Origin of the sequence: Pigmentiphaga sp. GD03639, from assembly GCF_029845405.1 — a bacterium.
GTDB classification, from domain to species: Bacteria; Pseudomonadota; Gammaproteobacteria; order Burkholderiales; family Burkholderiaceae_B; genus Pigmentiphaga; species Pigmentiphaga daeguensis.
The window spans coordinates 57,202-169,930 of record NZ_JAOCLR010000004.1 but is presented as its reverse complement, the minus strand read 5'-3'; the positions used below and the strand labels follow the sequence as shown (position 1 = coordinate 169,930).

The 112,729-nt window shown below is 68.4% G+C and carries 106 protein-coding genes and 1 pseudogene (2 of these 107 running past the window's edge); 49 read left to right on the top strand and 58 right to left on the bottom strand.

Features of this window, described 5'->3' with window-relative positions; translation table 11 throughout:
• From pdxJ to N5K27_RS06080, 19 genes are all read right to left on the bottom strand, one after another.
• Positions 1-348: the 5' end (the start) of a pyridoxine 5'-phosphate synthase gene (gene pdxJ, locus N5K27_RS06170; protein WP_087840554.1), read on the bottom strand. It extends 399 nt beyond the left edge of the window; the window shows 348 of its 747 coding nt (coding positions 1-348); it begins with the start codon at positions 346-348; its stop codon lies off the left edge, out of view.
• Positions 349-388: 40 nt separating this feature from the next.
• The gene (gene recO, locus N5K27_RS06165) at positions 389-1,318 is read right to left on the bottom strand and encodes a DNA repair protein RecO (RefSeq protein ID WP_279815239.1); all 930 of its coding nucleotides are present in this window, start codon (positions 1,316-1,318) and stop codon (positions 389-391) included.
• Complete coding sequence (gene era, locus N5K27_RS06160) at positions 1,311-2,210, bottom strand: GTPase Era (protein WP_279815237.1); 900 nt, start codon at positions 2,208-2,210, stop codon at positions 1,311-1,313. The genes recO and era overlap by 8 nt, the downstream gene beginning before the upstream one ends.
• Positions 2,211-2,212: 2 nt before the next feature.
• A complete protein-coding gene (gene rnc / locus N5K27_RS06155; protein ID WP_279815235.1) occupies positions 2,213-3,184 on the bottom strand; it encodes a ribonuclease III in 972 nt (323 codons plus the stop codon).
• A 309-nt stretch (positions 3,185-3,493) separates the two neighbouring features.
• Positions 3,494-4,396 carry a signal peptidase I gene (gene lepB / locus N5K27_RS06150; RefSeq protein ID WP_279815234.1) on the bottom strand — a complete coding sequence of 301 codons (903 nt, stop codon included), beginning with the start codon at positions 4,394-4,396 and terminating at the stop codon, positions 3,494-3,496.
• Positions 4,397-4,433: 37 nt separating this feature from the next.
• A complete protein-coding gene (lepA, locus tag N5K27_RS06145; RefSeq protein WP_279815232.1) occupies positions 4,434-6,227 on the bottom strand; it encodes a translation elongation factor 4 in 1,794 nt (597 codons plus the stop codon).
• A gap of 224 nt (positions 6,228-6,451) precedes the next feature.
• Positions 6,452-7,912 carry a DegQ family serine endoprotease gene (locus N5K27_RS06140; RefSeq protein ID WP_279815349.1) on the bottom strand — a complete coding sequence of 487 codons (1,461 nt, stop codon included), beginning with the start codon at positions 7,910-7,912 and terminating at the stop codon, positions 6,452-6,454.
• Positions 7,913-7,990: 78 nt separating this feature from the next.
• The gene (locus tag N5K27_RS06135; protein ID WP_243724645.1) at positions 7,991-9,010 is read right to left on the bottom strand and encodes a MucB/RseB C-terminal domain-containing protein; all 1,020 of its coding nucleotides are present in this window, start codon (positions 9,008-9,010) and stop codon (positions 7,991-7,993) included.
• Between the two features lie 11 nt (positions 9,011-9,021).
• Positions 9,022-9,666 (bottom strand): RseA family anti-sigma factor, encoded by a 645-nt coding sequence (locus tag N5K27_RS06130; RefSeq protein WP_243724644.1) that lies wholly within the window; start codon positions 9,664-9,666, stop codon positions 9,022-9,024.
• A gap of 83 nt (positions 9,667-9,749) precedes the next feature.
• Complete coding sequence (gene rpoE, locus N5K27_RS06125) at positions 9,750-10,352, bottom strand: RNA polymerase sigma factor RpoE (protein WP_087840542.1); 603 nt, start codon at positions 10,350-10,352, stop codon at positions 9,750-9,752.
• On the bottom strand, positions 10,349-10,849 hold the full coding sequence (locus N5K27_RS06120; RefSeq protein ID WP_087840540.1) for a protein YgfX: 501 nt from the start codon (positions 10,847-10,849) through the stop codon (positions 10,349-10,351). The genes rpoE and N5K27_RS06120 overlap by 4 nt, the downstream gene beginning before the upstream one ends.
• Positions 10,850-10,886: 37 nt before the next feature.
• Positions 10,887-12,116, bottom strand: a complete 1,230-nt coding sequence (fabF, locus tag N5K27_RS06115) for a beta-ketoacyl-ACP synthase II (RefSeq protein WP_087840538.1) — start codon at positions 12,114-12,116, stop codon at positions 10,887-10,889.
• A gap of 144 nt (positions 12,117-12,260) precedes the next feature.
• Entirely contained in the window at positions 12,261-12,500 is a 240-nt protein-coding gene (acpP, locus tag N5K27_RS06110) for an acyl carrier protein (RefSeq protein ID WP_087779058.1), read from the bottom strand.
• Between the two features lie 105 nt (positions 12,501-12,605).
• Positions 12,606-13,349, bottom strand: a complete 744-nt coding sequence (gene fabG, locus N5K27_RS06105; RefSeq protein WP_087840536.1) for a 3-oxoacyl-ACP reductase FabG — start codon at positions 13,347-13,349, stop codon at positions 12,606-12,608.
• A gap of 157 nt (positions 13,350-13,506) precedes the next feature.
• Positions 13,507-14,445: an ACP S-malonyltransferase gene (gene fabD / locus N5K27_RS06100; protein WP_279815227.1), complete on the bottom strand. Its 939-nt coding sequence runs from the start codon at positions 14,443-14,445 to the stop codon at positions 13,507-13,509.
• Between the two features lie 36 nt (positions 14,446-14,481).
• Positions 14,482-15,498, bottom strand: a complete 1,017-nt coding sequence (locus N5K27_RS06095; RefSeq protein WP_087840532.1) for a beta-ketoacyl-ACP synthase III — start codon at positions 15,496-15,498, stop codon at positions 14,482-14,484.
• Positions 15,495-16,571 carry a phosphate acyltransferase PlsX gene (plsX, locus tag N5K27_RS06090; RefSeq protein ID WP_279815347.1) on the bottom strand — a complete coding sequence of 359 codons (1,077 nt, stop codon included), beginning with the start codon at positions 16,569-16,571 and terminating at the stop codon, positions 15,495-15,497. The genes N5K27_RS06095 and plsX overlap by 4 nt, the downstream gene beginning before the upstream one ends.
• A 229-nt stretch (positions 16,572-16,800) precedes the next feature.
• Entirely contained in the window at positions 16,801-16,983 is a 183-nt protein-coding gene (gene rpmF / locus N5K27_RS06085) for a 50S ribosomal protein L32 (protein WP_087840528.1), read from the bottom strand.
• Between the two features lie 243 nt (positions 16,984-17,226).
• Positions 17,227-17,799: a DUF177 domain-containing protein gene (locus tag N5K27_RS06080; protein WP_087840526.1), complete on the bottom strand. Its 573-nt coding sequence runs from the start codon at positions 17,797-17,799 to the stop codon at positions 17,227-17,229.
• A gap of 110 nt (positions 17,800-17,909) precedes the next feature.
• Here N5K27_RS06080 and N5K27_RS06075 point away from each other — a divergent pair, with 110 nt between their 5' ends.
• The 8 genes from N5K27_RS06075 (at position 17,910) to N5K27_RS06040 (ending at position 25,049) form a co-directional block, all read left to right on the top strand.
• Positions 17,910-18,527: a Maf family nucleotide pyrophosphatase gene (locus N5K27_RS06075; protein ID WP_087840524.1), complete on the top strand. Its 618-nt coding sequence runs from the start codon at positions 17,910-17,912 to the stop codon at positions 18,525-18,527.
• On the top strand, positions 18,524-19,243 hold the full coding sequence (locus N5K27_RS06070) for an SAM-dependent methyltransferase (RefSeq protein ID WP_279815221.1): 720 nt from the start codon (positions 18,524-18,526) through the stop codon (positions 19,241-19,243). Before N5K27_RS06075 ends, N5K27_RS06070 begins: the two co-directional genes overlap by 4 nt.
• A gap of 177 nt (positions 19,244-19,420) precedes the next feature.
• Positions 19,421-21,061 carry an FAD-binding protein gene (locus N5K27_RS06065; protein WP_087840519.1) on the top strand — a complete coding sequence of 547 codons (1,641 nt, stop codon included), beginning with the start codon at positions 19,421-19,423 and terminating at the stop codon, positions 21,059-21,061.
• Positions 21,058-21,381 (top strand): ferredoxin family protein, encoded by a 324-nt coding sequence (locus N5K27_RS06060; RefSeq protein WP_087840517.1) that lies wholly within the window; start codon positions 21,058-21,060, stop codon positions 21,379-21,381. The genes N5K27_RS06065 and N5K27_RS06060 overlap by 4 nt, the downstream gene beginning before the upstream one ends.
• A 198-nt stretch (positions 21,382-21,579) precedes the next feature.
• A complete protein-coding gene (locus tag N5K27_RS06055; protein ID WP_279815219.1) occupies positions 21,580-22,635 on the top strand; it encodes an ABC transporter substrate-binding protein in 1,056 nt (351 codons plus the stop codon).
• Positions 22,636-22,649: 14 nt separating this feature from the next.
• Positions 22,650-23,480: an ABC transporter permease gene (locus tag N5K27_RS06050; RefSeq protein WP_087840514.1), complete on the top strand. Its 831-nt coding sequence runs from the start codon at positions 22,650-22,652 to the stop codon at positions 23,478-23,480.
• Complete coding sequence (locus N5K27_RS06045; protein WP_087840512.1) at positions 23,473-24,270, top strand: ABC transporter permease; 798 nt, start codon at positions 23,473-23,475, stop codon at positions 24,268-24,270. Before N5K27_RS06050 ends, N5K27_RS06045 begins: the two co-directional genes overlap by 8 nt.
• Positions 24,270-25,049 carry an ABC transporter ATP-binding protein gene (locus N5K27_RS06040; protein WP_087840510.1) on the top strand — a complete coding sequence of 260 codons (780 nt, stop codon included), beginning with the start codon at positions 24,270-24,272 and terminating at the stop codon, positions 25,047-25,049. The genes N5K27_RS06045 and N5K27_RS06040 overlap by 1 nt, the downstream gene beginning before the upstream one ends.
• Positions 25,050-25,091: 42 nt before the next feature.
• On the opposite strand, the gene sppA is transcribed toward N5K27_RS06040, so the two are convergent.
• From sppA to N5K27_RS06025, 3 genes are all read right to left on the bottom strand, one after another.
• The gene (sppA, locus tag N5K27_RS06035) at positions 25,092-26,087 is read right to left on the bottom strand and encodes a signal peptide peptidase SppA (protein ID WP_087840509.1); all 996 of its coding nucleotides are present in this window, start codon (positions 26,085-26,087) and stop codon (positions 25,092-25,094) included.
• A 119-nt stretch (positions 26,088-26,206) separates the two neighbouring features.
• Positions 26,207-26,887, bottom strand: coding sequence for an HAD-IA family hydrolase (locus N5K27_RS06030; RefSeq protein WP_087840508.1), 681 nt, complete (start codon positions 26,885-26,887; stop codon positions 26,207-26,209).
• Positions 26,884-27,879 (bottom strand): RluA family pseudouridine synthase, encoded by a 996-nt coding sequence (locus N5K27_RS06025; protein ID WP_087840507.1) that lies wholly within the window; start codon positions 27,877-27,879, stop codon positions 26,884-26,886. Before N5K27_RS06025 ends, N5K27_RS06030 begins: the two co-directional genes overlap by 4 nt.
• A 705-nt stretch (positions 27,880-28,584) precedes the next feature.
• On the opposite strand from N5K27_RS06025, the gene N5K27_RS06020 reads away from it, so the two are divergent.
• The 5 genes from N5K27_RS06020 (at position 28,585) to N5K27_RS06000 (ending at position 37,720) form a co-directional block, all read left to right on the top strand.
• The gene (locus tag N5K27_RS06020; RefSeq protein WP_087840506.1) at positions 28,585-31,605 is read left to right on the top strand and encodes an Rne/Rng family ribonuclease; all 3,021 of its coding nucleotides are present in this window, start codon (positions 28,585-28,587) and stop codon (positions 31,603-31,605) included.
• Between the two features lie 196 nt (positions 31,606-31,801).
• Entirely contained in the window at positions 31,802-35,296 is a 3,495-nt protein-coding gene (locus tag N5K27_RS06015) for a response regulator (protein WP_279815215.1), read from the top strand.
• A 16-nt stretch (positions 35,297-35,312) separates the two neighbouring features.
• The gene (locus tag N5K27_RS06010) at positions 35,313-36,140 is read left to right on the top strand and encodes a CheR family methyltransferase (RefSeq protein WP_087840503.1); all 828 of its coding nucleotides are present in this window, start codon (positions 35,313-35,315) and stop codon (positions 36,138-36,140) included.
• A 12-nt stretch (positions 36,141-36,152) separates the two neighbouring features.
• Positions 36,153-36,713 carry a chemotaxis protein CheB gene (locus N5K27_RS06005; protein ID WP_087840501.1) on the top strand — a complete coding sequence of 187 codons (561 nt, stop codon included), beginning with the start codon at positions 36,153-36,155 and terminating at the stop codon, positions 36,711-36,713.
• Complete coding sequence (locus N5K27_RS06000) at positions 36,710-37,720, top strand: diguanylate cyclase (protein WP_207958680.1); 1,011 nt, start codon at positions 36,710-36,712, stop codon at positions 37,718-37,720. The genes N5K27_RS06005 and N5K27_RS06000 overlap by 4 nt, the downstream gene beginning before the upstream one ends.
• Positions 37,721-37,729: 9 nt before the next feature.
• On the opposite strand, the gene N5K27_RS05995 is transcribed toward N5K27_RS06000, so the two are convergent.
• Positions 37,730-39,034, bottom strand: a complete 1,305-nt coding sequence (locus N5K27_RS05995) for a GGDEF domain-containing phosphodiesterase (RefSeq protein WP_140416894.1) — start codon at positions 39,032-39,034, stop codon at positions 37,730-37,732.
• A gap of 344 nt (positions 39,035-39,378) precedes the next feature.
• Between N5K27_RS05995 and bcsD the strand changes: the two genes are divergently transcribed.
• The 7 genes from bcsD to N5K27_RS05960 are packed head-to-tail and all read left to right on the top strand — an operon-like array spanning position 39,379 to position 51,340.
• Entirely contained in the window at positions 39,379-39,834 is a 456-nt protein-coding gene (gene bcsD, locus N5K27_RS05990) for a cellulose biosynthesis protein BcsD (protein WP_243724643.1), read from the top strand.
• 40 nt (positions 39,835-39,874) lie between these two features.
• The gene (gene bcsP / locus N5K27_RS05985; protein ID WP_165963294.1) at positions 39,875-40,474 is read left to right on the top strand and encodes a cellulose biosynthesis protein BcsP; all 600 of its coding nucleotides are present in this window, start codon (positions 39,875-39,877) and stop codon (positions 40,472-40,474) included.
• Entirely contained in the window at positions 40,471-41,244 is a 774-nt protein-coding gene (gene bcsQ / locus N5K27_RS05980) for a cellulose biosynthesis protein BcsQ (protein WP_087840496.1), read from the top strand. Before bcsP ends, bcsQ begins: the two co-directional genes overlap by 4 nt.
• 20 nt (positions 41,245-41,264) lie before the next feature.
• On the top strand, positions 41,265-43,442 hold the full coding sequence (gene bcsA / locus N5K27_RS05975; RefSeq protein WP_087840495.1) for a UDP-forming cellulose synthase catalytic subunit: 2,178 nt from the start codon (positions 41,265-41,267) through the stop codon (positions 43,440-43,442).
• Positions 43,439-45,748: a cellulose biosynthesis cyclic di-GMP-binding regulatory protein BcsB gene (bcsB, locus tag N5K27_RS05970; protein WP_087840494.1), complete on the top strand. Its 2,310-nt coding sequence runs from the start codon at positions 43,439-43,441 to the stop codon at positions 45,746-45,748. Before bcsA ends, bcsB begins: the two co-directional genes overlap by 4 nt.
• Positions 45,749-45,752: 4 nt before the next feature.
• Complete coding sequence (gene bcsZ, locus N5K27_RS05965; protein ID WP_087840492.1) at positions 45,753-46,988, top strand: cellulose synthase complex periplasmic endoglucanase BcsZ; 1,236 nt, start codon at positions 45,753-45,755, stop codon at positions 46,986-46,988.
• Positions 46,964-51,340, top strand: coding sequence for a cellulose synthase subunit BcsC-related outer membrane protein (locus tag N5K27_RS05960; RefSeq protein ID WP_132980449.1), 4,377 nt, complete (start codon positions 46,964-46,966; stop codon positions 51,338-51,340). The genes bcsZ and N5K27_RS05960 overlap by 25 nt, the downstream gene beginning before the upstream one ends.
• Before the next feature lie 2 nt (positions 51,341-51,342).
• On the opposite strand, the gene N5K27_RS05955 is transcribed toward N5K27_RS05960, so the two are convergent.
• A complete protein-coding gene (locus tag N5K27_RS05955) occupies positions 51,343-52,902 on the bottom strand; it encodes a hypothetical protein (RefSeq protein WP_132980448.1) in 1,560 nt (519 codons plus the stop codon).
• Between the two features lie 129 nt (positions 52,903-53,031).
• On the opposite strand from N5K27_RS05955, the gene moaA reads away from it, so the two are divergent.
• Positions 53,032-54,135 (top strand): GTP 3',8-cyclase MoaA, encoded by a 1,104-nt coding sequence (gene moaA / locus N5K27_RS05950; RefSeq protein WP_279815206.1) that lies wholly within the window; start codon positions 53,032-53,034, stop codon positions 54,133-54,135.
• A gap of 333 nt (positions 54,136-54,468) precedes the next feature.
• On the opposite strand, the gene N5K27_RS05945 is transcribed toward moaA, so the two are convergent.
• From N5K27_RS05945 to N5K27_RS05925, 5 genes are all read right to left on the bottom strand, one after another.
• Positions 54,469-55,005 carry an acyloxyacyl hydrolase gene (locus tag N5K27_RS05945; RefSeq protein ID WP_087839221.1) on the bottom strand — a complete coding sequence of 179 codons (537 nt, stop codon included), beginning with the start codon at positions 55,003-55,005 and terminating at the stop codon, positions 54,469-54,471.
• Positions 55,006-55,183: 178 nt separating this feature from the next.
• Positions 55,184-56,053, bottom strand: coding sequence for an acetyl-CoA carboxylase, carboxyltransferase subunit beta (gene accD, locus N5K27_RS05940; RefSeq protein WP_087839220.1), 870 nt, complete (start codon positions 56,051-56,053; stop codon positions 55,184-55,186).
• Entirely contained in the window at positions 56,050-56,925 is an 876-nt protein-coding gene (gene trpA / locus N5K27_RS05935) for a tryptophan synthase subunit alpha (RefSeq protein WP_087839219.1), read from the bottom strand. The genes accD and trpA overlap by 4 nt, the downstream gene beginning before the upstream one ends.
• Before the next feature lie 11 nt (positions 56,926-56,936).
• Positions 56,937-58,136: a tryptophan synthase subunit beta gene (gene trpB / locus N5K27_RS05930; RefSeq protein WP_279815202.1), complete on the bottom strand. Its 1,200-nt coding sequence runs from the start codon at positions 58,134-58,136 to the stop codon at positions 56,937-56,939.
• A 70-nt stretch (positions 58,137-58,206) separates the two neighbouring features.
• Complete coding sequence (locus N5K27_RS05925) at positions 58,207-58,848, bottom strand: phosphoribosylanthranilate isomerase (protein ID WP_087839217.1); 642 nt, start codon at positions 58,846-58,848, stop codon at positions 58,207-58,209.
• A 202-nt stretch (positions 58,849-59,050) separates the two neighbouring features.
• On the opposite strand from N5K27_RS05925, the gene N5K27_RS05920 reads away from it, so the two are divergent.
• Positions 59,051-60,913 carry a tannase/feruloyl esterase family alpha/beta hydrolase gene (locus N5K27_RS05920; RefSeq protein WP_279815199.1) on the top strand — a complete coding sequence of 621 codons (1,863 nt, stop codon included), beginning with the start codon at positions 59,051-59,053 and terminating at the stop codon, positions 60,911-60,913.
• Between the two features lie 25 nt (positions 60,914-60,938).
• Here N5K27_RS05920 and truA read toward each other — a convergent pair whose 3' ends face one another.
• From truA to N5K27_RS05870, 10 genes are all read right to left on the bottom strand, one after another.
• The gene (truA, locus tag N5K27_RS05915) at positions 60,939-61,730 is read right to left on the bottom strand and encodes a tRNA pseudouridine(38-40) synthase TruA (RefSeq protein ID WP_279815197.1); all 792 of its coding nucleotides are present in this window, start codon (positions 61,728-61,730) and stop codon (positions 60,939-60,941) included.
• A 10-nt stretch (positions 61,731-61,740) separates the two neighbouring features.
• Complete coding sequence (locus N5K27_RS05910; RefSeq protein WP_279815195.1) at positions 61,741-63,531, bottom strand: FimV/HubP family polar landmark protein; 1,791 nt, start codon at positions 63,529-63,531, stop codon at positions 61,741-61,743.
• 176 nt (positions 63,532-63,707) lie between these two features.
• A complete protein-coding gene (asd, locus tag N5K27_RS05905; RefSeq protein WP_087839213.1) occupies positions 63,708-64,835 on the bottom strand; it encodes an aspartate-semialdehyde dehydrogenase in 1,128 nt (375 codons plus the stop codon).
• A gap of 81 nt (positions 64,836-64,916) precedes the next feature.
• The gene (leuB, locus tag N5K27_RS05900; protein WP_087839212.1) at positions 64,917-65,990 is read right to left on the bottom strand and encodes a 3-isopropylmalate dehydrogenase; all 1,074 of its coding nucleotides are present in this window, start codon (positions 65,988-65,990) and stop codon (positions 64,917-64,919) included.
• Between the two features lie 55 nt (positions 65,991-66,045).
• Positions 66,046-66,714: a 3-isopropylmalate dehydratase small subunit gene (leuD, locus tag N5K27_RS05895; protein ID WP_087839211.1), complete on the bottom strand. Its 669-nt coding sequence runs from the start codon at positions 66,712-66,714 to the stop codon at positions 66,046-66,048.
• An 11-nt stretch (positions 66,715-66,725) separates the two neighbouring features.
• Complete coding sequence (leuC, locus tag N5K27_RS05890; protein WP_087839210.1) at positions 66,726-68,129, bottom strand: 3-isopropylmalate dehydratase large subunit; 1,404 nt, start codon at positions 68,127-68,129, stop codon at positions 66,726-66,728.
• Between the two features lie 177 nt (positions 68,130-68,306).
• The gene (locus N5K27_RS05885; protein WP_087839230.1) at positions 68,307-69,104 is read right to left on the bottom strand and encodes a M48 family metallopeptidase; all 798 of its coding nucleotides are present in this window, start codon (positions 69,102-69,104) and stop codon (positions 68,307-68,309) included.
• A 103-nt stretch (positions 69,105-69,207) separates the two neighbouring features.
• Positions 69,208-70,308 (bottom strand): chorismate synthase, encoded by a 1,101-nt coding sequence (gene aroC, locus N5K27_RS05880; RefSeq protein ID WP_087839209.1) that lies wholly within the window; start codon positions 70,306-70,308, stop codon positions 69,208-69,210.
• 337 nt (positions 70,309-70,645) lie between these two features.
• Entirely contained in the window at positions 70,646-71,110 is a 465-nt protein-coding gene (locus N5K27_RS05875; RefSeq protein WP_176400758.1) for a CBS domain-containing protein, read from the bottom strand.
• Between the two features lie 107 nt (positions 71,111-71,217).
• Complete coding sequence (locus N5K27_RS05870; RefSeq protein WP_279815191.1) at positions 71,218-71,940, bottom strand: GntR family transcriptional regulator; 723 nt, start codon at positions 71,938-71,940, stop codon at positions 71,218-71,220.
• Positions 71,941-72,065: 125 nt separating this feature from the next.
• On the opposite strand from N5K27_RS05870, the gene N5K27_RS05865 reads away from it, so the two are divergent.
• The 12 genes from N5K27_RS05865 to N5K27_RS05810 all read left to right on the top strand — a co-directional run bounded on the left by N5K27_RS05865 (position 72,066) and on the right by N5K27_RS05810 (position 83,516).
• Positions 72,066-73,589 carry an isochorismatase family protein gene (locus N5K27_RS05865; protein WP_279815189.1) on the top strand — a complete coding sequence of 508 codons (1,524 nt, stop codon included), beginning with the start codon at positions 72,066-72,068 and terminating at the stop codon, positions 73,587-73,589.
• Between the two features lie 143 nt (positions 73,590-73,732).
• Positions 73,733-74,833 (top strand): amidohydrolase family protein, encoded by a 1,101-nt coding sequence (locus N5K27_RS05860; RefSeq protein ID WP_279815187.1) that lies wholly within the window; start codon positions 73,733-73,735, stop codon positions 74,831-74,833.
• Positions 74,834-74,923: 90 nt separating this feature from the next.
• A complete protein-coding gene (locus N5K27_RS05855; RefSeq protein WP_087839206.1) occupies positions 74,924-75,907 on the top strand; it encodes a tripartite tricarboxylate transporter substrate binding protein in 984 nt (327 codons plus the stop codon).
• A 19-nt stretch (positions 75,908-75,926) separates the two neighbouring features.
• Positions 75,927-76,919 (top strand): MqnA/MqnD/SBP family protein, encoded by a 993-nt coding sequence (locus tag N5K27_RS05850; RefSeq protein WP_279815186.1) that lies wholly within the window; start codon positions 75,927-75,929, stop codon positions 76,917-76,919.
• Entirely contained in the window at positions 76,916-77,779 is an 864-nt protein-coding gene (locus tag N5K27_RS05845) for an alpha/beta hydrolase (RefSeq protein WP_087839204.1), read from the top strand. Before N5K27_RS05850 ends, N5K27_RS05845 begins: the two co-directional genes overlap by 4 nt.
• 20 nt (positions 77,780-77,799) lie before the next feature.
• Positions 77,800-78,963: an ABC transporter substrate-binding protein gene (locus N5K27_RS05840; protein WP_279815185.1), complete on the top strand. Its 1,164-nt coding sequence runs from the start codon at positions 77,800-77,802 to the stop codon at positions 78,961-78,963.
• Positions 78,964-78,980: 17 nt separating this feature from the next.
• Complete coding sequence (locus tag N5K27_RS05835) at positions 78,981-79,859, top strand: branched-chain amino acid ABC transporter permease (protein WP_165963299.1); 879 nt, start codon at positions 78,981-78,983, stop codon at positions 79,857-79,859.
• Entirely contained in the window at positions 79,856-80,842 is a 987-nt protein-coding gene (locus N5K27_RS05830; protein ID WP_087839202.1) for a branched-chain amino acid ABC transporter permease, read from the top strand. Before N5K27_RS05835 ends, N5K27_RS05830 begins: the two co-directional genes overlap by 4 nt.
• The gene (locus N5K27_RS05825; RefSeq protein ID WP_279815184.1) at positions 80,839-81,597 is read left to right on the top strand and encodes an ABC transporter ATP-binding protein; all 759 of its coding nucleotides are present in this window, start codon (positions 80,839-80,841) and stop codon (positions 81,595-81,597) included. Before N5K27_RS05830 ends, N5K27_RS05825 begins: the two co-directional genes overlap by 4 nt.
• Positions 81,594-82,313, top strand: coding sequence for an ABC transporter ATP-binding protein (locus tag N5K27_RS05820; protein WP_087839200.1), 720 nt, complete (start codon positions 81,594-81,596; stop codon positions 82,311-82,313). The genes N5K27_RS05825 and N5K27_RS05820 overlap by 4 nt, the downstream gene beginning before the upstream one ends.
• Positions 82,314-82,390: 77 nt before the next feature.
• A complete protein-coding gene (locus tag N5K27_RS05815) occupies positions 82,391-82,654 on the top strand; it encodes a hypothetical protein (protein WP_279815182.1) in 264 nt (87 codons plus the stop codon).
• 13 nt (positions 82,655-82,667) lie between these two features.
• Positions 82,668-83,516, top strand: coding sequence for a hypothetical protein (locus tag N5K27_RS05810; RefSeq protein ID WP_087839198.1), 849 nt, complete (start codon positions 82,668-82,670; stop codon positions 83,514-83,516).
• A 28-nt stretch (positions 83,517-83,544) separates the two neighbouring features.
• On the opposite strand, the gene N5K27_RS05805 is transcribed toward N5K27_RS05810, so the two are convergent.
• Positions 83,545-84,996: a YihY family inner membrane protein gene (locus tag N5K27_RS05805; protein WP_087839197.1), complete on the bottom strand. Its 1,452-nt coding sequence runs from the start codon at positions 84,994-84,996 to the stop codon at positions 83,545-83,547.
• Positions 84,997-85,017: 21 nt separating this feature from the next.
• On the opposite strand from N5K27_RS05805, the gene wrbA reads away from it, so the two are divergent.
• The 3 genes from wrbA to N5K27_RS05790 are packed head-to-tail and all read left to right on the top strand — an operon-like array spanning position 85,018 to position 87,453.
• Complete coding sequence (wrbA, locus tag N5K27_RS05800; protein ID WP_087839196.1) at positions 85,018-85,629, top strand: NAD(P)H:quinone oxidoreductase; 612 nt, start codon at positions 85,018-85,020, stop codon at positions 85,627-85,629.
• On the top strand, positions 85,626-86,030 hold the full coding sequence (locus N5K27_RS05795; RefSeq protein WP_087839195.1) for a DUF2069 domain-containing protein: 405 nt from the start codon (positions 85,626-85,628) through the stop codon (positions 86,028-86,030). The genes wrbA and N5K27_RS05795 overlap by 4 nt, the downstream gene beginning before the upstream one ends.
• 22 nt (positions 86,031-86,052) lie before the next feature.
• Positions 86,053-87,453 (top strand): FAD-binding oxidoreductase, encoded by a 1,401-nt coding sequence (locus N5K27_RS05790; protein ID WP_087839194.1) that lies wholly within the window; start codon positions 86,053-86,055, stop codon positions 87,451-87,453.
• Between the two features lie 2 nt (positions 87,454-87,455).
• On the opposite strand, the gene N5K27_RS05785 is transcribed toward N5K27_RS05790, so the two are convergent.
• Positions 87,456-87,644: a hypothetical protein gene (locus N5K27_RS05785; RefSeq protein WP_087839227.1), complete on the bottom strand. Its 189-nt coding sequence runs from the start codon at positions 87,642-87,644 to the stop codon at positions 87,456-87,458.
• 11 nt (positions 87,645-87,655) lie between these two features.
• Positions 87,656-88,582 carry a LysR family transcriptional regulator gene (locus N5K27_RS05780; RefSeq protein ID WP_279815178.1) on the bottom strand — a complete coding sequence of 309 codons (927 nt, stop codon included), beginning with the start codon at positions 88,580-88,582 and terminating at the stop codon, positions 87,656-87,658.
• Between the two features lie 107 nt (positions 88,583-88,689).
• Here N5K27_RS05780 and N5K27_RS05775 point away from each other — a divergent pair, with 107 nt between their 5' ends.
• The 3 genes from N5K27_RS05775 to N5K27_RS05765 are packed head-to-tail and all read left to right on the top strand — an operon-like array spanning position 88,690 to position 91,373.
• On the top strand, positions 88,690-89,550 hold the full coding sequence (locus tag N5K27_RS05775; protein WP_279815176.1) for a TauD/TfdA family dioxygenase: 861 nt from the start codon (positions 88,690-88,692) through the stop codon (positions 89,548-89,550).
• The gene (locus tag N5K27_RS05770) at positions 89,528-90,322 is read left to right on the top strand and encodes an MqnA/MqnD/SBP family protein (RefSeq protein ID WP_087839191.1); all 795 of its coding nucleotides are present in this window, start codon (positions 89,528-89,530) and stop codon (positions 90,320-90,322) included. The genes N5K27_RS05775 and N5K27_RS05770 overlap by 23 nt, the downstream gene beginning before the upstream one ends.
• Before the next feature lie 43 nt (positions 90,323-90,365).
• The gene (locus tag N5K27_RS05765; RefSeq protein WP_087839190.1) at positions 90,366-91,373 is read left to right on the top strand and encodes a tripartite tricarboxylate transporter substrate binding protein; all 1,008 of its coding nucleotides are present in this window, start codon (positions 90,366-90,368) and stop codon (positions 91,371-91,373) included.
• A gap of 35 nt (positions 91,374-91,408) precedes the next feature.
• Here N5K27_RS05765 and N5K27_RS05760 read toward each other — a convergent pair whose 3' ends face one another.
• Positions 91,409-91,786: a hypothetical protein gene (locus tag N5K27_RS05760; protein ID WP_087839189.1), complete on the bottom strand. Its 378-nt coding sequence runs from the start codon at positions 91,784-91,786 to the stop codon at positions 91,409-91,411.
• 75 nt (positions 91,787-91,861) lie between these two features.
• Between N5K27_RS05760 and dusA the strand changes: the two genes are divergently transcribed.
• The 3 genes from dusA to N5K27_RS05745 all read left to right on the top strand — a co-directional run bounded on the left by dusA (position 91,862) and on the right by N5K27_RS05745 (position 94,559).
• On the top strand, positions 91,862-92,875 hold the full coding sequence (gene dusA, locus N5K27_RS05755) for a tRNA dihydrouridine(20/20a) synthase DusA (RefSeq protein ID WP_087839188.1): 1,014 nt from the start codon (positions 91,862-91,864) through the stop codon (positions 92,873-92,875).
• Between the two features lie 117 nt (positions 92,876-92,992).
• Positions 92,993-93,631, top strand: coding sequence for an AAA family ATPase (locus N5K27_RS05750; protein WP_279815174.1), 639 nt, complete (start codon positions 92,993-92,995; stop codon positions 93,629-93,631).
• Between the two features lie 61 nt (positions 93,632-93,692).
• The gene (locus N5K27_RS05745; protein ID WP_279815172.1) at positions 93,693-94,559 is read left to right on the top strand and encodes an SDR family oxidoreductase; all 867 of its coding nucleotides are present in this window, start codon (positions 93,693-93,695) and stop codon (positions 94,557-94,559) included.
• A gap of 6 nt (positions 94,560-94,565) precedes the next feature.
• Here N5K27_RS05745 and N5K27_RS05740 read toward each other — a convergent pair whose 3' ends face one another.
• Entirely contained in the window at positions 94,566-94,871 is a 306-nt protein-coding gene (locus tag N5K27_RS05740; protein WP_087839185.1) for a hypothetical protein, read from the bottom strand.
• Positions 94,872-95,071: 200 nt separating this feature from the next.
• On the opposite strand from N5K27_RS05740, the gene N5K27_RS05735 reads away from it, so the two are divergent.
• Positions 95,072-95,749 (top strand): SGNH/GDSL hydrolase family protein, encoded by a 678-nt coding sequence (locus tag N5K27_RS05735; RefSeq protein ID WP_087839184.1) that lies wholly within the window; start codon positions 95,072-95,074, stop codon positions 95,747-95,749.
• 8 nt (positions 95,750-95,757) lie between these two features.
• Here N5K27_RS05735 and opgC read toward each other — a convergent pair whose 3' ends face one another.
• Positions 95,758-96,987, bottom strand: coding sequence for an OpgC domain-containing protein (gene opgC / locus N5K27_RS05730; protein WP_243724641.1), 1,230 nt, complete (start codon positions 96,985-96,987; stop codon positions 95,758-95,760).
• A 161-nt stretch (positions 96,988-97,148) separates the two neighbouring features.
• On the opposite strand from opgC, the gene N5K27_RS05725 reads away from it, so the two are divergent.
• A complete protein-coding gene (locus tag N5K27_RS05725; RefSeq protein ID WP_087839182.1) occupies positions 97,149-98,237 on the top strand; it encodes a porin in 1,089 nt (362 codons plus the stop codon).
• 221 nt (positions 98,238-98,458) lie between these two features.
• The gene (locus tag N5K27_RS05720; RefSeq protein ID WP_087839181.1) at positions 98,459-98,944 is read left to right on the top strand and encodes a MarR family transcriptional regulator; all 486 of its coding nucleotides are present in this window, start codon (positions 98,459-98,461) and stop codon (positions 98,942-98,944) included.
• Between the two features lie 12 nt (positions 98,945-98,956).
• On the opposite strand, the gene N5K27_RS05715 is transcribed toward N5K27_RS05720, so the two are convergent.
• From N5K27_RS05715 to N5K27_RS05695, 5 genes are all read right to left on the bottom strand, one after another.
• Positions 98,957-99,931, bottom strand: a complete 975-nt coding sequence (locus N5K27_RS05715) for a lysylphosphatidylglycerol synthase domain-containing protein (RefSeq protein WP_279815169.1) — start codon at positions 99,929-99,931, stop codon at positions 98,957-98,959.
• The gene (gene clsB, locus N5K27_RS05710; RefSeq protein ID WP_279815167.1) at positions 99,906-101,177 is read right to left on the bottom strand and encodes a cardiolipin synthase ClsB; all 1,272 of its coding nucleotides are present in this window, start codon (positions 101,175-101,177) and stop codon (positions 99,906-99,908) included. Before clsB ends, N5K27_RS05715 begins: the two co-directional genes overlap by 26 nt.
• Positions 101,174-101,962, bottom strand: coding sequence for an endonuclease/exonuclease/phosphatase family protein (locus N5K27_RS05705; protein WP_279815165.1), 789 nt, complete (start codon positions 101,960-101,962; stop codon positions 101,174-101,176). Before N5K27_RS05705 ends, clsB begins: the two co-directional genes overlap by 4 nt.
• Positions 101,963-102,019: 57 nt before the next feature.
• The gene (gene zwf, locus N5K27_RS05700) at positions 102,020-103,534 is read right to left on the bottom strand and encodes a glucose-6-phosphate dehydrogenase (RefSeq protein WP_243724640.1); all 1,515 of its coding nucleotides are present in this window, start codon (positions 103,532-103,534) and stop codon (positions 102,020-102,022) included.
• Positions 103,535-103,630: 96 nt separating this feature from the next.
• Complete coding sequence (locus N5K27_RS05695) at positions 103,631-104,569, bottom strand: LysR substrate-binding domain-containing protein (protein WP_087839176.1); 939 nt, start codon at positions 104,567-104,569, stop codon at positions 103,631-103,633.
• Positions 104,570-104,743: 174 nt separating this feature from the next.
• On the opposite strand from N5K27_RS05695, the gene N5K27_RS05690 reads away from it, so the two are divergent.
• From N5K27_RS05690 to N5K27_RS05680, 3 genes are all read left to right on the top strand, one after another.
• The gene (locus N5K27_RS05690) at positions 104,744-105,712 is read left to right on the top strand and encodes a tripartite tricarboxylate transporter substrate binding protein (protein ID WP_087839175.1); all 969 of its coding nucleotides are present in this window, start codon (positions 104,744-104,746) and stop codon (positions 105,710-105,712) included.
• A gap of 176 nt (positions 105,713-105,888) precedes the next feature.
• Complete coding sequence (locus tag N5K27_RS05685; RefSeq protein ID WP_087839174.1) at positions 105,889-106,590, top strand: 4-carboxy-4-hydroxy-2-oxoadipate aldolase/oxaloacetate decarboxylase; 702 nt, start codon at positions 105,889-105,891, stop codon at positions 106,588-106,590.
• Positions 106,591-106,670: 80 nt separating this feature from the next.
• Complete coding sequence (locus N5K27_RS05680; protein WP_087839173.1) at positions 106,671-107,546, top strand: amidohydrolase family protein; 876 nt, start codon at positions 106,671-106,673, stop codon at positions 107,544-107,546.
• An 85-nt stretch (positions 107,547-107,631) separates the two neighbouring features.
• On the opposite strand, the gene N5K27_RS05675 is transcribed toward N5K27_RS05680, so the two are convergent.
• The 8 genes and pseudogenes from N5K27_RS05675 to N5K27_RS05640 all read right to left on the bottom strand — a co-directional run.
• Positions 107,632-108,390, bottom strand: a complete 759-nt coding sequence (locus N5K27_RS05675) for a dihydrodipicolinate synthase family protein (RefSeq protein WP_279815343.1) — start codon at positions 108,388-108,390, stop codon at positions 107,632-107,634.
• Between the two features lie 90 nt (positions 108,391-108,480).
• Positions 108,481-109,275 (bottom strand): ABC transporter ATP-binding protein, encoded by a 795-nt coding sequence (locus N5K27_RS05670; RefSeq protein ID WP_279815160.1) that lies wholly within the window; start codon positions 109,273-109,275, stop codon positions 108,481-108,483.
• A gap of 11 nt (positions 109,276-109,286) precedes the next feature.
• Positions 109,287-109,586 carry a VOC family protein gene (locus N5K27_RS05665; RefSeq protein WP_279815159.1) on the bottom strand — a complete coding sequence of 100 codons (300 nt, stop codon included), beginning with the start codon at positions 109,584-109,586 and terminating at the stop codon, positions 109,287-109,289.
• A 38-nt stretch (positions 109,587-109,624) separates the two neighbouring features.
• Complete coding sequence (locus tag N5K27_RS05660; RefSeq protein ID WP_279815158.1) at positions 109,625-110,185, bottom strand: ABC transporter permease; 561 nt, start codon at positions 110,183-110,185, stop codon at positions 109,625-109,627.
• 21 nt (positions 110,186-110,206) lie between these two features.
• Positions 110,207-110,440 (bottom strand): hypothetical protein, encoded by a 234-nt coding sequence (locus N5K27_RS05655; protein WP_279815157.1) that lies wholly within the window; start codon positions 110,438-110,440, stop codon positions 110,207-110,209.
• A pseudogene (locus tag N5K27_RS05650) lies at positions 110,437-110,984 on the bottom strand (VOC family protein). The gene N5K27_RS05655 and the pseudogene N5K27_RS05650 overlap by 4 nt, the downstream one beginning before the upstream one ends.
• Before the next feature lie 59 nt (positions 110,985-111,043).
• Positions 111,044-111,997 (bottom strand): ABC transporter substrate-binding protein, encoded by a 954-nt coding sequence (locus N5K27_RS05645; protein WP_279815155.1) that lies wholly within the window; start codon positions 111,995-111,997, stop codon positions 111,044-111,046.
• A gap of 51 nt (positions 111,998-112,048) precedes the next feature.
• A protein-coding gene (locus N5K27_RS05640) for a fumarylacetoacetate hydrolase family protein (RefSeq protein WP_279815153.1) crosses the window boundary here: on the bottom strand, positions 112,049-112,729 show its 3' portion. It continues 255 nt past the right edge of the window; 681 of the gene's 936 nt are visible here — the last part of the coding sequence; the start codon falls outside the window, past its right edge — the gene reads right to left on this strand; its stop codon occupies positions 112,049-112,051.

Sequence of the window (112,729 nt, the reverse complement as noted above, 5' to 3'; positions counted from 1 at the left end):
GGCCTTCACATCGTCGAAATGCCCCAGCACGTCCAGTCCGCCTTCGGTGGTGAGCTCCTGGCGTTTCTCGGGCACCAGGCAGACGTCCTGTGGCCGGATCCGGCAGGCGATCTCCAGCATTTCCGGCGTGATGGCGCATTCCAGGTTCATGCGCGTGCGCAGCTTGCCCCGCAGGCTCTCGACATCCGCGTCCTGGATATGCCGGCGATCCTCGCGCAGATGCAAGGTAATCAGGTCCGCGCCCGCCTCCTCTGCCACCAGCGCGGCCCGGACCGGATCCGGATAGGAAACGTGCCGCTGCTGCCGCAGCGTCGCCACGTGGTCGATATTGACGCCCAGATCAATCATAGATATCCAACAATTCCATCCATTCAGCCCCTCTCGCCGGTCAATCGGCGGCTTTTCCAGGATGCGGTGGATCCGGCTCCGCCGGTCCGCCCGCATCACCCCCGGGGGGGCGCGCGTCAGCGCGCAGGGGGGGAAAACTCCTCAGGTCTCGCAATACCTGCCGCGTCGCCATCGGCCGGCCATTCATATGATAGTCCAGCCGTTCCCGCAGCAAGCGGCGCAGCTCGGGCTCGGCGGCGACATCGTCGAAGCGGCCCGCGGCCAGCGCCAACAGCGACTCACCGGTAATGGGCGTGCCCAGTTGCGGCGCTTCGGGCTCCTCGGGCTCCGGCCCGGCTTCCAGCGGCACACGGTAGCGCATGCCGGCTTGCACGGGCTCGTCGTTGCCCGTTGCGGCCGGGTCGAAGCCATAGCCGATCTCGCACAGCAGCCGCCATTCGAACTCCCTCAAGGCAGCCGACAACCGGGGCTGCGCGGCCAGCCTGGACAAGGCGTCGACATAGGCGTCGTACAAGGATTCGTGCGGATCGTCGCGTCCCAGCAGGCGCAGCAGCAGCTCGTTCAGGTACCAGCCCGACATGGCTGCGGCCCCTTGCAGGCGCTGGGGTGCCCCGGACCACTCGGCCCGCACCAGGGTCTTGATCTCGCCCGCGCCGCTCCAGGACAGGCTCAGCCGCTGAAAGGCGATCAGTACCGGCCGCAGCGCCGAATGGGGCCGCTTCGCGCCCTTGGCCACCAGGGCCAGCCGTCCGTGGGAACGCGTGAACACGTCCAGGATCAGCGAGGTCTCGCGATAGGGATAACTGTGGATCAGAAAGGCGGGGACATCGTCCACCCGGTGCCCGCGGCCACGCGGACGCGCCTGCCTGGCGGGCGCCGGAGCGGCCGCCAGGGGCGTCCGCCGGAACAGCGATCCTGCGGCGTCGGGCAAGATCTCGTCCGGCGCCACGGGATCCCGGGAATTACTCATAACCCAGGTCGCGCAGCGCGCTTTCGCGCTCGGTCCAGCCCTTGCGCACCTTCACATAGATTTCCAGGTGCACCGGCTTGTCGATCAGCTTGGCGATGTCCTGCCTGGCCTCGGTGGCGATGCGCTTCATGCGTTCGCCCCCGGTTCCCAAGAGGATAGGCCGATGGCTGTCCCGGTCGACGATCACGCAGGCCGCGATGCGGGTCACGCGGGGCTGCTCTTCCCATTGCTCGATCACCACGGTGGACCCGTAGGGCAGCTCGTCGCCGACCAGGCGGAAGATCTTCTCGCGTATGAGCTCGCTGGCGATGAAGCGCACCGGCCGGTCGGTCAGGGTGTCTTCCTCGAACATGGGCTCGCCTTCCGGCAGCCCCTTGGCGATCTCGTCCAGCAGGTGATCGAGCTGGCGCGACTTGGCGGCGCTGACCGGCACGACGGCATCGTAGGGATGCAGCCCCATGATGCGCGACACGTAGGGAAACAACGCGTCGCGGTCCTTGAGCAGGTCGGTCTTGTTCACGGCCAGGATGCGCCGCGCCCGCGCCGGCAACAGCGGCAGCAGGTTGGCATCGCCCTCGGACCACTTGCCGGCCTCGACCACGTGGACCACCACGTCCACGTCGGCCAGCGCCTGGGTCACCACGCGGTTCATCATGCGGTTCATCGCGCCGCCGTGGCGGGTCTGGAAACCGGGCGTGTCGACGAACACGAACTGCTCGGCGCCACGCGTGAAGACGCCGTGGATACGGTGGCGCGTGGTCTGCGCCTTGCGCGAGACGATGCTGACCTTGGCGCCGATCAGCGCGTTCAGGAGGGTCGACTTGCCGACGTTGGGCCGGCCGACGATGGCGACGAAACCGCAGCGGCTGGCGGTGGAGGAATCAGAAGACATGGTCATTTCTTGCCGGCGGGCTGCCCCGAGGCGGACAGGGTTTCGCCGGGAGGCTGCGGCGCCGGAGGCGCTGCCTGGGGTTCTTTCCGGGGCGCGGCCGCCGGGACGGGCGCCTTGCCCTCGGCGGCCTGGGTCGAGGTGATCTTGGCGACGGGCGCCTCGATCACGGCGGCCCTGGCCGGAGCCGAAACGGCGGCCGCCTCTACCTTGGCGGCGTTGGCGGGTTCGTCCGGCACTTCCTGCGCCACCGCAACCGGCAGCGACAACTGGGCCGTCTTGCGCGCGCGGGGCGAACGCTTGGCCGGCGTCGGATTGGCGGCCAGCGCGGCTTCCAGCGCCTGCTTGGCGGCCGCCTGCTCGGCGGCGCGGCGGCTGCCGCCTATGCCGACCACCTGCACGTCCAGCTTGGGGATGGCGCACTCGACCTCGAATTCCTGGCTATGCGCCGCGCCGTGCGTGGCCACCACCGTATAGACCGGCAACGCGATCTTGCGGCCCTGCAGGTATTCCTGCAGCAGCGTCTTGGCGTCCTTGCCCAGCGTCTTGGGATCGACGGTCTCGAGCACGGGCTTGTAGAGCCGGGCGATCACGGCGCTGGCCGCGTCGAAGCCGCCATCCATGAAGATGGCGCCGAAGATGGCCTCGAGCGTGTCGGCCAGGATCGACGGCCGGCGAAAGCCACCGCTCTTGAGTTCGCCTTCGCCCAGCCGCAGGAAGCGGGACAGTTCCACCCGCTGGGCGATGTCGGCCAGCGATGCCTGCTTGACCAGGTTCGCGCGCAGGCGCGACAGGTCGCCCTCGTCGATGCGGGCGAAGCGGTCATACAACAGGGAGGCGATCGCGCAGTTCAGGACGCTGTCGCCCAGGAACTCCAGGCGTTCGTTGTGCTTGCTGCTATGGCTGCGATGCGTCAGCGCCTGCTCCAGGAGGCTCTTGTTCCTGAAGGTGTAGGCGAGGCTGGTCTCGAGATTCATGGCCCCCCCTACGCGCTGCGCGCGCCCGGCATGGTGAGCCCCCAGCCGCTACGCGGCAGCCCCCCGAGGGGGCGGGGCCCCGCCTTGGGGCGGCCCGGCGCCGAGCCCCCCGGGGCGGCACTGGTGGACCGGCGGAGCCGGATCCGCTGTGCCCATGGGTACGACCCGGCTGATGACGGATGGAGAAGCTGCGTGGCGGGGCAATGCGCATGCGCGGCCGCGCCGCCAGGCGCGGGGGGCGCTTGCGGCCGGGTGCGACAGGCGGAGGTAGGCGACGAATTCATGCGGTGCGGCGCATGGCGCAAGACATCAATGGAAGCGGCCAATCCGTTTCAGGTCCCCGAAGTTCATCCAGACGAAAAACGCCTTGCCCACGATATTCGAATCCGGCACGAAACCCCAATACCGGCTGTCCGCGCTGTTATCCCGATTATCGCCCATGACGAAATAATTGCCTGCGGGCACTTTGCAACGCACGCCCTCGCGGGAGTATTCGCAGGCGTCGCGGTTCGGATAGCTCCCAAAAGGATCGATTTCCGGCGAACGTCGCTCATCTATCAATATCTGATGATTTACGCCCTTGAGGTTTTCATCATATAGCGCGGCGTAGGAAACCCGGTCGGGGTCGAAATATTCCCCTACTTTTTTCATGGGTATTTCCTGCCCGTTGATGGTCAGCCGCTTGTTCAGGTAGGCCACCTCGTCGCCCGGCACGCCGACCACGCGCTTGATGTAGTCGACCTGCGGATCGACCGGATAGCGGAAGACGACGACGTCACCGCGCTGCGGGTCGCCCAGCGGGACGACCTTCTTGTCCACGATGGGCAGGCGCAAGCCGTACGAAAACTTGTTGACCAGGATCAGGTCGCCGATCTGCAGCGTGGGCATCATCGAGCCCGAGGGGATGCGAAACGGCTCGACCACGAACGAGCGCAGCACGAACACGAACAGGATGACCGGGAAGAAACTGACGGAGTACTCCACCCACCAGGGCATCTTGCCGGCGCGGTCCACCGCTTCCTGGCGCTGGCGTGCGACCTCGGCCTCGCCGCTGGCGGCGCGCACCGACTGGGCGCGCCCGGCGTCGAACTCGGCCGCGGCGCGGGCCATGCGGGCGGTACGCTGCGGACGCAGGGACACGCGGTCGAATGCCCAGACGATGCCGGTCACCACCAGCAGCACGAACAGGATCAGCGCGAAATTCAGGCTCATGCCCCCTTCCCCTCGATATGGTTCACAACACCGCGGTTCATTTGTCCTCCACCTGCAGAATGGCCAGGAAAGCTTCTTGCGGAATCTCGACGCTGCCGACCTGCTTCATGCGCTTCTTGCCGGCCTTCTGCTTTTCGAGCAGCTTCTTCTTGCGGGAAATGTCGCCGCCATAGCACTTGGCCAGCACGTTCTTGCGCAAGGCCTTGACGTTCTCGCGCGCGATGACCTCGGCGCCGATCGCGGCCTGGATGGCCACGTCGTACATCTGCCGGGGAATGAGCTCGCGCATGCGGGCGGTCACGTCCCGCCCGCGGGCACGGGCGTTGGCGCGGTGCACGATGAGCGACAGCGCGTCGACCTTGTCGCCGTTGATCAGCAGGTCGACCCGCACCACGTCGGCGCTGCGGTATTCCTTGAACTCGTAGTCCATCGAGGCATAGCCCCGCGACACGGACTTGAGCTTGTCGAAGAAGTCCAGGACGATCTCGGCCAGCGGGATCTCGTAGGTCAGGTGGACCTGGCGGCCGTGGTAGGCCATGTTGATCTGGATGCCGCGCTTGGCCGTGCACAGGGTGATGACCGGCCCCACGTACTCCTGAGGCATGAACAGCGTGACCGTGACGATGGGCTCGCGCACGTCGGCGATCTTGCCCACCTCGGGCATCTTGGACGGGCTGTCGACCATGACCACCGAACCGTCGCGCAGTTCGACCTCGTAGACCACCGATGGCGCGGTGGTGATGAGGTCCATGTCGAACTCGCGCTCCAGCCGCTCCTGCACGATTTCCATGTGCAGCAGCCCCAGGAAGCCGCAGCGGAAGCCGAAACCCAGCGCCTGCGAGACTTCCGGGTCGTACATCAATGCGGCATCGTTGAGCTTGAGCTTTTCCAGCGAGTCGCGCAGCGAGTCGTACTCGCTGGATTCGACCGGATACAGGCCGGCGAATACCTGCGGCTTGATCTCCTTGAAGCCCGGCAGCGGCGCGGCGGCCGGCTTGGAGGCGTGGGTGATGGTGTCGCCCACCTTGGCGTGCTTGAGTTCCTTGATGCCGGCGATGACGAAGCCCACTTCCCCCGCCGACAGGTGCGTGCGGGCTTCGGACTTGGGCGTGAACACGCCGACCTGTTCGCACAGGTGCGCGGCGCCCGTGGCCATCAGCAGCAGCTTTTCCTTGGGCTTGAGCACGCCGTTGACCACGCGCACCAGCATCACCACGCCCACGTAGTTGTCGAACCAGGAGTCGATGATGAGCGCCTGCAGCGGCTCGGCGGCATCGCCCTCGGGCGGCGGGATGCGGGCGATGACCGCCTCCAGGATGTCGTCGATCCCCATGCCGGTCTTGGCGCTGGCCGGGATGGCGTCATCCGCCGGGATGCCGATGACTTCCTCGATTTCCTGCTTGGCCGTTTCCGGGTCGGCCTGCGGCAGGTCCATCTTGTTCAGCACCGGCACGACCTCGACGCCCAGCTCGATGGCCGTGTAGCAATTGGCCACGGTCTGGGCCTCCACGCCCTGCGAGGCGTCGACCACCAGCAGCGCCCCTTCGCAGGCCGACAGCGAACGGCTGACTTCATACGAGAAGTCCACGTGCCCCGGGGTATCGATCAGGTTCAGGTTGTAGGTATTGCCGTCCCGCGCCTGGTAGCGCAACGCGGCGGTCTGGGCCTTGATCGTGATGCCGCGCTCGCGCTCGATGTCCATCGAGTCGAGTACCTGGGCCTCCATTTCCCGGTCCGACAAGCCCCCGCAGCGGTGGATGATGCGGTCGGCAAGCGTCGATTTGCCGTGATCGATGTGGGCGATGATGGAGAAATTGCGAATGTGCTGCATGCGATCCAAATGATGAGCCCACCCCCTACGCGCTGCGCGCGCCCCCTCGAGGGGGCGGCACTGGCGGACCGGCGAAGCCGGTCCGCGGTGCCCTTGGGGATTTGCAAAAAAAGGGGGCGCAACGCGCCCCGCCTGTATCGGCCGTGCGGGACGTTCCCGCACGGCTTGCCTGATAGATATGTCGCGACCCGGCATTTTACCGCCGAGCGCGAATGTCTGCCGGACTACCTGGTGGGCCGTATCGGCACCCACTGGGTCAGGTCGTCGCGCCGGACCAGCACGCCATGGACCTTGCTCCGGTCGATCTTGGCCACCAGCCCGTTGAACTGCGCGGCGCCGGTGATTTCGGTATTGTCCAGGGCCAGGATGACGTCCCCCTGGCGGATGCCGGCCCGTGCCGCGGGGCCGTCGGCGGCGTCCACCTGCACCCCGCCCCGGACCCGCAGCTCGCGGCGGCGGGCGGCGGGCAGGTCGGAAACCACCAGCCCCAGCACGTTGGTCTTCTGGGCCTGGCTGCCCCCTTCGTCCTGGCGGGCCGCGGCGGCCTTGTCCGGCTCGAGCTCTCCAACGGTGATGGACAGGTCGCGGGTACCGCCGCGCCGCCAGACCTGGATCGTGGCCTTGGTGCCCGGCTTGGTCTCGCCCACCGTGCGCGGCAGGTCGGACGAACGTTCGATCGTCTTGCCGTTGAATTTCAGGATGACGTCGCCCGGCTCGATCCCGGCCTTCTCGGCGGGGCTGCCCGGCTCGACCATGCCCACCGAGGCGCCGGCGGTCCGGCCCAGCCCGATGGCGTCGGCGACTTCCTTGCTGACTTCGCCGATCTGCACGCCGATGCGGCCACGGATGACCCGGCCGCTGGAACGCAACTGGTCGGCCACGCGCATGGCTTCGTCGATGGGAATGGCCAGCGAGATGCCCATGAACCCGCCGCTGCGGGAAATGATCTGCGAATTGATGCCCACCACCTCGCCGCGCATGTTCAGCAGCGGACCGCCGGAGTTGCCGGGATTGACCGCCACGTCGGTCTGGATGAACGGCAGGTAGTCGCCCGTGTCCCGGCCCGTGGCGCTGACGATGCCCGCGGTGACGGTGGAGTCGAGCCCGAATGGCGAGCCGATGGCCAGGACCCACTCGCCCTTGCGCAGCTGGGTGGGATCGCCCGGCTTGAGCGGCGTCATGCCGGTGGCCTCGATCTTGATCAAGGCCACGTCGGTGCGCTCATCCGAGCCGATGACCTTGGCCTTGAACTCGCGCCGGTCGGTCAGGGTGACGTAGATGTCGTCGGCGCCGTTGACCACGTGGTGGTTGGTCAGGACGTAGCCGTCGGCCGAGATGAAGAACCCCGATCCCACGCCGCGCGGAACCTCCTGGCCCTCGTCGTTGTTGCCCGGCGGGGTCGGCTGCCGGGGCCCCCGGCCGGGAGGCACGAAATCAGGACCGAAGAACCAGCGGAAAAGCTCGTAGGGGTCCTGGCCGCCCCCGCCGCCATAGGGGCCGCGTGCCACGGCCCGTGCGGTGGTTCGGATGTTGACCACGGCAGGATCGGCCTTGGCCACGAGATCGGTGAAATCCGGCAAGGCACGGGTCTGCGCCTGCGCGGCCGGCTGGCCGGCGGCCAGCAGCAGCGCGGCGAACAGGACGAGCAGGAACGCGGTGCCCAGGGTCGAGCACACCCGTTTCATCGGATGCGGATAGCACGCAGCACCATGGAAAACTGACATGTAAGCTCCGGGTAAAGAAAAGGCTCGAACCGGCGGCGCTCAAGGCTTGCGCGCGGCCACCGGCGTATAGCTTATCGAATCGGCGATCTGTTGAATCGTACCGAGCGGCGCTTCGCCCAGCACGGTGATCCAATGGTCGCCCAGGCGGCGCCCCACCACATTGATGGCGCCGCGGGCGCCCGGCCCGACCTGCCGCGGATGCGATTCGCTATAGGGCTCGATGAAGACGGAAATCGCCGCCAGGCCATCCGACAACATGACCTGCTTGACGTCGGGCTTGCCGCCCATCGAACGCTGGACTTCCATCATCCTGTGGAAACCCACCGGTTCGCCCACCTTCCAGCCGAGATCGGCCAGCTTGACCGGCTTCAATTGCGTGCGCACGACGCGCCAGCCCTCGGTCTTCCAGCGCGGCTTGAGTTGCTTGCGATCGACATCCGCCCCCACCTGCAGCGCAATGAAGGCGACCTGCTCGACCACGTCGTCCTCGGGCGACAGGGTCTGGGCCCGCAGCAGCAGCCCGGAGCTGCTGTCGGCGCACAGCCGGTAGCCGTAGCGATCGGCATCCCGGGGGCGCAGGGTGATGACCTGGCAGTCGCGGTCGGCCACCCGTTCCGGCTGGGGCTCGACGCTGACGTCGTAGTGCTCGCCCAGTTGGTCCGGGCCGCCTATCATCAGGCCGGGGAAACGATCGCGCGCGGTCCGGGTCTCGACCAGCACGGCGCGCTTCTGCGGCAGCAGGCACTGGATCTCGTCGTCCTTGCGCAGAAACTCCAGCGGCTGGCCGTCCAGCAGCTCGAGGCGCTCGTGCTCGCTCTTGCCGTCGTAGATATGGGTGATGCGGGAGGACTGCATCGAGGCGCCCTGCTGATACGCGAAGACGCCGGAATAATTGAGTTCCCGGGCCGAGGCCTGGATGCGCTGCAACAACCCGGTGCCATCGGCCGGGGCCGCGGGGGCCGGGGGCTGGGCCTGGGACGCGATCGTCACCAGGCACAGCATGGCGAACGCCAGGGAACGTGTGGACCACACCACGGCCGAACGACTAACCTCCGACACGAGACCTTCCTTCAACGTTGCCCTGCGGCGGATTCGAAAGAGGTGGCCGACACCTGCCGGATGGCGCTCCGGCCGGCGATCTGCCGGTGGGCCTCGAGGTATTCGCCCAGCGAAACATCGACCGCCGGCTCGGCCCGGCGCGCCGCGGCCGGCGCGGCGACCTGGACGACGGCCGGCGTGGCGGCGGGCTGGGCGCTGGCGGAAAATTCGACCGGTGCGCCCTGCCCGCCGAAATAGGGCTGGGCGATCCAGGTGACCGAGGCGACGGCGGCCGCCGCAGCCAGACCGGGAAAACCATAGCGCGTCATGAACCGGCGGGAAATCGTCCGCCGGGGCGCCGCGACGATGGGCGCCTCGTGTTCCAGCGCCTCGAGGAAGCGCCGGTGGAAGCCGGACGACACGGGCAGCGCCAGTTCGGGCGTGCGCACCACGTCGCCGACCAGATGGTAGAGGTCCCAGTCGGCGCGGCCTGCGCCCGTCGCCAGGTAGGCGGACACTGCCGCTTCCGCTTCATCGGCCTCGTCGGCGAGTTCGCCGTCCATGTAGGCCGACAGCCATTCCTCGACGCGGGCCTGATTCAACCCGTCCAGATCGTCCTGCGCAGACGCGGCCGCTTCCCGGCCGAAACCGACGGACTCATTCCGATGCGATGTCACCTGCATTTCCATAACCTCCGGGGCTGCCGATTGCCCGGTTACCTGCCATTTTGCCCAAAATTCATGCCGCCCTGCTCCCCTGGCTACCAACGCTTGTCGTCCTGGGTATCCAGCAGGGGCCGCAATCGGGCCGCAATTGCCTCGCGCGCCCGGAAGATCCGGGATCGCACGGTGCCTATGGGACATCCCATCGACTGGGCGATGTCCTCATAGCTCATTCCTTCAATCTCGCGCAACACGATAGCCGTTCGCAGCTCCTCGGGAAGAGCTTCGATCGCCAAATTGACCGTTTCGGCAATTTCGCGGGTCGCCATCATGGATTCTGGCGTGTTGATATCGCTTAGGTTGTCGGTTTCGTCGAAAGTTTCACCATCCTCGTTCTCGTATTCGGACGGCGAGCTGGGACGCCTGCCCGAAGCCACCAGGTGGTTCTTGGCGGTATTGATGGCGATGCGGTAGAGCCAGGTATAGAAGGCGCTTTCCCCGCGGAACTGCGGGAGCGCGCGATAGGCCTTGATGAAGGCCTCCTGGGCGACGTCTTCGATTTCGCTGGGATCGCGGATGAAACGCGACAGCAGGCGCAGGATCTTGCGCTGGTACTTCAGCATCAGCAGTTCGAACGCCTTCTTGTCGCCCCGCTGCACGCGGGCGACCAGCTCGGCGTCGATCTCGCGCTCGCTCGTCATGCCGAGGCCCCCAGGCGGGGATCACGAGCCTGGGGCGCGACCAGCAGGCCTTCGCCCCGCTGCTCGGTCCAGGCGACGGCCATGCGCAGTTGCCGCCATTCCCTGGCCTCCAGGCTGTCGGCCCACACGGTGAGCGTCGCACGCGCGGGGGCCCGGGGCCGTCCGGGCGGCGGCGCGAGGTCGCCCTGCAGCGTCAGCCAGCCCAGCGGGGAATGCCAGATGTGGCGGGGACGGAAACGCCGCCAGCCCTGGTGGTCGGCCAGCGCCCAGTTGCCGCCGGCATCGACGGCAAGCGCCCGAAACGGCTGGCGCGCCCGGCGTTGGCAGACGATGGCGCCCAGCGCCAGCCCCAGGCCGGCAGCCGGGGCTGCCGCCCAGGCCAACGGCGAACCGGCCAGCGCGAACCAGGTCCCGGCGGCCGCGGCCCATCCCGCTGCCAGGGCGATGCAATGCCCCAGCAGGCCGGCGCGGCGCGAAGGCCGCAGATGCGCCAGCATGGACAGACCGGAGGGTGCCGTCCCGATATCGCTCAAATCAGACCTTGCGCACGATCATCGTGCCGTTGGTACCGCCGAACCCGAAGGAGTTCGACAGCGCGACGTCGATCTTCATCTGCCGCGCCTGGTTGGCGCAGTAGTCCAGATCGCACTCGGGGTCCTGATTGAAGATGTTGATGGTGGGCGGAGCAACCTGGTTATAGACGGCCAGCGTCGTGAACACGGCTTCGATGCCGCCGGCGGCGCCCAGCAGGTGGCCCGTCATGGACTTGGTCGAGCTGACCACGATCTGCTTGGCGTGGTCGCCGAAGGCCAGCTTCAGGGCCTCGGTCTCGTTCTTGTCTCCCAGCGGCGTCGAGGTGCCGTGGGCATTGACGTAGTGGACCTCTTCCTTGTTGATCCCGCCGTTGCGCAGCGCGTTGACCATGCCGCGGCAAGGTCCTTCGCGGTCGGGCGCCGTGATGTGGTGGGCGTCGGAGCTCATGCCGTAGCCGGCGAATTCGCCATAGATGCGCGCGCCGCGCTTCTTGGCATGTTCGTATTCCTCGAGCACGAGCACGCCCGCGCCCTCGCCCAGCACGAAGCCGTCGCGATCGCGGTCCCAGGGACGCGACGCCGTCTTGGGATCGTCGTTGCGGGTGGACAGCGCCCGCATGGCGGCAAAGCCGCCGATACCCAGCGGCGACACGGTGGACTCGGCGCCGCCGGCCAGCATGACGTCGGCATCGCCGTACTCGATCAGGCGCGCGGCGTCACCGATGCTGTGCAGGCCGGTGGTGCACGCCGACACCACGGCGTAGCTGGGTCCCTTCATGCCATAGCGTATCGACAGCTGGCCCGAGATCAGGTTGATCAGCGACGCCGGGACGAAATAAGGCGAAATGCGGCGCGCGCCGCGCTGCAGGTAATCGGCCTCGGTTTCCTCGATGCGGGGCAGGCCGCCGATACCCGAGCCGACGATGACGCCGACGCGTTCGGCGTTGGCATCGGTGATTTCAAGCCCGCTGTCCTTCAAGGCCTGCACGCCGGCCGCGATGCCATAATGGATGAAGGTATCCATCTGGCGCACTTCCTTGGCGGGCACGAACTGGCTTGCGTCGAATCCTTTGACTTCACCGGCGATATGGCAGTTGAAATCGGTGGGGTCGAAGCGGGTGATGCGGTCTATGCCTGAACGGCCGTTGACGATGTTGTCCCATGCGGAGGCGATGTCATTGCCCACAGGGGAAACGATACCGAGACCGGTGATGACGACGCGTCGCTTCACTGACTACTCCTCAAGTGCGCGGAGAAAAAGCGAATCCGGCAGCTGCCCTCCCGCCGTTGGCTCCGGCAAGGTCGCGCATGGCCGCGCCGAACTTAAAAAACGAAGGCGGCCGATGAGCCGCCCGCGTCATCGCACGAAAACGATTTACTTCTTGATGTGCGCGCCAACGTAGTCGATGGCTTGCTGCACGGTCGTGATCTTCTCGGCTTCCTCGTCGGGAATCTCGGTCTCGAACTCGTCTTCGAGCGCCATGACGAGTTCCACCATATCGAGCGAATCGGCACCGAGGTCGTCGACAAAAGAAGATTCGTTCTTGATCTCGGCTTCGTTGACGCCGAGTTGCTCAGCGACGATCTTCTTGACGCGCTGTTCGATGCTATCCATGGAGATCCTCCAAAAGGGTCTATATCTAACTGAATTATAGCCAAGCTCGCCTGTCTAAAGCGGCCCGGCCGGACGAATGCATATCGCGGTTGCAATACGCGGAAATCAATTCATGTACATGCCGCCGTTGACGTGCAAGGTGGCACCGGTTACATATCCGGCCCCCGGCGAAGCCAGGAAGGCGACGCTGTGGGCGATGTCCTCGGGACGGCCCAGCCGGCCCAGCGGGATCTGTCCCAGCAAGGCACCGGTCTGCTCGTCCCCCAGGGCGCGGGTCATGTCGGTGTCGATGAAACCCGGCGCCACGCAGTTGACGGTGATGTTGCGACTGCCCAGCTCCCGCGCCAGCGCGCGGGTCATTCCGGCCACCCCGGCCTTGGCGGCGGCGTAGTTTGCCTGGCCGGCGTTGCCGCTGGCCCCCACCACCGAGGTCACGTTGATGATCCGGCCCCATTTGGCCTTCATCATCCCCCTCATGACGGCGCGGGACAGGCGGAACACCGCCGTCAGATTGGTGTCGATCACCGCCGACCAATCCTCGTCCTTCATGCGCATCGCGAGTGTATCTCGGGTGATGCCGGCGTTGTTGACCAAAATGTGCAGACCGCCGTCGGCCTTGCCGATCTCGTCCACCAGGGCGTCCACCGCCGCGGCGTCGTTCACCTGCAACACCACGCCGCGCCCCTTGGCGGGAAACCCGCTCAGCGCCTCGGTGATGGTGTCGGCGCCGGCCTGGGTCGTGGCGGTCCCGACCACCGTCGCACCCCGCGCGGCCAATTCCGCCGCGATCGCCTTGCCTATCCCCCGCGACGCGCCCGTCACCAGGGCGACCTTGCCTTGCAATTCCATGATTTTTCCTTATCTCATCCCGGCGCGCCCCAGCGCCCCGGACTTATCCATCCAACCCCGCCCCTTCTCCCGCTCTTGCCAGGATGCGGTGGATCCGGCTCCGCCGGTCCACCTGCATCGCCCCTTGGGGGGCGCGCGTCAGCGCCTAGGGGGAGCCCTAATTGGAGGCCACCGCCTCCAGGGCGGCTTGCAGCGACGCCTGGTCCGTCACGGCCAGCGCCGTCAGCTCGGGGGCGATGCGCTTGGTCAGGCCGGTCAGCACCTTGCCCGGGCCACACTCGACGACGTGGGTAATCCCCTGTGACTGCATCAGTTGTATGGTTTCCACCCATCGTACCGGATGCCAGGCCTGGCGGACCAGCGCGTCGGCGATCGCCGCCGGCTCGGTCGGCGCGGCCACGTCCACGTTGTTGAGCACCAGGATATGGGGGGACTGGATGTCGATGGCCTCCAGCGCCTTGGCCAGGGTCTGGGCGGCCGGCTGCATCAGGCTGGAGTGGAAAGGCGCCGAGACCGGCAAGGGCAGCGCGCGCTTGGCGCCCGCCTGCTTGGCGGCCTCGCAGGCGCGCTCCACGGCGGCCTTGCTGCCGGCGATCACGACCTGCGCCGGCGCATTGAAGTTCACGGGCTCGACCACCTCGCCCTGGGCCGCGGCGGCGCAGGCGGCACGCACCTGGTCGTCGGTCAGGCCCAGGATGGCCGCCATGCCGCCCTGCCCCACGGGCACCGCGGACTGCATGGCGTCGGCACGGATGCGGACCAGCCGCACGGCATCTTCCAGCGTCAGCGAGCCGGCGGCGACCAACGCCGCGTACTCGCCCAGGCTGTGCCCGGCGACCACGGCGGGAGCCGGCCCGCCCGCCGCCTGCCAGGCAGCATAGGCAGCCACGCCGGCGGTCAGCATGACCGGCTGGGTGTAGGTGGTCAGGTTCAGTCGTTCGGCCGGGCCGTTGGCCATCAGGCCGCCCAGGTCCTCGCACAGGGCGGCGCCGGCACGGGCCACGACGTCCGCCACCGAGGCGTTGCCCGCGAAGCCGTCGAGCATGCCGACCGACTGCGAACCCTGGCCGGGAAAGACGAATGCGATTTTAGTCATGGGTAAAGCCCCGCTTGTTCTGTTTTCCTACCGGACTCACATGCGCGCCAGCACGGCGCCCCATGTGAATCCGCCGCCCACGCCCTGCAGCATCACCAGGTCACCCCGCTTGACGCGGCCGTCGCGGCGGGCGGCGTCCAGGGCCAGCGGCACGCTGGCCGCCGAGGTGTTGGCGTGCAGGTCCACCGTGGACACCACGCGTTCGAGCGGGATGCCGAGGCGCTTGGCGGTGGCGTTGATGATGCGTACGTTGGCCTGGTGGGGAATGAGCCAGTCCAGCTCGGACAGCGGCACGCCCGCTTCCTCCATCACTTCCTGCGCCACGCGGTCGAGCACCGTGACGGCCTGCTTGAAGACCGCCTGCCCCTCCATCCGCAGGAAGGGATCGCCGGTCACCTCGCCATAGGCCACGTTCCCGGCGGCGCACAGGATCTTGGTCTGGCTGCCGTCGGCATGCAGCCTGGCGGCCATCACGCCCGGCTCGGGCGAGGCCTCGAGCACCACGGCGCCGGCACCGTCGCCGAACAGCACGCAGGTCGACCGGTCGTTCCAGTCGAGGATGCGCGAAAAGACCTCGGTGCCGATGACCAGGGCCTTGCGGGCCCGGCCGGCGCGCACGAAGCTGTCGGCGGTGGTCAGCGCGTAGATGAAGCCCGTGCAGACGGCCTGGACGTCGAAGGCGGCGGCGCGCGAGGCGCCGAGCCTGGCCTGGATCAGGCAGGCCGTGCTGGGAAAGACGAAGTCGGGTGTCGAGGTGGCGACGACGATGAGGTCGAGCTCCGCGGCGTCGACCCCGGCATCCTGCAGCGCGCGCCGCGCGGCCTCGGTACCCAGGTCGCTGGACGTGACGCCGCGCTCGGCGATGTGGCGCTGGCGGATGCCGGTGCGCTCGACGATCCAGGCGTCGGACGTCTCGACGCCGCGCTGGGCCAGTTCGGCCGCCAGTTCGTCATTGCTGACCACGCGCTCGGGCAGGCAACTGCCCGAACCGACGATTCTCGACCATGCCGCGGGAGCCGGGCTGCTGGACGGATGCGCCGCTGTTGCACTCATGCAATATCTCCGTGCGAGGACGGCTCGAGGCCGGCCTCATGCTCGGCCCCGCCGGCCGGCACGCTCGTGATCTGCGCGATGGTTTGCGCAGTCCGGCCGAGCAAGCCGCTTTCGACCGCGTCGTAGGCGTCCTGCAGGGCCCATTCGAACGCGTAGGTGTCGGCGGAACCATGGCTCTTGATGACGACGCCGCGCAGCCCCAGCAGTGCCGCTCCGTTGTAGCGGCGCGGATCCACGCGCTGGCGGAAGCGGTTCAGCACCGGCGTGGCGATGGCGCCCATCAACAGCGTGAACAGGTTTCTCTTGAACTCTTCCTTGATGAAGACGCCCAGCATCTTGGCCAGGCCCTCGGAAGACTTGAGCACGATGTTACCAACAAAGCCATCGCAGACAACCACGTCCACGGTGCCCTTGAAGATATCGTTGCCCTCGACGTTGCCGTGGAAGTTCAGCGCGCTGCCGCGCAGCAGCTCGGCGGCCTGCTTGACCACGTCGTTGCCCTTGATCGCTTCCTCGCCGATGTTGAGCAGGCCCACGGTGGGCCGCTCGCGATGGCCGACGCTGGAAACCAGCGCCGAACCCATGATGGCGAACTGCAGCAGGTGCTCGGCCGTGCAATCGACGTTGGCGCCCAGGTCCAGGATGACGGTCATGCCGCCCGACTGGTTGGGTATGGCCTTGGCGATGGCGGGACGATCGATGCCATCGAGCGTCTTGAGCACATAGCGGGAAATGGCCATCCATGCGCCGGTATTGCCCGCCGAGACGCAGGCGTCGGCCTGGCCGTCGCGCACGAGTTCGGCGGCGATGCGCATGGAGGAATCTTTCTTGCGGCGCAGCGCGACCTCGACCTTGTCGTCCATGGTGACGACTTCGGTAGCAGGCACGATGCGCAGCCTCTCCCGCTGGGCGGAAGAGGCCTTGGCCTGCGCCAGACGGGCTTCGACCTGGTCGGCCAGGCCGACCAGCAGCAGCTCGACACCGGGATGGCGGTCGGCGAACGCCAGGGCAGCAGGAATCGTCACGGGCAGGCCGAAATCGCCTCCCATGCAATCGATCGCGATACGGATCATAGCCATGGACGCAGAAACGCCTGCCCGCGCGCGCGGCGGCTGCCCGGATCGCTACAGACGCAAGCTGTATCGGTCATCGGCAAACCTGGTTCGGCGGGACAGACAAGACCGGAAAAACCATTCCGCAAGTGCCCAGGGGAGGAACGCCGACCTTGCGGCCTCGCGGCGTCCGCATTCCACCCCTGAGTAAACGACCCCAGTGCAAGGGACTGCCCAGGGCCGTTCGGTATCACTCGTCGTTCTTGGTCTTGAGGACTTTGCGACCGCGATAGATGCCGTTGGGGCTGATGTGGTGACGCAGGTGCGTCTCGCCCGTGGTCGGTTCGACCGCAACGGGGGGATTGGTCAGGAAATCGTGGGCGCGGTGCATGCCACGCTTGGAAGGCGACTTTTTGTTTTGCTGAACGGCCATGTGACTGGACTCCTAGGAACGGCGCGCATTGTAAGCCAGATGCCTACGCGTGACCGCCGCGAGTTCTAAAACCTGCTTTCTCGAATGATGACGGCGGTCTGCGCAGGCTTGCCCGAAACGCCGTCCAAAAACCCAAACTACTACGAAAACGCTTACAACGATCGCTTACTTGTCCGCATCGCGCCGGACGCGAAGCCCGAGGCCCCAATCCGGTTCGCTGCGACTATACACAAAATATGTCGCTTATTTGCCGACATCGCCCGTCGAGCCTTTCAGCCCGGCCAGCACCGCGAACGGCGACGGCTTTTTCTCGGGCGCATCGCCCGAGGATCCGCCCCCGCCGTCGGGACAGACGTCGTGCCGAGGGACGTACGGCACGCTCAGGATCAGCTCGTCCTCGACCTGCTCGAACAGATCGAAGCGACGCGACCCCAGCACTTTCTCGAAATCCTGCCCCGAACCGAGCTCTTCCAGGTCGGACTCGTCGAACGAGTCCGGGTCGTCGAGCTCGGCCTCGGTTTCGACCAGCTGCAGCGCGACCTCGGATTCGATGGGCATCGCCAGCGGCCCCAGGCAACGCTGGCACTGCACGGTCAGGACCGTTTCGACAGCGAGCCGGATCAGGGGTTCGCCCAGCGGACCGCGGTCGGCCTGGGCCGACCAGCGCACTACCGCGGAAGGATCCTGCTCGGGCAAGCCGTCCAGCAACCGGACGAAACGCGCGAGCGGCGCGCTGCCTTCGAGCGACCGCCCGAGCCGAACGAACTCGAACGCATCGATGTGGCGCACCGCGCCGGGTTCGCTGGACTCTTTCACGACCTGCCGCCTTGCATGTTTTTCCCTTGGTGGAAAAGAAGCTCGGGAAAACGTTGGATAATAGCGTGAAAACCCGAAAAGAGTCAAACAAGTCAAACACTTATCCCACCATGGCAAGCTCCGAAACCACGGCGCGGTCCCTGATCCTCGCCTCGACCTCCCCCTACCGCCGCGAGCTGCTCGAACGGCTGAGGCTTCCCTTCTCCGTAGCCGCGCCCGGCGTGGACGAAACACCGGTTCCGGGCGAAGCGCCCGAGGACCTGGCCCTGCGACTGGCCCTGGCCAAGGCCCGCGCCGTGAGCCAGGCCCGTCCGGGCGCCCTGGTGATCGGTTCGGACCAGGTCGCGACGGTGGACGGGGCCCCCATCGGCAAGCCCGGCGGCTTCGAGCAGGCGCTCGCGCAATTGCAGGCCATGCGCGGCCGCACGGTTTTCTTCCACACCGCCGTGGCCGTGGATGACGGCCGGCGGCCGGCGACCGCCGTCGTAAGCACGCGATGCATGTTGCGCGAACTGTCCGACCGGGCGCTGCGCGCCTACCTGCACGCCGAGCGCCCCTACGACACGGCCGGCAGCGCCAAGGCCGAGGCGCTGGGCATCGCGCTCATGGAGCGCATAGAAAGCGACGACCCCACCGCCCTGATCGGCCTGCCGCTGATCGCCCTGACCCGGCTGCTGGCCGGCTTCGGCATGGACCCGCTGGACGCGCTCGAGGAGCCCCGGGCATGAAATCCTCCGGCATCCTGCACCTGGTCCCCGTCTCGCTGGGCGACGCGCCGCCCGAGCGCTGGCTGCCCGCCGAGGCCCGTGCCCTGGCCGGCCGGCTGGACACCTACATCGCCGAGAATGCCAAGACCGCGCGCGCTTTCCTGAAGGCCATCGGCACCGTGCGGCCCATCCAGGAAATCACCATCCACACCCTGGATGCCCGTACCGACGACCGCGACATCGCCGCCTGGCTCAAGCCCATCGCGGCGGGCGGCGAAATCGGACTGGTCTCAGAGGCCGGCTGCCCGGCGGTGGCCGACCCCGGCGCGCGCGTGGCCCGCGCCGCGCATGCCATGGGCATACGCGTGCAGCCGTGGGTGGGCCCCTCCTCCATCCTGCTCGGCCTGATGGCCAGCGGCCTGGACGGCCAGCGCTTCGCCTTCCACGGCTACGCGCCGGTCGACGCGGGCGAGCGTGCTCGCCAGTTGCGAGAGTGGGAGCAAACCTCGGCGCGGCACAACCAGACCCAGCTCCTGATCGAGACGCCCTATCGCAACGGCGCCATGTTCGCGACGATGCTGGCCACGCTGCGGCCGGCGACCCTGCTGTGCGTCGCCCGCTCGCTCACCACGGATCGCGAATGGGTGCGCACGAACAGCGTCGCGGACTGGAAGCGCCTGCCGCCGCCCGACCTGGACAAGCAGCCCACGCTGTTCCTGTTCCTGGCCAAGGGCTGACCAGGCACTGCATCACATGCGATAAACGGATAACCAAGCACGAAAGAAATCGTTGGGCGGCCAGCCTTCCGTCTCTAGCATCCTTGGACATGAACGACCGGCATGCGGGAGAAGGCGCTCTTCTCCCGCTGCGGTCCCCCGCACTCCGGCCCACGGCCGGTTCCAGGAGAGACGAACATGGCGGTACGCGATTTGCACCCCCTGCCCGGCATCGAAGCCTCGGTCCGGCACGATGCCGATGTGCTGATCATAGGAGGCGGCCCGGCCGGCACGTGGGCCGCCGTCAGCGCGGCCGCACGCGGCGCGCGCGCGCTGCTGGCGGACAAGGGATACTGCGGCACCTCCGGCGCGACCGCGCCCTCCGGCACCGGGGTATGGCACGTCCCGCGCGACACCGCCGCGCGCGAGAAGGCCAAGGCCAGCCGACTGGAAATGGGCGGCTTCCTGGCCGAGCACGCCTGGATGGACCGCGTGCTGGAACAGACGTGGAACAACATCGAGACACTGACGGAATGGGGCTACCCCTTTCCGCAGGACGAACACGGCCAGTTGCACCGGACCTCGCTGCAGGGCCCGGACTACATGCGGCTGATGCGCAAGGCGGCCAAGCAGGCGGGCGCGCGCATCCTCGACCACAGCCCGGTGCTGGAGCTGCTGGTGGACGAGCACGGCACGGTCTGCGGCGCCTTCGGCATCAACCGCCAGACGGGTTCGACGTGGGTGGCCCGCGCCGGCGCGGTGGTGCTGGCCACGGGCGGCTGCGCCTTCCTGAGCCGCGCGCTGGGCTGCAACGTCCTGACCGGCGACGGCTACCTGCTCGGAGCCGAAGCCGGGGCCGAGCTGTCGGGCATGGAGTTCTCCAACGCCTATGGACTGGGCCCGGCCTTCGCGTCGGTCACCAAGTCCCTGTTCTACAACTGGGCGACCTTCTACGACCGCGATGGACAACGCATCGAGGGGGCGGGCTCGTCGCGCGGACGCGGCGTCATCGCCAGGACGCTGGCGACCCAGCCCGTCTACGCCTGCCTGGACCGCGCCGACGCATCCATCCGCGCCTGGATGCGCACCGCCCAGCCCAACTTCTTCGTCCCCTTCGACCGGCAGGGCATCGATCCCTTCACCCAGCACTTCCCGGTCACGCTGCGCCTGGAAGGCACGGTGCGCGGCACCGGCGGCCTGCATGTGGTCGACGATGACTGCGCCACGACGGTGGCCGGGCTGTATGCCGCGGGCGACGCCGCCACGCGCGAGCTGATCTGCGGAGCCTTCACCGGCGGAGGCAGCCACAACGCCGCATGGGCCATGTCCTCGGGTTTCTGGGCCGGTGCCGGCGCCGCCCGGTTCGCCCGCGAGGCGCGCGCCTTCGGCCATCGCAACGTCCATCGCGCCGGCGTCGCCGGGCTGGGCGGCAACCCGTCCGCCCCGTGGGACGCGGACGCGGTCATCCGCGCGGTGCAGGCCGAGGTGTTTCCCACCGAACGCAACTGGACGCGCAGCGGACCGCTGCTGGAGGACTCGCTGCGACGGCTGGATGCACTATGGGCCCGCGTGCGCCACGGACGCCCCGCGGGCACGGGCACGCAGTGGGTGCGCGCCCGCGAGGCGGCGGCCATGCTGGCAACCTCGCGCTGGATGTATCGCAGCGCCCTGCGACGCACCGAAACGCGCGGCATGCACCGGCGCGCCGAGCACGCGGCCGTCGACCCCGCCCAGCACCATCGGCTGGTCAGCGGCGGATTGGACGAGGTCTGGGTGCGCACGCAGGCCGTCTCGACGCCCGCGACCCCGGGCGCCTACACGGGCAAGGTGGCGGCATGATCGAGATCGTCAGCGCCGAACGCTGCACCGCCTGCAACATCTGCGTGCACGCCTGCCCCACGAACGTCTTCGATCTCGTTCCCGGCGGCCCGCCGCGCATCGCGCGGCAATCCGATTGCCAGACCTGCTTCATGTGCGAGCTCTACTGCCCGGTGGACGCGCTGTACGTGGCGCCGTCGGCCGACGCCGCGCAGGCGGTCGAGGAAGCCGCGGCGCAACCCTTGATGGGCAGCTACCGTGCCGCGATCGGCTGGGGCGCCGGGCGCACGGCGACGGCACGGCGCGACAGCAGCTTCGAGCTGTTGATTCGCGCGCATTGATAGAGCCCCCCTACGCGCTTGCGCGCGCCCTGCACGGGTGAGCCCCCAGCCGCTACGCGGCAGCCCCCCCCACAGGGGGCCGGGGCCCGCCCTGGGGCGGCCCGGCGCCGGGCCCCGTGGGGGCGGCACCGGCGGAGCCGGATCCGCTGTGCCCTGGCAACGGCTGGGGGCATCGTCATTTTCAACAAGGATAGGAATATGCGGTTCATTCGTTATGCGGCGGCGGCGGTGGTGTCGGGATTGGTGGCGGCGGGCGCGCAGGCGCAGGGCTGGCCGGAGCAGGTGCGGTTCGGCGGGTTCGGACAGGGATTCGGCAAGCCCTATGGGCTGGCGGTGCTGGCGATCGCCCAGGGCAAGGGATTCATCGCCGATGAATTCAAGGGCACGCCGGTCAAGCTGAGCTTCGAGTACTTCACGGGCACGGGGCCGGCGATCAACGAGGCCATCGCCAACAAGCGGCTGGATTTCGCCCAGTACGGCTCGCTGCCCAACATCGTCGGCCGCGCCAACGGGCTGCCCACGCGCATCGTGGCCTCGTACGGCTACACCACCATCTTCGGCGTGGCCCGGCCCGACCTGCCGGTCAGGTCGTTCAAGGACCTCAAGGGCAAGCGGGTGGCCGTGGCCAAGGGCACGGTGCTCCACTGGGCCTTCCTGAAGGCCCTGGAGGGAAACGGCCTGACCCTCAAGGACGTGACCCTGCTCGACCTGGCCACCGCAGACCAGTTGGCGGCGCTCACGGCAGGCAGCGTGGACGCGGTGATCGGTTCGAGCGTGCTGCTGTCGCTGCGCGACAAGGGACTGGCCAAGGTGTTCTACAGCTCGCACGACATCGGCCCCAAGGCAGCCGGCTTCGGCGCGATCACGGTGACGGAATCGTTCGAGCAGCGCTACCCCGAGGCCACGCAGCGCGTGGTGCGCGGGCTGGTGCGCGCGGCGGAGTGGCTGGGCCATGAGGAGAACCGCGAGGAAGCCCTGCAGATCTGGACCCGCTCCGGCGTGCCCTACCCGGCACTGCGCGACGAATATGCGGGCGTGGCGCTCAAGGACGTATTCAATCCGCGCATCGACGAATTCTTCATCTCCCAGTACCGCGACGCCATCGCCTTCAGCCGGGAACAGAAACTGATCCGCTCGGGCATCGACCTGCAGCAATGGTTCCTGCCCCGGTACGTCGACCAGGCGCTCGACCAACTCGGCCTGCAGCGAACCTGGCCACGGCGTGACGCCAGCGGCAAGCCGCTGGAAGGCTGAGCGGAGCGACAGCCATGGCTTCCCATACCGACGCCCGCCTGGACGCGATCGCCGTCCCCGCCTCCACGCCTCGCCCTCGCCCTTCGCGGGCCTGGCGCGCCGCGCTGCTTCCCCTGCTGCTGCCGGCCTTGGCGCTGTGCGCCTGGCAACTGGCCGCCTCGCAGGGCTGGATGGCACCACAGATCCTGCCGGCGCCGGAACAGGTATGGGCCAGCTTCGTGGAACTGCTGGAGAACGGCGACATCGCCGCGAACTTCGCCGTCAGCCTGCACCGCATCGGCATGGGTTTCCTGCTGGGCGCCGCGCTGGGCCTGGCCACCGGCATCGCGCTGGGGGTCTCGAACACCGCGCGCGACTATCTCGACCCGCTGCTGCGCGCGCTGTTCGCCATTCCGTCCATCGGCTGGATACCCATCCTGATCCTGGTCTTCGGCATCGCCGAGACGCTGAAGATCCTGATCATCGCCAAGGCGGTCTTCGTGCCCATCGTCATCAATACCGCCCAGGGCATACGCGACATCCCCAAGACCCACCTCGAAACCGCGCGGGTGCTGCGCCTGCGGCCCTGGACCCGCTTCATCCGGGTGATCGCGCCCGCCAGCCTGGGCCCGGTCTTCAGCGGCGTGCGGCTGGGTCTGGGCCACGCGTTCATCGCCCTGATCGTCGTCGAGATGCTGGCCGCCACCGAGGGCATCGGCTACATGATGGTGTGGGGCCGCAAGCAGTTCCAGACCGACATCGTGATCGTCGGCATGATCGTGGTGGGGCTGGCGGGCTTCGCGCTGGATCGCGCCCTGCTGGCCATCGAGCAGATCCTGAACCGCAAGGTGCCGCCCCATGGCTGATACCGCCTGGCAAGGGCCGCTGGCCGCCCTCTCGCGCATTCCACCCCGCGTGCGGCGCGGCGCCGTCCTGCCCGCCGCCCTGGTGCTGGCGTGGCTGGCCGTGGTCGATACCGGCTTCGCGAGGACTCCGCTGCTGGTTCCGCTGCACCAGGTGCTGTCGGCGCCGTTCGTGGATCCGGACGGCCGGCAGATCTGGACCGCGCTGGCCGCCAGCCTGGCGCGGGCCACGGCCGGCATCGCGCTGGGCGCGTCCGCCGGCGTCGCGCTGGGTGTCGCCCTGGGACTGTCGCGCCCGCTCCAGCGCGGAATCGCTCCCACGCTGCACGGGCTGCGCCAGATCGCCCTGTTCGCATGGATTCCGCTGCTGACCGCCTGGTTCGGCACGGGCGAGATCGCCAAGGTGGTCTTCATCTCGCTGTCGGCCTTCTTTCCCGCCTTCCTGAACACCGAGCAGGGCGTGCGGGCGATCGCGCCCGCCTACTGGGAAACCGCGGCGGTGCTGCGGCTGCGGCCGTGGCGCCGAGTGACGAAGATGGTCCTGCCCGCCGCGCTGCCCGCCATCCTGATCGGCCTGGAAATCGCGCTGCTGACTGCCTGGATAGGCACGGTGGGAGCCGAGTACGCGATCGGCGTCGGCCGCGGCCTGGGTTCGTTCCTGGTGGCGGCGCGGGAACTGTTCCGCATGGACCTGGTGCTGGCCGGGGTCGTCGCGCTGGCGCTGGTGGGCTATGCCTGCAACCGGGCCTCGCGCCATGTCTTTTCACGCATCATCACCTGGCGGGACCGCTAATGACGACATCTTCCCCTTCCCTGGCCCGGCCCGGATCCTACGCGCTGTCCCTGCGCCGGGTGGGCAAGCAATACACCGTGGACGACCAGCCGCTGCCGGTCCTGGAGCGCATCAACCTGGACCTGCGGCACGGCGAATTCCTGAGCATCGTGGGTGCGTCCGGCTGCGGCAAGTCGACGCTGCTGCGCCTGGTGGCCGGCCTGGACGCGGCATTCGAGGGCGAGATCCTGATCGACGGCCGGCCCATCGCCGGACCGGGCATCGAACGCGGCATGGTGTTCCAGGACCACCGTCTCTTCCCCTGGCTGAGCATCGCGGACAACGTCGCGCTGGGACTCGACAGCCTGGATCTCGATCCGCGCGACCGCGACCGGCGCGTGGCGGCGATGCTGGAACTGGTGGGGCTGTCCGCCTTCGCCAAGGCCCATCCCCACCAGCTTTCGGGCGGCATGGCCCAGCGCGCGGCAATCGCCCGCGCATTGGTGTCGGAACCGGAGATACTGCTGATGGACGAGCCCTTCGGCGCCCTGGACTCGCTGACGCGTGTCCACCTGCAGGAGGAGTTGCTGCGCATCTGGTCGCAGCGGCGGGTGACGGTGATCGTGGTGACCCACGACGTGGAGGAAGCCGTCTACCTGAGCGACACGGTGGCGGTCATGGCGCCCCGCCCCGGCCGCGTCGTCGGCGCGACCCGGATCGACCTGCCGCGCCCTCGCGATCGCGCCGATCCGCGCTTCGGCGACATCCGGCGCGCCATCCTGGGACAGTTGCGGCGCTGAGGCCGCCGCGCATCGCGCCCCGGGGCCCCCCGGGGCGGTCCGTCACTTCCAGTGCCAGAAGCCGCCGGCACCGCCCAGGCCGGTCTTGGCCAGCCCGGCGCCGAAGGACACGCCCACGCGCTTGGCGACCCGCTCGGCGAAGTTTTCCCGGACCGTGTAGTCCACCACCGTGTCGGCCTGGATGACGTCGCGCGCGACGCTGTCCACCGTGCCCAGTTCGTCGGCCAGGCCCAGTTCGACGCTCTTGGCGCCCGTCCAGATAAGGCCGGTGAACATGTCCGGCGTTTCATGCAACCGCTCGCCGCGCCCTTCCCGCACCGCGCCGACGAACTGCTGGAAGATTTCCTGGACCAGCGCCTGGGCGTGGGCCTGCTGCCCGGGATTGGCGGGCGAGAACGGATCCAGCAGCGCCTTGTTCTCTCCGGACACGACCAGGCGCCGTTCGATTCCCACCTTGTCCATCAGGCCGGTGAAGCCGAAGCCTTCCATGATGACGCCGATGGAGCCGACCACGCTGGCCTTGTTGACGTAGATCTTGTCGGCCGCGGCGGCAACGTAGTAGCCGCCGGAGGCGCAGATTTCCTCGACCACGGCATACACGGGCTTGTCGGGATTCTGGGCGCGCAGGCGGCGGATCTCGTCGAAGATCATGCCGGCCTGGACCGGGCTGCCGCCCGGGCTGTTGATGCGCAGGACTACTCCCTTGGCGTTGTCGTCGTCGAAGGCGGCCTGCAGCGCTGCGTTGATCTTGTCGGCGCTGGCCTCGCCCTGGGCATCGATGACGCCGTCCAGTTCGATCAGCGCGGTATGCGGGTCGGGCGTGCCCGAACCCGAACCCCTGAACAGCACGCCGGTGGCGGCGAGCACCAGCAGGACCACGATGGCGAGCATCAGCAGCCGGAAGAAAATGGTCCAGCGCCGCCTGGCGCGCTGCTCCTTGAGCGAAGCAAAGACCAGCTTCTCCAGCACGTCGCGCTCCCATTCCCCCGGAGCGCGGGACGAAGCATCGGGCGGGGAGGAATAGGCATCCTGGGACATGAAGACAACTCGCTATGAAAGGTCGAAGGTAAGCAATCGCTAGGATAGGGCAAGTCGCGGCGCGGCGACAGCGGCCCTCGCGGCCAGGGCCGGTTCACACCGCGCGCCTTGCGCGGCTCCTAGGCCGCCCGGGCCGCGATGCGGCCGTGCAGCCAGTCGCCCAGTTCGGCGATGCTGCCGGCCAGTGTCTGCGGCGCGCATCCGGCCAGCTCGTCCACGGCGTGCGCCCCATAGGTCACGCCCACGCCATGGATCCCGGCGTTGCGGGCCATCTGCAGGTCGTGCGACGTATCGCCCACCATGACGGCGGATGCCGGATCGGCGCCCAGCTCGCGCATGATCTCGAACAACATGGCCGGATTGGGCTTGGAGAAGGTCTCGTCGGCGCAGCGGGTGGTGTCGAAATACCGCCGGATGCCGGTAGCGTCCAGCGCCCGCTCCAGGCCGACGCGGCTCTTGCCCGTGGCCACCGCCAGCCGCGCGCCGCGCTCGGCCAGGCGCGCCAGCATCTGCTCGGCGCCGGCGAAAAGACGCAGCTGCGGATCGCGGGTCAGGTAATGGAAGCGGTAGCGCGCGACGAAGGCCTGGACCTGGTCCTGCGCCAGCGTGGGAACGGCCGCCATCAGCGCGTCCTGCAGGCTCAGGCCGATGACCCAGGCGGCGGCCTCGTCGGGCGGCACCGGCAGCCCGAGGTCGCGACAGGCGGACTGGATGGCGGCGATGATGGTCGGCGTCGAGTCCATCAGGGTGCCGTCCCAGTCGAACACGATCAGCGAATAGCCCGGGAGGGGTGAAGTCATGGATGTTCCAGTTGCTGTAGGAATTCGACGCAATCTTCGGGCAGACGGGCTTCCAGCGCCAGGGACTCGCCGGTCAGCGGATGCGGGACGGCCAGGGTGTGGGCGTGCAGGAACATCCGGCGGAACCCGCGCCCGGCCGCAGCCGCGTTGGCGTGGTCGTCGCCGTACTTGTCGTCGCCCACGATGGGAAATCCGCAACTGGTCACGTGCACCCGGATCTGGTGGGTCCGCCCGGTCTTGAGCTCGGCGTCCAGCAGGGAATACAGGCCGTAGCGCCGCTTGAGGGTGAAGATGGTGTGGGCCGCCTGACCATCGGGATCGACCTTCACGCGGCGTTCGCCCGACTGGGTGGACCACTTGGTGAGCGGCTTGCGTACATGCTGCCGGTCGTTGACCCAGTCCCCCACGACCAGGACCAGGTAATGCTTGTTCCAGAGGCCGTTGCGCAGCGATTCGTGCAGGCCGACCAGGGCGCTGCGCTTCTTGGCCACCAGCAGCAGCCCCGACGTGTCGCGGTCGAGCCGGTGCACCAGTTCCAGGAAGCGCGCCTCGGGCCGCGCCCGCCGCAACTGTTCGATGACGCCGAAATCCACCCCGCTGCCGCCGTGCACCGCCACGCCTGCCGGCTTGTCGATCGCCAGCAGCGCGTCGTCCTCGAACACGATGGGGAATTCGCCGGGAGGCACGAAGCGCACCGGCGCCTCGGGCAGCCGGAACGGCGGCACCCGGACGACGTCGCCGGCGGCGATCCGGTGGTCCACCGGCACCCGGCCACGGTTGACCCGCACCTGGCCGCCCCGGATGGCCTTGTACAGGTGGCTCTTGGGCACGCCCTTGCACAGGCGCAGCAGGAAATTGTCCAGCCGCTGGCCATCGTGCGCCTCGTCCACTTCGACCAGGCGCACGGCGGGGGCCGCGGCCGGTTCGGGGTTCCGGGGCGGGCGGCCCTGGCCGGGCGTGGATTTCGCTTTGCGCAACAATGGTAGCGACATATAATCCTGAAGCCTGATCGAATCAGGCGGGTTGGAGCACAGGGTTGACGTACACGTTGTGTCCCTGAACCGCGCTTCCGGCGTCGAGACGCGCTTTCATGCGGCGTTTCCGCCAGATGTGCGCGAGACACCTTTCCGAATCCAGGCCGCGTCCCAATCGGGCTGCCGCCTGCCGCTGAATGTTTCGCGGCAAGCCGTGCAGCCTTTGCAGCACGCCGCCGGGTCAGGACAGGTCGCAAAGTGTGCCGGAATTGTACCCGTCCCGCCCGCCGGATTCTTCCGGGCCGTCATGGTCGCCCGCCCGTCGCGCCGCAATGGCTTCGAACCCGAAGCCCAACCGCGCGACGACGGATATGCGCCCGCGGACGCAAGTACAAAGAAACCGTCGTATACGCAAAGGCTCGCCCAAGAGGCGAGTCTGTCTGGCTCGCAAATACCGTGAACACCACTGCTTTCGATACCGCAACCGTCCCTCGCCCCCACCGCAAGCCGCGGTCAGTGGGCGACGGCCGCGGCATCCACGGTGCCTGCGCTCTCTCCCGACCTTGCGCATTCCCACCCGGCCGGTCATCGTGACCTGAGTCCGCGGGGTGCGGCTTTTCGCGCACCGGTTTCCTCCACTCGCTCCGCGCACCGCGCATCTTCCCGACGGCCCGAGGCTGCGCGCCGGTTTTCGGCGCGACACGACCACGGAGAACTTCATACATGAAGCGCATGCTGTTCAACGCAACGCACCAGGAAGAACTGCGCGTTGCCATCGTCGACGGGCAGAAGCTCATCGACCTCGACATCGAAACCGCCGGCCGCGAACAACGCAAAGGCAACATCTACAAGGGCGTCGTCACCCGCATCGAACCCAGCCTGGAAGCCTGCTTCGTCAACTACGGCGAGGAACGCCACGGCTTCCTGCCCTTCAAGGAAATCGCCCGCACCTACTTCAAGGAAGGCGTGGACGTGCGCAGCGCCCGCATCCAGGACGTGCTGCGCGAAGGCCAGGAACTCATCGTCCAGGTCGAGAAGGAAGAGCGCGGCAACAAGGGCGCGGCCCTGACCACGTTCATCTCGCTGGCCGGCCGCTACCTGGTGCTGATGCCCAACAACCCCCGCGGCGGCGGCGTGTCGCGCCGCGTCGAGGGCGAAGACCGCCAGGAGCTGCGTGAAACCATGGAGCAGCTCCAGGTTCCGCAGGGCATGAGCATCATCGCCCGCACCGCCGGCATCGGCCGCAACGTCGAAGAGCTGCAATGGGACCTGTCCTACCTGATGCAGCTGTGGACCGCCATCGACGGCGCCGCCCGCGAGAATGCCGGCCCCATCCTGATCTACCTGGAATCGAGCCTGGTCATCCGGGCCATCCGCGACTATTTCTCGCCCGACATCGGCGAGATCCTGATCGACACCGACGACATCGCCGACCAGGCCTGCGCCTTCATGAGCGTGGTCATGCCGGACAACGTCCAGCGGGTGAAACGCTACCGCGACGACGTGCCCCTGTTCTCGCGCTTCCAGATCGAACACCAGATCGAGACCGCCTACGCCCGCACGGTGCCCCTGCCCTCGGGCGGCGCGGTGGTGATCGACCACACCGAGGCCCTGGTCGCGGTGGACGTCAACTCGGCGCGCGCCACCAAGGGCAGCGACATCGAGGAAACCGCGCTGCGCACCAACCTGGAAGCGGCCGACGAAGTGGCCCGCCAGTTGCGCCTGCGCGACCTGGGCGGCCTGATCGTCATCGACTTCATCGACATGGAAGACGGCAAGAACCAGCGCGCCGTCGAGCAGCGCCTGCGCGAAGCCCTCCATTTCGACCGCGCCCGCGTGCAGATGGGCAAGATCTCGCGCTTCGGCCTGATGGAGCTGTCGCGCCAGCGGCTGCGCCCGGCGCTGAACGAGGGCTCGCACATCACCTGCCCGCGCTGCAACGGCACCGGCGTCATCCGCGACACCGAGTCCAGCGCCCTGCAGGTGCTGCGCCTGATCCAGGAAGAGTCCATGAAGGAAAACACCGCCGCCGTGCACGCCCAGGTGCCGGTGGAAGTGGCCACCTTCCTGCTGAACGAGAAGCGCACCGACATCGCCAAGATGGAAGCGCGCCTGAAGGTCAACGTCATCCTCATCCCCAACAAGCACCTGGATACGCCGCACCATCGCATCGAGCGCCTTCGGCACGACGACCCCAGGCTGGAAAGCACCAAGGCCAGCTTCGAGCTGGCCGAGGCGCCCGAGACCAACCTTGCCTATTCCGCGCAGGAACACGAGGTCAAGGCCCGCCCCGAGGCGCTCGTCAAGGGCATCACCCCCGCCCAGCCGGCGCCCGTCTCCTCCACGCCCCCGTCCGGCGCGAATGGCTCGCGAGCCAAGGCCGAGCCCGCCGCGGCGCCGTCCGCCGGCGGCTTCTCGGCCCTGGTGTCGCGCCTGTTCGGCTGGCTGAAGGGCAGCCCCGCCCAGCCGGCCGAGCCGGCCGCCCGCCCGCGCAAGGAAGAATCGCGCGAGGAACGAGACGCCCATCGCAACCGCCGCCGCCCGCCCCAGGGCGGCAACCGCGGCCGCCGCGACAACCGCGAGGCGCGCCCCGATGACCGCGAGCGCCAGGAAGGCGAGGAAGGCCGCAAGGAAGCCCGCGATTCGCGCGGACAGCGCCGCGATGGCCGCCGGGACGACCGTGCCCGCGCGCCCAGGCAGGAAGAGCAGCGCCCCGTGGCCGTCGCGCCCGTCGCCGATGACGCCGAGCAACAGTCGGGCGAGGCTCGCAACCGCAACCGCCGCGGCCGCCGCGGAGGACGCCGCGAGGACCTGCCGGCCGATGAAGCCGCCGGCTCGACCGTTGCCGCGGCCGCCGTCGTGGCTGGCGAGGCCGTCGCACCCGTCGCCGCCCCCGAGGCCCCGATCGTCCCCGACGCGCCCCTGACCGCCGAGCCGCAAGGTCTCCAGGAAGAGGAACCGCTCGCCGCCGCCGATGGCGCCGATGGCGAACCGGAACGCAAGCGCCGCCGCCGTCGTGGCCGCCGTGGCCGCCGCCAGGGCGAAGCCGGCGCCCAACTGGGCGAAGATGGCCTGCAGGACGACGAGGCAGCCGATGACGAAGACGCCGCTCCGGCGTCCGCCCCGGCCCAGCCGCTGGCCACGGTATCCGAGCCCATCCTGATCACGGCCGAGGCCCTGCCCATCGACACGCCCGCCCCCGTGGTGGCGGAAGTCGTGCACGCGCCGGCCCAGCCCGCCCAGGAAGCCCAGCCGTCGCAAGAGGCCGCTCCCCAGGCCGAGGAAACCGCCCCCGTGGCGGCTCCGCAGGCGGTCGAGGAACCCGCGCCCGCCATTGCCGCCGAGGCCCCTGTGCAGCAGGCCGCCGAAGCTCCGGTCCAGCCGGCCGAGCCCACGCCCCAGGCCGAGGCTCCCGCCGCGCAGCCTGAACCGGTTGCCGCGGAGGCCCAGGCCGAGGTGCCCGCGCCCGTGGCCGAGACGCCTGCTCCGCAACCGTCCTCCATCCTGGATACGCCGGCCCAGATCGTCGTTCCCCAGGCCGCCGCGTCCCACGACGAACTCGTGCGCGTGGTCGAGCAGGCCGGCATGCAGTGGGTGGAAACGGACAGCGCCAAGCTGGCGGCTGCCCGCCAGGCCGCTCCCGCCGCCGCGCCGGTCCGCCTGGGCCGCGAGCCGCGTGTCCGGCCGCCGGCGGCCGCCGAGGCGCTGGTCCAGGTGGAAACCCGTCCCGAGCTGCGTCACTGATCACGCAGCCGGGCCGTCACGAATGCCGCACGTTCGCGTGCGGCATTTTTTTTGCCCGGAGTCCGGCCTGCCAGCCCACGGCATCATGTTGCACGGGCGGCCGCCGAAGCGGTGCCGCAAAATCACCACAAGGCTGCCCGAGCCCGGCCGCAACGCCTAGAATGGCGGCTTGGCCTGCCCTACGGGATATCCCCCCATGTCCAGCAAGAAGACCCTCGAGAACTCATGGCTGGGGAATATCCCGCTGACCGGCAAGGTATCGCTGCTGGTGGGCTCGCTGCTTACCCTGTTCATCGTCTCCAGCATCGGCACGTCGCTGGTCCTGGAACAGGAGAAGCAGAACCGGGCCGCCTTCCGCGCCACGGTCGACCTGCTGCGCGAGATCGAGCAGACCAATCGCGTGCTGTATCAGCGGCAGTCCGAACTGCGGCAGTTGCTGCTGAGCCCGGGCGAACCCGACACCAAGACGCTGCAGACGGCCAACGCCGCGATCACGCAGCACCTGGACCACCTGGAACAGCAGGTCCGGAACGACGCCGCGCAAAGCACCCGGCTGGACACCATACGCGGCCTGGACGCCAGTTGGCGCAACAATGTCGAACAACAGGTGCTGCCCGAGCTGCGGCGCCTGGCCAAGGAATCGCCGGCCGAGGCCGCCAGCCAGCGCGAGCGGCTCTTCCCGAAGTTCACCGCCAGCACCCCGGTCGCCACACCGGCCATCGTCGCGGCCCTCGACGGGTTCGGCACCTATGCGCGGCGGCAGCTGGAAGAGCGCGAGAGTGCCCTGGAGCAGTCTGAATCCCAGCGCGAGTGGCTGCTGTGGGGCACGCTGCTGCTGGCCGCGCTGTGCGGCGTGGCGGCCTTGCGGCTGTCGGCCACGCTCGTGACCCGGCCCTTGCGCCTGATGAGCGAGCGCATGGAGCGCCTGGCCCGGCACGACCACGCCATCGAAACGCCCCGGCTCGACCGGCGCGACGAGATCGGCACCATCTCCAGGGCCTTGACCGAGTTCAAGCAGATGGCCATCGACATCTCGGACCAGAATTGGGTGGGCCACTGCGTGGGACGGATCGCCGACCGCCTGCAGCGCGCGTCGTCCCATGCCGAGTTCGCCCAGGCGCTGCTGTCGCAACTGGGCACGGAGCTGGGCGCGGGCGTGGCGCTGTTCCACCTGCGCGCGGAGGACGACGTCCTGCATCCGGTCGGACACTACGGATACCAGCCCGATCCCGCGGACCGGATCCAGCCGTTCAGGATGGGCGAAGGCCTGGTCGGCCAATGTGCCCGCGAAGCCCGGGTCATCGAGCTCGACGCGGTGCCGGACCATTACCTGCGCATGCGGTCCGGCCTGGGCGAGGCCGTGCCTCCCCGCCTGATGCTGATCCCCGTCCTGTCGATGGAGCACGTCCTTGCCGTCATCGAGCTGGGCCTGATGGGGCCCCTGGACGTCCGTCGCCGCCGCCTGCTGGAAACCCTGCTGCCCGTCGTCGCCCTGTCGCTGGAGAACATCACGCGCTCGGTGCGTACCCGGGAGCTCCTGGAACGCACGCAAAGCCAGGCCGCCGAGCTGCGCACCTCCGAGGAAGAACTGCGCACGCAGCAAGAGGAGCTGCAGGCCTCGAACGAAGAGCTGCGCCAGCAATCCGAGATCCTGAACCAGCAGAAGACGCTGCTGGAAGCCCTGCAGCGGGAGACGGCCGACAAGGCGGACGCGCTGGCCCGCGCCAGCCAGTACAAGTCCGACTTCCTGGCCAACATGTCGCACGAGCTGCGCACGCCGCTCAACAGCCTGCTGATCCTGTCCAACGACCTGGCCGAGAACCGCGAAGGCAACCTGAGCGAAGACCAGGTCGAGTCGGCCCGCATCATCCACGAAGGCGGCACCAACCTGCTGCGCCTGATCAACGACATCCTGGACCTGTCCAAGATCGAGGCCGGGAAGATGGAACTGTCGCTCGAACAGGTGGACCTGCGCGTTTTCGCGGCCCGGCTCAAGCGCCAGTTCGATCACGTGGCGCGCGGCAAGGGACTGCGTTTCGCGGTCGAGATCGCCGATGCGCTGCCGTCCGCGGTGCAGGCCGACGGCGGCAAGCTCGAGCAGATCGTGACCAACCTGCTCGGCAATGCCTTCAAGTTCACCCAGTCGGGCGAGGTCCGGCTGGTGCTGCGGCGCCCGGCCGCCGATCTTCCCGGCTTTCCGGCGGACCGGTCCGTCTCGATCGAAGTACACGATACCGGCATCGGCATCCCGCCCGAAAAATTCGCGCAGGTCTTCGGCGCGTTTGAACAGCTCGATGCCGGCACCAGCCGCCAGTTCGGCGGCACGGGCCTGGGGTTGGCGATCTCCCGCCGCCTCGCGCGGCTGCACCATGGCGACATCCAGTTGCGCAGCGAGCCCGGGCAAGGCAGCGTCTTCACGGTGCTGCTGCCGCAGGCCCAGCCCGGCGCAGCCGAACCGGCACCCCTTGCCGAGGCGCCCCCCGCGGCCGGCGACGCCACGGCGACGCTGCCGGATACACCGCCCGCCGCCCCCGCGTCCTCGCGCGACACCACCATCCTCGTGATCGAGGACGATCCGGCCTTCGCCCGCGTCCTGGCCGACATGATCCGGCGCAAGGGCTGTACGGCCCTGGTGGCCCACGGCGGCGAAGCCGGCCTGCAGCTCGCCCGCCAGCACCACCCCACCGGCATCATCCTGGACCTGATGCTGCCCGACATGGACGGCTGGACCGTCCTGGAACGGCTCAAGGCCGAGCCCGGCCTGCGCCACGTCCCGGTGCATATCGTCTCGGCGCTGGACCAACCCGCGCGCACGCGGGACTCCGGCATCGCCGGCTACCTGACCAAGCCGGTATCGGCCGACGCGCTCAACGGCGCCATCGACCGCCTGATGCTGCCGACCGAAGGACAGGTCCGGCGGCTGCTGATCATCGATGACGATCCGGCTTCCCGCACCTCGGTGCGGACCCTGCTGTCCTCCCAGCCCGTCGAGATCTCGGAAGCCGGCTCGGCCGAGGAGGCGCTGGCCATGCTGCGCGGCGAAACCTTCGATTGCGTCGTGCTGGACCTGGGCCTGCCGGGCATTTCAGGCTTCGACTTCCTCGAACAACTGTCCACCGTCGAACCGCGCCCGCCGATCGTGGTGTATTCCGCCCGCGAGCTGTCGCGCGAAGACCAGTTGCGGATACGCTCCCACACCGACAGCGTGGTGATCAAGGGCGCGCACTCGTCGGAACGGCTGCTGGACGAAGTCAGCCTCTTCCTGCACAGCGTGCGGCTGCGTCCCGCCGCGCCAGCCTCGGGCAGCGACGACGACCTGAAGGGGCGCAAGGTCCTGATGGTGGACGACGACATGCGCAACCTGTTCGCCCTGTCCAAGGCGCTGCGCGGCCGCGGCATGGAGGTCCTGATGGCGCAGGACGGCAGCAAGGCCCTGCGTCAGCTGGAAGAGAACCCCGACATCGAGCTGGTGCTGATGGACGTCATGATGCCGGTCATGGACGGCTACGAGGCCACGCAGGAGATCCGCAAGAATCCGCGCCATGCGCATCTGCCCATCATTTCGCTCACGGCCAAGGCCATGCAGGGCGACCGCGAGAAGAGCCTCGCCTCGGGCGCCAACGACTACCTGCCGAAACCGGTGGACATTCCCAAGCTGCTGTCTATGATGCGAGTATGGCTGCACCGCTAGGGCGGCCTGGAACGCCATGGAACCCGACCTGGACGAAATCGAGCTGGACCTGTTCGTGGAAGCCCTGCGGCGGCGCCACGGCTACGACCTGAGCCAGTACGCGCGCCCCTCGCTCAAGCGGCGCGTGCAGGGGCTGGTCCGCCAGCACGGCCTGGCGCACATCGGCGAGCTCACTTCGCGCATGCTGCGCGACGCTTCCTTGCTGCCGCAGGTGATCGAAGGGCTGTCGGTGCCCGTCTCGGAAATGTTCCGCGACCCTTTCGTGTTCGAGGCGCTGCGCACCAAGGTGTTCCCTGTCCTGGCCTCGTATCCCAGCATCAACATCTGGCAGGCGGGCTGCGCCCACGGCGAGGAAGTCTATTCGCTCGCCATCCTGCTGCAGGAAGCCGGGCTCTACGATCGCAGCCAGATCTACGCCACCGACTTTTCCGATGCCGCGCTGGCGCGAGCCCGGGAAGGCATCTTCCCCGTACGCGAGGCGCGGGCGGCCTCGCTGCGCTACCAGCAGGCGGGCGGCACCCGTACCCTGGCCGATTACTACCACGCGCGCTACGACCTGGTGAAGCTGGACGAATCGCTGTGCCGGAACGTGGTCTTCGCCAACCACAATCTCGCCACCGACGGTGTGTTTTGCGAAGCGCACCTGATCCTGTGCCGCAACGTGCTGATCTACTTCAACAACGCCTTGCAGGACCGCACGCTGGCCCTGTTCGCCGACAGCCTCGTGCGCGGCGGCTTCCTGTGCCTGGGCACCAAGGAAAATCTCGCGCTGGCATCGGCCTCCTCCAGCTTCGCCACGGTGGACGGTCCGGCGCGGATCTTCCGGTCGATACGGGCGACCTGACGGAGAGATGCGATGGAACTGGTGGCCATCGGCTGTTCCACCGGCGGACTGAAGGCCCTGCAAATCCTGCTGCGCGGCCTGGCCCCCTGCCCCCGGACCGCGTTCGTCGTCGTCATCCACACGGCGTCCGCCGATGCCGACTCCCTGCGCAGGTTGCTCGCCCGCGACACACCGATGCCCGTGCAGGAAGCGCAGGAGCGCGCGCCCGTGCTGCCCGGCGTGCTGTATGTCGCCCCGCCGGGCTATCATTTGCTGATTGGGGCCGATCACTATTTCTATCTGAATGTCGACCCCAAGGTCTGCTTCGTGCGACCCAGCATCGACGTGCTGTTCGAATCGGCCGCCGATGCGTACCGCCACCGCATGGCCGGCGTGATCCTGACCGGCGCCAACGACGACGGCGCCCGCGGATTACGCTGCGTCCGGCAGGCCGGGGGTATCGCGCTGGTGCAGGACCCGGAGGAAGCGGAAGCCTCCGGCATGCCGGAAGCCGCGCTTTCCCTGGCGGGCGCCGACCATTGCCTCGGGCTCGCCGACATTGCGAGCGAACTCAACCGGATGTGCCTATCTTGAAGACCGACCTGCCCACACCCAAGATCCTGATCGTGGACGACACGCCGGCCAATCTGTTCGCCATGCGCAAGCTGCTGGCGCAGATCGATGCCGAACTGGTCACGGTCGCCTCGGGCAACGAAGCGCTGGCGCTTTGCCTGGACGAGCGCTTCGCGCTGATCCTGCTCGATGTCAACATGCCCGAGATGGACGGCTACGAAGTCGCCGCCCTGCTGGCCAACGAACCGCTCAATCGCGACACGCCCATCATCTTCGTCACCGCCGCCTTCGCCGACGACCTGAATCAGTTGAAAGGCTATCGCAGCGGCGCGGTGGACTACATCGCCAAGCCGGTCAACGACTCGATACTGCTGTCCAAGGTCAAGGTGTTCCTGGAGCTGGAAACCAGCCGCCAGCGGCTCGCGCAGGCGCTGTCCACGCTGGAACAGCGCAACCAGCAACTGCAGGTGGAGATCGCCGAACGCCGGCGCATCGAGGAACAGATGCGGCACCAGGCCACGCACGACCAGTTGACGGGCCTGCCGAACCGGGCCTTGTTCATCGAGACGCTGGACCGCTTCCTGAGCCGTGCCCAGCGACACGATGAACTGTTCGCCCTGCTGTACGTGGACATCGACGGCTTCAAGCAGGTCAACGACGGCCATGGCCACCAGGCCGGCGACATGCTGTTGCAGGCCTTCTCGCTGCGGCTGCGGTCCGCCCTGCGCGCCGAGGACGTCGTGGCCCGCCTGGGCGGCGACGAATTCGGCGTCCTGCTGTGCAAGGCCGCCGACGGCGGCGCGATCCGGCAAAAATGCGTCGACCTGTGCGAGATCCTGCGCGCGCCCTATCGCCTGACCACCAATGGCCAGGCGTTCACGGCCCACGTGGGCGCAAGCATCGGCGCCGCGATCGCCATGCAACACGGCACCAGCCGCGACAGCCTGGTGCAGGCGGCCGACAACGCGATGTACGAAGCCAAGCGCAGCGGCAAGAACCAGGCGAGACTGGCCACCACGCTGCTGTGACCGCTCGCGCTACAGGGTAACCGCGACGCCCTGGCGGGCGTCGGCATGGCGCAGGAAATCGGTGACGGCATCGGCGCCCATGGGGGGCGAACAGAGGAACCCCTGCCAGGCATCGCAGCCCAGGTGCCTGAGCGCCTCCAGTTGCTGCGGCGTCTCGACGCCTTCGGCGATGGTCTGGATATCGACGGACCGGCAGAACTGTATGACGGTGCGCAGCATTTCCTTGTCGTAGGTGTTGTCCAGCATCCCGGCCACGAACTGGCGGTCCAGCTTGACCGCCGCGAACTGCGCCGAGCGCAGCCGCAGGAAGTTGGAATATCCGCTGCCGAAATCGTCCAGGCTGAAGCCCACGCCCATTTCTCCCAAGCGCCGGGTGATGGCGCCTGCCTCTTCCGGATCGGGAATCTCGGCCGACTCGGTCAGCTCGATTTCCAGCCGGCCCGGCTCGATGCCGTACTCCTCCAGTACCTGGCCCACGCTGGCGGCCAGGTCCCCCTGCAACTGGGCGGCGCTGAGGTTGACGGCCACCTGGGCACAGAACACGCCTTCCTCGCGCCATTCGGCCAGTTGCTGGCAAGCGCGCCTGAGCACCCACATGCCCAGCGCGGAACTGAGCCCCGCCGCCTCGACCTCGGGCACGAAGTCGTTGGGCATGACCATGGTTCCCTTGCGATGCCAGCGTACCAGGGCCTCGACGCCCCGTACCCGGCCGGTTCGCATTTCCAGCTGGGGCTGGTAGAACAGTTCGAACTCGCCGCGATCCAGGCCCTGCATGACCTCGGTGACCAGCGTGTCCTCGCGCGACATCAGCCTGCCGTCCAGGTCCTCGGGACCGTCGTTCCAGCATACCCACCGCGCCCGCGTGCGCAGCGCGTAGCGGGCCGCCTGCTGGGCGCGCAGCAGCACGTTCGAAGGCTGGGGCAGGTCGCTGGGCAGCATGACGATGCCGAAGGCGGCCAGCGACGACCCCTGGCTGGCACCCAGTATCTGCAGCAACGAGGAGCGCTGGAACAGCCGCTGGGCGGCGCCTATCGCGCCCGACTTGTCGTTGACGTCGCGCAGCACGATGATCAGGCTGGTGTCGTCCAGCATGCACAGCAGGTCGTCCGCGCGGATGAAACGGCGGATCTTGCCGAGGATTTCGTCGCGCTGGTGGGGAGCGGCATCGGAAGGCAGGGCCAGCGCCATGACGGCGGCTCGCCGGCGCTCGCCGATCAGCACGCCCAATTCGCGCAACAGCATGGCCCGTTCGCTGACATTGGCGAACTGTCGTACGGCCTCGGCGGGCTTGGACCTTCTAGGCATCGGCGACATGGAAAAATCGAACAACCATCAAGCTTCTTTTAATCGATATACCGCTAGTCCGTCAGTGGCGCCAGGCGCACGGAGCCGTGATACATGATCATCGCACACAGGCGATCATCGCAAAAGCGAAACCGCGCCCCATGCTGCCGGCCCTGCCACCCGGCGCCGGACACGTGCCTTTCGCGGCAAGTTAGTAAACGCCAACATTGGACTTCACCCGATAATTGGCGTGGGGAACATTACGGGAGGCATACGCGGCAGGAACGGGTTCGCCCGTTACAATGTTAACAACTGTTGCCTCCGGTACGAACACCCCCCGGCAATACCCTATGCTCTCACTCAGGGAAACCATCGTGGATCCAACGACTCTCGAATATCTCGGCAGCCGGCTGGCATCACGGCAATGGACCGGGTTTCTCGGCGCCCTGGCCCGGGAATTCTCCGACCAGTTGCCCGAAGCCGATCTGCGCGCCTTGATGCATCGCGTCGGGGCGCGTTTTGCCAGCGAATCGGCCTTGGCCGATTGCCAGAGCCTGGACGATGTCCAGTTCGCGATGAGCAAGATCTGGATGGCGCAGGATTGGGGCTGGGTCACCGTCCATGAACACGACGACTCGTTGCATATCAGCCATCACTGCTCCCCCCTGTCCGCCACCTTCGGCCAGCAGGCATCCCCGTGGATGGCCGCCTTCCTCGAAGGCGCCTACCAGCGGTGGTTCGAGCAGCTGGGCGCCGGCAAGAGCCTGAGCGTCAAGCAGGCCGGCGAGCCGGATGCCGTCGGCTGCGTCGAATTCCGGCTGGGCAGGTAACCTCCTCCAAGCCCATGTGAAACGGATCAACGGGAAGCACATGAAAGAATCCGACGACATCGCCAACCTGTTCCGTCACTTCGGCGGCCAGCCTGGCCAGTACCAGGAAATCAGCCGCGCCAACGAAGCGCGCCAGTCGCGCGAGCGCTGGCCGCTGCTGGCCTCGATCGAAGCGGACCAGGCCGCGCAGTTTCCCCCCGTGGAAGCGCCCGTCCCCAGCGTTCCGCAGGCACCGCAGCCCGCCGCCGCGCCACCTGCGGCCGACTCCGCCCTCCAGCCTGCCGCCCCGCCGGCGGGCCGCATCGAGCCTCGCCTGTCCCCCGCCACGGCCTCGCCGCCTCCCCCCCAGGAAGCGCCCAACCCGCCGCGGGCAGCCGAATTCATTCCGCCCCGGGCCGGTGCGCTGAGCGACAGGATGCGGCCTGCCGCCGCCCTGGCGGCCCAGCAGCCAGCCCAGGTCGGTGAGCCGGCTCCCCGGCCTGCCCCCGCGCCGCGCACCGCCGCCGATACGTATGCGGGTCCGGAGCAGGAACCGGCACCGCAACTGCAAGCGCTCTTCACCCGCCTGGCCCGGCCCGCCTCGCGGCCTACGGCCGACAAGAGCAGCGCGTCCCTCCTCGAGCGATTGAATCGACTGTGAAGATCATTGCTGTTGTTTCCGCCAAGGGCGGCGTCGGCAAGACCACGGCCACCGCCAATCTCTGCACGGCCCTGCGGCAGGGCGGCCGCAACGTGCTCGCCGTCGACCTCGACCCCCAGAACGCCCTGCACCTGCATTTCGGCGACGATCCCCAGCGCATCGCGGGCACGTCCCGCGCGACGCTGGCCGGGCAGGATTGGCGCGACGTCGGCTTCGCCAGTCCGTCCGGCGTCGTCGTCCTGCCCTATGGCGCCGTCAACGAAGACGACCGGCAGGCATTCGAGCGCCATCTGGAAACACACGCCGACTGGCTGCCCCGCAACGTCCAGGCCCTGGGCCTGGGCACCGAGGACGTGGTCGTGCTGGACACGCCCCCCGGCCCCTCGATCTACATGCGCACCGCCCTGTCGGCGGCGCAATTGACCGTCATCGTGACGCTGCCCGACGCCGCTTCCTATGCCACGCTTCCCATGATGGAAGGCCTGGTCCAGACCTACTGCGTCACGCGGCCCGACTTCATCAACCACGTCTTCGTGGTCAACCAGGTGGACAACTCGCGGCTGCTTGCGCGCGACGTGCTGCAGGTCATGCGCGCCGACTTCGGCGAACGCGTGGTCGGCGTCATCCACCAGGACCAATCGGTCAGCGAAGCCCTTGCCTTCAACCAGAGCGTGCTCGACTACGATCCGCGGTGCCAGGCCACGCAGGACTACCTGGCGTGCGCCCGGAACATCGAGGCCATGCTGTCCACCTTCGGATCCTCGCTTTGACCTCGCGCCCGCGCCGCCCGATGTCCGCCCGCCTGGACGATTGGAGTGCTGTTCTGCTTCGATGGTCCGGCTGGCACCGTCCGGTGGTGCGGGTGATCACGGTGGTCCTGGCCGCCCTGCTGTTCGCGCTGGCCGTGACGGTGCCCCTGGAGCTCGGGCAGCAGGCCGTCTTCGCGGCCGCATGCTTCGGGCTGGCGCTGGTGCTCAGCACCACCGTGGGCCGGCTGGCCCCCCTGGCGATGATCGTGCTGTCGGTAACCGCGTCGCTTCGATACATGTACTGGCGGCTGACCTCGACGGTGGGATTCGAGAACCTCCTCGATGCCTTCTTCGGCTTCGGCCTGGTCGCGGCCGAACTGTACGCGCTGGTGGTCCTGCTGCTGGGCTATTTCCAGACCGCCTGGCCGCTTGAACGCAAGCCCGCGCCCATGCCGCCCGATCCGGCCATGTGGCCGACGGTGGACGTCTTCATCCCGACCTACAACGAACCGCTGGACGTCGTGCGCCAGACGGTCTACACCGCCATCGGCCTGGACTGGCCCGCCGACAAGCTCAAGGTGTTCGTGCTGGACGACGGCAAGCGGCCCGAGTTCAGGGCCTTCTGCGAGGAACTGGGGGTCGGCTACGTCACGCGCGACAACAATGCCCACGCCAAGGCCGGCAACATCAACCACGCGCTGGAACTGACCAGCGGCGAATACGTCGCCATCTTCGACTGCGACCACGTACCCACGCGCTCCTTCCTGCAGATCTGCATGGGCTGGTTCCTGCGCGACCCCAAGCTGGCCATGCTGCAGACGCCGCACTTCTTCTTCTCGCCCGACCCCTTCGAGAAGAACCTGGACACCTTCCGCGTCGTCCCCAACGAAGGCGAGCTTTTCTACGGACTGGTCCAGGATGGCAACGACCTCTGGAACGCCACGTTCTTCTGCGGCTCGTGCGCGATGATACGGCGCGGCCCTCTCATGGAGATCGGCGGCGTGGCGGTGGAGACCGTCACCGAGGACGCCCATACCGCGCTCAAGCTCAACCGGCGCGGCTACAACACCGCCTACCTGGCGATTCCCCAGGCCGCGGGCCTCGCGACCGAAAGCCTGGCGCGCCACGTCGGCCAGCGCATCCGGTGGGCGCGCGGCATGGCGCAGATATGCCGCGTCGACAACCCGCTGCTCGGGCCCGGCCTGACCCTGGGCCAGCGGCTGTGCTACCTGAACGCGATGCTGCATTTTTTCTACGGCCTGCCGCGCCTGATCTTCCTGACCGCGCCGCTGGCCTACCTGCTGCTGGGCGCCCACGTCTTCCAGGCAACGGCGCTGATGATCACGGCCTATGCCGTGCCGCACATCTTCCACGCCTCGCTGACGAACTCCCGCATGCAGGGCCGCTTCCGGCATTCGTTCTGGAACGAGGTCTACGAGTCGGTGCTGGCCTGGTACATCCTGCGCCCCGCGCTGGTGGCCTTCGTCAACCCCAAGGCCGGCAAGTTCAACGTCACCGACAAGGGCGGCGTGACCGAGGAAGGCTATTTCGACTGGGACATGGCGCGGCCCTACATCGTGCTGCTGGTCCTGAACCTGGCCGGCTTCCTCGTCGGCGCGGGCCGGCTGGTCTTCCAGGAGTCGCCCGACGTGGCGACGGTGCTGATCAATCTCGCGTGGACGGTCTATAACCTGATCATGACCAGCGCGGCGGTCGCGGTGGCGGGCGAGACGCGCCAGGTGCGGCGTTCCCCCCGCGTCGCCACCGCCCTGCCCGCCAGCCTCATGTTCGGCAACGGCAAGACCCTGGCCTGCCAGACCATCGATTTCTCGCAGACCGGCCTGGGGCTGCGCGTGCCGGCCGACGCCGACGTCCCGATGGACGAACTCCTGCACGTCTCGCTCTATCGCGGCACCGAGGAAGGCATCTTCCCGGCCACGGCGGCGTTCCGCCGCGGCGACCACCTGGGGCTCCAGTTCAAGGACCTGAACGTGCAGCAGGAAGTCGAGCTCGCCCAGATGACCTTCGCGCGCGCCGACACCTGGGCCCAGGCCTGGGGCAGCCACGAGCGGGACTCCCTGCCCACCGCCTTCGCCGAGATATTGCGCATCGCCGTGAAAGGCTTCTGGGACCTCGCCCGCAGCACGGGCCGGCTCGCCTTGTTCTGGCGCCGCGACCGGCGCGCCATTCCATCCATACCCGAGACGGGGGATCAATGACAACGAGATCGACGCTGGGCAGCCTCGCGGCCACGAGGCTGCGCGCCCTGCCCGCCCTGGCGGCCGGGCTGATCGCCTGCCTCCCGCACGCATCCGCCATGGCGGCCGCGGCGGCTCCCAACGCGGCCAGCGCCACGCCGGTCAAGGTGACATCCGCCGTGCCGGGCGCCACCCGTACCCATACCTATACGCTCAAGCAACTGGGGGCGCTGTTCCCGCTGCAACTGCGCGGCATCGACGGCGTGTACGGCGTCCCGTTCAGCGTGCGGGCGGACGAAGTCGTCACGGGCGCCACGCTGCGCCTGGCCTATGCCTATTCCCCCGCCCTGCTGCCCGACCTGTCGCACATCAACGTGCTGGTCAACGGCGAGGTGTCCTCGTCCATCCCCGTCCCGCGCGAACAGGGCGGCGTGAACCTGACGCGCGACATCGCCATCCCTCCGCGCCTGATCACCGAGTTCAACCGGCTGAACCTGCAACTGATCGGACACTACACGATGGAGTGCGAGGACCCGGCGCATTCCAGCCTGTGGGCCAACATCAGCAACAACAGCGTGCTGGAACTGACAGTCACCCGCATCGCGCTGGAGAACGACCTCGCGCTGCTGCCCCAGCCCTTCTTCGACCGGCGCGACATCCGGCCGTTGAACCTGCCGTTCGTCTTCGCCTCGGCGCCGGGCGGCGCCGCGCTGGAAGCGGCGGGCGTGCTGTCCTCGTGGTTCGGCGCGCTGGCCAGCTACCGCGGCGCCACCTTCCCGGTCACGCAGAACGCCATTCCCGACCACGGCAACGCCGTCATCCTGGCCACGGCCAACGAACGCGTCGCCGGGGTGACCTGGCCCCAGGTCCAGGGGCCGACCGTGGCCGTCGCGACCAACCCCAACGATCCCTACGGCAAGCTGCTGCTCGTGCTGGGACGCGACGAGGCCGAACTCAAGACGGCGGCCACCGCGCTTGCCGTGGGCGCGCCCACGCTGTCGGGCCAGGCCGCCACCATCACCGGGATCGAGCAGCAGAAGCCGCGCAAGCCCTACGATGCGCCCAACTGGCTGCGCGCCGACCGCGCGGTCAAGTTCGGCGAACTGGCCGACGCCGCCGCGCTGAATGTCTCGGGCTATTCCCCCGACCTGATCCGGGTCAATTTCCGCATGCCGCCCGACCTGTTCGCCTGGCGCGAAAAAGGCATCCCGGTCGACCTGCGCTACCGCTACACGCCGCGCGCCGAACCCGACAAGTCCACGCTGAACATCAACATCAACCAGCGCTTCCTGCGCTCCGAGCCGCTGCTGGCCATCCGCCACGACGCCACCAGCCGCGTCGACCGGCTGCTGGACAAGGTCATGCCCGACGGCACGGTGCCGGCCCGCGCGAAGTTCCAGATCCCGCTGTTCATGCTGCCCGCGCAGACGCAGATGCAGTTCCATTACTACTACGACTACATCAAGCAGGGCGAATGCAAGGACGTGGTGCTGGACAACGTGCGCGGCACGATAGAGCCCGATTCGACCATCGACATCTCGCACTTCTCGCACTTCATCGCCATGCCTGACCTGGCCGCGTTCAGCAACAGCGGCTTCCCCTTCACCCGCATGGCCGACCTGTCCGACACCGCCGTGGTGCTGCCCGACTCGCCGACCCCGGCCGACTACTCCACCTACCTGACGGTGCTGGGCCGGTTGGGCGATGCCACCGGCTACCCCGCCACCGGCGTCACCGTGGCGGCGGCGCGGCAGGCGGAAACGCTGGGCGGCAAGGACCTGCTGGTGATCTCGTCGGGCGGGCGCCAGCCGTTGCTGCAACAGTGGGCGCAATACATGCCCGTCAGCCTGGACGGCAACGCCAAGCGCTTCTCGCTGTCCGACAAGGTCTACCAGTTGTTCTCGTGGCGCGACAGCGACTCGCGCACCAACGCCAAGCCGACCCGCCAGACGCTGGCGTTCAACAGCGCCAGCTCCGACGCGATCATCGCCGGCTTCGAGTCGCCGCTGTCCGGCGGGCGCAGCGTGGTCGTCATCTCGGCCAACCAGCCCGCCGGCCTGCACGAGGCCATGCGGGCCATGCTCGACCCGGACCTGGTCAAATCCATCCAAGGCAGCGCGGTCGTGATCCGCGAGAAGCAGGTGGACAGCCTGGCGGCCGACCAGACCTACTTCGTCGGTTCGCTCAACCCGCTGCTCCACGTCCAGTGGTACCTTGCCAACCACCCGCTGCTGCTGGCCCTGCTTGGCATCGTGGCCGCACTGCTGCTGGCCGTCGTGCTGTACCTGTCGCTGCGAGCCCGGGCCAGGCGCCGGCTCGCGCTTTGAGGCCATGGCCGGGATCCTGCCGCCTCCGCGCCAGGCTCCGAGCCGCGGCCTGGCGGCGCGATGGCGGCGCCGGTTGGCGGCGCTGTCGGCGCTCGCCGCGATACTGCCGGCGGGCGCCTGGGCCCAGGCCTGCCAACCGGCAGACTGGCCGCTGTGGAGCGATTTCCAGCGCCGCTTCGTCCAAGCCGACGGCCGTGTCATCGACCATAGCGTCGCCCAGCGCCCCTCCACGTCCGAAGGCCAGTCCTACGCCATGTTCTTCGCGCTGGTCGCCAACGACCGCGCGGTCTTCGACCGCGTCTGGCGCTGGAGCATCGACAACCTGGCCGCGGGCGACATCGGCGGCCGCCTGCCCGCCTGGCAATGGGGCCAGCGCCAGGATGGAAGCTGGGGCGTGATCGACGCCAACGCGGCCTCGGACGCCGACCTGTGGTTCGTGTACGCGCTGGCCGAGGCCGGCCGCCTGTGGAACCGCGCCGACTACGCCCGCGATGCGCGCGCCCTGCTGGCGCGGGTGGCCGCCGACGAAGTGGCCGACCTGCCCGGCCTGGGCAGGATGCTGCTGCCCGGCCCCACCGGCTTCGCGCTGTCCGGCCCGCTGTGGCGGCTCAACCCCAGCTACCTGCCCGTGCCCCTGCTGCGGCGGTTCGCCCTGATCGACCGCGACGGTCCCTGGCAGGCCATCGCCGCCAACACCGTCCGCATGATCCAGGCCACCGCGCCGCGCGGCTTCGTGGCCGACTGGGTCGCCTACCAGGCCCCCGAGGGGAAGGCCGCGGGCTTCGTGGCCGACCCCGAGAAGGGTGCCGTCGGCAGCTACGACGCCATCCGCAACTACCTGTGGGCGGGCATGACCCCGGCCGGCGATCCCGCGCGCAAGACACTGCTGCAGGCCCTCTCCGGCATGCAGGAGGCCACGGCCGCCACCGGCCTGCCGCCCGAATCGGTCGACGCCGCCACCGGCGCCGCCAAGGGCGAGGCCCCTGTAGGTTTTTCGGCGGCGCTGCTACCCTATCTCGCGGCGCGCGGCGCGAGCGACGAGCTCAAGCGCCAGCGGACCCGCGTCCAGGCCAGCCTGCCCGCGGATCCCCGGGCCCCGCCCGAACAGGCGCCACGCTATTACGATCATGTGCTGGGACTGTTCGGGATCGGCTGGGACCAACAACGGTATCGATTCCTGTCCTCGGGGACACTCAAGCTGAGCTGGGAGAAGGCATGTCAGCACGCCACAACACGGTAATCCTGGGCCTGTTGGCCGCGGCCCTGCACGGCGGCGCGCTGGCCCAGAGCGACCCCGTGAAGGTCCTGGTCGAGCAGGGCCAGTACTGGCAGTCGCGCGGCAACGGCGAACGCGCCGCCGAAGCGTGGCAGAAGCTGCTGCGGCTCGCGCCCAACCATCCCGACGCGCTGTACGGCCTGGCCCAGATCGAACTCGATGGCGGCCGCCCGGAGCAGGCCCGCGCCTACCTGGCCCAACTCCGGCGCAGCCATCCCGGCAGCCCGCTGATCGGCCGCCTGGAGCAGGCCATCGACCTGGGCGGCAATGCCCAGGTGCTGCAACAGGCCCGCCAGCAGGCGCGCAGCGGCCAGACCGACCAGGCGCTGGCCACCTACCAGACGGCGCTGGGCGGCAAGGCCCCGGAAGGCCCGCTGGCACTGGAGTACTACCAGACCCTGGGCGGCACCCCGCAAGGCTGGGAGGAAGCCCGCCGCGGCCTGCAGAAGCTGGCCGGCGAATCCCCCAACGATCCGCAGATCGCACTGGCGCTGGCCCAGCACCTGACCTACCGCGAATCGACCCGGCGCGAAGGCATCCAGCAACTGGCCGCGCTGGCCCGGCGCCAGGATGTGGGCAAGGCCGCCGCCGACAGTTGGCGCAAGGCGCTGGCCTGGGCCGGCACGCGGCCGGCCGATGCCCCGCTGTACCGGGCCTATCTGGACGTCTATCCCGACGACACGGGCGTCAAGACCAAGCTCGACGAGATCGAGCGGCAACAGCAGCAGACCCGCCAGGCCGCCGCGGTGTCGGCGGATCCGCAGCGCCGCCGCGTGATGGAAGGCTTCCAGGCGCTGGACAACGGCGACCTGGTCAAGGCCGAAAGCGATTTCCAGGCCGTGCTGGCGGCACGGCCGGCCGACGGCGACGCGCTGGGCGGGATGGGCCTGATCCGCCTGCGGCAGGAAAACTTCACCCAGGCGCGCGACCTGCTGGAACGCGCCTCGCGGCAGGGTTCCGCGTCCCGCTGGCGCTCGGCCCTGAACAGCGCCGCCTACTGGAGTCAGATCGGCCAGGCCGGCGCCCAGCGCGCCAACGGCGACCTGGACGGCGCCCGGCGCACGCTGGAACAGGCGATCAAACTCGATCCGGCCGAACCGACCGGCCAGAACAGCCTGGGCGACGTGCTGGCCGAAAGCGGACAGCTCGATGCCGCCGAAGCGGCCTACCGCCGCGTACTGGCGCGCCAGCCCGACAATCCCGACGCGCTGCGCGGCCTGGTGGGAGTAATGGCGCAGAACAACAAGCCCGACCAGGCCTTGGCCCTGGTCGAGAAGCTGACCCCGCAGCAGCAGGAACGGATCGGCGAACTGGGGCGGCTGCGCGCCGCCCAGGCGGTGGGAGCGGCCAAGGCGGCCGCGCAGCGCGGCGACGATGCCGGCGCGCGGGTGGCCCTGGAGGACGCCCTGCTGAACGATCCCACCAGCCCCTGGATAAGGCTGGACCTGGCGCGCCTGTACATGAAGATGGGCGCCTACAACGATGCCCGCGGCGTCATGGACGGTCTGCTCGTCTCCAACCCCGACCTGCCCGAGGCACAGTACGCGAGCGCGCTGCTGGCCACCGAGATGCAGGACTGGCGCGGCGCGCTGAACACGCTCGACAACATTCCCGCGCAAAGCCGCACCCGCGACATGGCCGCGCTGCAAAAGCGCGCCTGGGTGCACGTCCAGGCCGCCGATGCCGCCGAGCTGGCCAGGCAGGGACGCGCGCAGGAAGCGATCGCGCTGCTGGCCCAGGCCGAGCCCCAGGCCGGCCAGGATCCGGAACTGCTGGGCGCCATCGCGCTGGGCTACACCGACGCCGGCGACACTGGACGCGCGCTCAACATGATGCGCCAGTTGCTGTCGCGCACCACGCGGCCCGACATCGGCCTGCGGCTGCAATACGCCGCGATCCTGCTGCGCACCCGGCAGGACGTCGAACTGGCGGGCATCCTGCGCCAGCTCCAGTCCGAGACCATGAACCCGACCCAGCGCAGGAGCTACGAGGACATCCGCGTGGCCTACATCGTGCGGCAGGCCGACGGCCTGCGCACGTCGGGCGATCTCGTCATGGCCTACGACACCCTCGCGCCGCTGCTGGCCGAACGGCCCGACGACCCGCAGGTGGTCGGCGCCCTGGCCCGCATGTACGCCGACGCGCGCGACTACCAGCAGGCGCTGGGCCTGTACAACCAGTTGCTGCAGAAGGACCCGCGCAATCTCGAGACCATGCTGGCCGCCGCGTCGATGGCGACCTCGGCCAAGGAATACGGCTATGCCGAGAACGTGCTCGACAACGCGCTGCGGCAGGCGCCCCAGAATCCGGAAGTGCTGACCGCCGCCGGCCGGCTCTACCGCGCGCAGGGCAAGTCCAGCAAGGCCGAACAGTATTTCGCCGCGGCCGTCCAGGCCGAGAACCGGCAGCGCGGCATCGCGCCGGCCTATGCGGCCAACGGCCAGCCCGGCGCCGCCCCCGGGCGCTCCGGCAATCCCTTCGTCGGGCTGCCGGGCCAGCGCTCCAGCTCGACCCTGGCGCCACGTCCCTTCGCGCCCGCCCCCTATGGGGGCGCGGCCCCGGTGCCGATGGCGGGCGGCTACGCCCCCGCTCCGGCCTACGCGGCGGCGCAAACGGCCATGCTGCCGGCCCAGGCCGCGCCGCAACCCGCCTATGCCGGCGCGCCGCAACCCTACATCCCGCCGCCGGCGGGCGCCTCGCGATTCGCAGCCCAGCCCGTGCAGCTTGCCGCGGCATCGGGCTACACGCCCTACGGCACGCCGGCGCCCAGCGCTCCGCCCACGCCGGCCGAGTACCTGGCACCGGCCGCCGCCCAGCCCGCCGCGCCGGCCGCGCGGACGACGGCCGGCAGCCGCAAACCCGGCACACAACCGGCCGCGCGCAATGCCGCCCCGGCGCCCGCCTATCCGCCCTATCCCGCGCAAGCGGCGGCGCCCGCCTACGTGCCCATGCCGTTGCAGACCGCGCCCCAGGCCGCCTTGCCCTACTATGCCCCGCCCGTGGCCGCCCAGACGCCGCCGCCCGGCTATGGCGGCTACGCCGTGCAGCCGGCCCAGGCCCGGCCCTGGGATCCGGCCGCGGCCCAGGCCGACCGGCCCCGCACGGCCATGGACGAACTCAACGACATCCAGCAAGCCCGCAGCCCCGCGCTGACGGTGGGCGGCACCGTGCGCACGCGCCAGGGCGAAGAAGGCCTGGGCAAGTTGACCGACATCCAGGCCCCGATCGAATACCGCTTCCCGGTGGGAGACGGCAGGATGGCCCTGCGCGCCACGCCCGTCTCGCTCGATGCGGGCACCCCGGGCAGTTCCTACGATGCGTCCAGCCGCTTCGGCGCCGGCCCCGTCGCCGCGCTTCAGCAGGCCGCGGGTTCGACCGGCGGCGCCGGTTCGCAAAGCCAGTCGGGCGTCGGCCTGGCCGTGGCCTACGAATCCGAGCGCCTGCAGGCCGACGTGGGCACCACGCCGCTCGGCTTTCGCCACACGGACATCAACGCCGGCCTCAAATTCAAGGGCCCGATCAACAGCGAAGTCTCGTACTCGGCCGACGTCTCCCGCCGCCCCGTCACCGACAGCCTGCTGTCCTTCGCCGGCGCGCGCGACGCGCGCACCGGCCAGACCTGGGGCGGCGTCTCAGCCACCGGCGGCCGCCTGGAACTGACCTGGGACAACGGCGACTACGGCGTCTACGGCTACGGCGCCTTCCATGCGCTGACCGGCGAGAACGTCGCCTCCAACACCCGCCTGGAAGGCGGCGGCGGCCTGTACTGGCGGCTGGTCCGCACGCCCGACTCGGAACTGACGGCGGGCGTCAACTTCACCGGCATCGGCTACGACAAGAACCTGCGCTACTTCACCTACGGCCACGGCGGCTACTTCAGCCCGCAGCAATTCTTCGCCGCCAGTGTGCCCGTCTCGTGGACGCAGCGCAGCGGCCGCCTTTCCTACCTGGTCAAGGGATCGCTGGGCGTGCAGCGCTTCAAGGAAGATTCGGCGCCCTACTTCCCGACCAACGGCTCGCTGCAATCGGCCGCCCAGCAGGCCGCCATCGATGCCGCGGCCTTCGGCCTGACCTCCAACGCCAATGGCGCCTTCTATCCGGGGCAGACCAAGACCGGCCTGGGCTACAGCCTGGCCGCGGCCATGGAATACCAGATCGCGCCGCAATTGACGCTGGGAGGGCAACTGGCGATGGACAACGCGCGCGACTACCGCCAGTTGATGGGCGGCGTGTACCTGCGCTATGCCTTCCATCCATACAGCGGACCGGTGGCGTATCCGCTTACGCCGTACCGGTCGCTGTATCCGGGCAACTAGCGCTAGGGGGCCGGGGTCGCCAACTGCGCCACCTTGGCAACGCGCTGCGTGCTGCTGGTCAGCGTGCCCAGGGTGAAGATCCGCAATCCCTTGGCAGTCTGGGCGCCCGGATCATATACGGCCACCGCGATGCCGTCCTCGCTCCCCGCGCACGCCGCGCCGGTGAATATCAGCTTCACCTGGAACAGGTTCTGCGTGGTGATCCCCGGATAAGGCCCGATGCGGCTGATCGGTCCGCCATCGGTCGAACTGTCGACGATCCGGCATGCCTCGCGCGAACCGCTCAGCACGCCGTCGGCGGCCACGTTCACGGTCATGGAAAGCGGCTCCAGCGACGGGGTCTGGTAGGACTTGCCCGCCACGGCCGCCAGCCTGGCGGGCGCGGCCTGATAGATGCCGTCCTTCGCCATCGCGAATTGCGTGGCGGCATTGCCCGCCGCCGGATCCGCGAAACTGCCCGTGAATGCATCGCCGATGACGGTCCCGTTCAGCGAGGTGGCCGCGGTCGTGCCCTGCGCGCTGTAGAACGTCGCCGCCTCGTCCGTCATCTTGCTGTTGCTGCCCGCGACCCGCGTCAGCCGTCCGCTTAGGACGTCATAGCCCGCTCCGTTGCGTCGATACAGGAAATAGTAGCTGTCGGGCGTGACGACACCCTCGAAAGCGCCGCTGGTGGGCGTCCAGTACCCTTCGGCGAACTGCGGCGTGGCGGGGTCCGGCGGCTCGACGCTGTTGTCGGCCAGGCCGTTCAGGATGAACGTGTTCAGCGCCTTGGAGTCGGCATCGGTGGTGAACACCCAGATGCCGCTCTTGGCGCCCTTGGCGTCGTAGGTCAGGACCGCCCATCCCGTTTGCGTGGAACCCGGACGCGAGCAGCCGGTACCGGCGAGATTCAGCACGATGCCGTAGACGCCCCGTGCCGGATTCGGCGTGGACACCGAGCCGGTCAGGGCGCATCCGCTGTTGCTGCCGGTCAGGCGGCCCGCGGTGTCCACCGTCATGTTCCAGGCTCCGCCGAACGGGCCTCCCCCCTGGTACGTACCCGCCATCGTCGCCAGCGACGACGCCCGCACGTACAGATCCTCGCGGTAATCCAGCGTAAACGGCACCAGGGGCGACGACGTGGCCGCGGCCGTGCCCGCGGGGTTGCTGTAGTTCCCGCTGATACGGGCTCCGGGGTTCTCGGCGGAGGCCGCGCCGGTCACGATGCCCGACACCGTCACCCCATTGGCGACGAATTTTCCATCGACCGTGGAATAGTAGGTGGCATTGGTTGCGCGCAACGTGGCCAGCGTGACGCTCAGGCCACCGTACAGGCCGTCGTACCCGCGGCTGGTTCCGGTATCCAGGGCAAAATAGAAATTGCCGCCGGTGCCATTGCGGCCGCCGTCGACGATGCCGATGAAATCGCGCTGTGTGGCGAGCGGCCCGGCCTTGCCGGTATAGATGCCCGCCGGATACTGCTGCACCGCGGCCGGGCCGCCGCCATCGCCCGAATCCCCGCCTCCGCAGGCGCCAAGCGCCACCATCATGCCCGCCCCGAGCAGGCCCCGTCCACGTCTCATCCCATTCCCTTGCAAGAACCGCGTTCCGGCGATGCCGGCCATTGTAGCGATGCAGGCTCCACCCGTGCCATGGGGTAGTATTACAGAACATGGCGGGCCAGTCCCGCCCCTGTTGCCGTCCTTCGCACCGTGACCGAAAAAACCATCCTGCTGACCGATTACCGCGCGCGCCGCCCTGTTCCCGTCGACGCCAGTGACCTCATCGCGCCCTCCGGCCAACTGGCGGACACGCGCGGCAGGATGCTGCACGACCTGCGCATCTCCGTCACCGACCGCTGCAACTTCCGCTGCGTGTACTGCATGCCCAAGGAAGTCTTCGGCAAGGACTACCCTTACCTGCCGCACGACGCCCTGCTCAGCTTCGAGGAAATCGTGCGGCTGGCGCGGCTGTTCGTGGCCCACGGCGTCGAGAAGATCCGGCTGACCGGCGGCGAACCGCTGCTGCGCAAGAACATCGAGATCCTGGTCGCCCGGCTGGCCGAGCTGCGCACGCCATCCGGCAAGCCGCTCGACCTGACCCTGACCACCAATGCGTCGCTGCTGGCGCGCAAGGCGCGCGCCCTGGCCGACGCGGGACTGAACCGGGTCACCGTTAGCCTGGATGCGCTGGACGATGTGGTCTTTCGCCGCATGAACGACGTCGACTTCGCCGTCGCCGACGTGCTGCGCGGCATCGATGCCGCAGCCGAGGCCGGCCTGGGTCCCATCAAGGTCAACATGGTGGTCAAGAAGGGGTTCAACGACGACCAGATCGAACCCATGGCCGCGCACTTCCGCCATTCCGGCCATGTGCTGCGTTTCATCGAGTACATGGACGTGGGCGCATCCAACGGCTGGAAGATGGACGAGGTCCTCCCCTCGGCCGACATCCTGCGCCGCCTGGACGCCCGCTGGCCGCTCGAGACCCTGGAACCCCACTACACCGGCGAAGTCGCCCAGCGCTGGCGCTATCGCGACGGCGGCGGCGAGGTCGGCGTCATCTCCAGCGTCACCCAGGCCTTCTGTTCGACCTGTACCCGCGCCCGCCTGTCCACCGAAGGCCAGCTCTACCTGTGCCTGTTCGCCGACCAGGGCTACGACCTGCGCACCCTGCTGCGCAACGGCGCCAGCGATGAACAACTGGCCACCGCCATCGCCCGCATCTGGCAGGCCCGCACCGACAACTATTCCGAACGCCGCTCCGCCGATACCCCCCGCTCCGGCCGCATAGAAATGAGCTATATCGGAGGGTGATGGAGCCCCCCCTACGCCCTGACGGGCGCCCCCCAGGGGGCGGCACTGGCGGACCGGCAAAGCCGGATCCGCTGTGCCCTGGGGTACCAACGGGCTGGCGGAGAACGGCGATACTGCTGGCAGCCGCTTGGGCTCAATAAAAACGGCCTTGCATAGAATGCAAGGCCGCTCTTGTATTCGCGATCGGTTCAGGCCCAGGGCGCAGCGGATCCGGCTTTGCCGGTCCGCCAGCGCCGCCCCTTGAGGGGCGCGGCCATGGGCCGCGTGGGGTGGGCTTCCCTTCCGGTCCACGCGCATCGCCCCCTGGGGGGCGCGCGAAGCGCGTAGGGGGGGCTAAAAACCCATGGCGAAGTTCAGCTGGACCTGGTTCAGGCCCTGGTTGGGTTTCTTCATGCCGCCATTGGAGAAGTGCGACACGCGCAGGCCCAGGCGCATGTTGTCGGCCAGCTTGAAGCCGGCGCCGATGTGGTCGCCGAACTGGAAGGTGGAGCTGATGTCCTTGTCGTGGAACTTGGTCTCGCTGACGGCCGTGGCGCCGATGCCGCCTTCGATGTAGAAGCGTTCGGTGGGCCACCAGCGGAACATCGGGATGGCGTTGAGTTGCCACATGTGGCGGGCGTAGCCCGGCAGCGCGCTCGAGGTCCACCAGTACGAGCCGCCCAGTTCTCCCACGAGCTCCAGGCGGGTCGAGCCGAGCTTCATGTGCCAGAGCGGCGAGGTTTCGTAGTTGAGCGTGGCGCGATGGTTGCCGTCGATCACGCCGTACTGTGCGCTCCAGCCGCCGTTGGCGAAACCGCCGGTGGGATCGGCCCCGTGGGCCGAGAAGGAAGCAAGAGCGAGAAGCGCGGCTGCTAGGGCGGTTTTTTTCATCGGATCGGCTGCCTGTGAAGCTTCGCGCGGGCACCGCCAAGATCGCCTGCCCCGCGGGGGCAGGATGCGGTCCCCCGCGGAAAGAGGGAAAGGAAACTCCGACTATAACAAACCCGTTACATCTGCATACGACCGATGACCGGTCGCGTTGCAGACTAGCCGCAGTTTCTTTCCTGCCTCAGGCCACCGCGTCCGCAGGCTGCTGCGTCAGCAGCGCCAGGAGGCGCGCGATCTCCTCGCGCATCTTGCGGCGATCGACGATCATGTCGATGGCGCCCTTCTCCAGCAGGAACTCGGCGCGCTGGAAGCCCTCGGGCAATTTCTCGCGCACGGTCTGCTCGATCACGCGCGGACCGGCGAAGCCGACCAGCGCCTTGGGCTCGGCGATCACGACGTCGCCCATGAACGCGAAGCTGGCCGACACGCCGCCCATGGTGGGATCGGACAGCACGCTGATGAACGGCAGCTTGCGCGAGGACAGCAGCGTCAGCGCGGCGGTGGTCTTGGCCATCTGCATCAGCGACAGCAGGCCTTCCTGCATGCGCGCGCCGCCCGAAGCGGTCACGCAGATGAACGGCACCTTCTGCTCGATGGCGGCCTGCGCGCCGCGCACGAAGCGCTCGCCCACGACCGAGCCCATCGAACCGCCCATGAACTCGAACTCGAAGCAGGCCACCACCACGGGCAGGGTGTGCATGGCGCCGCCCATGACCACCAGCGCGTCGGTCTCGCCGGTCTGCGCCATGGCGTCCTGCAGGCGGTCGGGATACTTCTTGGTGTCCTTGAACTTGAGGCTGTCCACCGGCAGCGTGCCGATGCCGATCTCGTAGCGGCCCTCGGCGTCCAGCAGCGCGTCGATGCGCTGGCGCGCGCCGATGCGCATGTGATGCTCGCACTTGGGGCAGACGTTCAGGTTCTTGACCAGGTCGTCGCGGTACAGCACCGACTCGCACGACGGGCACTTGACCCACAGGCCTTCCGGCACGCGGCGCGGAGAGCCGTCGGTGGTCTTGATGCGGGGAGGGAGCAGTTTTTCTATCCAGCTCATGCGGATTTCCTTGATTCTTGGGAGGCCCCGCCCGGAGGCGGGGCATCTAGCGCCCCCCGGATTGTACGCAACCATGCCCCCGCTGCGCGAGCGCAGATTTCGGGCTGTCGTTCCGGGGGAGTGCCCTGGGCGGCGGCGTCGATTTCCTGGATCAGCCGGGTGCCGATGACCACGGCGTCGGCCTCGGCGCCCAGCGCCCGGGCGCTGTCGCCGTCGCGGATGCCAAAGCCCACGCCCACCGGCAGCGAGACGAACTGCCGGATGTGCGCCAGCCTGCGCGAGACGTCCCGGACGTCCAGGTGGCCGGCGCCCGTCACGCCCTTGAGCGACACGTAGTACACGTAGCCTCGGGCGACCCGGGCCACGGCCTGGATGCGCTCGTCGGTGGTGGTCGGCGCCAGCAGGAAGATGGGGTCGACGCCATGTTCTTCCAGCAATGCGCCGAATTCGCCGGCTTCCTCGGGCGGATAGTCCACCACCAGGCAGCCGTCCACGCCGGCTTGCCGGGCGGCGGCGGCGAAGGCGGCCTGCCCCATGCGCTCGACGGGGTTGGCATAGCCCATCAGCACCACCGGCGTCTGGCTGTCGGTGCGGCGGAATTCCTTGACCATGGCCAGCACGTCGCGCAGGCCCACGCCCTGTTCCAGCGCGTGCTGGCTGGAGCGCTGGATGACCGGCCCGTCGGCCATGGGATCGGAGAACGGCACGCCCAGTTCCAGCACGTCGGCGCCGGCGGCCACCAGTTCGTGCATGATGGGTACCGTGCTGGCCGGCGTGGGGTAGCCGGCGGTGACGTAGGGAATCAGGGCGCACGCGCCCGGGGCGGCGGCGCGGCGCGCGAAAGCGGCGGCGATACGGGAGGATGACGACATGGAGACCGCCCTCAGAGCGCGATGCCCGAACGTTCGGCGACGGTATGCATGTCCTTGTCGCCACGTCCGGAAAGGTTGACCAGCAGGATCTTGTCCTTGGGCAGCGTGGGCGCCAGCCGGACCGCATGCGCGATGGCATGGGACGACTCCAGCGCCGGGATGATGCCCTCGATCCGGCAGCAGTGATGGAAGGCCGCCAGGGCCTCCTCGTCCGTGACGCCCACGTAGGTCGCCCGGCCGCTGTCCATCAGCCATGCATGCTCGGGGCCCACGCCCGGATAGTCCAGGCCGGCCGAGATGGAATGGGTGTCGATCACCTGTCCGTTCGCGTCCTGCAGCACGTAGGTGCGGTTGCCGTGCAGCACGCCCGGCGCGCCGCCGGCCAGCGAGGCCGCGTGGCGCCCGGTCTCCATGCCTTCTCCGGCGGCTTCCACGCCCACCAGCGCGACGTCGTCGTACGGCAGGTAGGGATGGAAGATGCCCATGGCGTTCGAGCCGCCGCCCACCGCCGCGATCACGACGTCGGGCTGGCGCCCGGCGGCCTTGGGCATCTGCACCAGGCACTCGTTGCCGATGACGGTCTGGAAGTCGCGCACCATCATCGGATACGGGTGCGGACCGGCCACCGTGCCGATGATGTAGAAGGTGTCCTCGACGTTGGTCACCCAGTCGCGCATGGCTTCGTTCAGCGCATCCTTCAGCGTGCGCGAGCCCGATTCCACGGGCACGACGGTCGCGCCCAGCAGCTTCATCCGGTAGACGTTGGCGGCCTGCCGCCTGACGTCCTCGCTGCCCATGTAGACCACGCACTCCATGCCGTAGCGGGCCGCGACCGTGGCGGTCGCCACGCCGTGCTGGCCGGCGCCGGTCTCGGCGATCACCCGGCGCTTGCCCATGCGGCGGGCCAGCAGCGCCTGCCCGATGCAGTTGTTCACCTTGTGGGCGCCGGTGTGGTTCAGGTCTTCCCGCTTGAACCAGATCTGCGCGCCGCCCAGTTCCTCGGACCAGCGCCTGGCGTGGTAGACCGGGCTGGGGCGGCCCACGAAGTGCTCGAGCTCATAGTTGAATTCGGCGATGAAATCGGGATCGTGCTGGTAGCGCGCATAGTTCTGGCGCAGTTCGTCCAGGGCGTGCATGAGCGTCTCGGCCACGAACACGCCGCCATATGGGCCGAAATGGCCCCTCGCATCGGGGAAATCGTAGGTTTTCACTGGGATGGTCCCGGCTATGAAGCCCGGCCCGCGCGCCTGGCGCGCGCCGGAAGGATTGGGGAATGCGGCGTCAATAGCCGTCGGCTTGCCGCACCTGCGCCACGAACTGGGCAATCTTGGCGGCGGATTTGATGCCTGGCGATTCTTCCACGCCGCTGCTTACGTCGACAGCGAACGGGCGCACGGACTCAATGGCTGCCGCCACATTTGCGGCATGCAACCCACCAGACAAAACGACCGGACGCGCGCTTTCGCTGCTGACCAGAGACCAATCGAACACTCTCCCGCTACCGCCGTAGCCGTCGGAATGGCTGTCGAACAGCCAGCCTGCGGCGGAACCGTACTGTAGGCACGATTTTAGCAAAGCCTGCGACGTTTCCATGCCCGGCCCGCCCACCCGGAAGGCGCGCAGGTAGCGGTGGCCGTGGCGCTCGCATTGCTGCGGCGTCTCGTCGCCATGGAACTGGAGCAGGTCGGGCCGGACCACGTCCAGCACCTCCCGGACCTGCGCGTCGGAGGCATTGACGAACAGGGCCACCACGTCGACGAACGGCGGAACGAGGCGCCGCAGTTCGGCCGCGCGCGCCGGGGACAGCGCCCGCCGGCTGGGGGGATAGAAGACCAGGCCGATGGCATCGGCGCCCGCGCCGACGGCGGCGGCGACGTCTTCCTCGCGGGTCAGGCCGCAGATCTTGATACGGGTACGGGACATCCCGCCATCATACCGCCCCGCGGCTTTCGTCCGTCGCCGGCCTGTCGGGCAGGCTAGGTACAAGCCCTAGATTGAGCAATCATGCATCAATATGCATGATTCGATCACAAAAACAAGAACTATCCTGCATGAAAGCGTTCATCTGCCTGCGGTTCCACCCATAAGAAAGACGGCAGCCCGGCTGCCTACCGAGGAGATCATCATGGCACGCCCGAAGCAGCATCCCTCCCCCCTCCTTCGCCCCCTCCCGACCCTGCCACCGCGCGCCTGGGCCGCGGGCCTGCTGGCCGCCCTGGGCGCCTGTGGCGGCAGCGACGATCCGCCCGCCCCGCCCCCTCCCTCGCTCTCGGCCACGCTCAGCTGCGACGACAGCATGAAGACGGCGTTCAAACCCGATGCGAATACCCGGGTCATCCTGGCGAAGGCGTTCAGGCAGGGCGATGCCCTGGCGCTGGCGGACACTCCCGCCACGCCCGCGCCGGCGAAGGCCAGCCAGGACATGTGCCTGGTCAAGATGGTGGTCGGTCCGGGCAATGCGGGCACCGCGGGCGCACCGTCGACCTCGCCCGGCATCGGCCTCGAGGTCTGGCTGCCCACGCCCGCCAACTGGAACCAGCGTATCCGCAACCTGGGCGGCGGTGGCTGGGCCGGCGGCAGCCAGGCCTCGGCCACGCAGATCGGCAACGCCGGGGCCGCCGCCACCGCGGCGCTGGGCTATGCGGTCGGCACCACCGACACCGGCCACGCCATCGCGGGCAACGGCTCGTTCGCGATGAAGGAGGACGGCACGATCAATAGCGCGCTGTGGGGAGATTTCGCCGAACGCAGCCTGCACGAGCTCGCGGTCAAGACCAAGGCCCTGGTCGAGGCGTACTACGGCAAGCCGCAGCAGTACGCGTACTGGGAGGGTTGCTCGACCGGCGGCCGCCAGGGCTACAAGATCGCCCAGGAACACCCGGACGACTACGACGGCTACCTGAACGGCGCGCCCGCCTTCAACTGGACCCGGTTCATCACCAACGAGCTGTATCCGCAGGTGGCCATGCAGCGCGACCTGGGCGGCCCGATCGCCGCCGACAAGCTGCGCCGCGTCAGCGCGGCCGCGGTCAGCGCCTGCGACACGGTGGGCGGCCAGCACCTGGGCTTCATCGCCGATCCCGGCCAATGCCGATACGACCCGACGCGCGACGCCTCGGCGCTGTGCGCGGGCGTCGCCGGCAACGGCGTGGTCGGCACCAGCACCGACGCCGCCTGCGTCTCGCTGGCCGAAGCCCGTACCATCAACAAGATCTGGTACGGCCAGACCGCCGACGGCAGCGCCCCCGACCCGCAGGCGGACAACGCCAGCGGCACCACGCTGGCCAGCAGGCAGCTCTGGTGGGGCCTGACGCGCGGTACCGACCTCAGCGGCCTGGCCGGATCCTCGGGCACGCCCCCGGTCGCCCGCCCGTTCACCATCGCCACCGACATGGTCGCGCTGGAATTGCAGAACCCGGCCTATGCGACCTCGTCCTTCATCAACGCGACCGGCAACGGCGCCGACAAGTGGAAGGACATGAGCTACGCCGACCTGGCCAACGCCTATGACCGCGGCATCGCGCTGCAAGCGGCCTTCGGCCATATCAACACCGACAATCCCGACCTGACGCGGCTGCGCGACGGCGGCGGCAAGGTCATCAGCTATCACGGGTTGGCCGATCAGTTGATCACGCCCGCCGGCTCGCTGAACTACCTGAGCCGCGTGGCGGACAAGATGGGCGGCATCGAGGCGGTCCAGGCCTTCAACCGGCTGTACCTGGTTCCCGGCATGGGCCACTGCGCCGGCGTGGGCTCCGTCAGCGGCAGCGTGGGGCCGGCAGCCACGGCCAACACCGTGCCGCTGCCCGCGGCCAACCAGTTCTTCGACGCCCTGGTCGCCTGGGTCGAGAAAGGCACGCAGCCCGGACCGCTGATGTTGAAGTCGGCCGATGCCAGCGTCAGCATGCCGATCTGCGTCCACCCGCAAAAGGCCACCTACAAGGGCAGCGGTTCCGCCACCGACGGCGCGAACTACAGCTGCCGCTAGGAAACCCGGCCAGGCGGCCGGCGGATCAGCGTCCCTGGCGGATCTCGTCGGTCGCGTCGGTGGACGGCAGGCCGTAGTCGCCGGGATAGCCCACGGCCGTCAGGTACAGGCCGTCGGGCGAGAACGTGGGCGCGGCCTTGGTCCGGTTGCGCTCGGCCAGCAGCGCGGGCATCCAGTCGGCGGGCTGCCTGCCCTGCCCCACGTACACCAGCGCCCCCACGATGTTGCGAACCATGTGGTGCAGGAAGGCATTGGCGCGCAGGGTGAAGACCACCAGCCGGCCGCGCCGTTCGATGCCGAGTTCGTGCATCGTACGCACCGGCGAGGCGGCCTGGCACTCGGACGAGCGGAAACTGCTGAAGTCGTGTTCGCCCAGCAGATGGGCAGCCCCCGACCGCATCGCCTCCAGGTTCAGTGGCCGGAAGCTCCAGCCCGCGCGGCCCGTCCACAGCGGCGAGCGCACGGGATCGTCCAGCAGCAGGTAGACATAGGAACGCGAACGCGCGGAGAAACGGGCGTGGAAATCGGCCGGCACCTCGCGGGCCCAGCGCACCGCGATGCTGGGCGGCAGGTGCGCGTTCACGCCGCGCACCCAGGCCTGTTCGGGACGCAATACCCCGGTATCCAGATGCACGATCTGCTGGGCGGCATGCACGCCGGTATCGGTGCGGCCCGCGCAGGTGGTGGCCACCGGCTGGCCGACGAAGTCGGCCAGGGCCGACTCCAGCCGGTCCTGCACGGTTCGCCGGTGCGGCTGGGTCTGCCAGCCCAACCAGGGGGCGCCGTCGTAGCTCAGCCCCAGCGCGATGCGCGGCATGCGGGCGGCCCTACCAGGAGGCGAGCAGCGCCCGCGCCCGTTCGCGCTGGTCCGAGTCGCCGTCGCGCAGGACCTCTTCCAGCAGCTCGCGCGCGCCGGCGCGGTCGCCCATGTCGGCGTAGGCCTTGGCCAGGTCCAGCTTGGCGGCCATGCCGGCCGGCGCATCCAGGTCCGTATTCAGGTCGATGCCCGGCGCGGGAGGCGGCCTGGACGCGTCCTGGGCAGGCGAGGCCGGCGCGGGGGCATCCAGGTTCAGGTCCAGGCCGAAGGCCGCCGCGGCGGCCGGCGGCACCGCCACGGGACGGCCGGCGTCCTCGGGCTCGTCGTCGTCCGGATAGTCGTCGGGCTCGCCTTCCACGCGTGGCGGCAGATCATCGGGAATGGGGAACGGCGGGATGTCATCCCAGTCGCGCAGGTGGTTGACGGGTGCGGTACTCCCGGCCGGCGGCAACGCGTCGGCCTCCTCATTGGCGTTCTCGGCCTCGATGCGCGCCGCCTCGCGCGCCTCTTCCGCCTCGGCGCGGGCCGAACGGCGGCGCAGCGCGAAGGCCCCCAGCAGGGCCGCCAGCACGGCGACGATGGCGCCCAGCACCGCCACGCTGTGGTCGCGGACCTTGTCGGCCACCGAGGCGGCCAGAGAAGGCCGTGCCTCGGGATCTGCGGTTGGCGCGGTTGGCGCGGTTGGCGCGGTTGGCGCGGTTGGCGCGGTTGGCGCGGTTGGCGCGGCTTCCGCGGGACCCGTGGCATCGGCCGCGCGGTCGCGGGCCTGCTGCTCCATCTTCGCCAGGGTTTCGTTCTGCGCCTCGAGCAGGCCGCGCATGGCCTCGACATTGCCCTGCAAGGCCTCGACCCGCTCTTGCGCCTCGCGCATGGCCTTGACGGTGGCGTCGCGCTCTTCCTCCAGGCGGTCGCGCGTGGTCTGCTCGCCGCCGGCGGCCGTCTCCTGGCCGCCACTGGAAAGCTTGAGGGCATCGCCCTCCTTCGAGCCGGACTCCGCCTGCGATCCGGCCGAAGACGCGATATCGCCCCGCGACTCGGCGCCGCCCGTGGACGCGCCGGCCGGCACCTGCCTCGCGCCGCCCGCCACCCGCTGGCGATAAGCCTCGAAGGCCTCGGCCTGGCTGGAGAACAAGGCCGCCGCCTGCGCCGCGTCGATCGCCTCCACGTCGTCCGCGCCGGGCACGGACAGCGATGCGCCGGCGCGCAGCCGATTCATGTTGCCGTCGACGAAGGCCTGGGGGTTGGCGCGCAGCAGCGCCGCCAGGGTCTGGTAGATGGACGCGCCTTCGGGCTTGAGGCGGCCCGCGATGCCGAACAAGGTATCGCCGGGCTTGACCTCCAGGGCCGCGGGCGCGGACTGCGTCTCGGCCGCCTGCGCCTTGGGCGCCGGCGCATCCAGGATGAAGGTGTACTGGCGGATGAAGCGGCCCATGTTCCAGGTCAGCTCCACCAGCAGGTCCAGGACATGAACGTCCAGCGGCGCCGCCGACGCGATGCTGACCACCTTGCGTCCGTCCGGACGGTCTTCGATGCGCAGCGTCAGGTTGGCCAGCGCCTCGCTGTATTCCAACTGGGTCTGGCGGTAGACGTCCCGCGGCGCGATGGCCGCCTTCAGCGTGCCGGCTTCCTGGGGTGTCGCGGCATTGACCGCGATCTCGGCACGCAGCGGTTCGCCGGATGCGGACAGGACCTTCAACGCCCCCAGGTCGGCGGCCTGCGCCGCCGATAGGGCCCCGGCCGCCAATCCCAGCGCCAGCAGCCCCGCCGATGGACCGCCCGCGCGCGGACGCTTGTGTGTCAAGGCCGGACGGCCTGTCTCTCGGTCGGAAAGTCCGTTCATCCTAATCCCATGCGCAAAAGCCCCCGCGAACAGTCTGGCGGTTGGTCATCCCGGCAGGTCGGCGCCTGCCGGGCCTCCTTGTAGCATCAGAGACTTACCGTCGCAAGCTCAGGTACGTTCTGATGCAAGCCCGGGGATCAGAGTTCGCCCAGGGCGATGCGCAGCATGCGGCGCAGCGGCTCGGCCGCGCCCCACAGCAGCTGGTCGCCCACGGTGAAGGCGCTCAGGTACTCGGGGCCCATCGCCAGCTTGCGCATGCGGCCGACCGGGATGTCCAGCGTGCCCGTGACGGCCACGGGCGTGAGCGACTGCATCGACGCCTCGCGCGTGTTGGGAACGACCTTGGCCCACTGGTTGTTCTCGCGCAGCATGCCCTCGATCTCGTCCAGCGGCACGTCCTTCTTGAGCTTGATGGTCAGCGCCTGGCTGTGGCAGCGCATGGCGCCGATGCGCACGCACAGGCCGTCGATGGGAATGGGCGACGAGCCGAAGCCCTCGCCCCGGCCCAGGATCTTGTTGGTCTCGGCGCCGCCCTTCCATTCCTCGCGCGAGGTACCGTTGCCCAGGTCCTTGTCGATCCAGGGGATCAGGTTGCCCGCCAGCGGCACGCCGAAGTGTTCCTGCGGCAGCGACCCGTCCTGCTGCTTGGCCAGCACCGTGCGGTCGATTTCCAGGATGGCCGAGGCCGGATCCGCCAGGAGGCCGGACACCGTGGCGTTGAGCAGGCCGAACTGGGTCAGCAGCTCGCGCATGTGCTGCGCGCCGCCGCCGGAAGCGGCCTGGTAGGTCATGCTGGTCATCCAGTCGATCAGGTCGTGCTCGAACAGGCCGCCCAGGCCCATCAGCATGCAACTGACCGTGCAGTTGCCGCCGATGTAGTTCCTGACGCCCTTCTTCAACGCCTGGTCGATCACGTTGCGGTTGACGGGATCGAGCACGATGACGGCGTCGTCCTTCATCCGCAGCGTGCTGGCCGCGTCGATCCAGATGCCGTCCCAGCCGGCGGCGCGCAGCTTGGGATAGACCTCGGAGGTGTAGTCGCCGCCCTGCGCCGTGACGATGATGGGCAGCTTCTTCAGCGCCTCGATGTCGAACGCGTTCTGCAGCGGGCCGGCGCCCTGCGCCCACGAGGGCGCCGCGCCGCCGGCGTTGCTGGTGGAGAAGAACACCGGCTCGATCAGCGAGAAATCGTTTTCGTCGCGCATGCGCTGCATGAGCACGGAACCGACCATGCCACGCCAGCCGACCAGACCAACTGCTTTCATTTACACACCCCTAACAAGTAGTCCAGATTGAAACTGTTTGCCGGGCGCATCACACCCGGGGGGGCGCGACACGCAGGCTGGTTACAGAGCTTTGATCACGGCACTGCCCATCTCGGCAGTGCCGACCTTAGTCGTGCCTTCTTCGTAGATGTCGGCCGTGCGCAGGCCCTGCTCCAGCACTTTCTTGACGGCTGCCTCGATCCGGTCGGCCTGGGCCGCCTTGTCGAGCGAATAGCGCAGCATCATCGCCGCCGAGAGGATGGTCGCCAGTGGATTGGCGATGTCCTTGCCCGCGATGTCGGGCGCCGAGCCGTGGCTGGGCTCGTACAGGCCCTTGCCCGTCTCGTTCAGCGAGGCGGACGGCAGCATGCCGATGGAACCCGTCAGCATGGAAGCCTGGTCGGAAAGGATGTCGCCGAACATGTTGCCGGTCACGATCACGTCGAATTGCTTGGGCGCGCGCACCAGTTGCATGGCGGCGTTGTCCACGTACATGTGGCTGAGCTCCACGTCAGGATACTCCTTGCCGACCTCGGTGACGATATCCTTCCAGAACTGGAAGGTCTCCAGCACGTTGGATTTGTCGACGCTGCACAACTTCCCGCGGCGCTTGCGGGCGGTCTGGAAGGCCACGTGCGCGATCCGGCGGATTTCCGGCTCGGCGTAGCGCATCGTGTCGAAGCCTTCGCGCTGGCCCGCGAACGCGCCGTCCGGGGCCGTGCGCACGCCGCGCGGCTGGCCGAAATAGATATCGCCGGTCAGTTCGCGGATGATCAGGATGTCCAGGCCCGACACCACCTCGGGCTTGAGCGACGAGGCATTGGCCAGCTCGGGATACAGGATGGCCGGGCGCAGGTTGGCGAACAGGCCCAGGTTCTTGCGCAGGCCCAGGATGGCCTGCTCGGGACGCAGCGCGCGCTCGAGCTTGTCGTATTTCCAGTCGCCCACCGAGCCGAACAGCACCGCATCGGCCTTCTTGGCCAGTTCGAGCGTGGCCGGCGGCAACGGATGGCCGGACGCTTCATAGGCGGCGCCGCCCACCGGCTGTTCTTCGAGTTTGAACGATTCGCCCAGCGAAGTCAGCACGCGCACGGCCTGTTCGATGATCTCGGGACCGATGCCGTCGCCCGGCAGCACTGCGATATGTTGTGTCATTGTGGCTCTTGATTCAGGGTCGGGGCCGGCCCAGCGGGGCCGGCGGAGTGCGGTGTCAGCGGCCGGCCTGGGTGCCGCGCAGGGCCGGAACGTCCAGCCAGGGCTGGGCGGCCAGGCGTTTCTGCTCGAAGGCCTTGATCTTGTCCGCATGGCGCAGCGTCAGGCCGATCTCGTCCAGGCCGTTGAGCATGCAGTACTTGCGGAACGTATCGATCGAGAACGACAGTTCGCGTCCCGACGGCGTCGCCACCACCTGGCGGTCCAGGTCGATGGTCAACCGGTAGCCTTCCTTGGCCTCCACTTCCTTGAACAGGCTGTCCACGTCCTCTTCCGACAGCACGATGGGCAGCACGCCGTTCTTGAAGCAGTTGTTGAAGAAGATGTCGGCGAACGACGGCGCGATCACCGCGCGGAAACCGTACTGGTCCAGCGCCCACGGCGCATGCTCGCGGCTCGAGCCGCAGCCGAAGTTCTTGCGCGACAGCAGGATGGAAGCGCCCTGGTAGCGCGGCTGGTTCAGCACGAAGTCCGGGTTCAGCGGCCGCTTGCTGTTGTCCATGCCGGGCTGGCCTTCGTCCAGGTAGCGCCAGGCGTCGAACAGGTTGGGACCGAAGCCGCTGCGATGGATGGACTTCAGGAACTGCTTGGGGATGATCTGGTCCGTGTCGACGTTCTCGCGGTCCAGCGGCGCCACCAGGCCTTCATGAGTGGTGAATGCTTGCATGATGTTCTACCTCAGTTGACCTTGCGGACGTCGACGAAATGACCGGCCACGGCGGCGGCCGCCGCCATCGCGGGGCTCACCAGGTGGGTGCGGCCGCCCGCGCCCTGCCGGCCCTCGAAATTGCGGTTCGAGGTCGAGGCGCAGCGCTCGCCCGGCTCGAGCCGGTCGTCGTTCATGGCCAGGCACATCGAGCAGCCGGGATCGCGCCATTCGAAGCCGGCCTCGATGAAGATCTTGTCCAGGCCTTCCTGCTCGGCCTGCGCCTTGACCAAGCCCGAACCGGGCACCGCCAGCGCCAGCTTGACGTTGGACGCGATGCGCTTGCCACGCAGCACCGCCGCGGCGGCACGGAAGTCCTCGATGCGCGAGTTGGTGCACGAGCCGATGAAGACCTTGTCGATCTTGATATCGGTGATCGGCATGTTGGCCGTCAGGCCCATGTACTCCAGCGCGCGGGCCACGCCGGAACGGCGGGTTTCGTCCTTCTCGCTGGCCGGATCCGGCACGTTCGCGCCCACCGGCAGCACCATCTCGGGCGACGTGCCCCAGGTCACCTGCGGCTGGATCTCGGCCGCGTCGATCTCGACCACGCGATCGAAATGCGCGCCTTCGTCCGAATGCAGCGTGTTCCAGTACGCCACGGCCTGGTCCCAGGCCTCGCCCTTGGGCGCGTAGGGACGGCCGCGGAAATACTCGATGGTCTTCTCGTCCACCGCCACCAGCCCGACGCGCGCGCCGGCCTCGATGGCCATGTTGCAGATGGTCATGCGCCCTTCCACGGACAGGTCGCGGATCGTGCTGCCGGCGAACTCGATGGCATGCCCCGTGCCGCCCGCCGTGCCGATCTTGCCGATCACGTGCAGGACCAGGTCCTTGGCGGTGCAGCCCGCGGGCAGCTTGCCTTCGACGCGCACCTGCATGTTCTTGTTCTTCTTGACCAGCAGCGTCTGCGTGGCCAGCGCGTGTTCGACCTCGGACGTGCCGATGCCGAAGGCCATCGCGGCCACGGCGCCGTGCGTGCTGGTGTGCGAATCGCCGCAGACGACGGTCATGCCCGGCAGCGTCGCGCCCTGCTCCGGCCCGATCACGTGCACGATGCCCTGGCGACGGTCGCCCATGTCGAACTCGACGATGCCGTAGTCCTGGCAGTTGGCATCCAGCGTGTCCACCTGCAGGCGCGAGACCGGATCGGCAATGCCCTTGTCACGATTGTGCGTGGGCACGTTGTGGTCGGCCACCGCCAGGTTGGCGCTGATGCGCCAGACCGGACGACCGGCCAGCTTCAGCCCTTCGAACGCCTGCGGGCTGGTCACTTCGTGGACCAGGTGGCGATCGATGTAGATCAGACAGGTACCGTCTTCTTCCTGATGGACGACGTGGGCGTCCCACAGCTTGTCGTAAAGGGTCTGAGGCATGAGATTCCGGCCAAAAAGTGAACGGGCTCATGAACAGCCGCGCGGCTCGGCGCCTCTCGGCGTCGCCCAGGCGCGAGGACCAGCCTCGACGGACCCGCTCAGGGATAGGGAACTCTTGATTGTATATTAAGCCCCCCCTGCGCGCTTGCGCGCCCCGCCACGGCCGCCTTGAGGACGCTAGCGTCGGGCCTGCTGGTACAGCGGCAACACCTTCTCGGAAGCCTGCCGCAGGTCCGCGATGCGGGATTCGGCCGACGGGTGGGTGGACAGGATCTCGGGCGGCGCGGAGCCGCCCACCTGCCCCATCTTCGTCCACAGTGTCACCGCCGCCCGCGGGTCATACCCCGCCCGGGCCGCCAGCTCCACCCCCATCCGGTCCGCCTCCGTCTCGTGCAACCGGCTGTTCGGCAGCCCGAACATCACATTGGCCAGCGCCCCGCCCAGGTCAGAACTCGCCTGCGATCCGGTGATCGCCGCCAGCACGCTCAAGCCCATGCTCGTCGCCATCTGCTCCGACGCCCGCTCGCGCGCGTGCTCACGCAGCGCGTGCGCGATCTCGTGGCCCAGCACCGCCGCCAGTTCATCGTCCGTCGGTTTCACCGTATTGATCAGCCCGGTATAGACGGCGATCTTCCCGCCCGGCATGCACCAGGCGTTCACTTCCTTGTCGTCGATGACGTTGACTTCCCACTTCCACTTGGTCGCATCGGGCCGGAACACGCCCACCTGTGCGATCAGCCGCTGGGAAATCGTCCGCACCCGGGCGAGTTGAGAGGCGTTCGTGTTGAGCTGCCCCTTGCTGCGCGCCCCCGACAGCGTCTGCTGGTAGAGCTGGACGGCCTGCTGGTCGAGCTGCTGCTCGGACACCAGGCTGGACATGCGCTGCGTGCGGTCGATGCCTATCGTACCGCCCTGGGTGGTGTTGACCGACTCGCAGCCGGCCGCCGCCACCAGCGCCAGGGCCGCCGCGGCCATCGCGGCGCGGCGCAAGACAGGAGAACGTTGGGTTTTTTTCATGCTGCCCCCGAGACAAGAACGCCAAGGCGGCAATTTTGCCCCAAAACCCCTGTTACTTTCTTTATCCGCGCGCCAGGCCCAGCCGGGGGGTTTCGACCGACACGTCGGCGCATTGCGCGCGGTGGCGCAGCGCATGGTCGGCCAGCACCAGGGCCAGCAGCGCCTCGGCGATGGGCGTGGCGCGGATGCCCACGCAGGGGTCGTGGCGCCCGTGGGTCTCGACCACGGTGGGCGCGCCCAGCTTGTCGATGGACCGGCGGGGGCTGCGGATGCTGGAGGTGGGCTTGATGCCCAGCGACACCGTGATCGGCTGGCCGGTGGAGATGCCGCCCAGGATGCCGCCGGCGTTGTTCGACAGGAAACCCTCCGGCGCCAGTTCGTCGCCATGCTCGGTGCCGCGCTGCTCGACGCTGTGGAAACCGGCTCCGATCTCGACCGCCTTCACCGCGTTCAGGCCCATCATGGCATAGGCGATGTCGGCATCCAGGCGGCCGTACACGGGCTCGCCCAGGCCCACCGGCACGTTCTCGGCCACCACCTCGATGCGCGCGCCCACCGAGTCGCCGTCGCGCCGCAACTGGTCCATGTAGGCCTCGAGCTCGGCCACGCGGCTGTTGCCGGCCGCATAGAAGGGATTGGTGTGGACCGCGTCCCAGTCCTCGAACGGGATCTGGATGTCGCCCAGTTGGCTCATGTAGCCGCGCACCCGCACGCCGTAGCGTTCGGCCAGCCACTTCTTGGCCACCGCCCCGGCGGCTACCGTGGGTGCCGTCAGGCGGGCCGATGAACGGCCGCCACCACGTGGATCGCGGATGCCGAACTTGTGCCAATAGGTGTAGTCGGCATGCCCGGGGCGGAAGGTTTCCGCGATGTTGCTGTAGTCCTTGCTGCGCGCGTCCTGGTTGCGGATCAGCAGCGCGATCGGGGTGCCGGTGGTCTTGCCCTCGTACACGCCGGACAGGATCTCGACCTGGTCGGGTTCCTGCCGCTGGGTGACGTGGCGCGACGTGCCGGGACGCCGGCGGTCCAGCTCGACCTGGATATCGGCCTCGGCCAGCGCCATCCCGGGCGGGCAGCCGTCGATCACACAGCCGACGGCAGGTCCGTGGGATTCACCGAAATTGGTGACGCAAAAAAGCTCTCCGAGGGTGCTGCCGGGCATGAAATCTGGACTCCGATAGGGACGCCGTATTGTACCCCTCGATTGTAGCCCTGAAGGGAAGCCCACCCTGAAGGGAAGCCCACCCCCTACCCGCTTGCGCGGGCCCCCTCGAGGGGGCGATGCGGGTGGACCGGCAAAGCCGGATCCACCACATCCTGGGTCTAGCGCTAGCTTCTTGGATTGCAGCAACCGTGCTTCGCTGGCTGCCAGCGGTAGCAACGGTGCTCCAGTCCAAGAAGCTAGCGCTAGACCCAGGAAACCGCGGATCTGGCTCCGCCAGTCCGCCGGTTTCGCCCCCTGGGGGGCGCGCGTAAGCGCGTAGGGGGGGGATTCTTCCCTACAGCGTTCCTTCGGTCTCGCGCTGCTCGCCGGGCCAGTCGCGGATGTAGGCCTTGAGCATGCGGTTCTCGAAGCCCTGGGCCTCGAGCACGGCCTTGGCGACGTCGTAGAACGAGATCACCCCCAGCAGCATGCGGCCGTCCATGACGGGGATGTAGCGGGCGTGCTTGTCGAGCATCAGGCGCCGCACCTCGTTGACTTCGGTGTTGGGCGATACCGTGACCGGCGCGTCGTCCATGATCGACCGGATGGTGGTAGTGCCCAGGGAGCCGCCGTTGGCCTGCAGGTGCCGGATGATTTCGCGGAAGGTGAGCATGCCCACCAGTTCGCCGAACTCCATGATGACCAGCGAGCCGATGTCCTGCAGGGCCATCGTATCGACGACCTGCGCGACGGGGGTATCGGGGCTGGCGGTATAAAGCGCGTCGCCCTTGACGCGCAGGATTTCACTGACTTTGATCATGACGGCCTCCTGAGCCACGCACGCCGGTTCTGTTTATGGGGCGGAACTGAAAATATATCGGCTCGTGCATGGCCATGCAGCTATCCTAGCGCGCCTCGAAAAGCGCTTCAACTCGCCGCCGCCACGCCGCCCGCATCCAGCGCCGCCAGGATGTTTCGAGCTGTTCGCTCGATGTGCTCGGCCAGGATCTCCGCGGCCAGGTCCTCCTTGCGGTCCAGCGTCGCGTCCACCAGCGAACGGTGCTCCTGGGCAACGTCGCGATCGAAGGGCTTGTACGCCAGGAACAGGCGCCGGTAGCGCGCGCTGAAATGCTGGAGCGAATCGCACACCATCAGGGCCAGCGGCATGCGGCAGGCCGCCAGCAGCGCCAGGTGGAATTCGCGGTGATGCGCCTCCCACTCGTCGACGCCCCCGCCGTCCTTCTGTTCGGGACGCTCGTAGCGCGACAGCCGGTGGTGGGTCAGGACGATGCCGTCCTCCCAGTCCCGGTTGCCGTGCCGGATCGATTCGCGCAAGGCCATGGGTTCGAGCGTGGACTGCAGCTTCGCGACCTCGAGCAGGTTCTCGCGCGACACCGGCGCGACCTTGAACCCTTTCTTGTCTTCGTTGACCACGAAGCCCTCGGTGGCCAGCCTGGCCAGGGCCTCGCGCAGCGGGGAAAGGCTGACGCCGAAGTCCCCCTTGAGTTCTTCGATGGAAAGCCTGGCACCTGGAGGACGCCTGCCGGAAACGATGTCGTTGCGTAACCGGGTCGCAATCGTGCTTGCGAAATTCTGTCCCGTGCTCGGAGCCGGCTGCCCAGCCGGCAAGACCGATGCCAGTTTCATCATGCCCCTCGTCTTTTGATTCATCGTAACACGCGGCCCAAATCATCTTTCTATTGACAGATAATCGATTATTCCTAAAAATCACAAAAAAATCGAAAATAAAAAAATCATCGATTATGGAGAAGGAATTGAAAGCCGACGCCTATCGCGATTTATCGGATGCGCAGCCCCTCCTTTCCCTGGCGGCCCGGGTGGACGTTTCCCACACCGCGCTGCTCGTGATCGATATGCAGAACGACTTCTGCGCCCCCGGCGGCTACGTCGAGCGAGTCATCGGCAAGGACATCGCCGCCTGCGGGGCCATCGTGCCCCGGCTCCGGTCGCTGGTCGACACCGCCCGGGAACGCGGCGTCCCGGTCTTCTGGCTGCGCGCCTGCTACCGGCCTGACCTGCTGCCCGCATCCATGCGCACCAAGCTGGCCGAGCAAGGCATCACCGAAGTCTGCTGCGACCGCGACACCTGGGGCTACGACTGGTACGGCGTCCAACCCCTGTCCGGCGAACCGGTACTGGAAAAACACAGCTACGACGGCTTCGTCGGCACCACGCTCGAACACGAGCTGCGCGCCCGCGGCATCCGCACCCTGGTCTTCGCGGGCGTCCAGACCAACATCTGCGTCGAAGCCACGCTGCGGCACGCGAACGCCCTGGGGTTCCATTGCGTCGTGCCCGAGGACTGCGTGGCCTCGCACACGCAGCCCGCGCACGATGCCACGCTGAACAACGTCCGTTTCCTGCTGGGCGACGTGACCCGGCTGGACGACCTCACGCCGCATTGGAAGACGCCGTCCGCGCGCGTCTACCTGGACTACACGCAGGAAGAACTGGATCGCGCCTATGACCAGCGCGCCTGGGCCGACAACCGGGACGCCATGCTGGCCTGGTACGCGCAGGCCAGCGCCGGCGCCCGCGAGGAATATCCGCACCACCGGCACGTTCCCTATGGCCCGGGCCCCCACGAGACCCTGGACATCTTTCCGGCGCAGCGGCAAGGCGCGCCCATCCACGTCCATGTGCACGGCGGCGGCTGGCGCAATCTGAGCAAGGACGACGAGTCCTTCCTGGCCCGCACCGTGGTTCCCGCGGGCGGCGTGCTGGTGGTGCTGGACTTTTCGCTGATACCCGAGGTGCGCCTGCCCGAGATGATCGCCCAGACCCGCCGCGCGCTGGCCTGGGTCCGGGCCAAGGCCGCCCGCTTCGGCGGCGACCCGGACCGCATCCACCTGTCGGGCCACTCGTCCGGCGCGCACATGGCCGCGGTCCTGGCCACCACCGACTGGGAATCCCTGCACCTGCCCGCCGACCTGGTCAAGAGCGCGCTGCTGATCAGCGGCATGTACGACCTGCATCCCGTGATGCTCAGCGCCCGCAGCGGCTACGTCAAACTCCAGCCGGACGAGATCGAGCGCTACAGCCCGATCCGGCACCTGTCCCGCCTGAACTGCCCGGCGGTCGTCGCGATCGGCGACCGCGAAAGTCCCGAATTCCAGCGGCAGGCGCGCGACTTCGTCCGCGCCGCGCAGGAACAGGACAGGCAGGTGGAATTGATGCAGTTGCCCGCCACGAATCACTACGAAATCGTGACCCACCTGAACGCTCCCGACTCCGCCCTTTCCCAGGCCGCGCTGCGGCTGATGGGCCTGTCGGGTTGAATGCCGCCACCGCGAAGGAGGAACTTGCCCACCCACTGACCCAGTAGCCCTGCTGCTTTCCCCATCATTACGTGAAAGGACTGAACATGCTTGAAGGATTCAAGATTTATGATGCAGATGCCCACGTTCTAATGACCCCGGAAATGTGGGAAACCCTTCCCAAACAGTACTGGCTGCGGCGTCCGCGGCCAGTCAAGTTCGGCGACGGCCACGAGCTCGGCAACTGGGGCACGGCATGGCTGGTGGACGGCCGCATCGAGCCGCACCCGTTCGGACCCGGCACCCACGCCGCCAACACCCCCGGCATGGTGCTGGAGGAATACGGCGCCAACCGCGCCCGGGCCGGCGACTTCACCGCCTTCTCCCTGCCGGTCGGCTGTGTCACGCTGGGCGACGTCGCCGACCGGCTCACCGCGATGGACAAACTGGGCATCGACGTCCAGGTCCTGTTCCCCAGCACGATATACGCCACCATCGCCGCGGACGCGACGCTGGAAGGCGAACTCTTCCGGGCCTACAACCGCTACATCGGCACGCGCTGCCGGGATGCCGCCAAGCGTCTGCGCTGGGTCGGCCTGCTGCCCATGCGGGACGCCGAGCAGGCCCGGCTGGCCATGAAAGAAATGGTCGCCATGGGCGCGGCCGCCGCCGTGGTGTTCGGGACCGTGGGCGACCGCATGCTGTCGCACCCGAGCTTCGAGCCGATCTGGAACGAGTTCTCGCGCACCGGGCTGCCCCTGTGCGTGCACATGGCCATGAGCTTCCCACCGCTGGCCCAACTGTGCGAGTCGATCCAGGACGCCAACATGATCGGCAAGGCCATGCCCGCGCAACTGGCCTTCATGGCCATGGCCGGCCACGGCATGCTGGACAAGTATCCCAGCCTGAAGGTCGCGTTCCTGGAGTTCGGCGGCGAATGGATCTTCTATTCGGTGGGGCGCATGAAGCAGTACGCCGAGGTCAACAAGGGCCGGATGGCCGACCCCAGCATGCTGCCCAAGAGCGAAGTGGACGACCTGGTGAAGTCGGGCCGCATCTACCTCGGCCCCGAATCCAGCGACGCCATGCTGGCGCACGAGCTCAAGCTGCTGGGCGATGGCCAGCTTCTCTATTCCTCGGATTTCCCCCATGGCGAAGGGCGGGACAACGCCGCGATGGAGATCATCGAGCGCCAGGACCTCACCAAGGAGCAGAAGCGCAAGTTCCTGTACGACAACGCCGCCAACTTCTACGGGGAGCCCTGATACACGGAGCGAAAGGCGCGGCGCGCCGCCAGGCATCCGGCCTGCGGCGCGCCCACCGGTAAGGAGAAACGTCACTCCAGGAGAGATTCCATGAAGCCGTTCCACCATCGCCTTGCCCGATATTCCCTCGTGCTGCTGCCCCTGGCCGCCCATGGCGCGGCCTGGGCGCAAAACAATGCCTATCCGTCCCGGCCCATACGCATCGTGAATCCCTACGGGGCAGGTGGGCTGGGAGACGTCAGCTTCCGCCTGATCGCGCCGCTGATGGAAAAGCAGCTCGGGCAGCCGCTCGTCATCGAGAACAAGCCCGGCGCCTCCGGCAACCTGGGCGCCGCGGACGTGGCGCGCGCCGCCCCGGACGGCTATACGCTGCTGCTGGGTGCCGTGAACAATTTCGCGACGAACCAGTATCTCTACCGCGACATGACCTTCGATCCGCTGACGGCGTTCGATCCCATCGCGCTGATCAGCAACGCGCCCACGATCGTCGTCGTCAATCCCGCCGTGCCGGCCCGCAGCCTGCGCGAACTGGCCGCCTACGCGAAGGAGCGGCCGGGCAAGGTGAACTTCGGCTCGCCGGGCATCGGCACCCCGCCCCATCTCGCAGCCGAGTTCTTCGCGAACCTGGCCAACGTCTCGATGACCCATGTCCCGTTCAATGGCTCGCCCCCCGTCGTGCTCGCCCTGCTGCGCAACGATGTCAACGTCGCCTTCTACACCGCCGGCCCCATCGCGGGCCCGCTCAAGGCCGGCACGATCCAGCCCATCGCGGTCGCGGCCAGCGAACGGCTCGACATCCTGCCCAACGTGCCGACCACCGCGGAAGCGGGCTTCGGCGCCCTGCAGACGGGCAGCTGGATAGGGCTGGCCGCGCCCAAGGGCACGGATCCCGCCGTGCTGGACAAGCTCAACGCGGCCGTCCGGCAGGCGCTGGCCGACCCGGAGGTGCGCAAGCGCTATGCGGAGATGGGCATGCTGACCGGCAATACCAGCCGCGCGCAGTTCTCGTCGCTGATCGACGCCGAGGCGACCCGGTGGAAGAAAGTGATCGCCGACGCGGGGATCGCGAAATGATCCCGGGCAGGCTCCGACCATGCTGACGCTGACGCTTGCCTGCGCCGCCTATGACCGGACGCGGCCGCTGATCGACGGGCGGGTCGCCATCGAAGGCGTCGAACTGCGGGCGACGACGCTGCACCCCGAGGCCGCCTTCGCGCGCGCGAAGGCGGCCGAGTTCGACCTGACCGAGCTGTCCTTGAGCGGCTACCTGCGCTCGCTGGATGCCGGGAACCCGGCCTATGTCGCGCTGCCGGTCTTTCCCTCGCGCGCCTTTCGCCACAGCGGCATCTATGTCCATGCGGGCCGCGGCATCCGCTCGCCGGCCGACCTGCGCGGCAGGACCATCGGAACGCCGGACTACAAGACGACGGCCAACGTCTGGATCCGGGCTTTCCTGGCCCACGACCACGGCGTCCAGCCCCACGAGATGCAGTGGATGGAGGCCGCCAAGGAAGCGGGCGAACCGGGGCCGGCCACAGCCACCGCCGTCCCGGGCGTCTCCATCCTGGCCCTGCCGGACCAGGACTTGTCCGGCATGCTGGCCCGTGGAGAGATCGACGCGGTCGTCGGCGCCAAAGTGCCGTCCTGCTTCGGCCCCGGGCAGGACGACGTGGCCCGGTTGTTCCCCGATCATCAACGGGTCGAGCAGGACTACTACCGGCGCACCGGCTTCTTTCCCATCATGCATGTGCTGGGACTGCGGCGCGACCTGCACGAGCGCCATCCCTGGCTGGCCCAGGCGATCTGCCAAGGCTTCGAGGCCGCCCGGCGCATGGCGCTCCAGGACCTCCGGGACGTCTGCCAGCTGGCCGCCACCCTGCCCTGGGTCGTGGCGGAATACCAGCGCACGGTGGACCTGATGGGCGAGGACTACTGGCCGTACGGCCTGGATGCCAACCGGGAGGTGCTGCAGGCCTTCGCGCGCTACCACTTCCAGCAGGGCTTGTCCGCCCGGCTGCACAGCCCCGGCGATTGGCTCGCCCCCGCGAATTTTTCTTCGAACCGCGTCACCACGAGATCCGCATGAACGAACGCCCCGCACTCTACGACATCGAGGCCACGGTCCCCGATTTCCGCACCCACCTGCAGCGCTACGCCGAAGCCAGCCGGCTCACGCGCGAGCGACGGCCGACCCGGCTCGACCTTGCCTACGGCGAAGGAGCCGCGCACACGCTGGACGTCTATCTGGCGGACGCTCCCCACGCGCCCGTGGTGATCTACCTGCACGGCGGCGCCTGGAAGGGATCGAGCAAATCGGACCGCGGCTTTCCCGCCGATACCTTCGGGCCTGCGGGCGCCATCTGGGTCTCCATGGAATATCCCCTGGCGCCCGCCGCGAGCGTGGACGACATGGTCGCGGCGGTACGCAAGGGCGTGGCCTGGGTCCATCGCCACGCGGCCTCCTTCGGCGGCGATCCCGGCCGCATCTTCCTTTGCGGCAACTCCGCGGGCGGCCATCTGGCCGGCATGGCGGCGGCCACCGACTGGGCGGCACACGGCCTGCCGGCCGACCTCGTCAAGGGCATCACGACGGTGAGCGGGATCTTCGACATGCGGCCCATGGCCCGATCGCTGATGAACGAGTGGTTGCGCCTGGATGCGGAAAGCGCCGCGCGCAACAGCCCTCTCCTGCACCTGCCTCGCGTGGCCTGTCCCCTGGTCTGCGCCGTGGGGGAAAAGGAGTTGCCCGAATTCGTCGAGCAGTCCGCCGGCTATGCGCGGGCATGGGCCGCCGCGGGCTACCCCTCGCGCTTCATGCCCATGCCGGGCCATGACCATTTTTCCATCATCGACGAGCTCAACCGGCCCGACGGCCCGCTGCTGGCGGCGATGTTCGAACAGATCGGCCTTCGCAACCGCGGCGCCGCTTCCCGCGCCCACACCTGAATAAAGGAGTAGCCCGAATCATGAAACTGCGTCTTCGCTCTTGCCTCGCATCATGCGCCCTGGCCGCCGCGGCCGCGCACGGCCCTGCGCATGCCGCCGACAAGCCCTTGAAGATCGGCGTCGTCACCGAGTTCTCCGGCACCTATGCCTCCGCCGGGCAGTCCATCGAAAGCGCGATGCGCGCCTACATGAAGCTCAACGGCGACACCGTGGCCGGCCGCAAGGTCGAGCTCATCCTGCGCGACACCGGCGGCATCTCGCCCGAGAACGCGCGCCGCTACGCGCAGGAACTGGTCACCCGCGACAAGGTCGACGCGCTGGTGGGCTTCAACTTCACCCCCAACGCGCTGGCCGCCGCGCCCATCGCCACCGCGGCCAAGACGCCGATGATCGCGCTCGCGGCCACGGCCATCGTCACCGAGAAATCCCCCTATATCGTGCGCACCGCATTCACGCTCGGACAGACGTCGGCGCCCATGGCCACCTGGGCGGCCAGGAACGGCATCAAGCGCGTATTCTCGCTGGTGTCCGACTACGGCCCCGGGCACGACGCCGCGCAGGCCTTCAAGGATGCGTTCACCGCCGCCGGCGGCCAGATGGCGGGCGAAATACGCATGCCCGTCAGCAGCATGGAATTCGCGCCCTTCCTGCAACGGGCCCGCGACGCGCGCGCCGACGCCATCTTCGTGTTCGTGCCGGGCAGCGAAGCCGCCATCGCCTTCATGAAGGCGTACAACGAACGCGGTTTCAAGCAAGCGGGCATTCGCCTGATCGGCACGGGCGACCTGGTCGACGACGACTCGCTGCCGGCCATCGGCGACGTCGCGCTGGATACCGTCACCGCCCACCACTACTCGGCCGCGCACGACTCCGACCTGAACCGCGCCTTCGTCAAGGCGGTCCAGGATCAGGGACGCAAGCGGCCCAACTTCATCGGAGTGGGCGCCTATGACGCCATGGCCGTCATCTACGCCGCGGTCAAGAAAACCGGCGGCGATACCGACGGCGACAAGCTCATCGCCGCGATGAAAGGGCTCAAGCTCGACAGCCCGCGCGGCCCGATCTCGATCGACCCCGCCACGCGCGACATCGTGCAAGACATCTACATCCGCAAAGTCCAGAAGGTCGGAGGCGAGCTCTACAACGTCGAGTTCGACAAGATCGAGGCCGTCAAGGCCCGCTAGCCAAAGGAGTCCGCATGCTGACCGACTTCGTCGGCGTGATCATCGATGGAACGTCGTACGGCGCCATGCTGTTCGTGATCGCGCTCGGATTGTCCATCACGCTGGGGTTGATGGGTTTCGTCAACCTCGCGCACACCGCCGTCGCCATGTTCGGCGGCTATTTCCTCGTCACGCTGGTCAACCAGTTGGCCTGGCCGTTCTTCGCGTCGGTGGCGGTGGTCGTGGCGGCGATCGCCCTGGCCAGCCTGGTGCTGGAACGCGTGGTCTATGCGCCCTTTTATCGCGCCACGGCGCTCGACCAGAGCCTCCTGACCTTCGGCCTGATGCTGATGGCCGGCGGCATCGTCCACTATTTCTGGGGGCCGTCGCAACAGGCGGTGCGGGTGCCCGAGTACCTGGACGGCCGCTGGTACCTGGGCGATCTCAGCGTCTCCAAGTACCGGCTGATGCTGCTCGGCACGGGCCTGGCCCTGCTCGCCCTGCTGAACTGGGGACTCGACTCGACCCGCCTGGGCGCGATGATCCGCGCCTCGGTCGACAACCAGCGCATCGCGGCCGCGATGGGCATACCGGTCAAGCGTGTATTCATGATCGCCTTCGCGATCGGCAGCGGGCTTGCGGCGCTGGGCGGCGCGCTCGGGGCCGAGGTGCTGGGCCTGGATCCGGCCTTCGCCACGCGCACGCTGGTGCTGTGCCTGCTCGTGGTGGTGCTGGGCGGCGCCGGCTCGGTCAACGGCACCTTCTTCGCCGCCATGCTGCTGGGCATCTGCGACATCGGCAGCAAATACTACGTCCCCGAGTTCGGGGCCTTCATGATCTACGTGCTCATGGCGCTGGTCCTGCTGTACCGGCCGCAAGGCCTCTACAGCCTCTTCGCGCGCAGGAGGGCCGCATGAACGGCAGCCCGCTGCGCCCCCTGCTGGACCGCTCGCGCTGGCGCGTGCCCGAGCTCGTGTTCTGGACGCTCGTCGTCGCGGCCTTCTTCGTCTTTCCCGATCACCGCAGCCTGGGCGCGCAAGTACTGGTAACCGGCATCTTCGCGCTGTCGCTCGACATGCTGCTGGGCTACGCGGGCATCGTCACCCTGGGACATGCCGCGTTCTTCGGCGTGGGCGCGTTCACCGCCGGCTGGCTCGGCAAGTACGGCTGGCACGAACCGGTCTCGGCGCTGGCCATCGCCGCCGCCGTCACGGCATGCGCGGGCGCGCTCGGCAGCCGGCTGGTCGTGCGGGGCACCGACCTGAGCCGGCTCATGGTGACGCTGGCCATCGGCCTCGTGCTGTACGAGGCCGCCAACAAGGCCACCGCGATCACCGGCGGCATCGATGGCCTGCAAGGCATCGAGTTCGCGCCGCTGCTCGGCCTCTTCCCGTTCGACCTCATGGGATCGACCGCCTACGCATACGCGGCCATCGTAGCCTTCGTCACGCTCTACCTCGTGCGCAGGCTGGTCAATTCGCCCTATGGCCTGTCCCTGCATGCCACGCGCATGAACCGCCGGCGCGCGCTGGCCGTGGGCATCGACGACGGCCGCACCCTGGCGATCTCCTACGTCGCCTCGGCGGCGGTGGCGGGCGTCGCGGGCGCGCTGACGACGCAGATCACGCAGTTCATCACCATCGACGCGCTCGGTTTCGGGCGGTCGGCCGACATCCTGATCATCGCCGCGCTGGGCGGCGTGGGCTACCTGTACGGCGGCTTCATCGGCGCGCTGGTATTCGTCGTGGGCCGCGACCTGCTGTCCGGCATCAGCCCCGCCTACTGGCATTTCTGGCTGGGCCTGCTGCTGGTGCTCACCATCTTCTTTGCCCGCGGCGGCATCATGGGCACCGCCGCGCGGCTGGCCCGGCGCCTGGCGCACAAGGAGGCGCAACAATGATACAGACCGTCGACCTGTGCAAGCGCTTCGGCGCGCTGGTGGCGACCGACCATGTGAACCTGTCGCTCGCTCCCGGCGACCGGCATGCGCTGATCGGCCCGAACGGCGCGGGCAAGACGACCTTCATCAACCTGCTGACCGGCATGCTGCGCCCGACCTCGGGCCGCGTCCTGCTGGACGGCGCGGACGTGACCGCGGCGCCGCCCGACAAACGGGTGGACCTGGGGCTGGTGCGCACCTTCCAGATCAATACGCTGTTCCTGGACATGACCGTGCTGGAGGCGGTCACGCTGGTCGTGCTGGCGCGCACCGGAGCCGTCCGCTCGCTGTTCGGGTCGCTGCGCCGGCATGAGCCGGCGGCCGGCGAGGCCTGGGAACTGCTCGAGCGCATCGGCCTGGCGCAGGACGCGCACCGGCCTGCCCGGCAGCTCGCCTACGGCAGGCAGCGGCTGGTGGAAATCGCGCTCGCGCTGGCGCGCAAGCCCAAGGTGCTGCTGCTGGACGAACCGGCTGCCGGCGTCTCGGCGGCCGACAGCCGCCATGTCTTCGCGGTCCTGGATCGACTGCCCCAGGACATCGCCATCCTTCTGATCGAACACGACATGAACCTCGTCTTCCGCTTCGCGCAGCGCATTTCGGTGCTCGTCGCCGGCCGCCTCATCGCCACCGGGCTACCCGGCGACATCGCCCGCGACCCCCGCGTGCGCGAGGCCTATCTCGGCCAGGCGGCCCCCCTGGAGGCGGCATCCGCATGAATGCGACGGACAGCCTGCTGCAACTGGAGCACGTGCGCGCCGGCTACGGCGACGCGATGGTGCTGGACGATCTCTCGTTCTGCCTGGGCGCCGGCGACAGCCTGGCGGTGCTCGGACGCAATGGCGTGGGCAAGACCACCCTGCTCGAAACCCTGATGGGCAACACGCGCCTGACGGGCGGGCGCATTCTCTGGCAGGGCCGCGACATCGCCAGGCTGGACGCCTGCCAGCGGTCTCGCGCCGGCCTGGGCTGGGTGCCGCAGGAGCGCGAGGTGTTCGCGTCGCTGACCGTCGAGGAGAACCTGACCGTGGTCGCATGCCGCGGCCCATGGACGCTGGACCGGGTCTACGGCCTGTTCCCGCGGCTGCGCGAGCGGCGCGCCAACCTGGGCAACGAGCTGTCCGGCGGAGAACAACAGATGCTGGCCGTGGGCCGCGCGCTCATGACCAACCCGCGCCTGCTCCTGCTGGACGAACCCATGGAGGGCCTGGCGCCCATCGTCGTCGAGGAGCTTGGCGCCGCCATCATCGCGCTGCACACGCAGGAAGGCATGACCACGATCGTGGTCGAGCAGCATCCGGTCATCGCCCTGGCCATGGCCTCGACCGCCATCATCCTGGACCGCGGCCGCATCGTGCATCAGTCCTCGAGCGCGGCGCTGCGGGCATCGCCCGAGACGCTCGACCGCTGGCTCAACGTTGCCGCGGCCGAATGAACGACTTATCGTTTCCAACGAACAAGGAGCCGACATGGGAATCCGAGACACCGACAAGACCCTGCCATCGAACCGCAATGGTGTTCGAACTGCGGCGCGACGAGCAGAAATACCTCGCGTTCAAGCAGGACATCGAGGCATCCATGACCGCATACGCCCTTTCGGAAGAAGAAAAGCGCGCCTGGCGCGACATGGACATCGAGGCGCTGGGCGCCATGGGCGTGCATCCCTATTTCCTGCCGCAGATATCGCGGCTTTTCAAGGGCGGCTCGCGCAACCACAACGACAGCGACGCGGCGCGCCTGTACGCCGAGAAGATGGGCATCGCGTCGCAGGACTGATCCGGAGAAGAACATGGCAAAGATCGTCGCAACCCTGGGCGTGGCCCACGCCCCCGGCGTCACCGGCTGGATAGACAAGGCGCCCCAGCACGAGCAGGACGGCGTCCTGGCCGGCTACGCGCAGTTCCAGAAACTGATGGACGAAGTGCGGCCCGACGTGGTCATAGGCATCGCCAACGACCACCTGTTGAATTTCTCGCTCGACAACATTCCCGACTTCTGCGTGGGCATAGGCGAACAATGGGCCGGCCCCGCGCCCTGGTTCCGCGACTGGCTGAACGTACCGGACTACACGGTGCGCGGCCACCGCGACCTGGGCCGCGCACTGGTGCGCGAATCGGCCAAGGCGGGCATCAACCACGCGTTCGCCGACAAACTGTTGTTCGACGACAACTGGTCGGTGCCGCTCAAGTTCCTGTTCCCGCGCTACGACGTGCGTTTCGTCCCCATCCACATGAACCCCATCGTGCCGCCGGTGCCGACCGCGGCGCACTGCTATGCCGTGGGCGAAACCATCGCGCGCATCGTCCAGGCCTTCCCGTCCGACGAACGAGTGGTGATCATGGGCACGGGCGGTCTCTCGCACGATCCCGGCGGCAAGGACTACTTCACGGTGCACGAGGAATTCGACCGCTGGTTCCTGGCGCTGATGGAGGAAGGCAACGCCGACCGGGTCAAGCGCGAGCTGACCTTCGAGAAACTGCTGACGGGCGGGGATGGCGGCGCGGGGGAACTGCTGGCCTGGGTGGTCGCCATGGGCGCGGCCGCGGTATGCGGCAACGCCCGGGCGGAAACGGTGTTCTACGTGCCGTCGGTACCCATGCGCTGCGGCATGGGCGGCGTGTACTGGCGGCTGGAATGACGGCGCGGCGGGCGCAGGCCGCACCGGGTCAGGACGCGCGCAGGCGGCGCAGCCGCTCCTCCTGGACGCCCTCGGCCGCCTCTTCGCCGGCCTCGGCTTCCTGTTCCTCCCGGTCCGGCTCCAGTTCCAGCTCTCGATCCAGGGCCAGTTCCGCCTCGACATCCTCGGGGCGCTGTTTCAGGGCCTCGGCGATGGTGACCGAGCCGCTTTCCCAGGCGGCGTTCACCGCGTGCAGCAACATCGGGTCGTCGGCCAGCGGCGCCCGGTCCAGCAGCAGCCGGTCCACCACGGGCGCCAGGGTGGCCACGGTGGGATCGCAGACCATGGCCCAGCGTTCGCGGGCGGCGCCGGCATCGCCGATGCGGGCGATGTAGCCGATGCTGGACAAGGTGTCGAGCACCACCATCAATTCGTCGTGATGCAGGTTCAGCCTGCTGCGCAGCGCCAAGGTGCTCAGGCCCGGTGGATTGCGGTCGCGCACCGAGGACAACGCGCGCAGGATGGACAAGGCATCCACGAACGGCCGCCCCGGGCGCCGGACGGTCTCCCAGCGTCCCATCCGGATCAGCGGCAGGCTGGCCGCCAGCGTGGCGCCGAACAAGGTCACCAGCCACGACAGGTAGATCCACATCAGGAAGATAGGCAGCGTGGCGAAGGCGCCGTACAGCACGGTGTAGGTGGGAAAGCGCGTCAGGTAGAACGCGAAGCCGGACTTCATGATTTCCAGCACGATGGCCGCCGCGAAACCGCCCGTCATCGCGTCGCGTGCCTCGACGTGCCGGTTGGGCACCACCATGAACAGCGCGCCGAAGGCCAGGCCCGTCAATATCAGCGGAATGAAGGACAGCAGCACGCCGATGGGCGCCGGCACGTCGCCCACCAGGCCCATGGATTCGCGCGCCAGGAAGGACGTGGCCCACAGGCTGGCGCCGATCAGCACCGGCCCCAGCGTGAGCGTGGCCCAGTAGATCAGCACCCGCTGCGGCAGCGGCCTGCCCTTGCGCACGTGCCAGATCTCGTTCAGCGCCTTGTCGATGGTCAGCATCAGCGAGACGGCCGTGATCATCAGGAAGATGCCGCCCACGGCGGTCAGCCGGCTCGCCTTCTGCGCGAACTGGTTCAGGTATTCCATGATGTTGTCCGCCACCGCCGGCGGCATCAGGTTGCTGATCAGGAACGCCTCCAGCGCGCCCTGGAACTCGCGGAACAGCGGAAACGCGGTAAACAGGGCCAGCGCCACCGCCAGCAGCGGCACCATCGACAGCACCGAGGTGAAGGTCAGGCTGGAGGCGACCTGGGTGATGCGCTCGTCGGCCGCGCGCTGCAATGCGAACCGCAGGAGCCGCCCCACGCGCACGGGCCAGGATTCGTTGGCGAGCAGGCTGCGGCGCAGCGCGATCGCGCGCGCCTGGATGGAAGCGGCGCCCGAAGGCGGTGGCGGCGTGGAAGAAGTAGCGGGCGCGGGAGCTTTCTGGACCATGTCGAGAGATAATACGGACCTATGGATATTCTGATCTTGTACTACAGCCGGCACGGCGCGACACGCCAGTTGGCCGAGCACATCGCGCTGGGCGTGGAACGCGTACCCGGCGCGCGGGCACGGCTGCGCACGGTTCCGCCGGTCTCGGCCGTGTGCGAGGCCACGGCCCCCGCCATTCCCGACAGCGGTCCTCCCTACGTCGAACCGGCGGACCTGGAAGAATGCGCGGGCCTGGCGCTGGGATCGCCCACCCGCTTCGGCAACATGGCCGCGCCCATGAAGCACTTCATCGACCATACCACCCAGCAGTGGCTGGCGGGAAGCCTGGCGGGCAAGCCGGCAGCGGTCTTCACGTCCACCGGCTCCATGCACGGCGGCCAGGAAAGCACGCTGCTCAGCATGATGCTGCCGCTGCTTCATCACGGCATGCTGCTGGTGGGCCTGCCCTTCACCGAGCCCGCGCTGATGGCCACGCGCCATGGCGGCTCGCCCTATGGCGCCTCGCACGTGGCCGGGGTCGACAACAGCCTGCCCATGCAGCGCGACGAAACCCAACTGGCCGAAGCCCTGGGCACGCGCCTGGCCCGCACCGCCCTCGAACTCCACACCGGCCGGCAGGCCCGCACCCGATGAACGCTCCCTCCGTCGACCTCAACCCGCGGCTGCGCCTGGTCGCCTCGATCTCGCTGCTGGCCCTGATCGTGCTGTGCATCGCCTGGGAAACCGTGCTGGCGCCCCTGCGGCCCGGCTCGCTGCTGGCGCTCAAGGCATTGCCGCTGCTGCTGCCGCTGCGCGGCGTGCTGCGCGGCAACCTGTACACCTACCAATGGGCATCGATGCTGATCCTGCTGTATTTCATGGAAGGCGTGGTGCGCGCGACCACCGATCCAGCTCCGTCCGCGCACGTGGCCTGGGCCGAGGTCGCGCTGACCACGGTCTTCTTCTGGTGCGCCATCCTGTACGTGCGCCCGGCCAAGCGCGCCGCGCAGGCCGCCCGCAAGGCCGCCAAGGCGGCGGACAAACAGGCGGGCTGACCGCCGCCAAGGAGACACCGGCATGGACCTGCTGACCGAGCTCACGAACCTGCTGGGGGCCGGCCAGGTCTTGACCGGGCCGGACGCCGCGCCCTTCCTGACCGACTGGCGCGGCCGCTATACCGGCGCCGCGCTGGCGGTCGTCCGCCCCGGCACGACCGACGAGGTCGCGCGCGTCGTGCGCCTGTGCCGCCGCCACGCTGTTCCCATCGTCCCTCAAGGCGGCAACACCGGTCTGGCGGGTGGCGCCACGCCCGACGCCGGAGGCCGCGCGGTGGTCGTGTCGACGCGGCGCCTGGACCGGCTGCGCGCCCTCGACATCGACGACGACACCATCACCGTCGAAGCCGGCTGCGTGCTCCAGGCGGTACAGGACTGGGCGCGCGAGGCCGGCCGTCTCTACCCGCTCAGCCTGGCCTCGGAAGGCAGCTGCACGGTGGGAGGCAACCTGGCCACCAATGCCGGCGGCACCCAGGTCCTGCGCTACGGCAACGCACGCGAACTGGCCCTGGGGCTGGAAGTGGTCACCGCCCAGGGCGAGATCTGGGACGGCCTGCGCGGCCTGCGCAAGGACAACACCGGCTACGACCTGCGCGACCTGTACATAGGCAGCGAAGGCACGCTCGGCATCATCACCGCCGCCACCCTGCGGCTCTATCCCCTGCCCGTGGCGCAATGCACGGCCCTGGTCGCCCTGCCCTCGCTGGAAACCGCGGTCGCGCTGCTGGCCCTGGCCCGCTCGGGATTCGGCGCGGCGCTGACCGGCTTCGAAGTCATGTCGCATGCCAGCCTGGACGTGGTGACGCGCGCCTTCCCCGACCAGAAACTGCCGCTGGGCCCCACGCCCTGGTACGCGCTGCTAGAGGTATCCGACAGCGAAAGCGCCGAACACGCCCAGGAACGCTTTCACGCGGTCCTGCAGCGGGCGCTGGAGCAGGGCCTGGCCCAGGACGCCGCGGTTGCGGCCAGCCTCGCGCAAAGCCGTGCGCTGTGGCACCTGCGCGAAAGCATCTCGGCCGCCCAGTCCTGGGAGGGCAAGAACATCAAGCACGACATCTCGGTCCCGGCCTCTCGCATCCCCGCCTTCGTGGCCGCGACCGACGCGCTGCTGCAGGCGGCCATCCCCGGCGTGCGCCACATCACCTTCGGTCACCTGGGCGACGGCAACCTGCACTACAACGTCAGCCGGCCGCCCGCCATGGCCGAGCCCGACTTCCTGCTGCGCCAGGACGAGATCTATCGCCTGGTGCACGACAGCGTGCACGCGCACGGCGGGTCGATCAGCGCGGAACACGGCATCGGCCAGCTCAAGCGCGGCGAACTGGCCCGCTACAAGAGCGCGGTGGCCCTGGACCTGATGCGCCGGATCAAGCAGGCGCTGGATCCCGACGGCCTGATGAACCCGGGCAAGGTCCTGCCCTAAGCCTACGGCCCGGTGCGCCTGGCGCCGCCGCCGCGCTGGCGCTGCGAGGTCTGGTTGCCGCCGGTCCCGATCTGGTCGGTATGCCCGTCCTTCTTGGTGCGATTCTGCGTATCGCCATGGCTGCGCTGCTGCTCGCGCGGCTGGTCGTCCGCCTGGCGGGGACTGGGCGGGGAAGCGGGATGATTCGGCATGGCGAACTCCTTCACGAGAAGGCCGGCAAGCCGCAACTTTCGTGCCGCGCCCAGGGCGGCAGCGGCGTGAATTCATTCCTGAGCCAGGACAGCAGGGCCTGCACCCGGCCCAGGTGGGCGCGGCTGTGGGGCACCAGGGCCCGGATCCAGTATTCGGGAATGGCGAAGTCCTCCAGCACCCGGACCAGTTCGCCCCGGCCCAGCGCGCCGTCGACGATGTAGGCCGACAGGATCGTGATGCCATTGCCCCGCAGCACCGAATTGAGCAACACGTGTCCGTCGTTGGTGCTCAGGCGCGGCGTCACCTCGACCGCGATCGGCCCGTTCGCCCCCTGGAAAGTCCAGACCGGCCCCGTGGGCTGGAAATTCAATAGTGCGTGCCGCGCCAGATCCGTGGGATGGGCGGGACGGCCGCGCGCGGCCAGATAGGACGGCGCCGCCACCGCCATGCGCGGCAGCGGGCACAGTCCGGCCTCGAGCACGCCGTCGTACGAGGCCGGCAGCATGCCGACCACGATGTCGAAGCCTTCCTGGATAGGGTTCACGGGCCGGTCGATCACCACCACGTCCATGCTGAGCTTGGGATGGACCTCCAGGAAACGCCCCAGCGCATCGCCCAGGCACGTGGCGGTCAACGACGTCGGCACCTTGATGCGCAGGTGGCCCTCCAGTTCGTGCGCATGGCCCAGCGCGCTGCCGAACGCGTCCTCGACGTCGTGAACGATACGCCGGGCCACGGGTAGCAGGCGCTGGCCTTCGTCGGTCAGGGCCAGGCGGCGGGTGCTGCGCTCGAACAACCGGGTTCGGGCGCGCCATTCGAGCTGGTCGATGCGCTTGGTCACCACGGAGGCGGCGATGCCCAACTGGCGCGCCGCCTTGGAGAAGCTGCCGGCCTGCGCCACGGCGATGAAGGTCCGGAAATTGACGATGGTGTCCATGACCTCTCTGTTTTCGCGAACAATGATCGCGCTTTTTGGTGGATTCTATAGAAATAGAATGAGGATTAAGGTGGCGGCACGTCAAGAACTTTTCCGGAGACCCCGCCATGCCGCTTGCCTTGCGCCCCCTCCACCCCGACGTGGGAGTGGAAGTCCTGGGTTGCGACCTCAGCCAACCCCTGGACGACGAGCAGTTCCAGTCGCTGCTGGACGCTTATCACCGCCATTCCGTCGTCGTCGTGCGCGGGCAATCGCTGGCCGCGCCCGCGCAGGCCGGGCTGCTGCGCCGCTTCGGCACGCCCAAGATCTCGCAGCGCAAGGAGTTCCACGTGCCGGGCACGCCCGAGATCGGCCGCGTGGGCAACACCCGGCATCCCGACGGCACGCCGTCGGCCTTCCTGGACCGCTACGGCAACCTGTGGCACAGCGACACGGCCAGCGACCAGCACGTCGACGGGGTCACGATGCTGTACTGCGTGATGACGCCGCAAATCGGCGGCGACACCCTGTTCGCCAGCATGGGCAGGGCCTACGACACGCTGCCGGCGGACCTGAAGGCCCGCATCGACGGCAGGACCGTGGTCCACAACTTCAACCAGCACAACGACTATCTCTTGGCCCGCAACCCCGGCTCGGCCCGGCCCCTGTCGGCAGCCGACCGCGCCAAGTGGCCCGACCGGGAACACGACCTGGTGCAGCGCCATCCGGTAACCGGCCGCCCGCTGTATTTCATCAGCCCGACCCTGGTCCGGGGCATCAGCGGCTATTCCGACGAGGAAGCGCAGCGGCTGTCCGCCGAACTGGTCGCCCACGCGACCCGCCCCGAGGCGGTCTACCGCCACAAATGGCAGATCGGCGACCTGGTCTTCTGGGACAACCGCGCCTCGCTGCACTCGGCCTCGCCCGCGGACTATCAGGGCGGCCAGCGGCTGATGCATCGCGGCTATGCCTACGTCCACTATGCGTGAGGCCGGCCTGCGCGTCGGGCATTTCCAGTCGGTGCCCTGGATCCCGTTCTACGTCGGTAGCGAGGACTGGCCCGTCCGGCGCGTTCCGTGCGTCTCCAGCACGGTCCTGGCCATGGCGGATGCCGGCCTGCTGGACGCCACGCCCATGGCCACCGTGGACTGGCTGGCGCGCGGCGACCAATGGCCGCGCCTGGGCGGGCTGGGCCTGGCCTACCGCGAGCGCGCGGGCAGCGTGCTGCTGTTCTCGCCGCGCCCCATCCATGAGCTGGACGGCGCGGACATCGCGATCTGCGACGAGACCGCCACGTCGCTGCGGGTGCTGCATGCCATCCTGGCCGACAAGTACGGGCTGCGCATCGGCCGCTGGCGGCGCGGTCTGCCCGCCGACCCATCCATGCCCCGATTGCTGATCCAGGACCAGGCTGTCGAGGAAGCGGCGCGGGGACGTTTCCCACACGTCCACGACCTCGGGCGGGAATGGTGGGAGTGGCAAGGCACCCCGGTGGTCTCGGCGGTGTGGGTACGCCGCCGGGACCTGGCGGACGACGCGCTGGAACCGCTGCGCGCCGGCCTGGCGGCCTCCTTGTCCCGATATGCCAGCCAACCGGACCTGGCCATCGAACGCCATTGCGCGCGCCACGGCGTGGCCTCGGCCCCCGCGGCGCTGCGCGCGCTGCTCGGCAATTTCGAGTTCGAACTGGGCGAGGCCGCCGAAGCGGGCATACGCCGCATGGCCCAGGTCCTGCCCCCCGCCGTGGCCCTGGAAACCTGAGATCCCCGCCCGTCCTTCATCCATCCAAAAACAGGAGACATCCATGCCCTGCCTTTCGCACCGTTCCGCGCCGCGGCGGCGCACGCTGTTCGCCTTCGCCGTCCTGTCGGGCGGCCTGCTCGCCACGGGAATGACGCGCGGCGCCGACGCCCCCTGGCCCACCCAGCCGGTCAAGCTCATCGTGGGCTTTCCCGCCGGCACCTCGCCCGACACGGTGGCCCGACTGATCGCCGAGCCGCTGTCTCAGAAGCTGGGCAAGCCGGTCATCGTCGAGAACAAACCCGGCGCCGCCGGCAACATCGGCGTCGACCTGGTCGCGCGAGCCACCGACGGCCATACCTTCGGCGTGACCGCCCACGGTCCGCTGACCACCTCGGCCCTGCTCTATCCCAACCTGCCCTACGACGTCGCCCGGGACCTGCAGCCGCTGTCCCTGGCCGCGGTCAGCCCGCAGATCCTGGTCATCGATCCCAAGCTGCCCTATGCCACGCTGCGCGAGCTGGTGGACGACGCGCGCGCCCACCACAAGGAGATCTCGTACGGGTCGGTGGGTGTGGGTTCGGGCTCGCACCTGACGGGCGAACTGTTCGCGCAGGAAACCGGCATCCGGATGATGCACGTCCCCTACCAGGGCTTCCCGCAGGTCACCATGGCCGTGATGAGCGGACAGATCCAGGCGGGGTTCATGGCGCCCTCGGGGGCCATCGAACAGGCCAAGGCGGGCAAGGTGCGCGTACTGGGCGTCACGTCGGCGCAGCCTTCGCCGCTGGCGCCGGGGGTGCCGACCGTCGCCCAGGCCGCGGGCCTGCCGGGCTTTGCCGCGGAGCTGTGGATAGGCGCCTACGCGCCGCGCGCCACGCCGGCACCGGTGGCGGCCATGCTGGCGAAAGAGATCAACGCCATCCTGCGGTCGGCCCCGGTGCGGGCCAAGCTGGCGGCGCAGGGCTGGGACGCCACGGGCGGCTCGCCAGCCGAGATGGCGGCGCGCATCGAGACCGACACGCGCCGCTGGGGCGGGGTGATCAAGCGGCTGGGACTCAAGCTGGAATAGCGGCGCGCAGGCGCCGCGGCATTCGCTTTGCCGGCCTACATCCCGCTCGCGCGCCAGGCGCCGTTCTCCTGCTTGCAGAACCAGAACCCCCAGTTCTCCTTCGCCGTTCCCTGCGCGACGTCGGCCGCCAGGAAGCGGCAGGTCTGGCCCTTGCTGGTGCGAGTGGTGTTCTTCGGCGCCAGCGTGACGCTGACGGGCACCTGGCGCGACCGCTCGGCCTTGCTGGTCCAGGTCGCCTGCTGGCCATCGGCCACGTCGTTCAGGACGCGTCCCACCTCGGTCGAGAACGCGGGGACCTGGGCCTTGGGTATACGCACCAGGATGGACTGGTTCAGGAAGCTGAGATTGGCGGCGTAGGCCGTGCCCGCCGAGGCGGCCAGCAACAGCGTGGCGGCAAGGAATTGCTTGCGCATGAAAGAGATCTCCGGGTCTGGACGTGACGGCAATGATATCGGTTAAGCCGCACGGCGGGTTATGATTGCGGCATTATGCTTTCAAATCAACGACTTGGCGGCTGGGCGCTGTGTGTCGCGCCCATGATCGACTGGACCGACCGCCATTGCCGCTACTTCCACCGGCTGCTGTCCCCGCATGCCCGCCTGTACACCGAGATGATCGCCACCGGCGCGATTCTCTACGGGGACGCGGCCCGGCACCTGGATTTCGACAACAGCGAACATCCGGTCGCGCTGCAATTGGGCGGCAACGAACCGGAGGCCCTGGCGCGCGCGGCCCGGGCCGGCCAGGACTGGGGCTACGACGAAATCAACCTGAACTGCGGCTGTCCGTCGGACCGGGTGCAGAAAGGCGCGTTCGGCGCCTGCCTGATGTCCACGCCGGCGCTGGTGGCCGATTGCGTCAAGGCCATGCGCGACGCGGTCGATATCCCGGTCACGGTCAAGCACCGCATCGGCCTGGACTACGACGAGTCCTACGGCTTCGTGCGCGACTTCGTCGGCACCGTGCACGAGGCGGGCTGCGAGGTCTTCATCGTCCACGCCCGCAACGCCGTGCTCAAGGGCCTGTCGCCCAAGGAAAACCGCGAAATTCCGCCGCTGCGCTACGACGTGGCGCGCCAGCTCAAGCGCGACTTCCCGCGGACCCTGATCGTGCTCAACGGCGGCCTGACGGACCCCGGCGACACGCTGGCGCACGTCGGCCAAGGCGGCGGCGAGCTGGACGGCGTCATGCTCGGGCGCGAGGCCTATCACCGGCCTCGCGTGCTGTCCGAGCTGTCCCGCCGGCTGTGGCCGGAAACCCCCATTCCCGGCGACGAAGCCGTGGTGCGGGCGATGATGGACTACGCCGGCCGGCAGGTGGCCGGCGGAGTGCCGCTGCGCTCGGTGGTCCGCCACATGCTGGGCCTGTTCAACACGCAGGGCGGGGCCCGCCGCTGGCGCCAGATGCTTTCCGACAACCGCCTGCTGGCCGCCAATGATCCCGCCCTGATCGACGCCGCCTGGCAGGTCGTGGCCAACGCGGCCGAACGCCGCGCCGCCTGAGCATCCGGCGCCGAACAACCGCCGCTATCCCCCGTTATTCGCGCTTTCGGCGCGGCCGTGCCCCGTCCATACTGCTGGACAGGTACGGCCCGCGTCCGTGCCCGCCCAGGGGAGGTCATGGCCCAGATCGTATGCGTGCTGGGAAACAAGGGAGGTACCGGCAAGACCACGCTGTCGCACATGATCTCGCACGGCATGGCGCTGCTGGGCAAGCGCGTGGTGTGCGTGCTGACCGATCTCGAGCGTGAACGCCTGTCCAAGGAAAACCGGCTCTACCTGCCTTTCGACGCGCGCGACGCCGGCAACCTGGTCAAGGTCGTCGCCACGCTGAACGACGTGGGCGACTGGTTCGGCGTCATCGACGGTGGCGGCAACCGTTCGGACACCGACAGCCATCTCGCGAACCTGGCCGATCTGGTCCTGCTGCCCTTCCGCGACTCTCACGAAGACATGCGCACCGTGCTGCGCGACCTGGAGTGGATGCCGCGCGCCTGGGGGCTGCCCTCGCAATGGCCGGCGGACCCGGCGGCCCATCGCATGGCGCAGGCCGCTACCGACGAGCTGCTGGGCGCCTTCGGCCATCGGCTGCTGGACCCTATCCCCCACCTCGCGGCAACCAAGCTGTTGCTGCAGGACCGCATCCCGGCCACGCTTCCCTGGCAGCTCACCAATGCCTGCGTGGAGCTGGCCATGCAGGTGTTCGAACTGCTGGACATTCAGTACGAAAGTCCGGAGGCCTTCGCCGCGCCGCGGTAGAAGCCGCGGCACGCAAGTTGCTGGACTCGTCGGCCCGTTTCTTTTTCATGGGAGAACGACGATGCCAGGCAAATCCAATCCGCAGACCCTGCCCCCTCAGCAGCAACCCCGGCAACCCGGCATGCAGGAAGACATGCATCCGGAGCCCAGGACGACACGGCCGGACTACCGGGCCTCGGGCAAGCTGGAGGGCCGCTGCGCCATCGTCACCGGCGGCGACAGCGGCATCGGGCGCGCCGTGGCGGTGGCCTTCGCCAAGGAAGGCGCGGACATCCTCTTCACCTACCTGGACGAGACCGCCGACGCCGAGGAAACCCGCCGGCTGGTGACCCAGGCCGGACGCCGTTGCGTGGGAATGGCGGGGGACATCGGCAGCGAATCGCACTGCCGGGAAGTCGTGCGGCGCGCAATGGAAGAGCTCGGCCGCATCGACGTCCTCGTGAACAATGCCGGCGAACAACATCCGCGCAGGGCCTTGGAAAACATCGACAGCGCCCAGCTGGAACGGACCTTCCGCACGAATTTCTTCGGCATGTTCAACCTGACCCGGGAAGCCCTCGCGCACATGATGTCCGGCGGTGCCATCATCAACACCACGTCCGTCACCGCCTATCGCGGCAGTTCGCATCTGATCGACTACGCCGCCACCAAGGGAGCGATCGTCGCCTTCACCCGTTCACTGTCGTCGGCCGTGGTCGAGCGTGGCATCCGCGTCAACGCGGTGGCGCCCGGGCCGATCTGGACCCCGCTGATCCCCGCCTCGTTCAGTGCCGAGGAGGTCTCGACCTTCGGGTCCAAGGTTCCCATGAAGCGGCCCGGCCAGCCGGAGGAAGTGGCTCCCTGCTACGTATTCCTCGCGTCGGACGACGCCAGCTACATGACTGGCCAGGTGCTGCACCCCAACGGTGGGGAAATCATCAACGGCTAGACCGTATCAGCGCGCGCTGGCGAACATGTTCATCAGCGCGTCGAAGCTGCTGGCGCCGCGGGTGGAAAAGACGAAGCACTCCCCGTCGTGGTACTCCGAGGCGCGCATGCTCTCGGCCAGGCGCTCGGCGTCCTCGATGGCCTCGTTCCAGGTACCGCGTATCAACGGGCAGTATTTGAGCCGGCTGTCGAGCATGTCCTTGCCGGAGCGGGCCTTCACCTCGACATAACCCCGGAACTGTCCCTCCGGCAGATCGTGCACCCGGGACTTCAGGAAATATTGAACGGCGGCGTGTTCGACGACTTGGTTCATGGCTGGCCTCCGAGAGTCCGTCTTTCGATCCTAGACCATTGGAGTGCAGGATTTACGAAGAGGTCCGCCGCGCTATCAAAAGTTTACATTCGTGCCATTCTTGTGGCGACTGGCACCACATCGGCAACAAATTCGAGGCCGCAGGCGCGCGGCTGCCGGTATGATGGATGTTTCGTCGCCGCGTTGTTCCCGCACGCCCCATGAGGTCTCGCCTTGCCGTTTTCGCCCTGCTGCTCGCGGCGGGCAGCGCCTGCGCGGCCGATCCGGCGGACAGCGCGCCGGCCGTGCCCGATACGCAGTGGGCGGCCAGCTTCGCCGCGTTCGATCAGGCCGACCGCCTGCATGCGCCGGCTCCCGGCGGCATCCTGTTCATAGGCAGTTCGTCCATACGCCTGTGGAACGATCTGGAAACCCGGTTCAAGGATCTCCCCGTCCTCAAGCGCGGCTTCGGCGGTTCGCGCATGATCGACTGCGCCCGCCACCTGACGCGGCTGGTCGTTCCCTACCAGCCCCGCATCGTCCTCGTCTACGCCGGCGACAACGACCTGGCCGAGGGCCGGTCGCCCGGCCAGATCCTGGACAGCTTCAAGGTCTTCGTCGAAGGCGTGCGCCATGCCCTGCCCGATACCCGGATCGCCTACATCTCGATCAAGCCGAGCCCGGCGCGCTACTCGCTGATTCCGCAGGCACGCGCCACCAACGCGCTCATCAAGGCCTACACGCAAAGCGTGCCCAACGCCGACTACATCGATGTCTTCACCCCCATGCTGACGTCCGAGGGCATGCCCAGGGCCGAGCTGTTCCGCGACGACGCCTTGCATCTGAACGACGCCGGCTACGCGCTCTGGACGTCGGTCATCGCGAGCCACGTGCGCTAGGCGCGTCCCTAGCCCTGCCCCGCCTCCACGCTCAGCGTCGTCCCTGAGCCGCCCGTACGCGCCGCCGGCGCCGCCCGCCGGCCCTGCCCGGACCTCGGCCCCGAGCCGAACATGCGCACCAGCCGGGCCACGGCGTACATGGCGGCGATGCTGAGCGCGAACATCAGCGGATCGAACCACGGCGGCCTGCCCGGATGGCTTTCGCCCACCACGGCCAGCGCCACCAGGACGATGACCAGATGGGCGCAGAAGACCGGCAGCGACGCGGCGCCCAGCGTTTCCAGCAGCCGCAGGCGGGGCAGATGACGGGTCAGCCAGCCGCCGTAGTGCAGCAGCACCACGACCAGCGCCAGGAAGTCGAGCAGCCGCAGCGGCCCGACGTGCCACTTGTCGAACCACAGGTTGAGCGGATCGTTCTGGGGAAAAGGTTCCAGCCCGGTCATGTGGCGCCAGACGAAGAACAGTATCGCGATACCCACCGCTGCCTTGACCAGCCATGACGGGAAGACGATGCGGCGCTCGGACGGCACCCGCGCATGGTAGGCCCCCAGGCACAGGCCCAGCACCCACAGCAGTTGCCAGGCGAAGGTCTCGAAGGAGCCGGTCTCGCGGAACGGCACCGGCAGGCCGGTCGCCGCCACCAGCGCGTCGTACAGCACGCGCGACAGGCCGAACTGGGCGGCGCCCCACAGCGCGATGCTGGCCGCCATCACGGTTTTCCATCCCCCTTGCAGGACATGGCTCAGGATCCACGGGCTCGCCAGCATGAAGACGATGTAGACCGGCAGGATATCCAGCAGCGGCGGGTTGTAGATCATCAACAGTCCGGTCCATAGGCCGGTCAGCGGCGCATGCAGATAGAACGACATGAGGTTGTTCGCGGCCGGCTGGTGGAATTTCATGCCCAGCGCGGCAATGACCGTGAACAGGAAGAGCAGGCACGCCGCCTGGCACGCGTAGATAACCAATGCGCGCCGCAGGAACGCGCGGCGCATCGCGGGAATGCCGTCGCGCACGGCGCGCTGGGTGTACACCAGCCCGGCCATGTACGCAGACAGGAAGACGAAGCCTTCCGCGGCCGAGACAAAGCCGAAAGGCTGGCCCGCGGGTATCGCGAACCAGGTAGGCAGATGCGTGGAAGTCATCAGGACCAGCATCAATCCGCGCAGCGCGTCCAGTTCCCAACGGCGGGACGAAACGGGCGGCGGAGCGGGAGCGAAGTTGGAAGTGGTGGACACGGGCGAGGCGGACGCAATCTGGGTCGAGTGTGCATGGACAACATGGAATGCGAACAATTCGTGCTTGTTGCAATCCGATACGGGTAAGCCCCTAATTACTTAACAAAATTAATATTTATCATTGTTAAACAAATCAAACCCGGAAACAGGGAAGGAGACACATGAAACGCATCCTGCTGGCCAGCGCCCTCGGACTGGCCGCCACCGGCGCGCACGCGCAGAACGTCACGCTGTACGGCATTCTCGACACGGGCATCGAATACGTGAACCACGCCAACGCGCAAGGCGACGCGACCTGGCGCATGCCGAGCAACACCGGCGGGCTCATGCCCTCGCGCTGGGGCCTGCGCGGCACGGAAGACCTGGGCAACGGCCTGAAGGCGCTCTTCACCCTGGAGAGCGGCTTCGGCGTGGATACCGGGGTATCGGGCCAGGGCGGCCGCCTGTTCGGCCGCGCGGCGTGGGTCGGGCTGTCGGGCAACTGGGGCACGGTCACGCTGGGCCGCCAGTCCAACATGACCTTCTACGCCCTGCTCGACTCCGACGTCATGGGGCCCGCGGTGTACGGCCTGGGGTCGCTCGACAACTACATCCCCAACACGCGGTCGGACAACGCGATCGGCTATCGCGGCACGTTCTCGGGCCTGACCGTCGGCGCCACCTACAGCTTCGGCCGCGATGCCGCGGCCACCGGCGGTCCGGCCGCCACCAATTGCGCGGGCGAGGTTCCCGGCGACCGCAAGGCCTGCCGCCAGGTCACCGCGCTGCTCAAGTACGACATGGGTCCGGGCGGCATCGCCGCCGCCTACGACCAGATGCGCGGCGGCACCGGCGCCGCCGGCGGCCTCTCCAGCAGCGACACGTCCGACACCCGCACCCTGCTCAACGGCTACTACCGCTTCGGCGACCTGAAGATCGGCGGCGGCTGGATCGGCCGCATCACGCGCGCGGCCACCCGCTCGGAGGCCAACCTGTACTACCTGGGCGTCACGTATGCCCTGTCGTCGGCGTGGACCCTGGACGGCCAGGTGGCCCGCCTGAAGAACAAGACCACCGACGCCCGCTCCACGCTGGCCACGGTGCGCGCAACCTATTCGCTCTCCAAGCGCACGGCGGTCTACGGCCTGGTGGGCTACATGGACAACAACAAAAACGCCAACCTCTCGGTCAGCGGCGGTCAGGCCTTGGCTGGTCTTCCCAACGGCCTGAACCAGACCGGCGTCATGCTGGGCATGCGGCACAGCTTCTGAAGTCCGGGCGGCGCGCAGCCGCCCTGTGTGGTATGTTGTGGCACTGGACCGGGCCGCCCTCGCGGCGGCCCTTTTTTTTGCCGCCGGGCCGCCCCCAGGCAAAAAGCGCCCCCTCGGAGGGCAGCGCCGCCGCGTAGCGGCAAGCGTGGGGGCATTTCTTGCCGCCGGGCCGCCCCGAGGAAAGCCCCCGCGCCCCCGCATCGACTCGCACTCGCCACCACATGCCCAAGACCTCGCCGCGCACCACCACCACGCCGCGACCGGCCAAATCCGACCTGGACCAATCCCGACTCTCCCACCTGCTGGGCTTCCAGACCTCGCTCGCGCACGTCAAGCTGCAAAAGGCCTTCTTCTCGCACATGAAGGACCTGGACCTGCGACCCGTGGAGTTCGCCATCCTGGTGCTGCTGGCCCACAACGACAAGGCCAACCAGCAGAACCTGTGCCGCAGCCTGTCGCTGTCCGCGCCGCGCCTGGCGCTGGTCCTGGACCGGCTCCAAGAGCGCGGACTGCTGTCGCGCGAGCGTAGCGACACCGACCGGCGTGCCCATCACGTGGTGCTGACTCCGGAAGGCCGCCGGCTGGCGCTCGAGGCCGAGCGACTGTCGCACGGCATGGAAGAAACCGTCCTGGCGCCGCTGTCCCAAGGGGAACGGCAGATACTGGGCGAACTGCTGGCCAAGATCGTGCGCGGCGCGCGCGCCTAGCCCTGGCGGCAGCTACCGGCGCGCCCGGGCTTCCAGCACGGCGTATGCGGCCACCGCCGGCACCAGCGGGCACAGGTAGTAGATCGCGCGATACGCCAGCAGCGCGGCCAGGATCTCGTAGGGAGGCAGCGCGCCTGCCAGCAGCGTCAGGAACACGGCCTCCAGCACGCCCAGTCCCGCCGGCACATGCGTCAGCGCCCCGGCCACCGCGCTCAGCAACATCACGCCCAGGATGGTGGGATAGTCGACCCGCCCCCCGATGAAGAGATGGATGATCCATCCCATGATCAGCCAGTTGGCGATCGACATTCCGCCCTGCACGAGCGCCATCCGCCATCCCGGCCACTCGATGGGCACTCCCTTCAGCGTGAAACGGCGGCGTCCCACCCCCGCGCACATCGCCGCATACCCGGCCACCAGCGCCCAGCATGCCACGCCCAGCACGGGCAGCAGGCCCGCCGGTATCCCCCAGCGCGGCGGCACATGCACCGCGCCTGCAAGCAGCAGGGCTCCCAGCAGGATCAGGTAGCCCAGCCAGTTGCTCAATACGCTCAGCGCATAGATCTTGGTGATGTCGGGCGCCGCCAGCCCCAGGCGGGAATACAGCCGGTAGCGAAAGGCGATGCCGCCGATCAGCGCTCCCATGTTCAGGGTGAAGGCATAGCAGATTCCCGCCACCACCGCGACCTGGGCCGGACGCAACGGGCTGCCCACGTAGCGCCTGCCGAGCTGGTCGAAACCGCCGAACAGGAGATGGCTGACCACGGTCAGGCCCGCCGCCGCGGCCAGGGTCCACCCCGTGTAGGCCTTGAGCGCTTGCAGCACCTTGCTCCAGTCGATCTTGGTGACCTGTTCGGCCAGCAGCAGCACCACCACGGCGATGAAGAGCAGCGTGAGCGCGTGCCGGCCCCACCACCACCACGAGCGGCGGCGGCTTCGGGTGCGGGACGGTGTGCAGCTTCTATCCGGTTTGGCGAGAGTGGGCATCGGGTGGCTCGGCCTGGCCCCGCGGGGGCGCCTCGACCTTCTCCAGTTTGGGGGTGTGCGCGGGCAGCCAACCCGCCCAGGCGGGAAAGCGCCGCAGGAAATGGAAGGCCAGGAACGACGCCGCCGCCCGCCATATCGGCCGCCGGTGCGACGCAACGGCCTTCACTTCGCGGCAATGCCTACTGACCAGCGCATCCAGCCGCTCGCGCAACACCTGGTTGAACCGCTGGTCGCGGATGACGAGATTGGCTTCGAGGTTCAACGACAGGCTCAGCGGATCGAGATTGCTCGACCCCACGGTGGACCAGTCGTCATCGGCCACGGCCACCTTGCCATGCAGCGGCCGCTCGCAATACTCATAGATCTTCACGCCGGCATCCAGCAGGTAGTCGTGCAGCATGCGCGCGCCCACCTTGACGATGGGCATGTCGGGCTCTCCTTGCAGGATCAACCGCACGCGCACGCCGCGGCGCGCGGCATGGCGCAGGTCGCGCAGCAGGCGGTAGCCGGGAAAGAAATACGCGTTGGCGATCGTCAGGTCGCGGCGGGCCGCACGGATGGCGATGCGGTAGTGCTGCTCGATGTCCGTCCGGTGCGCATCGTTGTCGCGCACCACGAACAGGCATTCCGCGTCGCCGGCGCGTTCGGCATCCGTGCCCGGCCGGGCGTCCGGGTGGCCGCGCCTGACCTCTCCCGTGCGCACGAAGCTGCGCAGGCGCGCGACGATGGGGCCACGCACCTCGATGGCATAGTCCTGTTTGGCGCTCGGGCCGAAATCCGCCAGATGATCGGCCGAGAAATTGATGCCGCCGACGAAGGCCGTCTCGCCGTCGACGATCAGCAGCTTGCGATGCATGCGCCGGAAGACATTGGTGCGCATGCCCAGCAGCTTGGGACGCGGGTCGAACACGCGGAAATGCACGCCGGCTGCGATCAGGTCCGCCAGGAACGCCTCCGACAGGTCCACCGAACCGTAGCCGTCCACCAGCACGGATACGAAGACGCCGCGCCTGGCGGCATCCAGCAGCACCTCGCGCAGCGCCAGTCCGACCTTGTCCTCGAACAGGATGAAGGTCTCGAGCAGCACCTCGCGGCGGGCCCCTCGGATGACCTCGAACACGCGGGGAAAGAAGGCTTCGCCGTTCTCCAGCAGCGACACCGCGTTGCCCGGCATCCATTGCGTGCTGGCGGGGGGCCGGCGCGGGCCGCGCTGGCGGCCGCCGCTGCCACGGGCCGGCCCGCTCATAGCACGATCTCCGCCGCCAGTGGCGCGTGGTCCGACAGCGACGTCCAGGGCCGGCGCCCCAGGGGCATGGGCCAGTGGTCGCGCGCGCCGCGCACGTAGATCCGATCGAGCGGCAGCACCGGACACCACGCGGGAAAGGTGGGCACCAGCCGCCCGCTCGCGTGGGCGTGCACCTCGCGCAAACCTGCGCAGCCGTTCAGCACCCTGCCTGCGCGGCGGCGCCAGTCATTGAAATCGCCGGCCACCACCAGCGGCGCGTCGGCGGGAATCTCCTTCTCCACCAGGTGGCACAGCAGTTGCAACTGGCGCACGCGATGGCGCTCCTGCAACCCGAGATGGACGCATATCGCGTGGATGTCTGCTGCCGTGCCGGGCGCCCGGACCACGCAATGCAAGAGGCCGCGCCGCTCCGGCCCGCTGATGGAAACGTCGCGGTTCTCGTAGTGGACGATGGGAAACTTGGACAGCACCGCGTTGCCATGGTGGCCGTCCGGATAAACGGCGTTGCGTCCATAGGCGAAGTCCGTCCAGATGGTGTCCGCCAGGAATTCGTACTGGGGGGTCGCGGGCCAATCGGCGAACCGCAGCGAATGGCGGGCATGCGTGCCCAGCACTTCCTGCAGGAACACCATGTCGGCCGACACGCTGCGCACCGCCTCCCGCAGGTCATGCAGGATGAAGCGGCGATTGAAAAAATTGAATCCCTTGTGGACATTCACGGTCAGGACGCGGAACGTCAGCCCGTCCGGGCCGCCTTGCCTCTTGCCATCGATCTCGGTGTTCATGCGGCCCGCTGCCGCAAGAAGCGTTCCCGCCCTGTGCGAGCCTCTTTCTAGGGGACCCTAGTCCAGCGACAGCCATTGCCGCCCGTCGCGGGCCAGCAGCACGTCGGCCTGCACGGGCCCCTGGCTGCCGGCGCGGTAGGGATGGATCTCGCCGCCGTCCTCCCAGGCCTGCAGGAACGGCATGACCGCCTCCCAGCCCAGTTCGATGTCGGCGGCGCGCTGGAACAGGGTCGCGTCGCCCACCATGCAGTCGTAGATCAGGGTCTCGTAGCCCGAGCTGTGCCCCGTCATGAAATGATCCGCGTAGCGGAAATCCATGCTGACGGGCGCGATGCGTATCTTCGATCCCGGCACCTTGGCCTTCATGTGGAAGAACAGCCCTTCGTCGGGCTGGATCTGCAGCACCAGGGAGTTGGAGGGCGGCTTTTCCTGCGCGTTCTGGCGGAACAGCGCATGGCCGGCATCCTTGAAGGCAATGACGATCTGCGTCTGGCGCCGCGCCAGCGCCTTGCCGGTGCGCAGGTAGAACGGCACGCCTCCCCAGCGCCAGTTGTCGATACCCAGTTTGAGGGCCACGTAGGTCTCGGTCCGGCTATCCGGAGCGACGCCCTCTTCCTCGCGATAGCCGCGCATGGGCTGGCCGCCCACCAGGCCCGCGCGGTACTGTCCGCGCACGCTGTTCTGCAGCGCCTCGGCCGGCGTCTGGATACGGATGGCGTCCAGCAGCTTTTCCTTCTCGGTGCGCACGGCGTCGGCATCGAAGGAGTTGGGCGGCTCCATCGCCACCATGGCCAGCAGCTGGAACAGGTGGTTGGGCACCATGTCGCGCAGCGCTCCGGTCTGCTCGTAGAACTGCGACCGCCGCTCCACGCCTATCGCCTCGGCCGCCGTGATCTGGACATGATCGATGTACAGCCGGTTCCAGTTGCTTTCGAACACGCTGTTGGCGAAGCGGGAAACCAGGATGTTCTGCACCGTCTCCTTGCCCAGGAAATGGTCGATGCGGAAGATCTGGTTCTCGTGCACGACCCGCGTCAGCTGCTTGTTCAGCTCGCGCGCCGAGGGCAGGTCGCGGCCGAACGGCTTCTCGATCACCACGCGGCGCCAGCGGCCGTGTCCCTGCTTCAACAGTCCGGCATCGTGCAGGTGGCGCGCGATGGACTGGAAGAACGTGGGCGCGGTGGCGAAATAGAAGATGACGCCGCCCGGCTCGGGCGCCAGCATCGTGGCGAGCTGGGCGTAGGTCTGCTCGCCCTCGAAATCGCCCATCAGGAAGGACGTGCGGCCCATCAGCCAGTCCCAGGCCTGGACGTCGAAGCTGGCCGAGGCCTGCCCGCCCCGCGAGGCGACGACCTGGTCCATGGAATGCTTCAATCCGCGCCGGAACTCGTCGTCGTCCAGCTTGCGGTGGCCGACGCCGATCACGCGGAAATCGGAATTCAGCAGGTTGAAGCGCGCCAGGTTGTACAGCGCCGGCACCAGCAGGCGGCCGGTCATGTCACCGGTCGCGCCGAAGATGACCAGGGTACAACGCGGGGCAGGCTGCAACGCCATCGGCGCCTGCCTGTTCATCGGGGAATCCATCGCTTGCCGCCTCCAGGACATGGCCCGATTATGGCGGCGGCGATGCGGCGTCGCAACACGGCCGGGCCGCGCGCTCACATCTGGTCACGCCCTGCCCCGGGCCGCGTCGCGCTGCCCGTCGCCCGCCAGGATGCCGCCCTGGATGCGCTTGCGGATCAGGTCGATGGTGGCCTGGGCCAGGCGCGTCAGCGGCCGCTGCGACACCGTCGCGATCACCAGCTGGCTGGTCAGCGACGGCGAGACGATGCGGGACGCGTGCAGGTTCGGACGATGGGCGCGGCCGTAGATGGCGTTGCGCGACAGGACCGCGTAGCCCATGCCCCGGTCCACCAGGTCCAGCAGGGATTCGATCGCATCCACTTCCAGCGAGACCGACAAGGGCACGCCCAGGCGCGCGCACTGCACGTCCAGCAGATTGCGGATGGCGTTGGGCTGCCCCGGCGTGATCAACGGATAATTCGCCAGCTCGCGCATCTTGACGCTGGCCGGCATGGGTTTGCCGTCCAGCCCCCGGCTGCCGATCAGATAGAGGTCCTCGGACCAAACATGCTCGTAGGCCGCCTGCTGCGTGACGGGCGGGTTGTACAACAGCGCGAAATCCAGGCGGCCCAGCAGCAGCCACTCGTACATGGACACCGTCAGAGCCTCGACCACGCCCAGCGAGGCCCGCGGGAACTCGGCACGGAAATCGCTGACCAGGTCCACCGTCAGCGACTTGCCGACGCTGGGGGGCATGCCGACCACGACCTTGCCGGCCGGCGAGCCGCGCAAGTCCTCGATCTCCTGCCTGGCCAGGCGCACCTGGTGCAGGATGCCGCGGCCCCGCTCCAGCAGCCGCTTGCCGGCGTCGGTGGGTATGACGCCCCGACCATTGCGTTCGAGCAGGTGCTCCTTGAGTTCGACCTCGAGCTGCCGGACGTGGCGGCTGACCACGGGTTGCGATAGATTGAGGGTGATCGCGGCCCGGGTGACGCTGCCGAACTCGACGACCCGGACGAAGCACTCGAGTTGTTTCAAGTCCATGGAAAGCCCCGATTCATGTTTTTTAAGCATAACAGCTAGTTCTGATTTGTGGTTTCCAATGGGGATTTCCGGGTCAAAATGGCAAGCTGACTGGATGGCGTCCGTGGCGCCATCCATGACCAGAAGGCGGGCAGGCGACCCGTCGCCACCCCCTCCAACGATTTGAGGACGACAATGATCCGTACCCTGCTCGCGCGCCTGTGTCTCGGCGCCACCGCCACCCTGGTCGCCGCCGGCGCCCAGGCCCAGGAATTCCCCACCAAGCCGCTGCGCCTGATCGTGCCCTTCGGGCCCGGCGGCGTGGCCGACGTCACCGCCCGCATCGTCGCCCAGGGCCTGGCCGAGAAGTTCGGCAAGCCCGTCGTGGTCGAGAACATGCCCAGCGCCGGCGGCATCACCGGCGCCGTCACCGTGACGCGCGCGACGCCCGACGGACACACGCTCTTCCTGGTCAGCAACCAGCAGGCCGTCAGCCCGTCGCTGTTCAAGTCGCTGCCCTACGATCCGGTCAAGCAGCTCGCCATGGTCTCCATGGTCGGCTCGTTCGACATCGTCATGGCCGTGGACCAGAGCAGCCCGCTGCACACCGTCGCCGACGCCATCGCCGCGGCCAAGAAGGACCCGCAGCACTTCAACCTGGGCACCATCGGCGTCGGCAGCACCCAGCACCTGTCGGCCGAGATGTTCCGCTCCATGGCCGGCCTGGACGTCCCCACCATTCCGTTCAAGTCCAGCGGCGAGGTCCTGAGCGCCGTCAAGGGCAAGAGCGTGCAGGTCATGTTCGAGACGGTGCCTGCCGTCATCGGCAACATCAAGGGCGGCAGCCTGCGCGTGCTGGGCGTGGGCTCGGTCAAGCGCGGCCAGTTGTTCCCCGACACCCCGACCATCGCCGAAACCGTGCCGGGCTACACGGCCGTATCGTGGAACGGCTTCGCCGCGCCCGCCGGCACGCCGCCCGCCATCGTCGACAAGCTGAACGCCGCCGTGCGCGAAGTGGTCAAGGATCCGGCCATCAACAAGAAGCTGGTCGAGGTCGGCATGATTCCGCAGACGAACACGCCCAAGGAATTCCAGGACTTCCTGGTGGCCGAGATCGCGAAGTGGAGCAAGGTGATCGATACGGCAAAAATAGAAAAACAGTAGTCCCCCCCCTACGCGCTTACGCGCGCCCCCCAGGGGGCGAAACTGGCGGACCGGCGGAGCCGGATCCGCGGTTTCCTGGGGTACCAATGGGCTGGCGATGACTGGCGTTTTGTTGGCAGGGCTGGCTGGTAGTGGTGGACACGATGCGACGTGTTGCTTAACGGTTGGAGAAAAGAATGCTGGGTGTAGTCGTACGAAAGAAACCGGCGCTGCCCGAGGGCGCGGCGGAGAAGCTGGCTGCGCAGGGCGTGGCCACGGTGCATGAGGCCCAGGGGCGCAGCGTCGGCCTGATGCGGCCTTATATGCGTCCGATCTACGCGGGCGCGTCGATTGCCGGGCCGGCGGTGACGGTGCTGGCGCAACCGGGCGACAACTGGATGCTGCACGTCGCGGTCGAGCAGTGCTCGCCGGGCGACATCCTGGTCGTGGCCTGCACCACCGAGAACGCCGACGGCATGTTCGGCGACCTGCTCGCCACCTCGCTCAAGGCGCGCGGCGTGCGCGGCCTGGTGATCGACGCCGGCGTGCGCGACGTGGCCACCCTGACCGCGATGGGCTTCCCCGTCTGGTCCAAGGCCATCAATGCCCGCGGCACCGTCAAGGCCACCATCGGCTCGGTCAACGTGCCCATTGTCTGCGGCGGCGCGCTGGTCCATCCCGGCGATGCCATCGTGGCCGACGACGACGGCGTGGCCATCGTGCCCAACGCCCAGGTCGCCACCGTCATCCAGAAGGCCGACAAGCGCGTGCAGGAAGAGGAAGGCAAGCGCGCCCGCCTGGCCGCCGGCGAGCTCGGCCTGGACATCTACAACATGCGACCCAGGCTGGCCGAGGCCGGCCTGCGCTATGTCGACTCGCTGGACGAACTGAACGGCTGAGACCGCCCCCTGGGGGAGACCCGTCTCCAACGGACCTCGCCGCGGCCTGCCGCGGCAGTCCCCGAACCTGAAGCTGAACCATGAAAACCTGCGCCGCACCCGATCCGAATCCAGTCAAACCGCGCGAGGCCCTGCCGGCCGGCGCGTGCGATGCCCACTGCCACGTCTTCGGCCCCGCCGACAAGTTCCCGTACGCGCCCGACCGCAGCTACACGCCGCCCGACGCGCCCTTCGAGCGCCTGCGCCAGTTGCATGACTTCCTGGGCCTGGACCGCGCGGTGATCGTTCAGGCCAGTTGCCACGGCGACGACAACAGCGCCATGCTCGACGCCATCGCCCGCAGCGAAGGCCGCTACCTGGGCGTGGCCATCGTCAACGGCTCCGAGACCGACGAACAACTGGCCGACATGGACGCCGGCGGCGTGCGCGCGGTGCGCTTCAATTTCGTGCAGCACCTGGGCGGCGCGCCCGACCTGGAAATCTTCGACAAGACCATCGAGCGCCTGGACGGCCTGGGCTGGCACGTCGTGCTGCACCTGGACGCTCAGGACATCCTGACCTACAGCGATCGCATCAATCGCATCAACGTGCCCTTCGTGATCGACCACATGGGCCGCGTGCAGGCCGCCAAGGGCCTGGACCAGGAGCCCTTCCGCGCGCTGCTGGAACTGATGAAGAACCCGCTGGCCTGGGTCAAGGTTTGCGGCGGCGAGCGCGTGTCCGTGGGCAAGCGCCCCTTCGCCGATGCCGCGCCCTTCGCCGCCCGGCTGATCGAAGCCGCGCCGGACCGCGTGCTGTGGGGCACCGACTGGCCGCACCCGAACATCTCGAAGGACATGCCCAACGACGGCGAGCTGGTCGACCTGATGCTGGACTTCTGCCCGGATCCCGCCCTGCGCCGCAAGCTGCTGGTCGAGAATCCCGAGAAACTCTACCGCTTCAAGCCGCTGGCCTGACCGCCGCGCACTGGCTGACGACGCTTTACCCCCGGCCCCGGACGTGCGGACTTCGCGCCCCGGGGCCATTCATTTGGGCGGCCGCCTAGGCCGCCGCCCCGATCCGTTCCACCACCGCGGCCAGCGCCATGGCCTCCTTGATCACCACCGGAAACGATCCCCAGGCCCAGGCGGCGCGCAGCGGCGCGAACACGTTGGAGATGCGCACCGCCTCGTCTTGGTTGCCGGCCCGCAGCGCGTCGTACATGCGCACCATCAGCTCGGGAAAGACGTTGGCCGCCGGCGAGATCGTGCCCTGCCCGCCATGGAACATCATGGCCAGCGCCACGGTATCGCGCCCGGAGAACAGCAGCGCGGGGCGCGGCGCGGTCAACAGGTACTCCACCGACTGCGTCAGGTCGCCGCTGGAGTCCTTCATGCCCACGATGTTCTCCGCGGCGCGCATGCAGCGCGCCAGCGTCGCCGGCAGCACGTTCACGCTGGTGCGCGGCGGATTGTTGTACAGCATGACCGGCAGCCGGGTGGCGCGCGCGACCGCGGTGTAGTGCTCGACCAGCTCGTCCTGCGACGGCTGCGCGAAATACGGCGTGATGACCAGCGCCAGGTCCACGCCCAGGGCTTCGGCGGCCTTGGTCAGTTCGATGGACTTGCGCGTGGTCGCGCCGCCCGTGCCGGCATACAGCGGCACGCGGCCGTCGATGGCCTGCATCGACAGCTCCAGCAGCCGGATGTGCTCGTCGGTGTCCAGCGCGAAGAACTCGCCCTGGCTGCCGGCCACCGAGATGCCATGCACCCCGGCCCGGATATACCCGTCGATCAGTTCGCCCACCCTCGCCTCGTCCAGGCGGTGGTTCGCGGGTGAAGGGCGTGGCCATGGCCGGCACGACGCCGTGGAATTTCGAAATCTGCATGTGTACTCCCGTATAGGACGATGTCAGTAGCCGACGCCCATGAGCCGGCCCAGGCGGCCGACGTATTGCCCGAAAGCGGCTTGTTCCTTGGTGGTGCGCGGGTCGCGCGGACGCGGCAGGTCTATCCGCATGTCCTCGACGATGCGCCCCGGACTCTCGCTCATGACCAGCACCCGGTCGGACAGGAAAACGGCCTCCGCGATGCTGTGCGTGATCAGCAGCACCGTCTGCCGCATCTCCTGCCAGAGCCGCAGCAGCTCGACGTTCAACTGGTCGCGCGTGAGCGCGTCCAGCGCGCCGAAGGGTTCATCCAGCAGCAGCACCTTGGGATGCGTGATCAGGATCTGCCCCAGCGCCGCGCGCTGGCGCATGCCGCCCGACAGTTGGTGCGGATGGTTGCGGCGGAACCGCTCCAGCTTGAGCACCGGCAGGATCTGCTCCACGCGGCGGTCGATCTCGGCGGGCGCCACGCCCGCCACCTCGGCCGCCAGCCGGATGTTGGCCTCCACCGTTTCCCACGGCAGCATGTTGTGGGTCTGGAACACCACGCCCACGTCGCTGGACATGCGCGTCTGGGAATGCCCGAACACCCGGATCTCGCCTCCCGCGTCGGGCTGGATCAGGCCCGCGACGATGCGCAGCAGCGTGCTCTTGCCGCAGCCGCTCGGCCCCAGGATGGACACGAACTCCCCGCGCGCGATGGAGAAATCGACCTGGTCGAGCGCCCGCACGGCGTTGCGCGAACGAAAGGTCTTGGCGGTCCGCTCGACCTGGACGGCGGTCTCGATCCGCACCGCTCCCGCATCCCCGCCCGTCATGGCCGCGGCTCTCACTTGCGCGCCCCGACCCAACCCCCTTCCGAGATGTCGAACACGACGCCGTCCAGGTCGTCGACCCAGAAGCCGAAGTGATGGGTGCCCACCCAATCCTTGCCCCGGTCGCGGCCGGCGGCATCGTCGGTCTTGTAGTTGAGCAGCGCGAGGCAGATCGTGCCGTCCGACAGGTACACGCCATCGGCCAGCGGCGAATGCGTGGGTTCGACGATCTCCAGCCCGAATACCTCGCTGTAGAACTTGGCGGCCTTCTCGGGATCGGGAACGGCAAGGGCGATGTGACGTAGCTTGGCCATGCGAAATGCTCCTGAAAGATGTGAGATGGACGCGAGGCTCAGAAGCCTCGCCACCAGATGCGCTTGGCCGCCAGTTCGACCAAGAGATACAGCAGGCCGGCCACGGCCGAGACGACGATGAGCGCGGCGAACAGATAGTCGGTGCGGCCATTGGCGTTGGCCTCGAGTATCAGGTGGCCCAGGCCGCTGTCCGAGCCCACGAACTCGCCCACGATGGCGCCGATGACCGCCAGCGGCATGGCCGAGCGGCACCCGTCCATGATGGAGGGCAGCGCCGCCGGCACGTACAGGCGGCGGAACGTGGTCCAGGCCGGCGCGCGTATGGCCTTGAAGTGCTCGATCAGGTGGGCGGGCGTGCCGGCCAGTCCCCCCATGGTCGCGATCACGACCGGGAAGAAAGCGAACAGGAAGGCCATCAGGATCTTGGACGCCGACCCGTAGCCGAACCAGATCACCATCAGCGGCGCCAGCGCGATCTTGGGCAGCCCCTGGAACACCACGACCAGCGGATACAGCGCCCGCCGCAGCAGCGGCATCGCATGGATGGCCAGCCCCAGCGCGATGCCGCCGATGACCGCCATCGCGAAGCCGGCCAGCACTTCCTGGGTCGTGACCCAGGATTACAGGACCAGCGCGGCGCGATTGGCCCACAGGCTTTCCAGCACCTTGGAAAGCGGCGGCAACAGGTAGGGCTTGATGCCGAACATGTCGACGGCCCGCTCCCACAGTAGCGCCAGCATCAGGCAGAGCACGGCGGGATCGATCACGCGGCGCCAGGCATCGCCGGATGGCAGCAGCCGCAGCGCGCGCCGTCCGGCCGCGGGCAGCGTGGTGGGTTGTACGTGCGCGTTCATGCCTGCCCCTCCTGCCCACCGCCGCGGGGCCCCCAGTCGGGAGCCGGCACGACGAAGCGGGAAAAATGCCATTGGTCGAAGGCCGCGAGATCGTTCCGCCAGACCCGCGCCGTATGCGGCTGCTCGGGTGTGACCTGCACCATTTCCGCATAGAACTCGCAGTAGTTGCCGTCGGGATCCTTGAACACCAGGAACAGGTTCTCGCCCGGCCCGTGCTTGCCTATGCCGCGCACGATCTCCACGCCGCGGTCCTGCAGGTAGCGCGCCGCATCCTCTATCTCGGCCAGGGAGCCGAGCTCGTACGAGAAATGTTCCATGCCCGGGCGCCCAGGCGCATAGGTGGCTTCGCGCAAGGGACCGCCGGCATCTGCGCCAGCGCCAGATCGTGGTGGTCGCGGCCGCAACGCAGGAACGCCATCTGGTCCTCGATGTAGTCCGACACCTCCAGCCCGACGATGTCGGTATAGAAGCGCACCGAGGCCGCCAGGTCGCGCACGTTCAATACGACGTGCCCCAGCCTGCGGGGGCAGGGTCGAGTCGCCATGCTTGCCTCCTACTTCAGCAGATCGTTGGTATAGGTGTCCTGCGGCTTGACCTTGCCGTTCAGGCCGAAGGCCTTGTCGACGAACTGCACCGTCGAGCGCATGCGGTCGTCGCGCAGATAGCCCAACCCTGGTCCTTGGCCTGCGGGTCGACCAGCAGGTCCGCCATGTCGCGGATCTGGGCCAGCGCCACGCTCCGGTCGGTGACGGGGAACATCTTGACCATGAGGTCGGCCGCCCGCTCGGGATTGGCGAATGCGTATGCATAGCCGCGATAGGAAGCCTTCAGGAACTTGCGCACCATGTCGGGCCGCTTGCGGATGGTGTCCTCGCTGGCGGCGAAGCCGCTGCCGTAGGCATCCAGGCCGAAATCGCTGTATTCGACCCAGCCCAGCGGCACGCCCGCCGCATCGGCCTGCTTCTGCGTGACCGCGCGGTTGCTCGCGCGCCAGCATTCGGCCAGATCGATGCGTCCCTCGATCAGCGAGGCGTCCACGACGGCCGGGTCCATGCGCAGCAGCCGGATGCCGTCGCGCGGCTGGCCGTTGAGTTCCAGCCACGCCGGCACCACGTTGTGGACCGGCGAGGCCGAGCCGCCCCCCAGCGTCAGCCCCTTCATGTCGGCAGGCGACTTGGGCTTGTGCCGCCGGGTATCGAAGCAGATGCCGGCCGGCCAGCGCGTGTTGAGCGCGCCCACCATGCGGATCTTGCCGCCGTTGGACCGGTTCAGGACCAGGCTGATCGGGTCGACGTAGCCGAACTCGTACTGCCCCTGGTCCAGTTCGTTCGCGGTACGGTTGCCGCCGTAGCCGCGCTGGATGTTGACGTCCAGGCCCGCTTCCTTGAAATACCCGAGTTCCTGCGCGACGATCACGCCCACGGAGCTGCCCTGGGGCAGCCAGGCCATGTTGTATGCGACCTTCTCCTGGGCGTGCGCCGCGCCGGCCCAACCGATCAGCGCCGCCAGGCCCAGTGCCCGGCCCCACGCCGCAAAACCTTGCTTGCAGGGTTGCATGTCTTCTTCTCCATACGACGTACAGCGAATGACCACGACTACCCGGCGCGCTCAGACCTTCTCGGCTTGCACCTGGTTGGACAGACGGCCGATGCCGTCGACGGTGGCGACCATGGTGTCGCCGGCCTTCAGGTAGATGCCCCGTCCCATGCCCACGCCGGTGGGCGTGCCGGTGGCGACGACGTCGCCCGGTTCCAGCGTGACGATGGTGGACAGGTAGGCGATCTGCTCGCGCACCGTCCAGATCATGTTGGCGGTGCTGTCCTGCTGCATCGGCTCGCCATTGACGTCCAGCCTGAGCTGCACGGCCTGGGGATCGGGAATCTGCCAGGACGGCACCAGCCAGGGCCCCAGCGGCGCGAACGTATCGTGGCATTTGCCCTGGAACCAGTCGTGCTTGAAGGGGTAGTCGGACCGCACGTTCAGGTCGCGTGCCGACACGTCGTTCAGGATGGTGTAGCAGGCGACGTGGTCCAGCGCCCGCTCGGCCGACACGCGCCGGCACCGCGTGCCGATGACGGCCGCCAGTTCCACTTCCCAGTCCAGCATGGCCGTTTCCGGCGGAAGCTGGACCACGTCGCCATCGCCCACCACGGTGTTCGACAGCTTCAGGAACATGTAGGGCTTGCTTTGGGATTTGGCGGCCAGGACGGTGCCCATCTCGTTGGCATGGGCCGCGTAGTTGGAGGCGGCGCAGAAAATGCGCTGCGGCACGTAGGGAGCGGCGACCGT

Excerpts from the sequence above, each read along its gene's own strand:
- N5K27_RS06140 (WP_279815349.1), bottom strand. The coding sequence starts at position 7,912 with ATGAAACGGGTGTGCTCGACCCTGGGCACCGCGTTCCTGCTCGTCCTG.
- N5K27_RS05740 (WP_087839185.1), bottom strand. The coding sequence starts at position 94,871 with ATGAACCAAGTCGTCGAACACGCCGCCGTTCAATATTTCCTGAAGTCC.
- N5K27_RS05745 (WP_279815172.1), top strand. The coding sequence starts at position 93,693 with ATGCCAGGCAAATCCAATCCGCAGACCCTGCCCCCTCAGCAGCAACCC.
- asd (WP_087839213.1), bottom strand. The coding sequence starts at position 64,835 with ATGAAAGCAGTTGGTCTGGTCGGCTGGCGTGGCATGGTCGGTTCCGTG.
- N5K27_RS05705 (WP_279815165.1), bottom strand. The coding sequence starts at position 101,962 with ATGAACACCGAGATCGATGGCAAGAGGCAAGGCGGCCCGGACGGGCTG.
- N5K27_RS06025 (WP_087840507.1), bottom strand. The coding sequence starts at position 27,879 with ATGTCGCTACCATTGTTGCGCAAAGCGAAATCCACGCCCGGCCAGGGC.
- N5K27_RS05680 (WP_087839173.1), top strand. The coding sequence starts at position 106,671 with ATGAAAACCTGCGCCGCACCCGATCCGAATCCAGTCAAACCGCGCGAG.
- sppA (WP_087840509.1), bottom strand. The coding sequence starts at position 26,087 with ATGTCCCAGGATGCCTATTCCTCCCCGCCCGATGCTTCGTCCCGCGCT.
- era (WP_279815237.1), bottom strand. The coding sequence starts at position 2,210 with ATGTCTTCTGATTCCTCCACCGCCAGCCGCTGCGGTTTCGTCGCCATC.
- zwf (WP_243724640.1), bottom strand. The coding sequence starts at position 103,534 with ATGAACAGGCAGGCGCCGATGGCGTTGCAGCCTGCCCCGCGTTGTACC.
- N5K27_RS05670 (WP_279815160.1), bottom strand. The coding sequence starts at position 109,275 with ATGACGGGCGGGGATGCGGGAGCGGTGCGGATCGAGACCGCCGTCCAG.
- N5K27_RS05790 (WP_087839194.1), top strand. The coding sequence starts at position 86,053 with ATGGACCTGCTGACCGAGCTCACGAACCTGCTGGGGGCCGGCCAGGTC.
- N5K27_RS05785 (WP_087839227.1), bottom strand. The coding sequence starts at position 87,644 with ATGCCGAATCATCCCGCTTCCCCGCCCAGTCCCCGCCAGGCGGACGAC.
- N5K27_RS05875 (WP_176400758.1), bottom strand. The coding sequence starts at position 71,110 with ATGATCAAAGTCAGTGAAATCCTGCGCGTCAAGGGCGACGCGCTTTAT.
- N5K27_RS06065 (WP_087840519.1), top strand. The coding sequence starts at position 19,421 with ATGGCGGTACGCGATTTGCACCCCCTGCCCGGCATCGAAGCCTCGGTC.
- N5K27_RS05815 (WP_279815182.1), top strand. The coding sequence starts at position 82,391 with ATGGTGTTCGAACTGCGGCGCGACGAGCAGAAATACCTCGCGTTCAAG.
- N5K27_RS05885 (WP_087839230.1), bottom strand. The coding sequence starts at position 69,104 with ATGGCCGCGGCGGCCCTGGCGCTGGTGGCGGCGGCCGGCTGCGAGTCG.
- N5K27_RS06095 (WP_087840532.1), bottom strand. The coding sequence starts at position 15,498 with ATGAGTGCAACAGCGGCGCATCCGTCCAGCAGCCCGGCTCCCGCGGCA.
- bcsP (WP_165963294.1), top strand. The coding sequence starts at position 39,875 with ATGAAAGAATCCGACGACATCGCCAACCTGTTCCGTCACTTCGGCGGC.
- N5K27_RS05920 (WP_279815199.1), top strand. The coding sequence starts at position 59,051 with ATGGCACGCCCGAAGCAGCATCCCTCCCCCCTCCTTCGCCCCCTCCCG.
- N5K27_RS05845 (WP_087839204.1), top strand. The coding sequence starts at position 76,916 with ATGAACGAACGCCCCGCACTCTACGACATCGAGGCCACGGTCCCCGAT.
- N5K27_RS05805 (WP_087839197.1), bottom strand. The coding sequence starts at position 84,996 with ATGGTCCAGAAAGCTCCCGCGCCCGCTACTTCTTCCACGCCGCCACCG.
- trpA (WP_087839219.1), bottom strand. The coding sequence starts at position 56,925 with ATGTCGTCATCCTCCCGTATCGCCGCCGCTTTCGCGCGCCGCGCCGCC.
- rnc (WP_279815235.1), bottom strand. The coding sequence starts at position 3,184 with ATGAATCTCGAGACCAGCCTCGCCTACACCTTCAGGAACAAGAGCCTC.
- N5K27_RS06050 (WP_087840514.1), top strand. The coding sequence starts at position 22,650 with ATGGCTTCCCATACCGACGCCCGCCTGGACGCGATCGCCGTCCCCGCC.
- N5K27_RS05735 (WP_087839184.1), top strand. The coding sequence starts at position 95,072 with ATGAGGTCTCGCCTTGCCGTTTTCGCCCTGCTGCTCGCGGCGGGCAGC.
- N5K27_RS06120 (WP_087840540.1), bottom strand. The coding sequence starts at position 10,849 with ATGCTGGCGCATCTGCGGCCTTCGCGCCGCGCCGGCCTGCTGGGGCAT.
- N5K27_RS06020 (WP_087840506.1), top strand. The coding sequence starts at position 28,585 with ATGAAGCGCATGCTGTTCAACGCAACGCACCAGGAAGAACTGCGCGTT.
- leuD (WP_087839211.1), bottom strand. The coding sequence starts at position 66,714 with ATGCAAGCATTCACCACTCATGAAGGCCTGGTGGCGCCGCTGGACCGC.
- N5K27_RS06030 (WP_087840508.1), bottom strand. The coding sequence starts at position 26,887 with ATGACTTCACCCCTCCCGGGCTATTCGCTGATCGTGTTCGACTGGGAC.
- N5K27_RS06005 (WP_087840501.1), top strand. The coding sequence starts at position 36,153 with ATGGAACTGGTGGCCATCGGCTGTTCCACCGGCGGACTGAAGGCCCTG.
- N5K27_RS05860 (WP_279815187.1), top strand. The coding sequence starts at position 73,733 with ATGTGGGAAACCCTTCCCAAACAGTACTGGCTGCGGCGTCCGCGGCCA.
- N5K27_RS05690 (WP_087839175.1), top strand. The coding sequence starts at position 104,744 with ATGATCCGTACCCTGCTCGCGCGCCTGTGTCTCGGCGCCACCGCCACC.
- N5K27_RS06040 (WP_087840510.1), top strand. The coding sequence starts at position 24,270 with ATGACGACATCTTCCCCTTCCCTGGCCCGGCCCGGATCCTACGCGCTG.
- N5K27_RS05770 (WP_087839191.1), top strand. The coding sequence starts at position 89,528 with ATGCCTACGTCCACTATGCGTGAGGCCGGCCTGCGCGTCGGGCATTTC.
- wrbA (WP_087839196.1), top strand. The coding sequence starts at position 85,018 with ATGGATATTCTGATCTTGTACTACAGCCGGCACGGCGCGACACGCCAG.
- truA (WP_279815197.1), bottom strand. The coding sequence starts at position 61,730 with ATGCCGCGCATCGCGCTGGGGCTGAGCTACGACGGCGCCCCCTGGTTG.
- plsX (WP_279815347.1), bottom strand. The coding sequence starts at position 16,571 with ATGATCCGTATCGCGATCGATTGCATGGGAGGCGATTTCGGCCTGCCC.
- N5K27_RS05760 (WP_087839189.1), bottom strand. The coding sequence starts at position 91,786 with ATGCGCAAGCAATTCCTTGCCGCCACGCTGTTGCTGGCCGCCTCGGCG.
- N5K27_RS05810 (WP_087839198.1), top strand. The coding sequence starts at position 82,668 with ATGGCAAAGATCGTCGCAACCCTGGGCGTGGCCCACGCCCCCGGCGTC.
- N5K27_RS05830 (WP_087839202.1), top strand. The coding sequence starts at position 79,856 with ATGAACGGCAGCCCGCTGCGCCCCCTGCTGGACCGCTCGCGCTGGCGC.
- acpP (WP_087779058.1), bottom strand. The coding sequence starts at position 12,500 with ATGGATAGCATCGAACAGCGCGTCAAGAAGATCGTCGCTGAGCAACTC.
- N5K27_RS05850 (WP_279815186.1), top strand. The coding sequence starts at position 75,927 with ATGCTGACGCTGACGCTTGCCTGCGCCGCCTATGACCGGACGCGGCCG.
- N5K27_RS06070 (WP_279815221.1), top strand. The coding sequence starts at position 18,524 with ATGAAATCCTCCGGCATCCTGCACCTGGTCCCCGTCTCGCTGGGCGAC.
- N5K27_RS05685 (WP_087839174.1), top strand. The coding sequence starts at position 105,889 with ATGCTGGGTGTAGTCGTACGAAAGAAACCGGCGCTGCCCGAGGGCGCG.
- N5K27_RS05925 (WP_087839217.1), bottom strand. The coding sequence starts at position 58,848 with ATGTCCCGTACCCGTATCAAGATCTGCGGCCTGACCCGCGAGGAAGAC.
- N5K27_RS05720 (WP_087839181.1), top strand. The coding sequence starts at position 98,459 with ATGCCCAAGACCTCGCCGCGCACCACCACCACGCCGCGACCGGCCAAA.
- N5K27_RS06010 (WP_087840503.1), top strand. The coding sequence starts at position 35,313 with ATGGAACCCGACCTGGACGAAATCGAGCTGGACCTGTTCGTGGAAGCC.
- N5K27_RS05825 (WP_279815184.1), top strand. The coding sequence starts at position 80,839 with ATGATACAGACCGTCGACCTGTGCAAGCGCTTCGGCGCGCTGGTGGCG.
- N5K27_RS05995 (WP_140416894.1), bottom strand. The coding sequence starts at position 39,034 with ATGTCGCCGATGCCTAGAAGGTCCAAGCCCGCCGAGGCCGTACGACAG.
- N5K27_RS05945 (WP_087839221.1), bottom strand. The coding sequence starts at position 55,005 with ATGAAAAAAACCGCCCTAGCAGCCGCGCTTCTCGCTCTTGCTTCCTTC.
- bcsZ (WP_087840492.1), top strand. The coding sequence starts at position 45,753 with ATGGCCGGGATCCTGCCGCCTCCGCGCCAGGCTCCGAGCCGCGGCCTG.
- N5K27_RS06055 (WP_279815219.1), top strand. The coding sequence starts at position 21,580 with ATGCGGTTCATTCGTTATGCGGCGGCGGCGGTGGTGTCGGGATTGGTG.
- N5K27_RS05725 (WP_087839182.1), top strand. The coding sequence starts at position 97,149 with ATGAAACGCATCCTGCTGGCCAGCGCCCTCGGACTGGCCGCCACCGGC.
- N5K27_RS05715 (WP_279815169.1), bottom strand. The coding sequence starts at position 99,931 with ATGCCCACTCTCGCCAAACCGGATAGAAGCTGCACACCGTCCCGCACC.
- N5K27_RS05955 (WP_132980448.1), bottom strand. The coding sequence starts at position 52,902 with ATGAGACGTGGACGGGGCCTGCTCGGGGCGGGCATGATGGTGGCGCTT.
- N5K27_RS05780 (WP_279815178.1), bottom strand. The coding sequence starts at position 88,582 with ATGGACACCATCGTCAATTTCCGGACCTTCATCGCCGTGGCGCAGGCC.
- N5K27_RS05870 (WP_279815191.1), bottom strand. The coding sequence starts at position 71,940 with ATGATGAAACTGGCATCGGTCTTGCCGGCTGGGCAGCCGGCTCCGAGC.
- lepA (WP_279815232.1), bottom strand. The coding sequence starts at position 6,227 with ATGCAGCACATTCGCAATTTCTCCATCATCGCCCACATCGATCACGGC.
- leuB (WP_087839212.1), bottom strand. The coding sequence starts at position 65,990 with ATGACACAACATATCGCAGTGCTGCCGGGCGACGGCATCGGTCCCGAG.
- N5K27_RS06075 (WP_087840524.1), top strand. The coding sequence starts at position 17,910 with ATGGCAAGCTCCGAAACCACGGCGCGGTCCCTGATCCTCGCCTCGACC.
- N5K27_RS05645 (WP_279815155.1), bottom strand. The coding sequence starts at position 111,997 with ATGCAACCCTGCAAGCAAGGTTTTGCGGCGTGGGGCCGGGCACTGGGC.
- N5K27_RS05655 (WP_279815157.1), bottom strand. The coding sequence starts at position 110,440 with ATGAACGCGCACGTACAACCCACCACGCTGCCCGCGGCCGGACGGCGC.
- recO (WP_279815239.1), bottom strand. The coding sequence starts at position 1,318 with ATGAGTAATTCCCGGGATCCCGTGGCGCCGGACGAGATCTTGCCCGAC.
- N5K27_RS05695 (WP_087839176.1), bottom strand. The coding sequence starts at position 104,569 with ATGGACTTGAAACAACTCGAGTGCTTCGTCCGGGTCGTCGAGTTCGGC.
- N5K27_RS05765 (WP_087839190.1), top strand. The coding sequence starts at position 90,366 with ATGCCCTGCCTTTCGCACCGTTCCGCGCCGCGGCGGCGCACGCTGTTC.
- rpmF (WP_087840528.1), bottom strand. The coding sequence starts at position 16,983 with ATGGCCGTTCAGCAAAACAAAAAGTCGCCTTCCAAGCGTGGCATGCAC.
- clsB (WP_279815167.1), bottom strand. The coding sequence starts at position 101,177 with ATGAGCGGGCCGGCCCGTGGCAGCGGCGGCCGCCAGCGCGGCCCGCGC.
- accD (WP_087839220.1), bottom strand. The coding sequence starts at position 56,053 with ATGAGCTGGATAGAAAAACTGCTCCCTCCCCGCATCAAGACCACCGAC.
- N5K27_RS05750 (WP_279815174.1), top strand. The coding sequence starts at position 92,993 with ATGGCCCAGATCGTATGCGTGCTGGGAAACAAGGGAGGTACCGGCAAG.
- N5K27_RS05840 (WP_279815185.1), top strand. The coding sequence starts at position 77,800 with ATGAAACTGCGTCTTCGCTCTTGCCTCGCATCATGCGCCCTGGCCGCC.
- leuC (WP_087839210.1), bottom strand. The coding sequence starts at position 68,129 with ATGCCTCAGACCCTTTACGACAAGCTGTGGGACGCCCACGTCGTCCAT.
- fabD (WP_279815227.1), bottom strand. The coding sequence starts at position 14,445 with ATGACTAAAATCGCATTCGTCTTTCCCGGCCAGGGTTCGCAGTCGGTC.
- aroC (WP_087839209.1), bottom strand. The coding sequence starts at position 70,308 with ATGCCCGGCAGCACCCTCGGAGAGCTTTTTTGCGTCACCAATTTCGGT.
- dusA (WP_087839188.1), top strand. The coding sequence starts at position 91,862 with ATGCTTTCAAATCAACGACTTGGCGGCTGGGCGCTGTGTGTCGCGCCC.
- N5K27_RS05820 (WP_087839200.1), top strand. The coding sequence starts at position 81,594 with ATGAATGCGACGGACAGCCTGCTGCAACTGGAGCACGTGCGCGCCGGC.
- N5K27_RS05775 (WP_279815176.1), top strand. The coding sequence starts at position 88,690 with ATGCCGCTTGCCTTGCGCCCCCTCCACCCCGACGTGGGAGTGGAAGTC.
- lepB (WP_279815234.1), bottom strand. The coding sequence starts at position 4,396 with ATGAGCCTGAATTTCGCGCTGATCCTGTTCGTGCTGCTGGTGGTGACC.
- N5K27_RS06015 (WP_279815215.1), top strand. The coding sequence starts at position 31,802 with ATGTCCAGCAAGAAGACCCTCGAGAACTCATGGCTGGGGAATATCCCG.
- N5K27_RS06060 (WP_087840517.1), top strand. The coding sequence starts at position 21,058 with ATGATCGAGATCGTCAGCGCCGAACGCTGCACCGCCTGCAACATCTGC.
- rpoE (WP_087840542.1), bottom strand. The coding sequence starts at position 10,352 with ATGACGAGCGAGCGCGAGATCGACGCCGAGCTGGTCGCCCGCGTGCAG.
- bcsA (WP_087840495.1), top strand. The coding sequence starts at position 41,265 with ATGTCCGCCCGCCTGGACGATTGGAGTGCTGTTCTGCTTCGATGGTCC.
- fabG (WP_087840536.1), bottom strand. The coding sequence starts at position 13,349 with ATGGAATTGCAAGGCAAGGTCGCCCTGGTGACGGGCGCGTCGCGGGGG.
- bcsB (WP_087840494.1), top strand. The coding sequence starts at position 43,439 with ATGACAACGAGATCGACGCTGGGCAGCCTCGCGGCCACGAGGCTGCGC.
- N5K27_RS05795 (WP_087839195.1), top strand. The coding sequence starts at position 85,626 with ATGAACGCTCCCTCCGTCGACCTCAACCCGCGGCTGCGCCTGGTCGCC.
- N5K27_RS05665 (WP_279815159.1), bottom strand. The coding sequence starts at position 109,586 with ATGGCCAAGCTACGTCACATCGCCCTTGCCGTTCCCGATCCCGAGAAG.
- N5K27_RS06045 (WP_087840512.1), top strand. The coding sequence starts at position 23,473 with ATGGCTGATACCGCCTGGCAAGGGCCGCTGGCCGCCCTCTCGCGCATT.
- N5K27_RS05960 (WP_132980449.1), top strand. The coding sequence starts at position 46,964 with ATGTCAGCACGCCACAACACGGTAATCCTGGGCCTGTTGGCCGCGGCC.
- N5K27_RS05855 (WP_087839206.1), top strand. The coding sequence starts at position 74,924 with ATGAAGCCGTTCCACCATCGCCTTGCCCGATATTCCCTCGTGCTGCTG.